Below are 113,083 nucleotides of genomic sequence, written 5' to 3'. Positions count from 1 at the left end.
TCTGATTTCACCATTATCTTCCGGCACAAAGGTACGGGCATTTTCAATCAGGTTAGAGACAACCTGACCAAGCCGCAAATCATGACCCGGCAGATAAAAGCCTTTTGCCCCTGCCGGAAGCTTACCGATATCCAGCAGGATTTTTGTGCCCACTTTATTACGGCGCACTTCTCTCGCAGCTGCCACAATATTATTGAGCAGCGCCTGCATATCCACCCGATCCGTATGTTCACGGGCAAGTTCCGCATCCAGACGCGATGCATCGGAAATATCGGTAATCAAACGATCAAGACGCCGCACATCATGCTGGATCACGTCAAGAAGACGTTTCTTTGCACTCTCGGTTTTCGCCAGAGGCAGCGTTTCAACTGCACTGCGTAAGGAAGTCAGCGGATTTTTCAACTCGTGACTGACATCGGCCGCAAAACTTTCAATCGCCTCAATACGTGCATAAAGCGCATCGGTCATATCGCGGATCGAGGTGGAAAGATGGCCGACTTCATCCTGACGGTCAGAGAAATCCGGAATTTCAACACGGCCTTTAATACCGTGGCGCACACGATCCGCTGCTTCAGACAATCTTCGCAGCGGATTGGCAATCGTTGACGCTAGAAACAGCGACAGGATCACCATCACCAGCGACACAACAACAAAGACACGCAGGATCGCATTGCGTTCACCGCGAACAATCTTATCAATATCACCGCCCTCGGTCGACATCAGCAAAACGCCGAGCACCGCACGGTAACGCTGGATCGGAACGGCAACCGAGACAACCAACTCGCCTTTTTCATTCCGGCGCTGTGCTTTACCGGAAGAACCGGTCAAAGCTGTAATCACTTCCGGATAGACAGAACCGTTACCGCCCGGCGGCTCCTGATAGAGCGGCAGACTGTTGCGGTTAATCAGATTATTGAACCATGTGCTGATCTGCTCGCCAAAGCTCTGATCATCCTCATCCAGTACCGGCAAATCATAGCTCAGCACCTGTCCGCGCGAATAAAGATGGCGCGAGTCCAGCAGGATATTGGCATTATTATCGTAAATACGCGCACGGGTACTGGTTGGAGAAATCAATGTCCGCAGCAGCGGCGCTACTTTTTCCGGATTGATCGGAAATTCCCAGTTATCCGGAGAATCCGGTGACGGAGTAATACTCTGACCGGCCTGCAATTCAAGCAGCTTATCCGGATCGATCATAATCGAATTGGTATCAACGCTTGCTGATGAGGCAATGGAAGCCGCAATAATCTTACCTTGCGTCAGAAGACTTTCAATCTTCGCGTCCACCAGACCATCACGAAACTGGTTGAGATACATGATCCCCGAAACCAGCACCGCAAGCGCTGCCAGATTAAGAAACAGAATACGCTTGGTCAGACTGGAGAAAACATAATTGCCCAATGTACGGCGCAGCGGTGAAAACAGTCGCCGCCAGACAAGCGAGCGCTGACGGCGCGCAAGACGTTCCTTGCGGCGCAATGTCGTTCTGTTTTCCGTTTCTGCGACCATTGAGGGCGATCAGTTCCTTCAGCGAATTAAGACGGAGCAGTTATGCAATGCATTATAACCGCTCCGTGCTTTTATATCAGCTATATTTGCAAAGCTTCACGCTTCGGGCTTTTTTATATTACGAAGCGCTTACGCTTCGTATTTTCTAAAATGCGAGGCTTTTACGCCTCGTGCTTTCTTATATTACGAGGCTTTTACGCCTCGCGGAAGCGATAGCCAACGCCGTAAAGCGTCTCAATCATTTCAAAATCATCGTCAACAACTTTGAACTTCTTACGCAGACGCTTGATATGGCTGTCGATCGTGCGGTCATCCACATAAACCTGCTCGTCATAAGCAGCATCCATCAGCGCATCACGGCTTTTCACAACACCCGGACGCTGTGCCAGCGAATGCAGGATAAGGAATTCAGTCACCGTCAATGTAACCGGTTCGCCCTTCCATGTGCAGGTATGGCGCTCCTGATCCATTTCCAGCTGGCCGCGCTGCAATGACTTTGTCGGCTGACCCGGATTTTTAACCGCACCTTCACGAGCCGCCACACGGCGCAGCACCGCTTTAACACGCTCTACCAGCAGACGCTGGGAGAACGGCTTGGTGATAAAATCATCCGCGCCCATTTTCAGGCCGAATAATTCGTCGATCTCATCATCTTTCGATGTCAGGAAGATCACCGGCAGATCAGATTTCTGGCGCAGACGGCGGAGCAGTTCCATACCATCCATACGCGGCATTTTAATATCGAAAATTGCAAGATTTGGCGGACGTGCCATCAGACCATCCAGCGCGGAAGCACCGTCTGTATAGGTCTCGACCCGATAGCCTTCAGACTCCAGAGCAATGGAAACAGAAGTCAGGATATTGCGGTCATCATCTACGAGCGCAATGGTCTGTGTTACCGGAACTTCCCTCATCAGGTCGCTTCTCCTCAATCAAATTCGACTATTCAACTTATATAGCACGTCTTTTAAGCAGGACAAATTAAGTACAAAGTAAGGCAGCAGCAATTTTTCTGATGCTTCGCCTGCAATTTATACCCGCTCCAGACACCTTGCTTATGTGGATAGTGGTAAAATAAATTGCCATAAAAACGATTTAAAAAAAATTTAAAAAATTTTAAACGATTAAAGATTTGAAATTGTCTCGCTAATCTGGTTGTGACTTTGCCTTAGCGCGGAGAGAAAATGCGCTGTCGACCAACCAATGAAAACTGCGAGTGAAAATTATGATCGAGACTGGCAATCGCAATCCAGCTGCTTCCATTGCAACGACGGGGCTAAAAGACCTCGCCGCGGTCTATTATAATTTCGGACCGGCTCAGCTCTATGAGGAGTCGATCCGCCGCGGTGAATCAACTCTGACTGCACAGGGCGCTTTGATGGCCGTGACCGGACAACATACCGGACGTAGCCCTAAAGACAAATTCGTTGTGCGCGATGCAACCACCGAAGACCAGATCTGGTGGGACAACAACAAGCCGATGAGTCCGGAAAATTTTGCCAAGCTGCATGCCGATTTCATTGAGCACGCCAAAGGCAAAGAACTGTTCGTTCAGGATCTGATCGGCGGCGCCGATGCTGAGCACAATATCAAGGTTCGCGTTGTTACCGAATTTGCATGGCACTCGCTGTTCATCCGCAACCTGCTGATCCGCCCTGAAATTGCTGCCCTGCAAAGCTTCATGCCGGAAATGACCATTATTGATCTGCCATCCTTCCGCGCTGATCCTGAAAAATACGGCTGCCGCACAGAAACCGTGATCGCCTGCGATCTGGTCAACAAAGTTGTGTTGATCGGCGGTACTTCCTATGCCGGTGAAATGAAGAAGTCGGTCTTTACCGCTCTGAATTACATTCTGCCTGCAAAAGGCATTATGCCAATGCATTGCTCGGCTAATGAAGCACCAAACGGCGATACCGCGATTTTCTTCGGTCTGTCCGGCACCGGTAAAACCACCCTCTCCGCTGATCCGACACGCACGCTGATCGGTGATGATGAGCATGGCTGGAGCGAAAACGGCATCTTCAACTTTGAAGGCGGCTGCTACGCCAAGACCATCCGTCTCTCGGCAGAGGCTGAGCCGGAAATCTATTCCACAACACAGCGTTTCGGCACTGTGCTGGAAAATGTTGTTCTTGATGAAAACCGTCAGCCGGATTTCAACGATGGTTCGCGCACAGAAAATACCCGTGCAGCCTATCCGCTGGATTTCATCTCCAATGCATCCAAGACAGGCACTGCCGGTCAGCCTAAGAATGTTATCATGCTGACAGCTGATGCGTTCGGCGTGATGCCTCCGATTGCCAAGCTGACCCCTGCTCAGGCGATGTACCACTTCCTGTCCGGTTACACCGCTAAGGTTGCCGGTACTGAAAAAGGTGTGACCGAGCCGGAAGCAACCTTCTCCACCTGCTTTGGTGCGCCTTTCATGCCGCGCCATCCTTCGGAATACGGCGATCTGCTGCGCAAGCTGATTGCGGAGCACAAAGTTGACTGCTGGCTGGTAAACACCGGCTGGACAGGTGGCGCTTACGGCACCGGTAATCGTATGCCGATCAAGGCAACACGTGCCCTGCTCTCTGCAGCACTTGACGGTTCGCTCAATGGTGCAGAATTCCGCACAGATCCTAACTTCGGTTTTGAAGTTCCTGTGGCTGTTCCGGGTGTTGATTCAAGCATTCTCGACCCGCGTTCAACATGGGCGGATAAAGCTGCCTATGACGCACAGGCTAAAAAACTGGCCAACATGTTCATCACAAACTTTGCCAAGTTTGAAGACCATGTAGATGCGGAAGTCCGTTCGGCTGCACCGGCTCTGGCAATTGCTGCTGAATAAATAAATCTGCATTTCTGAAATTAAGAACGGTGCCTTTCAGGCACCGTTTTTTATTTCTGCACTTATCTTCGCAGATTTCAGATATTCCGTTATAAATCCGCTCATGACGGAACAAAACAAACATCTTATCCGCATTACCAACCGGATCAGCATTCATGAAAACCTGCTGGAGGAGAGCTTTATCCGCTCTTCAGGTCCAGGCGGTCAGAATGTGAATAAGGTTTCAACAGCCGTGAAGCTGCGCTTTGCAGCCATGCAAGCGGGCTTGCCGGAAGATGTCTATACGCGCCTCATGAGCCTTGCAGGGCAGCGTGCCAATAAAGACGGTGAGATTGTGATTGAAGCCAGCCGCTTCCGCAGTCAGGAAAAGAACCGTGAAGATGCCCGCAACCGTATGATTGCTTTGATTATCGAGGCTGCCAAACCACCACCGCCACCGCGTAAAAAGACCAAGCCGACCAAAGGCTCTGTCGAACGGCGTCTGAAAGCAAAATCCGGTCGCGCGGACGTCAAGAAAATGCGCCAGCGTGTCAAAGGTGATTAGAGCGCCGTGTGCCAGACTTGGCACACAAAGGTCGCTCTAATACCCGATAATCCCTGTTATTTTATACGGGTGGCTTCCTTAATTCATTTACCTGCCTATATTCTTTAAGCGGATGATATCTGACACTCAAAGGAGAAACGGAATGGGCATATTTGATTTTGTGAAATCGGTTGGTACCAAACTTGGCTTTGGTGACGATGAGCCTAAAGCAGAAGATCTGAAAAAAGAGCTGGATTCCCATAATCTTGGCACCGGCGATGTGCAGGTAACTGTTCAGGGCGACAAGGCTGTACTTTCCGGCAATGTCAAAGATCAGTCCGCATTTGAAAAAGCGATTATTGCTGTCGGTAACTCCCTCGGCGTTTCCAAAGTAGAAGCCTCGGAACTGAAAGTTGACGGCGCTTCTGAAGGTGCGGCACCGGTTTTCTACACCGTGAAGAAGGGCGACAATCTCTGGAAAATCGCTGAAGCCCAATATGGCAAAGGCCATGGCGATAAAAACCCGAAAATCTTTGAAGCCAATAAGCCAATGCTGACCTCACCGGATAAAATCTATCCGGGTCAGGTTCTGCGTATTCCGCCACTGGCATAATTCAGGTTCAAAACAAAAAGCCCCGCTGTCATCAACAGCGGGGCTTTTTTTACAACTTGAAGTTCAGATTTTGCGCAGAGCGACTTCTTCAATCATATGATTTTCGCCTTTGCGCAGGATCAGATCCGCGCGCGGACGGGTCGGCAGAATATTCTCAAACAGGTTTTTGAGATTGATATTCGTCCACAGGCCTTCGGCAATCGACAATGCCGCCTCTTCCGACAATTGCGAATAGCGATGGAAGAAACTCTGCGGATCACGGAATGCCGTTTCACGCAGTTTCATGAAGCGGTTGATATACCATTTGTGGATCAGCACCGGATCAGCATCAATATAGATCGAGAAATCAAAGAAATCCGACACAAATGGTACGGCTTTGCCGTCTGCGGGCAGATCACGCACCTGCAGCACATTGATGCCTTCAAAAATCAGAATATCCGGCCGGTCAATGGTCACATGCTTACCGGCAACCACGTCATAGGTCAGATGCGAATAGACCGGCGCCTGAACATGGCTCATGCCTGCCTTCATGGAAGACAGAAAATTGAGAATCGCACCGGCATCATAACTGTCCGGAAAACCTTTACGCTCCATCCGGCCTTCGGCACGCAGCACTTCATTGGGATAGAGAAAGCCGTCCGTCGTCACCAGCTCGACTTTAGGGCTTGATGGCCAGCGGCTCAGCAATTCCTTCAGAATACGCGCTGTGGTCGATTTTCCGACCGCTACAGAACCGGCAATGCCGATGATAAACGGTGTTTTGACCGTATCATCCTTCATCAGAAACTGTTTACGCTGTTTGTAGAGCGATTGCAGCGCTTCCACATGGGTCGACAGCAAACGCGACAAAGCCAGATAAATCCGGCGCACCTCATCCAGATCCACCGGATCGTTCAGCGAACGCAGACGTTTCACTTCATCCAGTGTCAGGGTCAGCGGCGTATCGGCACGAAATTCTGCCCATTCCGCAGCGGTAAAAACCTGATAAGGCGAATAATGCTTCTTTTTGAAAAGATCCATGGAGTGCATTTCGATCTCTGAATAAACCCGGGAACCAGATGAATGCTTCAGCCTATTCCGGTTTTCGTGCAGCTTTTTCCTGAAGTCCGGTTTGCGATGTACGTTTATCCAGTTCCTGCATCACGGATTCCAGCGAGACGCCTGCAATCTTCCACACAACCAGCAAATGATAGAGCAGATCGGCACTTTCAGAAATGACTGCTTTTTCATCCTGCATCATCGCCGCAATAACAGTTTCAACCGCTTCTTCGCCCAGTTTCTGGGCGGCCTTATGCTGACCTTTGGCAATCAGTGAGGCCGTATAAGATGAACCATCTGTTGCAGCCGCGCGATTAGCAACAATCTGCTCAAGCTCAGCAAGGGTGAAATCTGTCATGCTGCACTCCTGTTTCAGTGCAATTTATAGAATGCGCGATGAGAATCCCGCACAGCAATGCGAATGGTCTTTAAAGCAAATGAGGGATGAAAAGCACCCCTCATTCCATGAAACAACTTAATTTTATCAGTAAATCAAACTGGTTTCCTCTCCGAAAACCAGTTTGATCTGTTAATTTCGAACATCATCCAGACGCATAGCAATACCGTGACTTGCCATATAGCGTTTGGCTTCTTCAATTGTGTAAGTGCCAAAATGGAAAATGGACGCCGCCAGTACCGCACTGGCATGGCCTTCCTTCACGCCGGCCACCAGATCATCCAGCGAGCCGACACCACCGGAAGCAATCACCGGAACACTCACGGCATCGGCCACAGCGCGGGTCAGCGCCAGATCATAGCCAACTTTGGTACCGTCACGATCCATCGAGGTCAGCAGAATTTCCCCTGCTCCGCGATCAACCATTGTGCGGGCAAATTCAATCGCATCAAGACCGGTTGCATTGCGGCCGCCATGGGTGAAAATCTCCCAGCGATCTGCCTCTCCTGCTCCCGATACTTTCTTGGCATCTACGGCGACAACAATGCACTGATTGCCGAATTTATCTGCCGCTTCTGCGATCAGGTCAGGATTTTGTACCGCAGCAGTATTGATAGAAACCTTGTCAGCACCGGCCAGCAAGAGTTTGCGAATATCAGCAACTGCACGCACACCGCCGCCGACTGTCAGCGGCATGAAACATTGCTCAGCGGTACGCGCAACCACATCAAAAATTGTCTCGCGATTATCCGATGAAGCCGTAATGTCGAGAAAGCACAATTCGTCAGCACCCGCTGCATCATAGGCTTTTGCTGCTTCCACCGGATCACCGGCATCAATCAAGTCAACGAAGTTGACTCCCTTGACGACGCGCCCGTCTTTTACATCGAGACATGGAATAACCCGTGCTTTAAGCATTTTCGCCTCCCCGCGCGGCCTTTAAGATTGCCAGCGCCTCAGCCGGATCAATACGGCCGTCATAAAGCGCACGACCGGAAATTGCACCCTCCAGCTTACGGGCATCAGCTTGCGTCATACGATGAATATCATCCATCGAGGCCAAACCACCGGATGCGATCACCGGAATGGACACGGCTTCTGCCAAGCCCAGAGTTGACGGCCAGTTGATGCCAGCCAAAATCCCGTCACGGTCAATATCCGTATAGATAATCGCTGCGACCCCTGCCCCTTCAAATTTCTGCGCCAGTTCAATCACGCCGAGTTCTGAAGCCTCTGCCCAGCCCTCAACCGCAACCTTGCCGCCTTTGGCATCAATACCAACGGCCACTTTGCCCGGAAATTCTTTACAGGCTTCAATCACCAGCTGCGGATCACGCACGGCAACGGTGCCGAGAATGACACGGGAAAGCCCTTTGGAAAGCCATGCCTCAATATGCTCCAGCGTGCGGATACCGCCGCCGAGCTGTACCGGATTTTTGGTTGCTTTGAGAATAGCCTCAACCGCCGCGCCATTGACGCTGGAACCGGCAAAAGCACCGTTCAGATCAACCACATGAAGCCACTCAAATCCCTGATCTTCAAAGGCTTTCGCCTGAGCTGCAGGATCAGTGTTATAAACCGTGGATTGGTTCATATCACCCAGTTTCAGGCGAACGCATTCACCGTCTTTCAGGTCAATTGCCGGAAAAAGTATCATGGCTTCCACTTCAGGAAATTAGTAATGAGTTTAAGGCCGAGGCGCTGGCTTTTTTCCGGATGGAACTGCGTGCCGACAATATTATCGCGCGCAATTGCTGCCGTTACCGTTCCGCCATAGCTGGTGGTTGCCAGCACATCAGCGCTGTTTTTCACATCAAACATATAGGAATGCACGAAATAAGCATGCAAGCCATGCTCGCCGGTTTCTATATCGTTGAATACCGGATGGGCATGGTTCAGCTCGATGGTATTCCACCCGATCTGCGGAATTTTCAGCACGGCATCAGACGGCTTCATCTCACGCACATCGCCCTCAATCCAGTTGAGGCCATTGGTGATGCTTTTTTCCAGCCCCCGCGTTGAAAGCAGCTGCATCCCAACACAAACACCAAGAAACGGTCGCGCTTTATGCTGAACCACTTCGCTCAAAGCATCGACCATGCCGGAAACCGCATCCAGACCACGTCGGCAATCGGCATAGGCACCGACACCCGGCAGCACAATATGATCTGCGGCCAGTACGGCTTTGGCATCACTGGTCACGTCCACATGAATGGGACTGCCCATATCCGATACCGCACGTTCAAAAGCCTTGGCTACCGATTTGAGATTTCCGGAACCATAATCAATAATGGCAACACGCATGTCACGACCTTCCGTGATAATCAACCAGACCGATCATAGCGCCGTCTGTAGCATGTATTGCCGCAGGAACCGCCGTGCCGGTCACAGTGCCGAACAAAACCTTATTGTCAGAAGATACAGAGACAGGCTCTGCTTTTTCTGCCAGTTTTGCAGCACCATAAAAATAAAGAATTTCCGCATCGCTCAAGTCATTGGCACTGATCAGTGCCACTTCCTCATAACCCTTGCGTCTGAGCGCTGTGAGATACCAGTTACGCCCTTCCAGCGCAACAAACAGCGACAGCAAAAGTGACAGGCCGGAAACGACAAAAGCAGAAGAAAGATAAGAACCCAAAACGCTGAATGCACCCCAGCCGATCAGAGCCACCATCAGCACGTGCCACCACAGGCGATGCACCAATAACCAGAGAAACGGCAGGATCAGCGCGAAGACGGTAAATTCATCGCGCACAAAAATCGTATGGTCACCCGCAACAGCTTTAACCGGTTTCAGTTTTACCGCGTCCGTTGGTTCCAGAACGATATAGCTGGCCATAATCAGCCTTTCAGCGTGCCTTTTGTCGAAGGAATGGCATCTTTCTGCCGCGGATCGGTTTCAATCGCCATACGCAATGCGCGCGCCACAGCCTTGAAACAAGTCTCGGCAATATGATGATTATTGATACCATAGCGCATATTCACATGCAGGGTAATGCCCGCATTCTGCGCCAGCGCCTGAAAGAATTCCCGCACCAGTTCTGTATCGAATGTGCCGATTTTCGGTGCATTGAAGGCCACATTCCACACCAGAAACGGACGGCCGGACACATCCAGCGCCGCAGAGGTCAGTGTCTCGTCCATAGCGAGATCAATTGAAGCATAACGGACAATACCGCGGCGTTCACCCAGAGCTTCCGCAATAGCCTTACCGATCGCAATGCCGGTATCTTCAACCGTATGATGGTCATCAATATGCGTATCACCCTTGGTGGTGATTTTCATATCAATCAGCGAATGTCGCGATAATTGCTCCAGCATATGATCGAAAAAGCCAACGCCGGTCGAAATATCGAAACGGCCCGTACCATCCAGGAAAACTTCAGCTTCAATGCTGGTTTCTTTGGTGCTGCGGCTGACTTTTGCTATACGCTGATTGCTCATATTGATAACCCGATCTTGTTCTTCTCCGACCTTGTTCTAGAACAGTGGTTGAGTTTTGCCAAATGCTTTGATGAAACAGGCTGTATTATTGTCCGTTGTAATTTACGTATGAGATCATAAATACAGCAGATCGATTTGATGAAGACCAATCAGCGGAGTTGCGCAAATGATTGAACATAATCCGAATACAATTTACGGCACCACCATTGTCACCGTGCGCAAGGGCAATAAAGTGGTGATCGCCGGTGACGGACAGGTGTCCCTCGGCCAGACCATTATGAAGGGCAATGCCCGCAAAGTGCGCCGTATTGGCAAAGGCGGCAGCGTGATTACCGGTTTTGCCGGTGCGACAGCTGATGCTTTCACCCTGCTGGAGCGGCTGGAAGCCAAACTGGAACAATATCCGGATCAGCTGATGCGTGCATCCGTAGAGCTGGCCAAAGACTGGCGTACAGACCGCTATCTGCGCAAGCTGGAAGCGATGATGCTTGTTGCGGACAAAAATATTACGCTGGCCATTACCGGTCTCGGCGATGTTCTGGAGCCGGAAAATGGCGTGATGGCCATCGGTTCCGGTGGTAATTATGCGCTGTCAGCAGCACGTGCATTGATCGACACAGACATGGATGCGGAAACGATTGCCCGTAAAGCAATGACCATTGCAGCGGAAATCTGCGTTTACACAAACAGCAATTTCACTGTCGAAAGTCTTGATTGCGCGTAAGAAGCTGCCAATTATGCGGTATCGTTATTTAGTTTTGTAAAACACTAAAGGTTTATCGTGACCGCATCATCACTTCCGCCTGCCGCGTCAAAGCCCTATTGGCAGTGGGATAAAATCCTGCTCATCATTGCAATCACAGCAGCCATTCAGGCGGTTATTTTGTACATGATGGGGCGCGTTCCGGTCTGCGAATGCGGAACAATCCGTCTCTTCGTCAATGAAGTGAACAGCAATGAAAATTCCCAGCAATTCTTTGACTGGTACACGCTGTCCCACATCATTCACGGTTTTATTTTCTACGGATTGTTCTGGCTGATTGCACCAAAAGCACCGCTGCATGTGCGGTTGCTGCTGGCGCTCGGACTGGAAATCGGCTGGGAGCTGGTTGAGAATTCGAATTTTATTATTGAGCGCTACCGGGCCAATACATCCTCCGTGGATTATTTCGGCGACAGTATTCTCAATTCCGTATTCGATACGCTCTCCATGGTGCTGGGCTTTTTTCTCGCAGCCCGGCTTCCTATATGGGTGATTATCGTCACGGCAGTGTTTTTCGAAATTCTTGCCCTTATCGTTATTCGAGACAACCTTATTCTCAATGTTATCATGCTGCTGCATCCGGTTGACTTTATACGGCAGTGGCAAAGCGGATCCTGATAAATATGACCACATTTTCTCCACGTGAAATCGTCTCTGAGCTTGATCGCTTCATTATCGGCCAGAAAGCTGCCAAGCGGGCTGTTGCTATTGCCCTGCGCAATCGCTGGCGCCGTCAGCAGCTGGAAGGCAATATGCGCGAAGAAGTGATGCCGAAAAATATTCTGATGATCGGACCAACCGGCGTCGGTAAAACGGAGATTTCACGCCGTCTTGCCAAGCTGGCCGGTGCGCCTTTCATCAAGGTTGAAGCAACAAAATTCACTGAAGTCGGCTATGTCGGCCGCGATGTGGAACAGATCATCCGTGATCTGGTGGAAATCGCCATTGGTCTTGTCCGCGAGAAAAAGCGCGAAGAGGTGAAAGCCAAAGCCCATATCAATGCGGAAGAACGCGTATTGGACGCATTGGTCGGCAAAACTGCCAGCCCTGCGACCCGTGACAGTTTCCGCAAGAAACTGCGCGAAGGCGATCTCGATGATAAAGAAATCGAGATTGAACTGGCAGATAACAGCTCCGGTATGCCCGGTTTTGAAATTCCGGGGATGCCAGGTGCCAATATCGGGATGATCAATTTAAGCGATATGCTGGGCAAAGCCATGGGCGGGCGGACAAAGCCGCGCAAAACCACGGTTAAAGAATCCTATGCGCTGCTGATTAATGATGAATCCGACAAGCTGCTCGATCAGGATCAGGTGACGCAGGAAGCACTGGAAGTCACCCAGAATGACGGTATCGTCTTCCTTGACGAGATCGACAAGATCGCATCCCGTGAAGGCGGTATGGGGGCAGGGGTTTCCCGCGAAGGCGTGCAGCGCGACTTGCTGCCGCTTGTCGAAGGCACCACCGTTGCGACAAAATACGGGCCGGTTAAAACCGACCATATCCTGTTTATCGCTTCGGGCGCTTTCCATGTTTCCAAACCATCGGATCTATTGCCGGAATTGCAGGGACGTCTGCCGATCCGTGTTGAGCTTAATGCTCTGACACGCGAAGATTTCCGCTCAATCCTGACGGAAACCGAAGTCAGCCTGCTGAAACAATATGTGGCGCTGATGGCCACAGAAGAAGTGACGCTGGAAATCACCGACGATGCCATTGATGCGCTTGCGGATATTGCTGTTGATCTCAATTCCACCATTGAGAATATCGGTGCGCGTCGTCTGCAAACGGTAATGGAAAAAGTATTGGATGATATTTCATTCAATGCACCGGATAAAAGCGGCTCCACTTTCACCGTGGATGCAGCTTATGTGCGCAGCAGCATCGGTGATCTGGCCAAGAATATAGACCTGTCACGCTTCATCCTTTAATGCGGATATAAGCCGACTATAAGCATTGTGTGACATTCACACATCATATGCAGTTAAGTTTTTGAAACCCTCTCGACTTGTGCGCGAGGGTTTCATATTTTCTGCGCGAAGTTAAAATGCCGTGCTTTCCTGAAATTCCCATTCAGCAGGACAAGCAAATGCGAACGGAGCAAAAATACCTATGAACCTCGGCAACAATTTTAAACGGATAGCAATTGCTGCCGGAACAGGTTTTTTTGCACTTACACTCGTCTCAAATGCCCAGGCTACAACTGTTGTGCCGGCCGGTAACCGCAACGCCGAGCAGCCGACCATTCCCGGCGCTTCTGCCAACCGCACCAAAAAAATGCGCACGACTTATGAAGCCAAATATCAGAAAATCTACGGATTGCTGAAATCGGATCGTGGCTTGCGCACCAAAATCAAATCGGCGGCCGCAGCCTATAATATTGATCCCGTGCATATTGCCGGTGCGATTATCGGCGAGCACACCTATAATGTTGATGCCTATGACCAGCTGCAGACCTATTATGTCAAAGCTATTTCTTATGTGAAACAAGGCGTCAGCTTCAGCTATAAAGGTGAATCTGTGGGTGACTTCATCAAGCGCCCTGAGTTTTCAAAATGCTCAGGCCTTTCCGATAGTTACTCCCTCTGGACCTGCCGTGAAAATATCTGGGACAGCAAATTCCGCGGCAAAAAAGTTGACGGTAATTCCTATCCGAATAACCGCTTTGCTGCCGTATTTTTCCAACCTTTCTATGCAGGTCAGACCTTTGGTCTCGGCCAGATCAGTCCGCTGACGGCTTTGCAAATGTCTGACATGGTCAACCGCGTATCCGGCCTGCCGAAGCTCAGTGCTGATGATGGTGCACAGGTTTATAAAACCATTATGGACCCTGATTTGAGCCTGCACTATATGGCGGCGACCATCAAACATTCCATCACAGCCTATAATAAATATGCTGATTTCGATATTTCGAAAAATCCGGGTATTACCGCAACCCTGTATAATACCGGCGGAGCAGACAGCCGCTCCCGTGCTCTGGCGGCTATCAATGCAGGCAAACAGAATAAACAGCTGCCGCAGGAAAATTACTATGGCTGGCTGGTCAATTCCAAAATTGATGATCTGAAATCATTATTTTAAATTGAGATTTCAGAGCGTGTCGCGTTTAATTGTATCCGCTGCACTCGCTCTAGATACTTTATTTGCGCGCATTATCACGGGCGTCAAGTTGATCCAACTTGACTGTGAAATACTAACGCAGGCTGCGGTGTTTTTTATGAGCCAGCCGCAGCGTTGTGCTGAGGCTTTCGATCATATTCCTGTCCAGAATACGGATATGATTGGCCAAGAGATTAGCTAATTCTGTAGCCTCCGGTGACAGGCCAGAAGTGTCGATCGTTACGCGCGGATGCGAGATCATTGCCAGATTTTGCAATTCCTCTGCCTCATCCCAGATAATATTGAAATAGCCGATAATTCTTTGCAGCAGATCCCATGTCGGCTGACCGCGGCGCCCGTGCTCCAGTGCTGAAAGATAGGCGGCTGACACACGGATAGCTGTTGCCATTTCCTTCTGACTGACACCGCGCTCCTCACGCAATTTCCGTAAACGCTGACCAAATGGTGTCATGATAATGGCCGCTTTCCTGACGGGAAGGACTGGCGTTCTGCTAGCTTTTCAGCCGGTGTCTTGCGCAGCCTGACATAGAGCGCACCTTGTCCGCCGTGATGGCGCACAGCATCCTCATAGGCGCTCACATAAAGACGGAAGAGGGGCGTGGAGAACCAATGCGGCACAGCCTGTTTTAACACGCCGTCACTGCCCATGGATGTGCCTTTGCCGGTAATCACCAAGACAAAGCGCAGGCCTCTGTGCCAGGCATCTGAGAGGAAACCATATAACAGATCGTGCGCTTCATGCTGGCGCATACCATGCAGATCGATCCGCGCCTGAATTTCAACGCGCCCCTTGGCAATCTTACGGATTGTCGGCCGGTCAATATCATGAAGCGGATTGGTGACCACTTCTTGTTTTTTACGGCTTTGCAGAGATGTTTCACCGGCTGCTTTGGCAACAGACGCTTTGACCGGCTCGGCCTCCACACGCTGCGGAATATTGATACCATTCTCAATATCCCACAGATGCATATCCTCGATCACAAAGGCTTGTCGTGGCTTAACAGGACGCAAAGGACGGGTTGTGCGTGCAACTGTTTCCCAGAGAATACGATCCTCATTTTTGAGAAAGCCAGAATTCTGTTTTGATAAAACCTCAGCCTGTTCGGGTTCCACTTTCGGATTTTTTGGTATTTTCATTGTATTTTTATCCGAAATGCGCGTGGCAGAGCGCTTATTCTTTTTGTGTTTCATAATGCTAATCCTCCACCTTTTTTCAGGGGAACCAGCATTATAAAATCAGCATTATGACGTATTCCGCCGGCAAGCTCGCCAGCCGCATCGCCGGAACCGAAAAACAGATCGCCGCGGGCAGGGCCAAGAATGGCTGATCCGGTATCCTGAGCAATCATCAAATGACGAAAAACCTCGCCATTTTCTAAATTCTTATGTGTGTTTATGAAAAACGGCGTACCAAAGCAATGATATTTACGATCCACCGCCAGTGATCTTTTGGCGGACAGAGGCACTTTGGCAGCTGCTACCGGCCCGGACAAAGGATCATCCACCGGAGCTTCACGGAAGAAAATATAAGACCGGTTATTCCACAGAATTTCATCAATACGGGCAGGGTGCTCTGCCAGCCATTGCCGGATTGTCTGCATAGTGACTTTTGCAGTTTCCAGCTCGCCTTTATCAATCAGAACCCGTCCTGCACCGGTAAAAGCGTGGCCTGATTTAGCCGCATAGGTCAGGCGCATCTGCGTGCCATCGTCAAAATTCAGACGCATAGCACCTTGTACATGAGCGAAATAGACATCCACTCTATTGGCTACATAGGCAATTTCCAGACCTTGCCCTGCCAATGCTCCCTCATCAATCGCCTGCCGGTCAAAATATTCGGTGACCTTCCCGTTATGAAACCGGCCAAAAACCATATCTTCGGGCAAATTTTTCGAACGGTTATCCGCATCCAGCTTGATGAGATCTGGCGGCTTCCGATAAAAAGGCACCGAATATTGTGCAGTTTTTACACGGGAAGCAGCAATTTCCGGCTCGTAAAAACCGGTTACAAAACCGGTTTTCCGGTCATGAGGAATGATTTTAACGGGATAAAAGCAGCGCTCAAAGAATGCACGCGCCGTCTGCCGGTCGATCTCTTGTGACGCCGCCAATGAACGGGCTTGCGCGAAAACAGGTAAAAGGTCTTCAAATTGCGGACCGAGACTACCGCTCTTATAGAGATGTGTTTCGGCATAAATGGCGGATTTCAAAAAAGCAGAAAAGGCTGCAGCGTGATCATCTTCTGCCCAGCCCGCACAATCTTTGAAATTGAGAAGCTCAGTGGAGCAGTGCGCAGCAGACAGATCTGACATAACACTGCTCCTCAAATATTTTTAAGCTCGACAATTACCGATGCTGACCCAGTAACAGAGATAGAGCATTTCCAGTTTTTGTATAATCTGAGGAAATGCTCTATTTCTTTGTTTTTACGCATTTCCTGACGCAAAACCGGTTCCCACTTTTGCTGGAAATGCTTTAATCTTCCGCTTCGGTTGCCACCAGTTTCCAGTTCGGATCGCGGTTTGCAGTGTTACGGGCAAAAGTCCAGACATCGCGGATTTCCGCAACAGTTTCCAGATCGCCGTCGATAATATTGCCTTGCTTGTCCTGTGTCGCAGAGATCATCTCGCTGACAATACGCACTGTAACCTGCGCATCCTTACCCTTCATATCAGCCGCAATGATTTTTGCCTGATTAATACCAACAAAGGTAGAATTCACTTTTTCACCACGGGTTTCGCGCTCTTTAATCGCAGCATCAAAACCTTCGTAAACATCTTTGGAAAGCAGGTTTTTCAAAGTTTTACGATCACCGTCGGCAAAGGACAGCACAATCATCTCATAGGCCATTTTGGCACCGTTGAGGAATTCTTTCGGATCAAAACCGGCATCCTGTGCGCGAATATTGCGCAGACCGTTGTTCAGCTCCGAGCCTTCCGGTGCCATTGCATCAATTGTTGTAAAATCTTTTGCCTGATTTTCAATTGTCTGGCGTTGCGGCAGCGAAACAACATTATCTTTCTGCTGCGACAGAGCGGCAGTATCATCCTGACGCGTTGTATAAGGATCAAAAGGCGGCCGCTCATTGCCTGTGCGTTTGCCCAATACACTGCGCAGCTGCAGGAAAATAATCACTGCAACAATGAAGAAAAAGAATGTGCCAAAACTGAAAAAATTCATACCGCTCGCCAATTATCTCCGCAGTGATCTGCCGGAACTCACAATGAACTTCTAGAGCATTTCCAGTTTAAATTGAATCATTATAAATGCTCTAGTCTTTTGTTTTTATGCGTATCTTGTTCCGAAAACCGGTTCCCACCTTTCGGGATGCACTCTAGCTGTTCAGTTTCAGGTTTTGCCTGTACTGAAGAATTATACAATATCTTTTTTACAGAACATATTCTGAATATGCTGTACCAGACCGGATATTGTATAATTCTTCAGTACGGGCAATCCGCCAGATATGCTGCAACCAATTATTAAGACGGCTCAAAGATACCATAAAAACGCTATGTTTTGAAAAAATATATAGTTCACCGCATTCCGGCATTCAAATGCCAAACCGGAATTCTTATCTGTATATCCTGTTTAAAATCATAATCCGGCATATTTACGGTAAAATCCGTCCGTGCCGCTCCAGTATCAAGAGGTTCATCACCCGTGACAAAAATGCTTGGTCCGATCAGCCTGCTGCTGTTTTTAGCCCTGCCATTTATAGAGATCGCCGGTTTTGTCATTGTCGGTTCAGAAATCGGTGTGCTGGCAACACTTGGTCTGATTATCCTCAGTGCGGTTCTGGGTTTTGCATTATTGCGCCGTCAGGGTCTGAGCCTGCTTAACCAGATGAAAGCAGAAACCGCCGCAGGACGTGCACCGCAACGTGAAATCATTCACGGAACCTTGCTGATTTTTGCCGGTATTTTGCTGATTATTCCGGGATTTCTGACCGATATTATCGGACTTTTGCTGTTTATCCCGTTTGTCCGCGACCTGATCTGGAACCGTTTTTTACGTAACCGTGTGGTGATGGCGACTGATTTTCAGGCAGGCAGCGCCGGCTATCAGCATTACGGACAAAGACATACGCCACAGGATGACGATATTATTGATCTCGACCCTGAGGATTATTCCAGTTCATCGGATGCAAACAAAAAGAGTAAGAACTCTCCCTGGGGTACAGATCCGAAAGAGATTGAAGACAACAGAAAATGAATAAGCGGCATGAAAACCGCAGAACAGCATAATTTATTGCTGGTACTGCGTTTTTACGCCTGTCTTTTTAGTATTATCAAATAATGCGCCGCGTTATTGCCTGTAAAAGGTACATATGCTAGCCAAAAGACACATGTTTCGGATTGCTTTTGCAACAGCCATTGTTTTCTGAAATCAGGGGTTCAATTTTATGGTTCAATTGCTTCTTGCGAAGTTTATTTTACAATAAAATTGTATAAGCTTTCAAAGTGTTACAGCACAAATCATGTGTTGTCATACTGTTCGACGGTCTGTCGATCATCGTTAACAAAAAGGTATATGATAATGGCAGAGACGCCAAACGAAGCACAGAACGGTAACGGTAGTGCACAGCCATCCCTCAACATTCTGGCTCAGTATATCAAGGATTTTTCCTTTGAAAGCCCGAATGCACCGCTTTCCCTGCGTCCGCGTGAAAATGCGCCAAACATCAGCATCAATGTTAATGTGAACGCAAATCCGATCGCTGAAGGCGATTTTGATGTTGTTCTGACCCTGACCGCACAGGCTGGTGAAGGCAAAGAAGTTCTGTTCAGCACAGAACTGGTTTATGGCGGCGTTTTCCGCATTCAGAACATTCCGCAGGAACATATGCTGCCGATCCTGTTCATCGAATGCCCGCGTCTGCTGTTCCCGTTTGCCCGTCAGATCATTGCTGATGCAACACGCAATGGCGGCTTCCCGCCACTGATGATCGACCCGATCGATTTCGCCACCATGTTCCAGCAGCGTATGGCTGAAGAACAGGCAAAAGCTCAGGTTAAAAACTAAGCTTTCTGAAGATTTTACAAAAAAGCCGCTGCGTCTCAGACACAGCGGCTTTTTTATTTTCTAAGCAATAATCAGTTCAGATATTTTTTCCAGATTGCCTTATCGCCCATTTTATCAATGAGCTTCTGATGGGCTGCAAGATCATCTGCAGTCAGGCGTGAGGGCAGGGGCTGAGGACGCGCTTTCAGAACAATCTCGGCAACAGGTTCATTGCCGTTCTTGTCTTCATTAGCAGATTGTACGCTCAGTCCCAAAGATGTCTGGCGGCCGCCGAGCAGCTCAATATAAACTTCTGCCAGCAATTCCGTATCAAGCAATGCACCGTGCAATTTACGATGCGCATTATCGACGCCATAGCGCTTACACAGCGCATCCAGCGTGTTTGGCCCCATTGGGTGCTTGCGTCGCGCTAAAGCCAGCGTATCGATCACCACGTCAGTAGAAATCGGTGTCCGGTCAATGCGCTCAAGTTCGGCATTCAAAAAGCCGATATCGAACATCGCATTATGCGCGACCAGTTTTGCGCCTTCGATAAAGGTCAGAAACTCGTCCGCAATTTCAGGAAAGGTCGGCTTATCCAGCAGGCTTTCATCGGTAATACCATGAACAGCCAATGCGTCCGGATGAACCTTTTTGCCCTGCGGATTGATATAGATATGAAATGTTTTGCCGGTGATGAATTTATTCACCATCTCGATACAGCCGATTTCAATCACCCGGTCTTCATTTTTCTCAAGGCCGGTGGTTTCCGTATCGAAAACAATCTCGCGCATAGTTCGTCCTGTAAATTGCTTATGCAGCTGTGTTTAACAGCTTTTCTAAAATCTCTGAAACTTGCTGACGGGCAAATTCTTTGTCCTGCCCCGTATCAACAATAAAATCGGCTTTTGCGCGCTTTTCAGCATCCGGCATCTGACGCGCCAGAATAGACTGAAATTTCTCTTCCGTCATATTCTCTCGGGAAAGCACCCGTTCCCGTTGCATTTCATAAGGCGCACTGACCACAAGGATTTTATCCACACGGTTCGTTCCGCCGGTTTCAAACAGCAGCGGAATATCCAGAACGACCAGTTTTGCACCTTTGGCCTCGGCATCGCGCAAAAACTGCTGTTCTTTAGCATGGACGAGCGGATGAACAATGTTCTCAAGCTTTTTAAACTGCTCTGGTTTGCCCAGAACACTGGCCGACAGGATTTTGCGGTCAACTTGCCCGTCAATAACAGCTTCCGGAAAAGCGTCCGCAATCAGTGGCACGGCTTCAGACTGATAAAGCTGATGGACGACCGCATCGGCATCATAAACCGGCACACCTCTATCCGCAAAAATCTGTGCGGTTGTGGATTTCCCCATGCCGATTGAGCCTGTCAGTCCAAGCTTTATCATAAGTCTGCCTATCAAGATTTTTGAACATCATTCAATATGATCTGACGCAGTTCATCTGTCACCTCAGGACGCACGCCGAACCAGTGTTCAAAGCCCGGCACAGCCTGATGCAGCAACATGCCAAGACCATCTACACAGCGTAATCCAGCCTGACGCGCCTGAGCCAAAAACGGTGTTTCCAAAGGAATATAGACAATATCCGTTGCAACCGCACCGGCTTTGGCTGCAGAGAAATCAAGCGGAAAGGCCTCTGCCTCACCATGACCGCTCATGCCCAGCGAAGTTGTATTCACAATCACATCGGCAGTACGCACAAAGCCCTGTGCCTGATCCCAGTCTGCGGCTAAGATTTTTGAACCAAAATGTTCGGCCAGAGCCTGCGCCCGCTCCACAGTGCGGTTCACCACAATGATTTTCTCAAAACCACGGTTCAGCAAAGCATAAAGCACTGCGCGGCTGGCACCGCCTGCCCCCAGAACCAAAGCCGTTTTGCCCCCTTTGTCCCAATCCGGCAATTGCGCATCGAGATTTGCGGCAAAACCATAGGCGTCCGTATTACCGCCATTGAGCTTATTATCCGCATCTATCCACAGCGTATTCACAGCCCCGATGGCCTCTGCTGCGGCATCACGTTTTTCACATAATGCAAAGGCCGTTTCCTTATGCGGAATGGTCACATTACCACCGCGCAACCCTTGTTCTGCAAGGGTTTTAGCAAAATGCGGAAAGTTCTCAGGGCTGTTTTCAATCGCCTTGTAGGAACCGGTCAAACCATAGCGCTGCAGCCAGTAATTGTGAATTAAAGGCGAGCGCGAATGTTTAATCGGAAAGCCGGTTACAAAGGCCTGTTTCATCTCAGCCATCAATAATTCCTCTGGCACGCAATTCTTTCAGCAAAGGCAGTAATGGCAGGCCGACAATGGTGAAATAATCACCGTCTATTTTGTCGAAAAGCTGAATGCCTTCACCTTCAACCTGATAAGCACCGACACTGGAAAGCGCAATATCGCCGACCCGCGCCAGATGACGGCCAATAAAGCCCGGCTCCAGATGACGCATGGTCATATTGGCAACTGAAACATGACGCCATACGGTCTGGCCGTTCTGAACCAATACCACAGCACTGTTCAGCTGATGGGTTTTACCGGACAAAGCCAATAAATGGCGGCGCGCGCCGTCCATATCCGCAGGCTTGTGAAAAATTTCGCTGCCAAGTGACAATGTTTGATCACAACCGATAATCAGTGCATGCGGAAACCGTTGGCTGACTTCTTCTGCTTTGGCTTCACTGAGGATCAGCGCTACATCTTCCGGCGTTGCACCGGTTTCATAGAGCGGCGCTTCCACCGCGCGCTCATCAATATTGGCTTTCTGCGATGTAAACTGAATGCCCGCATTTTTTAAAAGTGCTGCACGAAAAGGGCTTTGAGAAGCAAGGATCAAAGGCAGTGCCATATTGAAAACTCCGTTCAAATATCAAAAAACTCACTGCCATATACGCAGCTCAAAATACTTCTCTGAAGAATATCAGATATTTCACCACACAGCACAGTGAAAAAATACCTATCAATCATCGGTTCTGACGCGCGGGCGCAGAGCCAGAATAGCTGCGGCTGTCTCTTCAATAGAGCGGCGTGTCACATCAATCACCGGCCAGTTATTGCGCTCGCAAATATTACGCGCATAGGCCAGTTCCTGTGCAATATTAATACGATCCGTATAGCTCTCCGTATCCAGCCCCGGAGATGTACCCAGCAAACGGTTCTGACGGATATGAGAAATTCTCTCGGCACTGGCAATCAGCCCGACAACAAGCGGCTTTTTCACATGAAGCAGTGCTTCCGGCAGCGGTATGCCTAAAACCAACGGAATATTGGCAGTTTTGATCCCGCGATTGGCCAGATAAATACTGGTCGGTGTTTTGGATGTGCGTGAAATACCGATCAGAATAATATCTGCTTCTTCCAGATCAGGCGGCAATTGCCCGTCATCATGTTCCATCGTGAAATTCAGCGCATCAATCCGGCGGAAATAATCAGCATCCAGCACATGCTGCGCACTGGCACGGCGATGTGCAGGCGCTCCGAGATAAGACTGAAAAGTTGCCAGTACTGGTTCAAGCACAGAAACACTCGGAATACCCATCTGCGAACAGGCTTCATCAATTTTCAAAGCCAGTTTTTGATCCACCACTGTGTAGAGAACAATGCCTGGTTCAGCATCAATATTCTCGAGAATTTTAGCCAGCTGTTTCTCGGTTCGGATCAGCGGATACATATGCTCAATCGCACGCGCATGGCTGTATTGAGCGGCCGCCGCACGGCCTGCTGCAAGGAGAGTCTCTCCCGTTGCATCTGAAATCAGATGAAGATGAAAGTAAGAAAGAGTCTTTGTCACAGATTTCTCACATCCCTGTTGATGGCTGTGTGTAAAAAGTACCGGCTCAGAGACGTCTTTCTTTGCCTGTTGATTTAAACAGGATTCATCCACAGCGCGCCTGACTGTATATTCGCGACAATAAACACTGTGGGTAACAGGAGCAATTCAAAGTTGCACGGAATTCATTCAATGGTTTTCCACAGGATAGATTTAGTGGTATTTACAATAAGTATTGGTTTTTATTGAGAAATTTTTGGTCGCATTGCTTTTTCCCGTTTGATGGGCAATTTATCCACATCAGCCGGTTTTCATGATCGTCCTGTGGGAAAACTCAGGGAAACATTTAATCCCCGTTATCAACAGACTCTAAGAATCATAAGAATCCAAAAATCATCACTTTCTTTATGGGATAACCGGGGAAAACCGGTGTGGGTAAATCGCATGACACGTAAAGTTCTGAACGTTCTCAAAGGTGAAACCGTCTTTCCACCACCAATCTGGATGATGAGACAAGCAGGACGTTATCTGCCGGAATATCGTCAGACACGGCAGCAAGCAGGAAGCTTTCTTGATCTGTGCTATAATCCTAAACTGGCAACGGAAGTGACACTTCAGCCTATCCGCCGTTATGGCTTTGATGCAGCCATTCTCTTTTCAGATATTCTTGTCATCCCTCACGTTCTTGGACGTGACCTTCGCTTTGAAGAAGGAAGGGGACCTTTAATGACACCTGTGACAGTTGATGAAATCAAAGATCTCGACATTACAGGTAAAGCAGCCAAATTAAGCGCTGTTTATGAAACCGTCAGCCGTTTGCGCGAGCAATTGCCAGATGAAACCACGCTACTCGGATTTTGCGGTGCCCCGTGGACTGTTGCCACCTATATGATCGCCGGCCACGGCACTCCCGATCAGGCACCGGCACGTTTGTTTGCCTATCAGCACCGCGATGTTTTCATTAAGCTGCTGACTGATCTTGCAGATATTTCTGCGGAATATCTGATTGAACAGCTTAATTGCGGTGCCGATGCGGTACAGATCTTCGATTCATGGTCCGGCGTACTGGATGAAGATTGCTTTGAAGATTTCTGTATCAAGCCGGTTGCCCGCATTGTTAAAAAAGTCCGCGAAACCCATCCCGATGCAGTGATCATCGGTTTCCCTAAAGGGGCAGGGATGCTCTATCGGGACTACCGCGCCAAAACCGGCGTAAATGCTCTTGGGCTGGACTGGTCTGTTCCTTTGACCTTCGCTCAAGGATTACAGCAACAAGGTGCTGTACAGGGCAATCTGGACCCGCTGCGTGTGGTTGCGGGCGGTAAGGCTTTGGATGAAGGTATTGATGTTATTCTTGAGAAGCTGGGGCAGGGACCGCTGATCTTTAATCTCGGTCATGGCATCACACCGCAGGCGCCGCTCGAAAATGTTGCTCAAATGGTCAATCGTATCCGTCAGGCAGGTGCATAATGGATAAATCCGGCACAAATACAGGCAATCCTGCTGTGAGAGCAGTGATTGCTGTCGCTATCACTGCCATTGCAGCCTATGCGCTGTTTTTTGCGGCAACTGATGCAGCCTATCTCTGGATCAAAGCATTTCATATTATTGCTGTGATCGCATGGATGGCGGGCATGTTATATCTGCCGCGGCTTTTTGTGTATCACAGTCAGGAAAAGACCGGATCGCAAGCATCCGAAACTTTTAAAATCATGGAACGCCGGTTGCTGCGCTATATCATCAATCCGGCGATGATTGTGACCTGGGTTTTGGGCCTGTGGCTGGCGTGGAAAATCTTTGAATTCCGCGGCGGCTGGCTGCATGGCAAGATTTTGCTGGTTGTTTTGCTGTCCGGCCTGCACGGCTATCTTTCCAAAAGCGTGCGGATGTTTGCTCAGGATAAAAATACCAAATCAACCAAACATTGGCGCATTGTGAATGAAATTCCGACAGTTCTGATGATTTTGATCGTCATTCTGGTTGTCGTAAAGCCGTTCTGATCCCTATATAAGAATAAGAAATTACGCTTTGAGCGCTGTTCAGAGCGTAATTTCCCTCTCTGAGACGATTTTATAGAGCTGCAGAGCGGTCTGCCTCTTGCTCAAATCACCGGAACCGGTTAAGGAAAGACACCTTCCTTCAAGAATAGCAGGTTTCCGATGCCGGTCATGCCCCTCATGACCATTATGAGCGCTCAACTGCATTTTTCTTTTTTCAATCTTTTATAATATGAGTTCCGCACCCATGCAGGAAATGAAACTACAAGATCTTAAGAACAAGACACCTGTTGATTTGCTCGCTCTCGCTGAAGAGCTGCAGGTTGAAAACGCCAGTGTTATGCGTAAACAGGAACTGATGTTCGCTATTCTGAAGAGCCTTGCCTCTCAGGAAGTCGAAATCATCGGTGAAGGTGTCGTCGAATTATTGCCGGATGGCTTTGGCTTTTTGCGTTCGGCAAATGCCAATTATCTTCCGGGCCCGGATGATATTTACATTTCTCCTTCGCAGATCCGCCGTTTTTCGCTGAAAACCGGTGATACAGTTGAAGGGCCGATCCGCAGCCCTAAAGAAGGCGAACGTTATTTCGCACTTCTCAAAGTCAATACAATCAATTTCGAGGATCCGGAAAAGATCCGTCATAAAATCCATTTTGATAATCTGACACCGCTCTATCCGAATGAGCGTTTCAAAATGGAACTGGATGTTCCGACTAATAAAGACAATTCAGCCCGTGTGATCGATCTGGTTGCACCGCTTGGTAAAGGCCAGCGTGGTCTGATCGTGGCGCCGCCACGTACCGGTAAAACGGTTTTGCTGCAGAATATTGCGCATTCGATCACTGCCAATCATCCGGAATGCTATCTGATCGTCTTGCTGATTGATGAACGTCCTGAAGAAGTGACCGATATGCAGCGCTCGGTGAAGGGCGAGGTTGTTTCCTCGACTTTTGATGAACCGGCATCCCGTCACGTTCAGGTTGCTGAAATGGTGATTGAAAAGGCAAAACGTCTTGTTGAGCATGGCCGCGATGTGGTCATTCTGCTTGACTCGATCACCCGCCTCGGCCGTGCTTATAACACCGTTATTCCTTCATCCGGTAAGGTTCTGACCGGTGGTGTGGATGCGAATGCGCTGCAGCGTCCGAAACGCTTCTTCGGTGCGGCCCGTAATATCGAAGAAGGCGGTTCGCTGACCATTATCGCAACCGCGCTGATCGATACCGGTTCGCGTATGGATGAAGTTATCTTTGAAGAATTCAAGGGTACCGGTAACTCGGAAATCGTGCTTGACCGTAAGGTTGCTGATAAGCGCATCTTCCCTGCAATGGATATTCTCAAGTCCGGTACACGTAAGGAAGATCTGCTGGTACCGCGTCAGGATTTGCAGAAAATATTTGTTCTGCGTCGTATTCTTTCGCCAATGGGTACAACCGATGCGATTGAGTTCCTGATCGATAAGCTGAAACAGACGAAGAATAATGCTGAATTCTTCGATTCAATGAATACGTAATTTGTTTTGTTATGCTGATATTAAAAACGCCGCCTCAAAAGGGCGGCGTTTTTGTTTAGAGCATTTCACAGTCAAATTGGATCAACTTGACGACCGTGATAATGCGACCAAATAAAGAATCTAGAGCGTGCGCTGTGTTTCAATCTGGATATAAACCGCTCTAGAGCAGTTTCTCAAGATCAGCGGCATCATAGACCGGCGGTAAACAGACCTGATTGCGGCACAGAATGGCACAGGAGCGTTCACCAGCCAGATACAGGAAAGAAGCCCATTGCGGCTGCTGTGAGGCTTGGCTACGGCTTAGAATGATATCTGTGCGGCAAGGATCAGCATGACGTGACGCACAGCGATATAATTCATCATCTTTATTCTCAATAATCAGCACAAGCTTAACCGGATCAAGCAGTTGCACTGAGGCATTGAGAATTCCTGCCTGTCCATAAGCCATATGTTGACCGCGCCCCAAGGCACGCTCTGCAAGCCTGTTGGCCTTTGCTAAAAGCTCATCATCCTCTGCTATCAGCGCCAGTCTTGTACATGCTTCAATAATCTGGCTGGTGCTGCTTGGAATAGCTTCATCTTGATCGCCATAAAGATAAAAAATCACATCATCATTATCCAAAGCTGTCAGCCGGTAATCACCATTCTGATCAAGATGGTGCTGATTAAGTGAGATTAACAATGCTTTGGCATCATCAATATAGTTTTGCTGCGGATCAGCCTGATAAAGCGACAAGGCCGCATTGATGAGCGCCGCATAATCAGAGGACAGGGCAGGGAGCTTTGATGCAGTCTTTGACCAGACATGTCTGATCGCAGCGCCTTGCTGAGGATATAATGTGCGATAGGTTGTTTTTGCGAGTTCTAGCCAGTCGGTACGTTCAAAAACACGGGCAGCTTCAGCCAAAGCACGAATGAAATAGGCATTCCAGTCTGTCAGACATTTTTCATCGCGGCCGGGTTTGGTTCGCTGATTTCTTATGCCAAGCAGTTTTTCCCGCAGTGGTTTAAATATTTTATCATCTTCTTCGCTGAAATTCAGCATATCCAGCCGGTGAAGAATATTGCTGCTTTCCCAGTTTCCGGTAGGGCTTACATTGTATTTTTTAATGAATTCAGGCGCATCTTTGCCGAGAATGCTCTTTATTTCTGACTGATCCCAGATATAGAATTTACCCTCAGCACCTTCGCTGTCAGCATCAAGACCGGAGGCAAAACCACCATCCGGTAAAGCCATTTCAGATGTAACCCACTGAATAATTTCTTCGATTCGAACCCGAAACAATGGATTATGCGTGCTGCTCCATGCCCACAGGCATTGCCTGATCGTCTGCGCATTATCATAAAGCATCTTTTCAAAATGCGGCACGAGCCAGAATGCATCAGTGCTATACCGTGCCAAACCACCGGCGAGGTGGTCATAAATGCCACCATTGAGCATTTTTTCGGTGCTGAGAATAAACAGATCATGATGCTGTTGTTGCTGGTTGATTTTCCATGATGTCCAGAGCATCGACATGAACGGAAAATTCGGAAATTTAGGTTGTCCGCTAATACCGCCATACGTCGTATCAATACGTCTGGCTATTGTATCAGCATAACGTTGGAAAGCGCTTTCATCATTCTCAGCGGGTTTAGCATCCGGTGTTAAAACAGTTTGCAGATGTGTTTTAAGAGCCGTGACATTACCGTTAATCCGCTCGCGGTCATTTTTCCATAAAGTGCCGAGGCTTTTGAGAATATCCATAAAGCCGGGCAGGCGACCATTGGCATGTTTTGGAAAATATGTGCCACCCCAAAAAGCATCCCCCTGAGGCGTTAGAAAAATTGTGAGCGGCCAGCCACCTTGCTCTCCCATGGCTGTGAGGGCTGACATATAAATCTGGTCAATATCCGGTCGTTCTTCCCGATCCACCTTAATATTGATGAAATGCTCATTCATCAGCTGAGCAACTTGCTCATCCTCAAAACATTCATGCGCCATGACATGGCACCAGTGACAGGCGGAATAGCCGATCGAAAGCAAAATCGGCTTGTCATGAAGGCGGGCAAGTTCAAGCGCTTCATTATCCCAGAGCTGCCAGTTGACCGGATTTGCACTGTGCTGTTTCAAATATGTGCTGTTCGCTGTATGAAGGCGATTAGAGCTGGCATTGTTTCGTGTCGGGCTTTGCGTCGGGTTCATGGCTTTGCCTTTCCGATTTTCAAGCCGATACAGTAGTGCTTCAGGCAGCTAAAGAACGGCAATCATTCTTTTTAACTTGTAACGGATTTTCGATGTCAGTGCAGTCTTTTCATCACGATACTATTTTTGCGCTTTCAAGCGGACGTTTGCCTTCAGGCGTGGCAATTATCAGATTATCAGGCCCGCAAACTCGATTCATTACCGAAACTATATTAGGGAAGTTGCCGGAAGCACGTAAAGCCGTATTCAGTAATCTTAAAAGCAAAACAGGCGAAGTTCTGGACAGTGGATTGACGCTCTTTTTTGAAGGCCCGAAGAGCTTTACCGGAGAAGATTGTGCGGAATTCCATATTCACGGTGGTATTGCTGTGGTTGAAAAATTTCTGGAAAGCCTGTCAGAATTTGAAAAATGTCGTTTAGCCGAAGCCGGAGAATTTACACGTCGTGCTTTTGCGAATGGCAAGATGGATTTGACTATGGCCGAAGGTCTGGCCGATCTGATTTCCGCTGAGACAGAAACGCAAAGACGTTTAGCGCAGCAAGTTGCTTCCGGCGCGCAACGCAATCTTTACATGGATTGGCGGAAGAAACTCATTCAGGCGCGTGCATTTATTGAAGCGGAACTTGATTTTGCCGACGAGGGAGATGTGCCGGGATCAGTATCGGATCGTGTCTGGAATGAGATGCATGATCTCAGCACAAGGATTGAAAAACATATTGAGGATGGCAAACGCGGTTCAATGCTGCGTGATGGTTTTCATATTGTGATTATTGGTGCACCAAATGCCGGAAAATCCAGCTTGATGAATTTACTGGCAGCACGTGATGTGGCTATTATTTCTGATGAAGCCGGTACAACGCGCGATTTACTTGAAGTGAAGCTAAATCTGAATGGCGTTGCAACTTATATAACAGACACAGCCGGTATTCGGGAAACCTCCGGTAAAGTTGAACAGATTGGTATTCAGCGAGCGATAGATAAAGCTGCAGAAGCAGATTTGATTTTATACATAGAGGATATATCTAATCCTATCACCGTAAACATCTCTGAGTTTCAGACAGATATTTGGACAATTGGCAATAAAGCCGACCTTAAGTCTGAAAACGCAGTAAGCTATGATTATTTGATTTCGACCAAGAACAATGAAGGTATCAACAACCTCCTTGACAGATTGAGTACTTACATTTCAGAGAAAACAAAACTTCAAAACGATGTCGTTCCGACGCGCCGCAGACACATTGATTTATTAAATCAATGCAAATCTGAGATTGAGAAAGCTGTTAATTCAAAAGCTTTACCACTGGAATTAAGAGCTGAAAATCTACGTATTGCCTCTCAACACCTTGGAAAAATTACCGGTGACGTAGACGTAGAGGATATTCTTGATCTCGTATTCTCTCAATTTTGCATCGGAAAATGATTCACGTGAAACAAATTTCATGATATAGGCTGATTAACAATCAGAGATGTTTCACGTGAAACATTCTGTGGAATCTAAAAACACAATTTGACTCGGCTAGATTATTCTGAGTCGATAGATTCCCATTTCTGAAATTCTTGTTCACTCTCGAGTTATGTGTTCCCTTTTCAGAGAGAACATGAGAATGATGATTCACGTGAAACCAAACAAGTTTTGGATATGATTATGACAGGTTTTTACGACGTCATTGTTATTGGTGGTGGTCATGCCGGTACAGAAGCTGCCGCAGCATCAGCAAGAACCGGCGCTAAAACTGCTTTAGTAACGCATCATTTTGATACGATAGGTGTTATGTCCTGTAATCCTGCTATTGGCGGATTAGGAAAGGGACAACTTGTCCGTGAAATTGATGCGTTTGATGGCTTGATGGGCAAGGCGGCTGATCAGGCAGGTATTCAGTTTCGTTTGTTGAATCGTCGTAAAGGTCCTGCTGTTCGTGGGCCGCGCACTCAGGCGGATCGCAAATTATACCGTCTGGCTATTCAGAGCTTCATCAAAGAACAGCAAAACCTGACGGTCATTGAAGGTGGTGCAGCAGATATTCTCGTTGAAAATGGTGTAGTCAAAGCTGTTCAACTCATGGATGGTACAATTATCAATTGTGCATCTGTTGTGCTGACAAGCGGAACATTTTTGAATGGCCTTATTCATATTGGTGAGAAAACTATCCCTGCCGGACGTATGGGTGAAAAACCGGCACTGGGATTGTCAGAGCGTTTAATTGGTCTTGGCTTTGCTTTAGGTCGTTTAAAAACCGGTACACCTTGCCGCATTGATGGCAAGACGATTGACTGGGCAAGTCTGGATAAACAATCCGCGGATGAAGATCCGGTTCCGTTTTCAATGATGACGGATAAGATTACAGTACCGCAAATTGATTGCGGCATTACACGCACAACTGATGCGACGCATCAATTGATCCGCGATAACATCCATCGCTCGGCAATGTATTCAGGGAATATTGAAGGCATTGGCCCTCGTTATTGTCCGTCGATTGAGGATAAAATTGTCAAATTTGGCGACCGTGACGGGCATCAGATTTTTCTGGAGCCGGAAGGTCTTGATGATGATACTGTTTATCCGAATGGTATTTCGACCAGCCTGCCGGAAGATGTTCAGCTCGATATTTTGAAAACTATACCAGGTTTGGAGCATGCGAAAATGCTGCAGCCAGGCTATGCTATTGAATATGACTTTATTGATCCGCGTGAGTTGCAACGCAGCCTTGAAACACGTCGCGTTAAAGGTCTGTTCTTAGCTGGCCAGATTAACGGCACAACCGGCTATGAAGAAGCCGGAGCACAAGGTTTACTGGCTGGTTTGAATGCTTCCAGACATGCCGGTGGCAGTGAGCCTGTTATTCTTCAGCGTACAGAAGCTTATATTGGTGTGATGATTGATGATCTGACAGCGCGTGGTGTTAGTGAACCATATCGCATGTTTACATCACGTGCAGAATTCAGACTTTCTCTGCGCGCAGATAATGCCGACAGTCGTTTGACGCCTTTGGGTGAAAACTGGGGACTTATTGGTTCAGCGCGGCAAACACGCTTTAATGAGAGAAAACAGGAGCTGGATCAGGCGAGGGAGCTTGCTCAATCCTTGTCCATTACACCAAATGCTGCTGCTGGTTTTGGGTTAAATCTCAACAAAGATGGAATTCGTCGCACGCTTTATGATCTGCTTTCCTATCCGGATGTTAATATAGAGCGCCTCACAGAAGTCTGGCCTGAGCTTTCTGGTTTGTCTTCGGCGACAAAAGAAGCTCTGGAAATTGAAGCGCAATATTCTGTTTATCTGGATCGCCAGACAGCCGATATTGCTGTGATGGAACGCGAAGAGCAGTTGATTATACCACGATCAATCCAGTTCTCGACAATTTCCGGCCTGTCCCTTGAATTGAAACAAAAGCTTGAGAAGCGTCAGCCTTCAAATATTGCTGAAGCGCAAAGAATTGAGGGGATGACGCCTGCTGCGATCGCATTATTGATAACACATATCCGCAGACATGGTATTGCACAGGATATTTCGGGTGATTTGGCAAAACCAGCATGACAAAAGATAAATATTTTGATTCACTGAAACAAATATACCCATCTGTTTCACGTGAAACAGCCGATGATTTGATTGGTTTTGAAACGCTGTTCAAAAAATGGTCCAAAGCAATCAATCTGGCTTCGCCAAATACACTGGAAACACTATGGGAGCGTCACATTCTTGATAGTGTTCAGCTTTTTAAACTGGCACCTCAAGCAAAGCAGTGGTTGGATTTGGGATCAGGCGGCGGTTTTCCGGGTGTAGTTTTAGCAATCATGCTGAAAGAAACTGGCGGTTCAATAAGACTGGTTGAGAGTAATAGTAAGAAATCAGCGTTTTTGAGAAATGCATTGGCTCAGTTTCAGACGCGCGGACAGGTTGTGAATGCCAGAATTGAAAGCTGTTATCAGCAACTTCAGGTTCCGGAAATTATCACCGCCAGAGCCTTGGCTTCGCTGGACAAGCTGTTTGAATTGACAGAACCGTGGATGACAAAAGGTGCTAAGGCATTGTTTCAAAAAGGGCGGGACTATCAGCGTGAAATTGATGAAAGTCTGCTGAACTGGAAATTTGACCTTGTACGACATGGAAGCGCAATAGAAGCGGATTCAGTCATTCTGGAAATCAGTAATTTACAACGCCGTTGAATGGCAATGACATTGAATGAGCATTGAAAACGGAAGTTATTCGGGACAATTATTATGAATAACAGAACACGGATTATAACGATCGCGAACCAGAAAGGCGGCGTGGGAAAAACCACAACGGCTATTAATCTGGCGACTGCTTTGGCTGCAATCGGTGAAAATGTATTGATTGTTGATCTCGATCCGCAGGGCAATGCCAGTACCGGACTTGGAGTTGACCGTAAAAATCGCCCATTGTCATCTTATGATGTGCTGACGCAGAATGCTTCTGTGCCGGATGCAGCAATTGCGACTGATGTACCTAATCTTTATCTGGTTGCATCGACGCTGGATTTGCTCGGTATTGAAATGGAAATTTCCCATGCACCGGACAGAACCAGACGTTTGCGTGATGCGCTGCGCTTTGATTCAGGTATTGCCGATCATTTCAGCTATATTCTGATTGATTGCCCGCCGTCACTTAATCTTCTGACACTGAATGCAATGGCTGCCGCAGACTCTGTTCTGGTGCCGTTGCAGTGTGAGTTTTTTGCGCTTGAAGGTCTCAGCCAGCTGCTCGAAACTGTCAATCAGGTGCGCAATTCGCTTAATCCTGAATTGTCGATTCAGGGCGTTGTGCTGACCATGTATGACAGCCGTAACAATCTGGCCAATCAGGTTGTTGATGATGTGCGTGCCTTTATGGGCGAGAAGGTTTACCGGACTGTTATTCCGCGCAACGTGCGGGTATCGGAAGCACCGTCTCATGGTAAACCGGCTATTCTTTATGATCTGAAATGCGCGGGAAGTCAGGCCTATCTTCAGCTGGCATCCGAAGTGATCCAGCGGGAACGCCAGCTTCGTACCGCAGCATGAAACTGACTATTCGATTCGACTACGTAACAATTTGCAGAAAGCATTCAACTGATGAACGATGATCCTTCAAAAAAGCGTCTTGGTCGCGGTCTGGCAGCTCTGATTGGGGATATCGACCGGCCTGTGGAAGAACGCAAGGCACCGGTTCCGCTTGAACGTTATGTGCCTATTGAATTTGTAAGCCGTAACCCGCGCAATCCGCGTCGCATTTTTACGGAAGCTGAGCTGGAAGATCTGGCACAGTCCATTCGTGAGCATGGCATTGTACAGCCGATTGTCGTGCGTCCGGCACCGGAAAATCGTGAGCATTTTGAGCTGATTGCCGGTGAACGCCGCTGGCGTGCGGCACAGCGTGCCGGTTTAACCGAAATTCCGGTTATTATGCGCGATGTGGATGATCGCGTTGCTCTTGAGCTGGCAATTATCGAAAACGTTCAGCGTGCTGATCTGAACCCTGTTGAAGAAGCAATGGGTTATCAGTTGTTGATTGATGAGCATGATTATACGCAGGCCGATCTGGCGCAGGTTATCGGTAAGAGCCGCAGTCATGTTGCAAATACGTTGCGTCTTCTTAAACTGCCGACAGAAGTGCAGGGACTGATCAATGATGGTGCTTTGACTGCCGGTCATGCGCGCACACTGATTACAATGGAAAATCCTCAGGCTGTTGCAGAACGCATCGTCAAAGAAGGTCTGTCAGTCCGTCAGGTTGAGGCTCTGTCTCAGGCTGAGAGCAAGGGTATTCCGGCGGTTAAGCCGGAACGTGCACCGGTTGAAAAAGATGCTGATACACGGGCATTAGAAAAACTGCTTTCTGATGTAACCGGTATGAAAGTTGAAATTAATCATCGTGATCGTGGTGGCGAAGTTCGCATCCGTTATAGTTCTCTTGAACAATTGGATGAAATTTGCCGCCGCTTGCAAAGCTGATATACTAAAAAATAAAAGAAAAGCCGGTCTGAGTACCGGCTTTTTTATTATGATGAAATCAACGTCTTTGTTTATTTCTTATTGCTTCTACTGTCAGAGCAATAAAAGCCTGTCTTATGATTGCTGTTGACAGGGTCGCATTCTGTCGGCTTTCCAGAACTGTGCGCTGAAGCCTGTCAGTTACCTTGTTAAGTGATGCAACGCTCCAGAGTCCCAAAGCCGTCTCAACCAGCTTTTTACGGGCGAAGAAGATCGGTGGTTTTGCAGAATTGACAACAAGCCCTGCCGGCACATTTCCTGTTTCCATAGCATAACGCAATGTCTGTAATTGGCTAAACTGGCGGATAGCCGAATTGACGAGCAGGAAAGGGTGGGTGCCGGTATTGACTACGCGGTCAAAGGCAATGTTGAACTTTGGCAGATCACCAATCAGAACAGCGTCGATCACCTCATCCTGAGAAAGAGCGGCGACATCGCCCACAGATTCTCGAACATCCTCAAGTTCGATACGCTGCTGACCGCGCGCATAGAGGCAAAGCTTTTCAAGTTCACCGCGTGTGGCCAGACGGTCACCGCCAAGGCTCAGGCGCAGAAACTGACGGGCATCATTGGAAATTTGCAAATGATTGGCTTGCAACACATCGTCGATTAAACCGTCAATGCCGCGCGCATCATCGCTATAGCAGGGCAGAGCCATGGCTGTGGAGCCGTTTTCCACATTGGTGCGCAGTGCTGCACCTTTTTTCAGATCACCGGCCTCAACCAGAATATAGGTGTCCTGAGGTGGCTCTGAAATCAGGTTTTTAACGGCCTCAGCCAGATTTTTTTGTGCCGAAGCATTTTTAATCCAGATCAGACGATCTCCGCCGAACATGGAAATTGTTCTGGCTTCATCGATCAGGCGAGCAGGGTCTTTGTCAATTTCATCCGCTTCAATGCGCAAAACCGCAAACGGATCATCCAGAGGCAGGCCGGTCAATTTGGCGAATTTTGCGCCGCGCTCACTAACAAGACCTTTGTCGGGACCATAGAGCAAGACTACCGTTCCGGTTTGAGCCGGACGCGCGAGAAACCCGTCAACTTCATGTGCTTTTTTCTGTGCCATAAGTCTGCTTACAACAAAGGTGGCTAAAGTGAAATCCGTGTTTCAGCTTTCAAATAAAAATGCCGCGGGATGAACGCGGCATTTTCAAGTTTCAGATGACAGTCCTATTTATTGGATCAGCAATGCATCATCATCCAGTGTTTCACCACGTACTTTTTTGAACATATCAATCAGGTCTTTAACGGTAAGGTTCTTACGCTCATCGCCGGAAACATCGAGGATGATATTACCGCCATGTAGCATGATTGTACGGGTACCGTAATCAAGTGCCTGCTGCATGGAGTGCGTTACCATCATCGTCGTCAGCTTGTTTTCACTAACAAGCTTGGCTGTGAGTTTCATGATGAAATCTGCCATGCCCGGATCAAGAGCAGCCGTATGTTCATCAAGCAGCAAGACTTCTGATTTTGTCAGGGTGGCCATGATGAGAGACAGTGCCTGACGCTGACCACCGGAGAGCAAATCCATACGATCCTGCACACGGTTTTCCAGACCGAGATTAAGCCCTGCAATCCGTTCGCGGAACAGTTCACGACGCTTATGATTAAGCGCATGGGACAGGCCACGCTTTTGTCCGCGCATGGCTGCGAGGGCAAGGTTCTCTTCAATCGACAATGCACCGCAGCTGCCGGTCAGCGGGTCCTGAAACACACGTGCTACCATGGAGGCACGGTCAGCGGTCGACTGTTTGGTGACATCTTTATTGCCGATCAGGATTTTTCCTTCAGAGGCCTGAACATCACCGGCGAGGGCACCGAGCAGGGTTGATTTACCCGCACCATTGGAACCGATTACAGTAACAAATGTGCCTTCTTCAATCTTCAGATTGATGCCGGAAAGCGCCTGTTTCTGCAGAGGTGTGCCACGTCCGAACACAACACCAAGATTTGAGACTTCAATCATTTGGAGGCTCCTCCGCGACGAAGGCGTGGCAGAATGAGTGCCAGTGTCACCAGTACAGCTGTTGCCAGATTAAGGTCAGACGCTTTGAGCCCGATGAAATCACTGCTCAGCGCCAGCTGGATGGCGATACGATAAAGTATGGAACCAATGATACAGCCGATCAGCGCCCAAAGCAAAAAGCGCGTGCGGAATAATGTTTCACCGATAATCACTGCGGCAAGACCGACAACAATTGTGCCGACACCGGAGGTGACATCTGCAAAGCCGTTTGTCTGAGCAAATAATGCACCGCCAAGAGCAACCAGAGCATTGGACATTGCCATGCCGAGATAAATCTGACGATCGGTTTTCACGCCCTGTGCGCGTGCCATACGCGCATTGGTACCGGTTGCACGCATGGCAAGGCCGATATTGCTTTCCAGAAAACGCCAGATGAGCAGGGCGGCGATGATAACAAGAACGCCAACAAAAAGCGGACGCACATAATATTCAGGAACACCTAACCCATAAAAAGGTGAGATCATTGTATCCTGATTAATCAGAGCGACGTTCGGCTTGCCCATCACACGCAGATTGACTGAGAAAAGCGCAGTCATTGTGAGGATGGAGGCCAGAAGATTAAGGATGCCGAAGCGGATATTCAATGTTGCGGTTACAAGTCCGGCAACAGCGCCTGCCATCATGGCAATCAGCGCGGCAAGCCACGGATTAACACCGGCAATAATTAAAACAGCAGTAACAGCGGCGCCGAGTGGAAAGGAACCATCCACAGTCAGATCTGGAAAATCAAGCACACGAAACGACAGATATACGCCGAGGGCTACAAATGAAAAGACCAGACCTAATTCGACCGCACCCCAAAAAGCGATCAGACTCACAATAATGTTCCTTCGGCTTGTGCAGACGGCCGGCACTCTCAAACGGGTCAATCACAGTTCTGTTTTGACCGTCTGATAATACGGGGCAGCCTGCCTGTTGAAATCTGAGTATCTTTTGTTTTGCGGTCTGTGCCGGATTTAAAAGATACAAAGGAGATGACCCGGATATTGAGGTCTAAAAAATTGAACCCGAATATCCGGATGATGAAAAACCGGTAAAGGTGCTTTACCGGTTTGAATGCAGATTATTCTTTGATGACTTTGCTTGCGCGATCGACCACAGCTTGCGGGATTTCAATACCCATTTTCTTTGCTGCAACCAGATTGACAACAAGATCTGTACCGGCGGCAACTTTCACCGGAATATCACCTGGCTTTTCGCCCTTCAGAATACGGACAACAACTTCACCGGTCTGCTTGCCAACATCATAATAGTTGAAACCGAGAGCGATGAAAGCACCGCGGCTGACGGAATCTGTATCGGCAGTCATCAGAGGAATCTTGGCTTCTTCCGCAACACTGACCGCACCTTCAAGCGCAGAAATAATAGTGTTGTCGGTCGGGATATAAATCAGGTCTGCTTTACCGATCAAAGCGCGGGCTGCGCCTTGAACTTCAGCCGATTTGGTTGCAGCTGATTCAACCACTTCCAGACCACCTTCTTTGGCCGCAACTTTCAGGCCTTCGAGAAGCGAAATCGAATTGGCCTCACCGGAATTATAAAGGAAGCCGATGGTTTTTACATTTGGAGCTACTTCTTTGATTAGTTTGACGTGATCAGCAACCGGTGAAAGATCGGACAGACCGGTGACATTGCCGCCAGGCTTTTCCATGCTTTTAACAAGCTGTGCGCCAACCGGATCAGACACGGCAGTAAACACAACCGGAATATCACGGGTGCCGGAAACCACGGCCTGCGCAGATGGTGTAGAGATCGGTACAATTACATCCGGTGCTTCACCGATGAACTGACGGGCGATCTGAGCAGCTGTTGCAGGATTGCCCTGAGCAGACTGATAGGTGAATTTCAGATTTTCACCTTCTTTAAAACCGGCTGCGGCCAGTGCATCTTTTACACCGTCGCGGGCAGCATCAAGAGCCGGATGTTCAACAATTGCTGTGACAGCAACACTGACATCTTTGGCATTTGCCGGTGCAGCAATCATTGTTGTGGCCATAGCTGTCGACAGCAAAGCCAGGAAAAGTGTACGCATGAAAATCTCCCTCTGTTCCGCGTCCCGATCAAAACGAATAATCAGTTCTCGGAGAGAGGTCAACGCGCATCATATGGGATAGTCAAGAGGCGGACACTTTAGCGCTATTCTTACCGGCAGGCGTGGCGGTAAAAGCATAGTTGTTTCACGTGAATCATCGTGGTTAGCAAAAACTTAACGACATATTTTATGATTTACAGGTTTCACGAAATCAAAATCCGTTATGCATATTGTTTATTCAGCTCAAGATATTCGCTCAGCTCTTTAGCTGCTGCAGCGCCTGCGCGATTGGCTCCGATGGTTGATGCCGATGGTCCATACCCTACCAGATGAATGCGCGGATCTTTGACAACTTCTGTTGCCAGTCTGCCGCCCATAATAATGCCGCCATTGGCTTCGCGGATTTGTAATGGTGCAAGATGATCGAGGGAACTGCGGAAGCCGGTACACCATAGGATGACATCGGCGTGTTGTTCTGTGCCGTCTGTCCAACGGATGCCTGTTTCTGTTATCTCGCTGAACATTGGCAGGCGGTTTAATGCACCGCGTTCACGGGCTGCGCGTAATGCGGGGGTGAGGGGAATACCGGTTACAGAAACAACAGAGCCGGGGATTAAACCGCGGCGGACACGATCTTCGACAATGGCCACAGCTGCTCGGCCATCTTCTTCTGTAAATGGTGTTTCACGAAATTGCGGTTCGCTGCGGGTTACCCATGTCGTTGTGGTGACCTGTGAAATTTCATTAAGCAGCTGCAGAGCGGAAATACCACCGCCAACAATGACAACATGTTTGCCGGCGAATGCTTCAGCTGTCTGATAATCGCGGGTATGAAGCTGCTGTCCTTTGAAAAGTTCAGCACCGGTATAATGCGGTATGACCGGTGTCTCCCATGTACCGGTGGCATTGATTAATCCGCGGGCAGTGAAAGTTTCCCGATCGGTTTCAATACGAAAACGCTCATTGCGCTCACAAACAACATTGACACTCACTGGCCTGTAAACCGGCAAATGAAACTTCTTTTCATAGGCCGCATAATATCGGGGAACAGCAATGGATGCTTTGACCTCTGATACTTCCGGCTCCAGAACATCTGAGAAGGACATGCCCGGAAGGTCATGAATCCGGTTTACTGTGCTGAGTGTGAGGGTAGGCCAGCGATATTGCCATGCGCCGCCGGCATCGGGCGATTTATCGAGAATGATAAAATTACGGCCTGCTTTCAGACCCAGTTTTTGCAGATGATAAGCGGAAGATAAACCGGCCTGTCCGGCACCGATAATGAGAATATCGGTTTTAAAGGCCATATGCAGTGCCGGTTTTGTTACAGTCTCTTGATTATCACTCATGGCCAGAATCCGCTTTATCGAACAACTAAACCTTACTTAGGTTTTTGTTCCGTTCATACAAGCGGTTGGTAGGGGAGAGAGAAATGGTGATCCCGACTGGATTCGAACCAGTGGCCTACAGATTAGGAATCTGTCGCTCTATCCTACTGAGCTACGGGACCGGATAGTATGGTGCACACATACTGATTTTTTGACCGTAAGCCAAGGGCAGGCAGGGCAGAAAATACCGGAATAGTCTGATGAGAAATAAAAAAGCGAAGAGGGGATTATGCCTCTTCGCTGAACAGAAACCTGTTTAATTTGCAGTCTGAGATCAGGCTGCGATTTTCTCAGCCGGCGCTAGCTGCGCGTCTTTGAGACGATATTGTGCAAGCTCAACCCAGTAGCTCATACCATAGGGCAGAGCATCATCATTAAAATCATAGGCCGGATGATGCAGGTTTGCGCTCTCGCCATTGCCGAGGAAAATATAGCAACCCGGACGTGCTTCGAGCATATAGGAGAAATCCTCACCACCCATCATCGGTTCAACTTCACGGGTGATCGGACCATTGATACTGACCTTGTCAGCAACATCGGCGGCGATTTCTGTCTGGCCGGAATGGTTGAATGTCACCGGATAGTTGTTTTTAAAATCAAGATCGATCTTGATATTGTTGAGCAGGCCGAAGGCTTCACAATGGGCACGCATACGCTGCTCGGCAAAAGCACGGTTGTGCTTTGTGAGGCTGCGTACTGTGCCTGCGAGCACGGCTTTTTCCGGAATAATATTATAAGCTTCACCGGCATTAAATTTGGTGACCGAGATCACCAGTGAATCCAGCGGGTTTGATCCACGTGAAACAATACTCTGTAATGCCGTGACCAGCTGGGAGCCGATGACGATCGGATCAATGTTGCGATGCGGCTGTGCGGCATGGCCGCCTTTGCCGTTGATGGTGATGGTAAATTCATCAGTCGCGGCCATGATCGGGCCTTTGCAAACGGCCAGTTCACCGACAGGGATGCCCGGCATATTATGCATGCCGTAAACTTCAACAATATTGAAGCGCTCCATCATACCGTCTTTGACCATAGCCAGGCCACCGGCACCGCCTTCTTCGGCAGGCTGGAAAATGACGATGACTTCGCCGTAGAAATCACGGGTCTCGCAGAGAATTTTTGCAGCACCGAGCAGCATGGAGGTGTGGCCGTCATGACCACATGAATGTGCCTTACCCGGATTTTGCGAAACCCATTCCGGTGTGCCGGTTTCAGTCAGCGGTAATGCATCCATATCCGCACGCAGACCGATTGCCTGACCCGCACCTTTTTTGCCTTTAATGACGCCGACAACACCGGTGCGTCCGATACCGGTCACAACTTCATCACAGCCGAATTCACGCAGTTTTTGTTCTACAAATGCCGCAGTTTCATGCACGTCATAGAGTAATTCCGGTTTGCTGTGTAAATGTCTGCGCCACAGGCTGACTTCCTGTTTTAATTGTGCGGCGCGATCTAAAAGCGGCATTTCTGTTCTCCGAACCTGTGTGCCTCTCCTCCGAGGCATTATGAGCGAGGCGGTATGTGGACTGCATAAAACTGAAACCACTCGTCACAGTAATGATGCAATAAAATTATACACACTATGAGCGGGTGTGGGTAAAACACAACGCTCTCAGATAACATAGTGTGTTTTATAAAATTTCGCCAATCGGTCTTTGCCTTTTATGCGGTGTCTGAGGTAGAAAAGTTTACTTAAGAAAAATGTGCAGGCATTTTTTCTGATGACCGGATTTTTGCCGCTTTATACCGCTTGAAGACCTGACGAAACAAATGCAGGTTCTGATCTGCGGTGAAGCAGGATATAGTTCCGGATATCTGAATACCGAATATTACGCCTTGAAAGGTGGTCATCCCATGATCCCGAATATTTTAAAACAATCTGTTCTGGCAATGACTGTCTCATGCCTTGCAATTTCGCAGGCTGTTTCAGTGGCGCAAGCCAATCCCTATATGGCTGTTGATGTGTCGACCGGTAAGGTACTGGCGCATAATGATGCTTTTAAGCGCTGGTATCCGGCATCGCTGACCAAAATGATGTCAGCCTATGTGGTGTTCCGCGCTTTGCGCTCCGGTCAGAAAACACTGGAATCACCGGTGCGTATGTCTGTTGCGGCGACAAAAGAACCGCCGAGTAAAATGGGCTATAAAGCCGGTTCGGTGATGACACTGGACAGTGCTTTGAAAATCATGATGGTGAAATCCGCCAATGACGTGTCCGTTGCAGTGGCTGAATCCGTTGGTGGCAGCAAAGCCGGATTTGCAAAAATGATGAATGCCGAGGCAAGACGCATTGGCATGTTCGGTTCAAACTTTACCAATCCGCATGGTCTGCCTGATCCGAACAATTATTCGACCGCGCGCGATATGGCTTTGCTTGCTGCGCAGCTGCGTCGTGAGTTTCCTGAATATGCCCATTACTTTAATACGGAAGCGATTGATCCGGGTGAGGGCAAAAAAGTTCAGGCCAATTATAATATTCTGCTCGGCCGGTTTAACGGCGCTGACGGTATGAAAACCGGCTTCATCTGCGCTTCCGGATTTAACCTCGCCGGTTCTGCAACCCGAAACGGCCGTACAATTGTTGCTGTTGTGCTGGGTGCAGCCAAACAGGAAGACCGTGCCGTGCAGGCTGCGGAATTGCTGCAAAATGGTTTTGCTACCCGTGGCGGCGGCGGTGCAACGCTTGCCAGCCTTGTGCCTTATGGCAGCAATAATAATCAGGCCACAGATTTGCGGGCGCAGATTTGCAGCCAGCAGGCTATGTCGGACCGCTGGGATGGACGTGATGTGGAAGGCCGTTTGAAAATCAATTCGCCTTATATTACGGCGATGACCCGTGAACCGGTTGCGGTTCCTGTCGGACTGGTTGCCAAAGCACCGGAAGTGCAGGCAGGCGGCGTGCTGCATATTTCACAAGTACCGATTCCGCTGCAGCGTCCTATGCGCGGTAATCTGACAACAGCAGTGAATTAACATGTCCTTCAAACCGATCAGCGTTTCTGTGCTCACAGGTTTTCTGGGAGCAGGAAAAACCACATTGCTCAACCGGCTGCTGAAAGATCCTGCCTTGCAGGATACGGCGGTTATCATCAATGAATTTGGTGATGTCAGTATAGATCATCTGCTTGTTGAGCAGACGGCTGACGGGGTTATTCAGCTTGCAGATGGTTGCCTCTGCTGCACCGTTCGCGGTGAGCTGGTGGACACGCTGGCTGATCTGATTGAGCGGGTGCAGATGGGCAAGATCAATGCCTTGCAGCGCATTGTCATCGAGACAACCGGTCTGGCTGATCCCGTGCCGGTATTGCAGGCGCTGATGGGGCATCCGGTTTTGATGCAGGTTCTGAAACTGGATGGTGTGATTACAGCAGTTGATGCTGTGAATGGTATGGCGACATTGGATGCCCATATCGAGGCCGTGAAACAGGTTGCTGTTGCTGACCGGATTACCATTACCAAATCTGATCTTGCTGATACAGCACAGCTTGCAGCTTTAAAGACGCGGATCATAAACCTTAATCCGGCAGCCGAAATCTATGACAATGTTGCTGATGATATCGGTTATGCAGCTTTGTTTGATTGCGGATTGTACAATCCGGCAGGCAAGACACCGGACGTGCAGAACTGGCTGAAAGCAGACAGTTATGATGATCATCATGACCATCACGACCACGTTTGTGAGATACATGGTGCAGGCTGTTCCGGCCATCATCACGGTGAACATGGCCATCATCATCACCACCATCACGATGAGACAATCCGTTCATTCTCGCTGAAACATGATGCGCCGGTACCTTTTGCAGCCATTGAAATGTTTCTGGATTTGCTGCGCTCTACTCACGGCGACAAATTACTGCGCATGAAAGGGATTATCGCTGTTGCTGAAGATGCTGAACGACCGCTGGTTATTCACGGTGTGCAGCAGATTTTGCATCCGCCTGTGCGTCTGAAAAGCTGGCCGCAGGAATTGCAGGACAGCAAATATCAGACACGTCTGGTTCTGATTACCAAAGATCTGGATGAGACCTATATACGTGATCTGTTTGATGCGTTTTTAGGCAAGCCGCGTATTGATCAGGCTGATGCACAGGCGCTGACTGATAATCCGCTGGCAATTCCCGGTTTTTCCATGAAGGGCTAAAAATCTTAGAGCGGTTTACGTCCAGATTGGATCATAATGCTCGCTCTAGATTCTTTATTTCGTCGCATTATCACGGGCGTCAAGTTGATCCAACTTGACTGTGAAATGCTCTAGCCCTTTTGTATCAGAAAATGAAAAACCCGACCCTCATTCTGCTGTTCCAGCAGAATATGCCCTTCTGACTGGCAGAAATGGGCAATATCAAGCGGGGAAAGCGGATCAGTGGTTTCAATCCTGATCCGGTCACCGGCAGACAGGTCTTGTAATTTTTTACGGGTTTTCAAAACAGGTAAGGGGCATTGCAGCCCCTTAAAATCATAAAAAACTTCAGCTTCAGCGGTCATATTATTGGCCGGTCAGCCGGTTCCAGAGAGATTTCTTCTCAGCTGTTGCCGCCGCCGGCATATCGGGTGTTACCTGAGGGGCAACAACGGCTGCTGCTGCCGGATTATTGTTCGGCACAGGAACAGAAGCGGTTGCATTCTGATCCAGAACAGGCTGGGTTGCTGCCGGTACATTAGTTGCAACCGAGGTTGTTGCAGGTGCCGTTACAGGTGTCTGGGCGACCGCTGTCGGTGCTGCAGTATCCGGTGCGCCCGGTGTCTCGGAAGAGGCAGGGCTTAAAGATGGCGGCGTGCGGGACACTTTCTCACCACGTGCACGACGTGCACTCCAGTCAGATACCAGTTTTGCTTCCTGAACACCCATGATTGAAGGCGCAGGCTGCTTTTTCGATGATTTATTCAGCGCGCTCGAAAAAGCTGCATCATAGGTTTTCTGGTAGCTGGAATAAGCAGACTGGATTGAATCCGGCTGTGACATTGGCGGGCAAGCGGCAGAAGCCGAAAGTCCCTGCTGTCCCGGGAAGTTCTGATTAAAGACGTAACGCTTGCCGCAAACATCGACTTTCGGCGGTACTTTTGTAATTTCGAACTGGTCATAGCCTTCTTTAAGCATGGTCCAGAACTGATAATTCGGATCATTCTTATAGCGCGCCATATTGGCGGCTGTCATACGGAACGGATAGGCCTGAACCTGAAAATCGCGCTGACCGCCCTTAAAGGCATCGCGTCCGAAAGCATAAATTTCGGACATGCTTTCGTCAGTCATGGAATAGCAACCGGCAGAAGAACAAGCGCCATGCACCATCAGATGCTGACCGGTACGGCCATTGGCACGGTCATAGGCATTCGGAAAGCCGAGATTGAACGACAGGTAATATTGTGAATTCGGGTTCATCTGCGCAGCAGAAACCGAATAGAAACCTTCAGGTGCCTGACGGTCACCCTCTACATATTTAGGGCCGAGCTTGCCTGACCATTTGCAGATCTCATAGGACGCAACCATGTCATAGCGGCCATTGGTTTTCTGTTTCCAGACTTCCAGAACGCCTTCTTCCTTGAAGATACGCGCCATAACCGGTGATGTCTTGTTCATGCCCTTGGCTTTGATTTTAGCCAGAACTTTGGAAGGCAGCTCACGCTCTGCTTTGGCGCCGACACCATCAAAGACTGAACCCTGACAACCGGCAAGTGCTACGGTTGCGATCAGTGAAGCAAAAATTGCAGTTCTGAGTTTCATGAGTGTCACCGGCAATATTAGGCAAGAGTTGGAACAAAATATCCTGAAATAGCAAAAAGGCAAATTTTCAGCCGCAATCAGTTTGTCCCGTAGTATCGGTCAGTATGATTGATAAAGTGTTATTAACTTAGCATCGGGCAATATTTACAGCAAATGACCCGTATTGACCATATGCCTTAGAGCAGTTCCTGTGACGGCTGAATTGCCGGAAATGCTCTTAAAACATAAAGGCCGCGCTGGTTGCGCGGCCTTTATATGGAATAAGCGGTTGAAATCTCACTCAGAGATTACGACCCATTGCCAGATACTTCTGGCGGCGTTCCTGTTTGAGTGTTTCGCCGTCCACACCTTCAAGAGATTTCAGGGCTGTTGCAATCACTTCGCCTGCAGCATCGATAATCGCATTTTTACCGCGATGTGCGCCGCCGAGAGGCTCAGGAATAATATTATCAATGATTTTCAGCTCAAGCAGATCCTGCGCAGTGATGCGCATATTGGTGGCTGCATCTTTGGCACGGGTCGAATCACGCCACAGAATGGAAGCAGCACCTTCCGGTGAGATCACCGAATAGATTGCATGTTCGAGCATGTAAACGCGGTTGGCGACAGCAATCGCAATCGCACCACCGGAACCGCCTTCACCGATCACAACAGTGATAACCGGTACACGCAGTTTCAGGCTCATTTCCAGCGAGCGGGCAATGGCTTCTGCCTGACCGCGCTCTTCCGCACTCACACCCGGATAGGCACCGGCAGTATCAATGAATGTGATTACCGGCAGTTTGAAACGGTCAGCCAGCTCCATGATACGGATGGCTTTACGATAGCCTTCCGGACGCGGGGAACCGAAATTATGTTTCAGACGGGTCTTGGTGTCATTGCCTTTTTCCTGACCGAGCACCGCAACAGCCTGACCGTTAAAGCGCGCAAAACCGGCCTGAATAGCCTGATCTTCAGCAAAGTTACGGTCACCGGCCAGCGGCGTGAATTCTGTAAACAGGCGGTTCACATAATCCAGACAATGCGGACGGTCCGGATGACGGGCGATCTGCACTTTCTGCCAAGGGGTGAGTTTGCGGTAAATATCTTTCAGCGCGTCGCTAGAGCGCTTTTCAAGGCGCCGTATCTCATCACTCATCTCGACACTGCCGCTTTCCTGCGCCAGTTTTTTCAGTTCGAGGATCTGACCATCGAGATCTGCGACGGGTTTTTCGAAATCAAGGTAATTATACATATGACCTGACTATTACGCTCCGGAGACTAAAACCATCAGACATTAAGGTCTGAGAGAGGGTTTCATCTGTCCTATATAGATTGTCTGACAGAAAAATCTATCTGCCGAATATGTTTCTCTTAAACTTCATAGCGTCAATCGGCAAGCGGATGATGCGTTGCAACGAGCTGATGCAGTCTTTCTTCCAGCACATGGGTATAAATTTGTGTCGTAGAAATGTCCGAATGGCCTAATAATTGCTGAACTGCACGTAAATCTGCACCATTTTGCAAAAGATGGCTGGCAAAGGCGTGACGCAGCACATGGGGAGAAACCGCAGCGGCTGCAATACCGGCACGCGCTGCCAGGGATTTCAGATCACGGGCAAAGACCTGCCGTGCCAGATAACCGCTTTCTGAGCGGGCTGGAAACAGCCAGGGACTGTCCTGCCATTCCGGCACTCTGTCACGCAGACCCACATAAAGTTGCAGGACATTCTGCGCTTTGACCGAGAGCGGCATCATGCGTTCCTTGGCACCTTTACCGCGTACCAGCAGAAAACGCTGATTGCTGCGGATGGTTTTTTCCGGCAGACCGACAAGCTCGCTGACACGCATACCGGTGGCATAGAGCAGTTCCAGCAACGCATGCAGACGCACGGCGATGAAGTAACCGCTCATATCTTCCTGAGGCTGCGCTTCTGTTTCAGCCTGCGCCAGCAGCTTTGAAACTGTGTCTTCGCTCATGATTTTAGGCAGTGCCTGATTTTTCTTCGGCGCATCGATAATGCCCGTCGGATCGTCGCTGCGCATACCTTCAGTATAGAGAAAGCGGAAGAATTGCCGCAAAGAGGAGAGGCGGCGTGCCTGTGAAGTGGAAGCGAAGCCTTGAATATTCATCTCATCAAGGCAGGCTTTAATATCGACGGAATTGGCTGAAACCAATCCGGTTTTGCGACCTGCCATAAATTCCGCAGCGGTTTCCAGATCGCGGCGATAGGATTCCAGCGTATTCTCGGCGGCACCCCGTTCAGCACTCATCATTTCCAGAAACGAGTCGATTGCAGCATCTGTTGAGAGATTATTCTGCATCTTCAGCCTCCGGTTCGCCCTCTGTATAGGGCGATGGCACAGGGGCAGGGCTGACAGGCGCAATATCGCGCGGTTGCTGCACCATTTTATGTGCCGGTACGCGAACAATAATCTCTGATGTCACCGGACTGACCGTTTTCACAAGCACCAGCATCAGCCCGTAAATACAGGCAGAAATCAGAGCCAGAATGATAATCAGGCGGGTGAGCGTCGGCATAAAGGTAATAGTGCTTTCACAGTGACAAAGATATTTGGTGCCATTGTGCCCTGATATTCTCAATAAAGCCTAACCAAATTCGACATGAAAAAGAAAAGGCCCGGTAAAAACCGGGCCTCGCATTCTGTATAATCCGCAGATTATATCTGACCAATTACATATGAATTGGCTTGTCGTAAGTGGCCATTGCCGATTCACGAACAGCTTCCGACATGGTCGGATGTGCGTGGCAGGTACGGGCCAGATCTTCCGAAGAACCGCCAAATTCCATCAGAACGGTCAGTTCGTGGATCATTTCGCCGGCATTGTAGCCGAGGATATGCGCACCCAGAACTTTGTCAGTGGCTTTGTCAGCCAGAATTTTCACAAAACCGTCTGTGTGCTGCATAGCACGTGCACGGCCGTTGGCTGTGAACGGGAATTTGCCGACTTTATATTCAATGCCGGCAGCTTTCAGTTCTTCTTCGGTTTTACCGACAGAAGCAACTTCCGGCTGGGTGTAAACAACGCTCGGGATCACATCAAAATTGACGTGGCCTTTCTGACCGGCAATGATTTCTGCAACGGCAACGCCTTCATCTTCGGCTTTGTGCGCAAGCATCGGGCCTTTAACCACGTCACCGATCGCATAAATGCCTGCAACATTGGTCTGCCAATGATCGTTGATCGCAACGCGGCCGCGTTCATCAACAGCAACACCGGCTTCAGCCAGACCCAGACCATCTGTGTAAGGACGACGGCCGGTCGAAATCAGAACGGCTTCAGCTTCAAGGGTCACTGCATCGCCGCCTTTAACAGGCTCGAAAGTCACCTTGGCGCCATTGCCGGATTTTTCAACTGCAGTCACTTTGGCGCTGAGTTTGAAATCAATGCCCTGTTTTGCCAGCATACGCTGGAACTGCTTGGAAACTTCACCGTCCATGCCGCCGAGAATCTTGTCGAGATATTCAACAACAGTCACTTGTGAGCCCAGACGCGACCATACGGAACCGAGTTCCAGACCGATAACGCCGCCGCCGACAACAACCAGAGTTTCAGGCACTTTGGTGAATTCCAGCGCGCCGGTTGAAGAAACAATGACTTTTTCGTCAATATCAACATTAACGCCCGGAATACCGGCAACATCGGAACCGGTGGCGATGATGATGTTTTTGGTTTCGAGTTCTTTGACAGAACCGTCTTCAGCAGTGACAGAAACTTTACCTGCAGCAACAACTTTACCAAAACCGGTGAAAGCTTCGATCTTGTTTTTCTTGAACAGGAATTCAACGCCGCTGGTGTTGGCTTTAACAGTTGTTACTTTGTGCGCCAGCATTTTTTCGAGGTTCAGTTTTGGTGCGCTGACTTCAACGCCGAGCGCGTCGAAAGAATGACCAGCTTCCGCAAAAACTTCAGAAGCGTGCAGCAATGCCTTTGAAGGGATACAGCCGACATTGAGGCAGGTGCCGCCGAAAGTGCTGCGTTTTTCAACAACGGCAACTTTCAGGCCGAGCTGGGCAGCTTTGATAGCTGCAACATAACCGCCAGGGCCGGTACCGATAACAACGACATCATAAGACATTGCTTAATCCTTTTAACTCTTTTTAAGTCCGTTCAGGCAGGGGATTTCTGCATGAAGACAAGGGTCGATCTTTTATTCTTCGGGTGTGCAGGCTTTAAAGCGAAACACTTCCCAGCTCAGCGGCTCGGCCGGTTTGGCCGTTCCAAAATCATAACTGTCCAGCATACTGACAAAATCCGGCAGGAGAATTGCTGCGGCAGCCGGTTCATCATTGCGGGGCAGAAACTCTGCATCTGCACCATCTTTAAGCGCATATACTACGCCCTGCCAGATTGTGCAGTCATCAATTTCATCTTCAGCATTATCGTCACCCGCACAATTATAGGTGATCATGGCTGTCGGGCGGGCTGCACCGTCTGTCCATTGCACAGTGCCCTGTAATTTGAATTCAGGTTTGTCATTGGCAATGATGGTGAAACTGTTGCCTGACTGCTCATCATCTTTTTGAACAGGGCTGAAAGTCAGTGTGTAATTCTGGTCTTTGTCGGAATAGGCGGCGCGGTTCTGCATACAGGCGGCTGAGGCAGCAGCAGTGGCAGTCAGCAGAATCGTACAGCTTGCGAGACAGGCAATAGTCTTTTTGAAAATGGCTGATTTGATAGGCATTGTTCCCTCACCGGGCTTGTCAATTCTGATTTACAGCATCGGCCTGAAGCTCGATCCGTAGTTCTAATGGGCTTGCTGACTGGCCAGCTTAATTCCTAATCCGATAAATACCATACCGGTCACGCGATTAAACCATGCACCCAGCGCGAAAAAGCGTTTCCGCACGGGTTCCAGCGTAAAGAACAAAGTCACAATTGCAAACCAGCCGATGACGACGATTGCGATCAGAATCCCGTAAATACCCTGAATTGCAGCCGGTGTTTCATGGCTGACAAGGGATGAGAACAGGGAGAGGAAAAACAACACAGCTTTCGGGTTCAGCGCATTGGTGATGAAACCCATAGTAAAGCAGCGCTTGGCCGAAATTGCCTTTTGTTGTGGTTGAGCAGCTTCGCCGTCTGTCTGAATGATTTTATCTGCATCGGCTGCATTGAGCGGTTTTTCGCGCAGCGCCTTGATGCCGAGATAAAACAAATAGGCAGCACCTGCCCATTTAATCAGCGAAAACAGAAACAGAGACTGGGATACGATCAGGCCGATACCGAGGATCGTATAGGAGATATGGAACATCAGCGATGCGCCGATGCCAAGACTGGTGATGAAGGCTGCACGGCGGCCATGCACAATGCTCTGACGTACAATCAGTGCGAAATCCGCACCGGGTGCAACGAGCAGGATCACGAATACCGCCATCAGACCGGTGAATTCGATCACATACTGCATGAGAGGCTCCGTGAGATCAGAAAAAGAAAGAGCCGCAGGGCTCAGAAAAGATGCAGTTGAAAAGAGCGCTGTCGCGGGACAGCGCTCTTAGTCAGTTTATTACAGGTCGAGAACCAGACGTTCCGGATCTTCCAAACTGTCCTTCACGCGAACGAGGAAGGTCACAGCTTCTTTGCCGTCTACGATACGGTGATCGTAGGACAGAGCCAGATACATCATCGGACGGATAACGATCTGACCGCCGACAACAACCGGACGTTCCTGAATTTTGTGCATGCCGAGAATACCGGACTGCGGTGCGTTCAGGATCGGGGAAGACATCAGGGAACCGTATACACCACCATTGGAGATGGTGAAGGTGCCGCCCTGCATATCAGCCATGGAAAGCTGACCGTCACGGGCCGCACGACCAAGACGACCGATTTCTTTTTCGATTTCAGCAATCGACATCTGGTCTGCATCACGGACAACAGGAACCACGAGACCCTTGTCAGTACCGACAGCAACGCCGACGTGAGCAAAGTTCTTGTAGATGATGTCTGTACCGTCGATTTCGGCATTAACAGCAGGGATTTCTTTCAGAGCATGGGTCACAGCTTTGGTGAAGAAACCCATGAAGCCGAGCTTAACGCCGTGCTTCTTCTCGAAGATATCTTTGTAGCGTGAACGCAAATCCATAACAGCCGACATGTCGACTTCGTTATAGGTGGTCAGCATGGCTGCAGTGTTCTGAGCATCTTTCAGACGACGTGCAATGGTCTGACGCAGACGGGTCATTTTCACGCGTTCTTCGCGTGGTGCATCACCGGCAGGGGACGCAGGACGTGCAGCAACTGGAGCGGCGGCGGCTGCAGCCGGTGCAGTGCCTTTTGCAAGCGCTGCAAGAACATCGCCTTTGAGAACCTGACCACGCTTGCCGGAACCGTCAACCTGATCGCTGTTCAGGCCGGCTTCAGCCATCAGCTTGGCAGCAGCAGGAGCGGCTGGCATGGAAGAAGCGGTTGCAGCAGGAGCAGCAGCGGCTACAGGTGCAGCGGCTGGTGCCGGAGCAGCAGCAGGTTTTGCAGCGGGAGCAGCAGCTGCGCCCGATGCATCAATCTGGCCGAGCAGGGCATCGAGACCAACATTGTCACCTTCCTGAGCGGTGATTTCTGTCAGAACGCCGGAAACAGGCGCAGGAACTTCAATAGAAACCTTGTCAGTTTCCAGTTCAACCAATGGTTCATCAGCAACGATAGCGTCGCCGACTTTTTTGAGCCATTTGCCGATAGTTGCCTCTGTGACGGATTCCCCGAGGGTGGGAACGCGGATTTCGGTTGCCATGGTTTTATCTTCCCTGGATCTTTAATCTGAATGATAGGCGACCCGCTGAGGATAAATCAGCGGGTCAGAAATTTAAATTTTAAGAACCGAGCGCATCTTCAAGGAAGGCTGCGAGCTGTTCAAGATGCTTGGACATCAGACCTGTTGCAGGCGATGCGGCAGCCGGACGGCCTGCATAGCGGGCACGCGGATATTTCGCATCAATATGCGCCAGAACCCATTCCAGATAAGGTTCAATGAACGACCATGCGCCCATATTCTTCGGCTCTTCCTGACACCAGACGATTTCTGCACCGCGGAAACGGGACAGTTCGTTGATGAGAGCTTTTGCCGGGAACGGATAAAGCTGTTCAACGCGCAGCAGGTAGATATCGTCGATACCGCGTTTTTCACGCTCTTCGTAAAGATCGTAATAGACTTTACCGGAGCAGAGAACAACGCGACGGATCTTGGCATCTTTCTGCAGCTTGATCGGCTGATCCTTGAGATATTGCGCATCATCCCACAGCAGGCGGTGGAATGTGCTGTCTCCGGACAGTTCACTCAAGGAAGAAATCGCACGCTTGTGACGCAGCAGGGACTTCGGTGTCATCATGATCAGCGGCTTACGGAAGTCGCGTTTCATCTGACGACGCAGAATGTGGAAGTAGTTTGCCGGTGTCGTAACATTGGCAACCTGCATATTATCTTCCGCGCAAAGCTGCAGATAACGTTCCAGACGTGCTGACGAATGTTCAGGACCCTGACCTTCATAGCCGTGCGGCAGAAGACAGACGAGACCGGACATACGCAGCCATTTGCGTTCACCTGAAGAGATGAACTGGTCGAATACAACCTGAGCACCGTTGGCGAAGTCACCGAACTGGGCTTCCCACAGCACGAGTGCGCGCGGATCTGTCAGCGAGTAGCCATATTCGTAACCGAGCACAGCTTCTTCCGAAAGCATCGAGTTGATGGCTTCGTAGATCGCCTGACCCTTCTGAAGATTATTCAGAGGGATATAGCGGCTCTGATTTTCCTGATCGTAAAGAACAGTGTGGCGCTGCGAGAATGTACCGCGTTCCACGTCCTGACCGGAGAAACGGATCGGGTGACCTTCCAGAGACAGCGAACCGAATGCCAGCGATTCAGCAGTTGCCCAGTCAATGCCTTCACCGCTGTCGATCATCTTCGAGCGATTGTCGAGGAACCGCTGAATGGTGCGGTGTACGTTGAAGCCTTCAGGGGTTTCGGAAAGTTTCTTACCGATTTCCTTGAGGGTTTTCGCCGGTACGCCGGTTTTCCCGCGACGCTGTTCATCGGCATTGTCAGCTGTACGCAGACCTGCCCATGCACCGTCGAGCCAGTCGGCTTTATTCGGCTTGTAGTTCTGGCCGGCTTCGAATTCTGTTTCCAGCTTGTCGCGCCAGTCAGCTTTCATCTGGTCGATGTCAGCCTGTGTCAGAAGACCTTCGCCGATCAGCTTTTCACTGTAGAGCTGTACAGTGGTTTTGTGCTTGCGAATTTCTTTGTACATCAATGGTTGTGTGAACGCAGGCTCGTCGCCTTCGTTGTGACCGAAGCGGCGGTAGCAGAACATGTCCACAACAACCGGCTTATGGAAGGTCTGGCGGAATTCGGTTGCAACCTTTGCAGCGAAGACAACAGCTTCCGGATCATCACCATTGACGTGGAAAATCGGGGCTTCAATCATTTTCGCTACATCGGAAGGATATGGCGAAGAACGGGAGAAGGCCGGATTGGTGGTGAAACCGATCTGGTTATTGATGATGAAGTGAACTGTACCGGCAACGCGGTGACCGCGCAGACCCGACAGGCCGAGGCACTCAGCAACAACGCCCTGACCGGCAAATGCCGCATCACCATGCAGCAGCAGCGGCATGACTTTAGCGCGTTCAGTCAATGGCACGATTTCATCACGGGTACGACCAGCCAGCAGATCCTGCTTGGCGCGGGCTTTACCCATAACAACCGGATTAACGATTTCCAGATGCGAAGGGTTGGCTGTCAGCGACAGGTGAACGGAGTTACCGTCAAATTCGCGATCCGAAGACGCACCCAGATGGTATTTAACGTCGCCTGAACCTTCCACATCATCCGGCGCATAGGAGCCGCCTTTGAATTCGTGGAAAATAGCGCGGTGCGGTTTGCCCATAACCTGAGAAAGCACGTTCAGACGGCCACGGTGAGCCATGCCGAAAATGATTTCTTTAACGCCCATGGAACCGCCGCGTTTGACGATCTGTTCAAGGGCAGGGATCAGGGATTCGCCGCCGTCGAGACCAAAGCGCTTGGTGCCTTTGTATTTCACGTCGATAAACTGTTCAAAGCCTTCAGCTTCGATCAGTTTGGACATGATGGCTTTCTTACCTTCCGGTGTGAAAGCAATGCTCTTATTGGCGCCTTCGATGCGCTCCTGAAGCCAGGCTTTTTCAGCCGGATCAGAAATGTGCATGAATTCAAAGCCGATTGTCGAGCAATAGGTGCGCTTCAGGATATCGAGCATTTCGCGAACGGTCGCATATTCGAGGCCGAGCACGTTGTCGATGAAGATTTTGCGGTCAAAATCAGCCGGTGTGAAACCGTAATTTTCCGGAGCCAGTTCATTATGATCATTCGGCTTTTCGGAAAGACCGAGCGGATCGAGATTGGCATGTAGGTGGCCGCGCATACGGTAAGCGCGGATCATCATGATCGCGCGAACACTGTCACGTGCTGCCTGTGTAATTTCTGCTTCAGACAGAGCCGGTGCAGCAGCAACAGCTTTGCCGCCTTTGCCTTTCAGCTTGTCTGTCATATGTTTTTCAACATCTGCCCAGTTGCCGTCGAGAGCATTGGTCAGCTCATCTTTCGGCGTCACAGGCCAGCTGCTTTTTTCCCAGGATGCACCGCGGGCATTTTCAATCACATCTTTCGGATTGTCACCGAGATTTGCGAAAAAATCGCGCCATTCTGCATTGACCGAATTCGGATCGGTTTCATATGCAGCATAGAGCTCCTCAATATAGTCGGCATTGCCGCCATAGAGAAACGAGGTCAGGGCGAAAACGTCATTGGCTTCTTCTTGCCGTGCCATTGTCCTTGCCGGAGTATCCACTCCGTCTCCTTATACCGGCCATACCGGAAAATCTTCCGGTCCCGTTTTAAGTTGCTGGTCTGTTGTCTCTGTTCTGAGAAATAGTGCGTTTGTACTGATTTCCAACAGAAACGGGCATAAGTTTTAGTTTAGAGCGGTTTACGTCCAAATTGGATCACAAGGCTCGCTCTAGATTCTTTAGTTTGCCGCATTATCACGGGCGTCAAGTTGATCCAACTTGACTGTGAAATGCTCTAGTGAACCCGGTTCGGGGCTTGAGGCGTGCCATGGGCCACGAACCGGGCTTTTTAGAGGCAGTCGCTATCAGCGACTGCCAATATTGTCAGAGTTCCAAGGGATTAGCCCTTGAGCACCTCAGCCCAAAGGCAATTAGCCTTTGAGAACTTCAACAAGAGTCTTGCCGAGCTGTGCAGGGGATGGGGAAACGCGGATACCGGCTTCTTCCATAGCTGCAATCTTGTCTTCAGCGCCGCCCTTGCCGCCGGAGATAACAGCACCGGCATGACCCATGGTGCGGCCTTCCGGAGCAGTACGACCGGCGATAAAGCCAACCATTGGCTTCTTACGGCCGCGCTTGGCTTCGTCTTTGAGGAACTGAGCTGCTTCTTCTTCAGCCGAACCACCGATTTCACCGATCATAACGATCGACTTGGTGTTGTCGTCTGCGAGGAACATTTCCAGCACGTCGATGAATTCTGTGCCTTTAACCGGATCGCCGCCGATACCAACAGCGGTTGTCTGGCCGAGGCCTTCATTGGAGGTCTGGAACACAGCTTCGTAAGTCAGTGTACCGGAACGGGAAACAACGCCGACCGAACCTTTTTTGAAGATGTTGCCTGGCATAATGCCGATTTTGCATTCTTCAGGGGTCAGGATGCCCGGGCAGTTAGGGCCGAGCAGGCGTGATTTTGAACGTTCCAGACGTTCTTTCACGCGTACCATGTCCATAACCGGAATACCTTCGGTGATGCAGACGATGAAGCCGACTTCAGCTTCGATTGCTTCGATGATGGCATCAGCTGCACCTGCAGGCGGAACGTAGATTACGGATGCATCTGCACCGGTACGTTCTTTAGCTTCAGCAACAGTTGCAAAAATCGGCAGGTTTTCGCCCTTGGAGCCTGTCCAGGTTTCGCCGCCCTTTTTAGGGTGGATACCGCCGACCATCTGGGTGCCGTAATAGGCAAGAGCCTGTTCAGTGTGGAAAGTACCTGTCTTACCGGTCAGACCCTGAACGAGAATCTTGGTGTCCTTGTTTACAAGAATAGACATGGATCAATTTCCCTTCACTGCAGCAACGATTTTCTGTGCTGCATCGTCGAGATCGTCAGCTGAAATAACATTCAGGCCGCTCTCGTTGATGATTTTCTTGCCGAGCTCAACATTGGTGCCTTCGAGACGAACGACCAGAGGAACTTTAAGGCCAACTTCTTTAACAGCAGCGATCACGCCTTCAGCGATAACGTCGCATTTCATGATGCCGCCGAAGATGTTCACGAGAATACCTTCAACAGCCGGATCAGCAGTGATGATCTTGAATGCAGCTGTTACTTTTTCTTTGGTAGCGCCGCCGCCAACATCGAGGAAGTTTGCCGGTTCTGCGCCGTAAAGCTTGATGATGTCCATGGTTGCCATAGCAAGACCGGCACCATTGACCATGCAGCCGATATTACCGTCGAGGGCAACATAGGCCAGATCATGCTTGGAAGCTTCGATTTCTTTTTCGTCTTCTTCCGACAGATCGCGCAGTTCCTGAATGTCAGGATGACGGAACAGAGCATTGCCGTCGAAGGATACTTTGGCATCCAGCACGCGTACACGACCATTGGTCATGACGATCAGCGGGTTGATCTCCAGAAGGCTCATGTCTTTTTCAACAAAAGCTTTGTAGAGGATCGGGAACAGCTTCAGAGCGTCTTCACGGGCTTCGCCTTCGAGCTTCAGAGCATCGGCAAGCTTGGCATTGTCTTCATCGGTCACGCCTTTGGCAGGATCGATTGCAACATTGATGATCTTTTCCGGTGTTTCTTCCGCAACAGCTTCGATGTCCATTCCGCCTTCGGTGGAAACAACGAAAGCCGGACGGCCGACGGAGCGGTCGATCAGCAGGGAGAGATACAGTTCGCGGTCGATGTCCGCACCATCTTCGATGTAAAGACGGTTTACCTGCTTACCGGCAGGACCGGTCTGCTTGGTCACCAGAGTGTTGCCGAGCATTTCTTTAACGTTCGCAACAACTTCTTCGATGGATTTGGCAAGACGCACGCCGCCTTTAGCATCGGCTGGCAGTTCTTTGAACTTACCTTTACCGCGGCCGCCGGCATGGATCTGGCTCTTGACCACATAAAGCGGGCCAGGAAGGGTCTTTGCCCATTCTTCAGCCTGTTCAGCGGAGTAAACAGCCACGCCGTTGGCAATCGGTGCGCCGTAGGAGTGGAGCAGGCGCTTAGCCTGATATTCGTGAATATTCATCTGGTTGTCCTTTTAAGGGCGCTCCTGAAACCTGTTGTTTCAACTTGTGTTGATAGACAGGCTTCGTGATTTTTATATGAAGTTCCAGAGACCAGTTCGGGGCCACTTTGGGAAAAGCGCCCCGAAACATCCCAGAACTTGAATAAGGGAGCTTATTTCAGATTTGGTGCAATCGCGATGCAGGCGTCGCAAAGACCCTGAACTGCAGCAACTGATTTCTCAAATGCGGCCTGTTCTTCTTTGTCGAGCTGGATTTCGATAACCTGTTCAACGCCGTTCGCACCGATAATGGTCGGTACGCCGACATACATGTCTTTCACGCCGTACTGGCCGGTCAGCTGAGCTGCAACCGGAAGAACGCGGCGCTTATCCTTGAGGTAGGATTCAGCCATCTGGATAGCGGAAGAAGCCGGTGCATAATAAGCAGAACCGGTTTTCAGCAGACCAACGATTTCAGCACCGCCGTCGCGGGTGCGCTGAATGATCTTGTCGAGCTTGTCCTGTGTGGTCCAGCCCATTTTGACCAGATCCGGCAGAGGAATACCGGCAACGGTCGAATAGCGGCTGGAAGGAACCATAGTATCGCCGTGACCGCCGAGAACGAATGCGGTGACGTCTTCAACGGAAACGTTGAATTCTTCAGCGAGGAAGTAGCGGAAACGGGCGCTATCAAGCACGCCAGCCATACCGACAACTTTGTTTGCCGGCAGACCGGAGAATTTCTGCAGAGCCCAAACCATCGCATCAAGCGGGTTGGTGATGCAGATCACGAAAGCATCAGGGGCGTATTTGGCAATACCGGCGCCGACCTGTTCCATGACTTTCAGATTGATGCCCAGCAGGTCATCGCGGCTCATGCCCGGCTTGCGCGGCACACCGGCGGTAACGATAACAACATCTGCGCCTTCGATGGCGGCATAGTCATTGGCACCGGTGAACTTGGCATCGAAACCGTCAACCGGTGAGGATTCCGCGATATCGAGGCCTTTGCCCTGCGGGATACCTTCGGCGATATCGAACAACACAATGTCACCGAGCTCTTTGAGACCGGCCATATGGGCGAGCGTTCCGCCGATCATGCCTGAACCGATGAGAGCAATCTTATTGCGAGCCATGCTGGTTACTTCCCTGATCTAAAATCTAACTAAAACAGCTTTACCTCTGCTTGAGCTTTCCGATCGGTTACGCCCGCAGAGGCCATTACGCTGTATGGTCGATATGCCCGTTTTCAAAATAACTCAACTAATAATTTTGTATTTAAAGATTTCAATCGTTTAGCTAAATATGTTCTTACGTAAACGTAAGTCGTTTTTGACAAAAGCCGAAGTTTTTCCTGTTTCATATCATGAAATCAGGGAAAGGAATTTTACCGGAATTTTTGTCCGCTTACAGCTGATTTTTGTTTGTTCAGAATGGCTTACAGTCAGCCCGATTGCGGAATGCTTATTTGATGAATCATAAATGCTCTTATGATTCCCCTGATTGGCATAAATTAGGCCATGATCGTCACAAAATAGTGACGATCAGAGAATAGGCCTGTGTTTCACATGTTACTCAGGCTGTTGCCCGTATTGCAGCTGATTCATTTGTCTCAAATGCTTCTAGATATTCCGCACTCTGCATCTCAAAAAGACGCGATGCGGTACGGTCAAATTCAAAAGCTTCTGTGCCGCTGGAGGCACTATAGAGTTTGTCGGGTGTCGCTGCGGCAGAGATGATAACACGGGCGCGCTGGTCGTAAAGTGTATCCACCAGCAGAATGAAACGTTTGGCTTCATTTCTCTTAGCAAGATCCAGCACCGGCACATGATCGATAAACATAGTGCGGAAACGCGCCATGATCGCCAGATAGTCTGCGGCAGCCAGTGGTTTGGCGCAAAGTTCATCAAAAGTCACACGCACGGCTTTGCCGACAGTGCGGTTCAGATGAATGTTGCGACCTTTGACCTTGATAATCTCTGCTGTCTCAAGCCCGCCTTCCGTCAGACTATGCCATGCCTCATCCATTCTGGCATCTGTTTTGAGCCCGAGCGGGGTGAGATAGACCGGTTGACGGTCAAGCTTTTCAAGACGGTAATCGGTGCGCGAATCCAGATTGATTACATCCACACGGGTTTTGAGAATGCTGACAAAAGGCAGGAACAGCTGACGGTTGAGACCATTCGGATAGAGATTGTCCGGTGCCACATTGGATGTGGCAACCAGCACCACGCTACGCTCGAACAGCGCTGAGAACAAACGCGACAGGATCATCGCATCGGCAATATCTGTGACGGTAAATTCATCAAAGCACAGAACCCATGCCTGTTTTTCCAGTGCTTCTGCAACCGGCGGGATCGGGTCTTCCTGTTTGGTTTCGCCTTTCTTGAAAGCCTGACGGTGAGCGTGAATGCGCTCATGCACATCGGCCATGAAATCATTGAAATGCGCACGGCGTTTGCGTTCAACCGGCAGCAATTCAAAGAACATATCCATCAGCATGGTCTTGCCGCGGCCGACTTCACCATGAATATATAAGCCCTTGATCGGCTCAGCCACTTTTTTGGATTTGCCGAACAGCCAGCCCAAAGCACTGGATTTGCGTGAAAGGCGTTTGCTGCAAATCGCATCGATCAAAGCATCAAAGCGCTTTGCCAGAATTTGCTGCTGCGGGTCTGCTTCAATATCTCCGGCCGTGGCCAGAGAGTCGTAGCGTTCTGATACGGACGGATAGGCTTTCAGCGTTTCATTGAAAGACATGACAACCTCATTCAGGCTCATTCAGGCGCTGTTCTATAAATGAAAAGCCGCAGATTGTGTCTGCAGCTTTTATAATTCTATAATGTCAGCAAGTTTTTAGCGGGACAGGCTGATCGGCTGGCCGCCGGAAGTCTGACCGTCAAAGCGGCCGTCAGCAGACGAATAGAGCGAAGCAACTGTGCCGCCATTTGCATCATAGAGAACCAGCTGCTTGCCGTTGACCGACCATGAGGACAGATTGGCGAGTTCACCCGGGCAACGCAGCGGACCCGCGCGGTAACCCTGACCGAATTTGGTCTGCGGGGTGGCAACTTTACAGCTCTGGCCGGCAAGCGATGCATTCCACACACCGGCAACTTTGCCCGGTGTCAGGTCTACGGAAGATGCAGGCGGCAGGCTGGCAACCTGTGTATTGCCCTGCGGCTGTGAATTCATATCATTCGGATTGGCCGGAAACTGCGATGCATTCACATCATTCAGCGATCCGGACTGAACCGATGTCGTCGGAGCAGGGCGCAAAGGAGCAGGCTGTGCCTGCGGGGGAGTGTTGCTGGCCATATTGTCAAAACGCGAACTCTGGCAACCGGCGAGAATGGTGGCAGCTGCAAGTCCGAGCAGGCCAATCTTAGAAACTCCCATACCCATCTCCTTGATAGTGTGGTTTCCGAAGCGGAATCTTTGAAACAGTTCCGTCCTCAGGTCAATATTGAGGCAAAATCCGCTGCACTTTAGACCATTTTGTAATCAAAAGGAATCATTGAACAAAAGGGAAATAAGTAGGATTGCACGATTTTACGGCTTCAGCCTTGTTTTAATCTGACAGGTTATGGCCTGACAATGTGAAAGCCTGTCTGGCAGCAAAATTTGAGCAGATTATGTTTTAAAGATAAACATATTTTACCGGCAGGCCAAGGTGTGATCGGTCTTCTACGGCAGATTCAGACAAAAACGCATCACTGCTTTTCGAATCATTGGCACATATACTGGCAATTTGAGAGAAGTTCCGCCATATAGGCCTGTAAATGTATATCCGGAGTGCCTTGCGCAAAGTGTGAAGCGCTTTCAGGATGTGCTTTCAGGCAAAATCTCCGGATGCTGCCTGTTTTTCGTATCTCTGCGAACCGAATTTTGTCGATGTTCCGCATTAAGGCTGCTGATATGCTGTAACCGGAATATATTTTATAATTGTGAAACTATGTCTGTAGCTATGTCAGTTGATGCTGCTTTTGCCAAAATGAATGGCCTTGGCAATAAAATTATTGTGGCGGATATGCGCGGCCGGAATGACCGGATCACGCCTGATGCCGCGCGCGCACTGAATGCTGATGCTGCGACCGGTTTTGACCAGATCATGGCGATCCATGATCCGAAAACGGCGGGTACGGATTATTATATCCGCATTATCAATTGCGATGGCAGTGAAGCGCAGGCTTGCGGCAATGGCACACGCTGTGTGGTGCAGGCACTTGCGGCGGAAACCGGCAAATCACAATTCACATTTGAAACACTGGCAGGACTATTGCTGGCCGAGGAACTGCCGGACGGCCAGATCCGTGTGGATATGGGCAAGCCACGTTTCGAATGGCAGGCTATTCCGCTTGCAGAAGAATTTCGTGATACCCGCATGATCGAATTGCAGATCGGGCCGATTGATGCACCGGTGCTGCATTCGCCGTCTGTGGCTTCGATGGGCAATCCCCATGCGATTTTCTGGGTGGATCAGGATGTCTGGTCCTATGAGCTGGATAAGTTCGGCCCATTGCTGGAAAATCATCCGATCTTTCCGGAAAAGGCGAATATTTCAATCGCGCAGGTTACAGGCAAAGACGAACTGACAATCCGCACCTGGGAGCGTGGTGTCGGATTGACGCGGGCTTGCGGCTCTGCTGCCTGTGCCGCTGGTGTATCGGCGGCACGCACACGTCGTACGGGGCGCAATGTAAAAGTCATTGTACCGGGCGGGCCGTTGCAGATCGATTGGCGCGATGACGATCATGTTTTAATGACGGGACCGGCTGAATGGGAGTTTTCGGGGCAGTTTGATCCGGCAACAGGTCTTTGGGCAAAAGACACAAAAGCGGAAGGTGCCTGATTATGGCGGTTGAGGTTGTAACATTCGGCTGCCGGCTGAATACTTATGAATCCGAAGTGATGAAACGCGAAGCTGATGAGGCCGGTCTCGGCACATTGGAAAACGGCGCGATTATTTTCAACACTTGTGCAGTTACAGCGGAAGCAGTGCGTCAGGCACGCCAAGCCATTCGAAAAGCACGTCGGGATAATCCGGAAGCCCGTATTATCGTAACCGGTTGTGCAGCGCAGACCGGTGCCGATGATTTTGCGGCGATGGACGAGGTTGATCTGGTTCTCGGCAATGAAGAAAAGCTGAAATCCAATTCTTATCGCATGTTGCCGGATTTTGGTGTGAACCAGTTCGAGAAGGTGCGCGTCAACGATATTATGGAAGTGCGCGAAACCGCCAGCCATATGGTGGACGCGATTGAAGGCCGTGCCCGTGCTTTTGTGCAGGTGCAGAATGGCTGCGATCATCGCTGTACTTTCTGCATTATTCCTTATGGCCGCGGCAATTCCCGCTCTGTCCCGATGGGCGGCGTGGTGGAGCAGGTCAAACGACTGGTCGGTAACGGCTATGCGGAGGTAGTGCTGACCGGCGTGGACATGACCTCCTACGGGCCTGATCTGCCGGGCAATTTACGCCTTGGCAAATTGGTGAAAACCGTTTTGTTTCAGGTGCCGGATTTGCAGCGTTTGCGTTTGTCTTCGATCGACTCGATTGAGGCGGATGAAGACCTGATGGAAGCACTGGCCAATGAAAAGCGCCTGATGCCGCATCTGCATCTCTCATTGCAGTCAGGGGATAATATGATCCTCAAGCGGATGAAACGCCGTCATTTGCGTGATGACTCCATCCGCTTCTGCGAGGATGTGCGCAAATTGCGACCGGATGCAGTGTTTGGTGCGGATATTATCGCCGGTTTCCCGACCGAGACGGAAGAGATGTTTCAGAATTCTATCCGTATTGTCGAAGAATGCGGCCTCAGCCATTTGCATGTTTTCCCTTACAGTCCGCGTGAAGGCACGCCTGCCGCACGCATGCCGCAATTGCGTCGTGAGGTGATCAAGGAGCGTGCTGCCCGTCTGCGTGTTGCCGGTGATGCGGCTTATCGCCTGCATCTGGAAAGCCTCAAAGGCACCGTGCAGAATATTCTGGTAGAACGTGATGGCTTAGGCCGGACTGAAGGCTTTACACTGACTGGGCTGGATACACAGAATCTGACAGCAGGACAGATTGTCAGCCGCGTGATCTCCGGTCATGATGGGGACAAGCTGCTGGCTGTTCCGCAAAATATCTGATTATCATTCGAAAATAAGAAGCGCTGTATTCATGGCTATGGGTTTTATAAAAAAGATTTTTTCTTTCGGCAAAAAGGAAGAGGCATCTTCCGCTCCGTCAGAGGAAGTCCTGTCGCCTTTAGCGGAAGAGGGCGCACCGGTTGCAGCAGAACACACGCCTGTTGAACCGCATCATGAGACTGTGCTGGAAAAGATCGAAGACCTGCTTTCCCAGCCGGTCATCGCTGATCCGGCGACGATTGAACTGACACCGGTTTATGACACGCCGGAGCCGGATGAGACCGACCTTGAAGAGAAACCGCAGGCGGAAGAGCCGCCTCACGAGACTTTTCTGGAAAAGGTTGAGGAACTGCTTTCCCAGCCGGTCATCGCTGATCCGGCAACGATTGAACTGATACCGGTCTATCCTGAAACCGAGCCTGAAATTACCGATGCTGATGCGGAAGTGGTTCCTGCGCCAAAACCGGTGAAAGTGACAGTCAGCAAAGCGGTTGAAGCAAAACAGGAACCGGTTGTTGTCGAAGCTGAGCCGGAAAAAAAACTGTCATGGTTTGAGCGGCTGCGCAGTGGTCTGTCGCGCTCTTCACAGCAGTTGGGCGATTCCATCGGCGGCATTTTCACCAAGCGCAAACTGGATGAAGACACACTTCAGGAACTGGAAGATGTGCTGATTCAGGCCGATCTTGGTCTGGAAACCGCGATGCGTATCACGGACAGCCTGTCTTCGGGTCGTTATGGCAAAGATATTTCGACCGATGAAGTACGCCGCATTATGCGCTCCGAGATTGAAAAAGTGCTGGTGCCGGTGGCAAAACCCCTTGAGCTTGATCTGTCGCACAAGCCGCATGTTATTCTTGTGGTTGGCGTTAATGGCACAGGTAAAACCACAACAATCGGCAAGCTGGCGGCAAAGCTGACCGCAGGCGGATTGAAAGTGATGCTTGCCGCGGGTGATACATTCCGTGCGGCAGCGATTGAGCAATTGCATATCTGGGGCGAGCGCACCGGCTCGCCGGTCGTCTCCTCCAAGCTTGGCGCTGATGCTGCGGGTCTGGCATATGATGCATGGCAGCAGGCCAAAGATTCCGGCAGCGATGTGCTGATTATTGATACGGCAGGGCGCTTGCAGAACAAAGCCGAGCTGATGGATGAGCTTGCGAAGATCGTGCGCGTGCTTGGTAAACATGACGGGCAAGCCCCGCATACAGTGTTGCAGACGCTGGATGCCACTACCGGTCAGAATGCGCTTAATCAGGTAGAGATTTTCAAGAATATTGCCGGTGTGAACGGCTTGGTGATGACCAAGCTCGACGGTTCTGCACGTGGTGGTATTCTGGTGGCGATTGCCGCCAAACATAAATTGCCGGTCTATTTTGTTGGTGTCGGTGAGCAGATTGATGATCTTGAGCCGTTTACGGCGCAGGATTTTGCCGGAGCGATTGCAGGAGAAGCACGATGAACGATCATATTTTTGAGCGCGATCCGTCTGACCCGCAGCGCAAGGAAGTGCCGCCGCTGTTAAAGCTGGCGCTGGAACTCGGGCCTTTGCTGGTGTTCTTTTTTGCCAATTCGCGCGGTGAGTGGCTGGTTGAGCGTTTTCCGGTTCTGGCACAGATCGGTCAGCCGATTTTCATTGCAACGGCCTTGTTTATGGCCGCTACGGTGATTGCGCTGGTTGTATCATGGATCATGACACGCAGCTTACCGATCATGCCGCTGGTTTCGGGTATTGTGGTGCTGGTTTTCGGTGCGCTGACGCTGTGGCTGCACAATGATACTTTCATAAAAATGAAACCAACCATTGTTAACAGCCTGTTCGGTGCGATTTTGCTGGGTGGTCTGCTGTTTGGCAAAGCTTTGCTCGGCTATGTCTTCGATCAGGCTTTCAAGCTGGATGCCGAAGGCTGGCGTAAGCTGACATTGCGCTGGGGTTTGTTTTTCTTCGTGCTGGCTGTGATTAATGAAGTTGTATGGCGGAATTTCCCGACCGATACATGGGTCACATTCAAAGTGTGGGGCGTCATGCCGCTGACCATTGCTTTTACAATGTTCCAGCTGCCATTGATTAAAAAACATTCTCTGGTGCCGTGGGGCACAGAAGATGACGCAGCATCAGCGGATAAAAAATAATCGGGAGCAAAACGGATGGCTCGTCTTGAAATTGAACAGTTTTATTGTCGCGAAGATAATTTCGGCGTTCTGATTCATGATCCGGAAACGGGGCTGACAGCATCAATTGATGCGCCGGAAGAACTGGCAATCCGTTCGGCTTTGGCGCGTCGCGGCTGGAAACTCGATTATATTTTTACGACCCATCATCATCTCGATCATGTCGATGCGAATGAAGCATTGAAACGCATCTATGGTGCGCAGATCACAGGACCCGCAGCGGAAAAAATTCCGGGTGTGGATCGCGGTGTGAAAGACGGTGACAAGTTTCAGTTCGGCTCGTTTGAAGTGCAGGTAATTTCTACACCCGGTCATACGGCCGGAGAGGTGAGCTATTATCTGCCGCAGGCAAAAGTTGCTTTTACCGGCGATACATTATTTGCACTGGGTTGCGGACGTCTGTTTGAAGGCACACCGGCAGATATGTATGCATCGCTGCAAAAGCTGGCTTTGCTGCCGGTTGATACAAAAGTCTATTGCGGGCACGAATATACGCTGAATAATCTGCGTTTTGCGCTCGATGTTGACGGTACCAATCCGGCACTGAAAGAGCGCGGTCGTGAGATTGAACGGCTGCGGGCAGAAGGTCTGCCGACCCTGCCGACCAGTATCGGGCTGGAAATGGCCACCAATCCGTTCTTGCGCGTGCATGACAGTGCAGTACGCAAACAGCTTGGGATGGAAGATGCCAGCGAGTTGCAGGTTTTTGCGGAACTGCGTAAACGCAAAGATCATTTTTGACAAAAGCCGTTTGAGGCAAAGGTATAGTATGGTTTGTCTGTTCCGCCGTCCGGCTGTTACATTTATTGCCGGTTCTTTTCTCGCAGCGGGTTTTTTCGCTGTTATGCCTTTGACCGGTCATGCGGCATTTGCGCAGAGCTTTTCGGTGGCCAAACCGGAAGTGCCGGCGGAAGTGAATAATTATCCGCTTGATGAGAAGTTTCTGACCAAGATGGAAGCCGCACAGGCCGAGCTCAACACCATGGATATGTCCGGCAGCGGTGATGATGAGGCCGGAACCGGCGATCATTCGCCAAAGGCGCTGGCTGCCCGTATTGAAAAGCAGCCGAAAGTGATGGCTGTGCTCGAAAAACACGGACTGACGGCGCAGGATTATATTTACGGTTATTTCGCGCTGGTCAGCAGTGTGAGCGCTGTGGAATCTGAGAATGAAGAACAGCTTGTTGATGAATTAAAAGGCATCAATCCGGCGCATATCACTTTCGGAAAACAATATATTGATCGTATCCATAAGCTTCTTGGCGAATAATTGACCCTCTGGGCATATTGCTAGAGCATTTCACAGTCAAGTTGGGTTAACTTGACGTCGGGATAATGCGACAAACTAAGGAATCTAGAGCAAGCACTGCGATCCAACATGAACGTAAGCCGCTCTAATCATTTCGTCTGCTCGAAACGTGTTGCGCGGACTTTAACCGTGCCGATCTGTGTGCCGACACTGGCGGCCACAGGAGCGTAAATGCCTGCACCCTGTTTATCCGTATTCAGCGAGGCGAAACTGATCGTGATTTTGCTTTTGTCCGCCAGATAGCGCACGGATTTTTTGTCTTTCTCATAGCCGGAGACAGGGACAAATCTAGCATTGCAGGTGATGGCAGTGCCGTCGAAACCTTTGATCGAAAAGGCCTCAGTTCCTGCCGGACTTAACCGGATCTGCGCGCGTGTCTGCCCGTCAAAGATTTGTAATGTCCGGTTACAGACTGCTGCGGCAGTGGGGCTGGTAATCATCATCGCGCTGATCGGATCAAAGACTGCTTTCAGATCATCGGGGCGGGTTTCTACCCACGGGTCATTTTTCCGGATCGGCGGCTGATTGTCGAAAGCGCTGACAGAACCGTTTTTGAAGCTGATGGCTGTGCGCTTGTGTTTTTTACCGCTGCGATAGGTGGTGAGGTAAGAAACGGGCTGAACAGCGGCGGCAGCGCCTTGCTTGCGCATATTGCCATTAATAGTGATGGAGCCTTTGGTACTGTCAAAAATACGGGCAACACCGGAGCTGTGAAAACTTCCGTCGAGTGCGTAAGCATTATTCGTGATTCTGGTGTTTAGTTCGGAGCGCGCGATTGTTATGCCGAAAACGGAAATACCATATTCCGTACGGTAGCCGGAATCAGCGGCAAAAGCGGTAGCGGGCATTACGGAGAGGGCAGTGAGAATTGCTGCTGCAAATATCCGGTTCTGACCGGTTACTGTATGGATTCTTGCAGCCTTGTCCGTAAACATCATTCAGATCTCCCTGAGACTCACCTGAGCGGATAATGTGCAGCATCCAGTCTGAAAATGCAGAACTGGTGACTTTTGTGCCCGCTATTTGTATGATAAAAGCGGCAAAATGCAGTCAATGACAGTCAATTCCTTGTCATTCCTGCAATTGAACCCGTAATCAGCTTGAAACGGCTTGACGGGAAGGGCTGCTTTCACTATAGAAACCCGACTTTCCCAATGGGCCGCTGTCCGATATTGCGCGCCGCGACATATCAATCACGGATTGATTATGATAGTAGCGAAGACGGTATCGGATATTTGTGCCGGGGCCTGAAACAGAATTTTGAAGGTGAGACCAATGTCCCGCGCTTGTGAACTGACCGGTAAAGCGGTCCTCTACGGCAACAATGTAAGCCATGCGAACAACAAGTCGCGTCGCCGTTATTTGCCAAATCTTTGCAATGTAACCCTGATGTCCGATGCAATGGGCCAGAGCTACCGTCTGCGCGTTACTGCGCATGCGCTGCGTACTGTTGAGCATCGCGGTGGTCTGGATGCATTCCTTGCGAAAGCTTCTGACAATGAACTGTCACAGCGTGCACGTCTGCTGAAGCGTCAGGTTGCCAAGAAACTGGCCGAAGCTGCTGCTTAATAGCTTTCACGGCTGAATTTAGTTTTGCTAAAGGCCGGTTCGTCCGGCCTTTTTGCTGGTTCCATTACCCAGGATAAAAAAATGCCTCTACAGCATAGTTCCGCTATTAAAGCGTTGATTTTTCCCGTTCTGGCCATGTGTGCGGCCGTCGCCGCCTCCAATATCCTTGTGCAATATCCGGTTCATTATTTCGGCTTGCAGGATATCCTTACCTATGGCGCATTCACTTATCCGTTTGCCTTTCTGGTCAATGATCTAACCAACCGCCGCTTTGGTCCGCAGCGCGCCCGTCAGGTCGTTTATGCCGGTTTTGCGCTGGGTGTTATCATGTCGATCTGGCTTGCAAGCCCGCGCCTTGCTGTGGCCTCAGGAAGTGCGTTTCTGTTTGCGCAATTGCTGGATATCAGTGTGTTCAGCCGTCTGCGTCGTTTGCGCTGGTGGAAAGCACCATTGGCGGCAGCACTTTGCGGTTCTGTACTGGATACGATCCTGTTCTTCTCGCTGGCTTTTGCGGCACCGTTCAGCATGCTTGATACGGCTTTCGGGCTGGCTGACAGCTCCATGACCGATCAGGTGCAGTGGTTTGGCCATGCAATGCCACTGTGGCTGTCTCTGGCGCTTGGTGACTTTGGTATCAAGGTTTTGATGAGTGTGGTGATGCTGGTGCCTTACGGAGCGATTCTGGCACTGTTTGCCCCGTCAATCTATGGCGCCGGCAAATCTGACGCTGCTAAACCGGCTATCCGGTAAGCACCTGCAGAGCAAGCTCATTAAAAAAGCCTCCCGAAGAGATCATCCTCGGGAGGCTTTTTTATTCAGCTTTGCAAATCAGCGCCGTGCTGCCCGGCCTTTCGGTTGATCCTGATCATCAAACAGTGAGGCGAGCTGCTCGGTCATTGCGCCGGCCAGTTCTTCCGCGTCAACGATGGTCACCGCGCGCTGGTAGTAGCGGGTCACATCGTGGCCGATACCAATCGCAATCAGCTCAATCGGTGAGCGGTTTTCGATTTCATCAATCACTGCACGCAAATGGCGTTCCAGATAATTGCCCGGATTAACCGACAGGGTCGAATCATCAACCGGCGCACCATCGGAAATGACCATCAGGATTTTGCGCTGTTCAGGACGGCCGAGCAGACGGTTATGCGCCCACATCAGCGCTTCACCGTCGATATTCTCTTTCAGCAGTCCTTCACGCATCATCAGACCGAGATTGCGTCTTGCGCGACGCCAAGGGGCATCAGCGCCTTTATAAACAATGTGGCGCAGATCATTGAGGCGACCCGGCTGCGCAGGTTTGCCGCGATCGAGCCATGCTTCACGGGACTGGCCGCCTTTCCACGCTTTGGTGGTAAAGCCGAGAATCTCAACCTTCACGCCGCAGCGTTCCAGCGTACGAGCCAGAATATCGGCGCAGGTGGCAGCCACTGTAATCGGGCGCCCGCGCATCGAGCCGGAATTGTCGATAATCAGGCTCACAACCGTATCGCGGAAATTGGTATCGCGTTCGGTTTTGAAAGACAGCGGCTGAGTCGGGTCAATCACCACACGCACCAGCTTGGCACTGTCGAGATGACCTTCTTCCAGATCAAACAGCCATGAACGGTTCTGCTGCGCCATCAGACGGCGCTGCAGACGGTTGGCGAGACGTCCGACCACGCCTTGCAAATTCGCCAGCTGCTTGTCGAGGAAGCCACGCAGACGATCCAGTTCGGCATCATCGCAAAGATCGGTTGCTTCTACGATCTCGTCAAATTCACGGGTGAAAACTTTATAGTCATGATGCTTGTCGAAATCGGAAAACGGCTGGTTAGACCGGCGTGCTTCGCCCGGTGTTTCCGCATCTTCCTCTTCACCGTCATCCGCATCTTCATAGGCAGCATCTTCAGCTTCCAGATCACCGCGCTCGCGGTCATCATTGGTGTCTTCAGAACTGTCGCCGTCGCCGGATTGATTTTCTGCATCTTCTTCTGATGCACCTTCCTGCGATTCTTCCGGATCAGCCTGTTCTTCCTGCTGGCTTTCTTCGTCGTCGCTTTCAGAAGGTTCGGCCAGCTCTTCAGCCATATCCAGCGCAACCAGCATTTCACGTACCAGACGGGCATAATCCTGTTGGCTGTTCAGACGGTCACCAAGTGTCTCAAGCCGGTCACCGGCTTTGTCTTCAATCCAGTCGCGCCATAGCTCAACCACATTGCCTGCCTGTACAGGCGGGCGATAGCCGGTGAGCTTTTCACGAACCAGAAGGGAGATAGCTTCTTCAATCGGCGCATCATCGCGCGAGGTAATCGCGGAATAATTGGCACGGCTGTATTTGTCAGCCAGCATGGCCGACAGATTGCTTGCCACGCCTTCCATAGCAAGAGCACCGATGGCTTCAACGCGTGCCTGTTCAACCGCATCATAGATGGCGCGCGCCTGCTGCCCCTGCGGTGCAAGCTGCGCATGAATGCGCGGATCATGACGTGCATGACGCAACGCCATAGAGTCACCAAGACCACGGATGATGGAAATATCGTCGGCAGTCGGACGTTTCGGCAGATCCGGCAGGCGGGCATGATTGCCGGTCAGTGCCGGACGGTCATGGCTGAAGCCGACCTCAAATTCATTGCTGCCGGCGATTGCACGCACACAGGCTGTGACCGCGCGTTTGAAAGGTTCGGAATCGACCGGACCTTTAGGACGTTCGCGTGTGTTATCGCCGGGGCCTGCCATGATGAAACTGCCTTATATCAGAAGAACTTAACCTTATTTCGCGTCACAATGAAGCGAGACGTCCCCGCAGAATACGGGGACGTTATATTTACGCTTTAAGCGAGAACGACATTAACCGCTGATTCCGGCAGTTCTTCGCCGAAAGCACGCTGATAGAACTCAGCAACGATGGAACGTTCCAGTTCGTCACATTTGTTCAGGAAGGTTAAGCGGAATGCAAAGCCGACATCGGTGAAGATATTGGCATTTTCAGACCATGTAATCACAGTACGCGGGCTCATCACAGTCGACAGATCGCCGTTGATGAAGGCCTGACGGGTCATGTCGGCAACGCGAACCATTTTCGAGACGATCTCGCGGCCTTCCGCATTCTGGTAATGCTTGGATTTGGCGAGAATGATCTCAACTTCATTGTCATGTGGCAGGTAGTTCAGCGTGGTAACGATCGACCAACGGTCCATCTGCGCCTGATTGATCTGCTGGGTGCCGTGGTAAAGACCGGTGGTGTCACCGAGACCGACAGTGTTCGCAGTTGCAAACATGCGGAATGCAGGATGCGGGTTGATAACGCGGCTCTGGTCGAGCAGGGTCAGACGGCCGGACGATTCCAGAACACGCTGAATAACGAACATCACGTCCGGACGACCGGCATCATATTCGTCGAAAACCAGAGCAACATTGTTCTGATAGGCCCATGGCAGAATACCGTCTTTGAATTCGGTAACCTGCATACCGTCTTTGACGACGATGGCATCTTTACCGATCAGATCAATACGGCTGACATGGCTGTCGAGGTTAACGCGAACGCAAGGCCAGTTCAGACGGGCTGCAACCTGTTCAATATGGGTGGATTTACCGGTACCGTGGTAACCGGAAACCATAACGCGGCGGTTATAGGCAAAGCCGGCGAGGATCGCCAAGGTTGTCTGGCGGTCAAAAATGTAATCCGGATCTGCATCCGGTACATGCGGATCTTTTTTGCTGTAAGCGGGCACGATCATATCGGAATCAATCCCGAACACGTCACGCACCGATACAGTTGTGTCCGGCATATTGTTTATGTCGAGATCAACCTTGCTCATCATGCCTCCTGAGCGGCGCCTGCATGCCGCTGTATCATCATATGTTCAGAGAGCCTTTCCCTTTTCCTGCAGCGGAAAACCCCTCTATCGCTTTCTGTTCGTCTTGGCTCAGTTCTTCCGGCACCAACAGTTCCGGTTTTTGCTGAAACTGTCTGAAGTGCTGTGCCGGTGTAGTTGTTTCGGCAGGTTAACAGGGAACGAAAGTTTTTTGCTTCCGTAATTTCCCTTTGTTCCCTGCAAATAATCTTTGTTTTACCGCATGTCTTTCACCCAAAACCGGTATCCGTTTTCGGGCGGCATGCTTTAGTCTTTGCCTGTTTAGCAAAAACCTGCGGTCTTTAGCAATTGATAAGCTTGCACAACTTCGCGGAAACGTTCTTCCGAACCGCGATCGCCGCCATTGGCATCCGGATGATGCTGCTTTACCAGCTCTTTATAGCGCGATTTGATCGCGTCACTGGTCGAATTTGCCGCAATACCCAGGGTCGCAAAAGCCTTGGATTCGAGCGGACGAGGGCGTCTGGTCGGGGTTGCAGCTTCCGCACGGGCGCGTGTTTGTTCAAAGAGGTTCAGCGGATCACGGATCTTGTTGTGATAGGCTGCGGTGCCTGAACGCATACGGGCAAATTGCGGGGCTGACTGGCGCGAAGTGGAGTTTTTGGTGGTTGTCCATGTCGGACGGTCACCAACGGCCGCATTTTTCTGGAACTTGGCGATTTCCTCATCGCTAAGACCGGAGAAAGCATTGAAGTTTTTATTATATTCGCGGACGTGATCCAGACAGAAGTGCAGATAAAGACCTTCACGCGCACCGCCCGCAGGCGCTTTGTGTGTTCCGGTTTCTTCGCATCCTTCCCACTGGCACTGCGGGCCAGCCGGTTTTTTGTCTTCCTTGCGGGAACGGATACGGATGCTGTCAAAAAATTTTGAATTCGTTGCCATGATATCAATATTACGGGGTCAGATCTGATGATACAAGAATTGACATTTCACGACGCATGACCGAACCCTGCGGGGCCGAGAGTCGAAGCAGACGTGAAATCGGGATTTAGCTGCATTATGTATACCGGAATGGTAACGCATGCACATAACATAGTCCCTATATGGGGGCAGGAGATCAGAATGTCTATTCCTTTGACGCGTCAAGAACGGATTACCGCAAAACTATCTGAGGCTTTTCAGCCTGTGTTGCTTGATGTCATCAATGAAAGTCATCTTCATGCCGGTCATCATCACACAGACGGCGGTCATGAGGAAGTGTTCGACGGTACCGGTGAAACACATTACCGCGTTATAATTGTGGCAGAGGCTTTTACAGGTTTGAGCCGCGTTGACCGTCATCGTGCGATCAATGCGCAGCTGGATGAAGAATTGCAGAGCGGTCTGCATGCGATTGCGCTGGAACCGAGCGCACCGGGGGAGCCGACCCGCCGTACCCGCAAACCGGCCTGATTATTCAAAACAAGTAACCGCAGACTTCCGGTTACTTGTTTCCTTTGTCATCTGCTGTTATGAGGCAGCAGTGAGCTTTTGGCTCTTCCGTAAGCGTTTAACGTTAAGCAACGCATCCATGCCGGTCTTACACCGGACAAGCTCCTGTCTCGGGCGGGAGGGATGTGCTGATGTGTAAGACCGCAAATTTACGGAAATGATTATGCAATCTTCCAAATCTGTTCCTGCTTTTCCGAAGCTTCCGGCACGTTACATTCCGGTTGTGATGCCTTTTATTCTCTCTGTCCTGATGACTTTTGTTGTGTCTTTGATTGCCACACTGAAAAATCTCGGGTTCAGGGCTGATCTTTTATCGCACTGGATGCCCGCATGGGGGCTGTCATGGATCGTGGCATTTCCAGTGTTGTTACTGGTTCTGCCGCTGGTGCGGCGCCTGGTCGGTATTGTCTGTCACAAGCCATAAGGGCTTAAACAAAAACCGGCCGCAAAACTCATTTGCGACCGGTTTTTTTAAGTATCGTGTAAAATTATTTAAGCCAGTTTTTCCTGCAGGAAAGCCTGTACATCTGCAGCACTCACATCTTTGGCGATGAAAGACTGACCAAGACCACGGGTCAGAATGAAAGTCAGCGAACCGCGCGACACTTTTTTATCTTGCGCAATATAAGACATCAGTACCTCTGCGGAAGGCAAACCGGCAATCTCTTTCATGGAAACCGGCAGACCGACAGCTTTCAAATGCGCTTCAACCCGTGCAGCAATATCTTCTGAAATCAGGCCGAGACGTGCAGAGAACTGATGTGCCAGTACCATGCCGATGGCAACGGCTTCGCCATGCACAAGGCGTGAGGAATCATAATTGGTGGCAGTTTCCAGCGCATGGCCGAATGTATGGCCGAGATTGAGCAAAGCGCGGTCACCGGTTTCGCGTTCATCGCGGGCAACAACAGCTGCCTTGGCGCGGCAGGAGGTAGCAATGGCCTGCTGGCGTGCAGCGCCGCCTGCAAAGACATCCTGCCAGTTGTTTTCCAGCCATTCGAAAAATTCCGGCTGATCGATCAGACCATATTTGGCAACTTCTGCATAACCGGCAGCAAATTCACGCTTGCTCAAAGTGTCGAGAATATCCGTATCGGCCAGTACTAGTTGCGGCTGGTTGAAAACGCCGACAAGATTTTTACCGTAAGCGGTGTTGATGCCGGTTTTGCCACCAACAGAAGAATCAACCTGCGCCAGCAGCGAGGTGGGAATCTGAATGAAATTCATGCCGCGGCGCACAATACCGGCAACGAAACCGGCAAGATCACCGATCACACCGCCGCCAAGAGCAATAACAGCATCGCCGCGTTCAAGGCGGGCTTTGAGAATGTCATTGGTCACAGTTTCAAGCGTGGCAAAGCCTTTGGATTTTTCACCGGCAGCAACCACGACCGGTGTCGCATTAATACCGGCAGCTTCCAAAGCGCTGAGTAGCGATGGTAAATGCAGCTTGGCAAGATTTTCATCGGTGACCACAGCCGCACGGATGCCCGGCAGACGTGCAGCAATTTCCTCACCCGCGCGGGCAATAAGGCCGCTGCCGATGAGAATGTCATAAGAGCGGTCTCCCAGTGATACATGAACGGTTTCGGTTGCAACATGTCCGGCAGATGTCATGGGAGATACTCGTGATTATGATTTAGTCTTGGATTGGTTCGGTCTTGCGTAAATGATCGAGCAGCAAGGTGATGACTTCCTGTGCAATCACTTCACGCTTTTCATCGCGGGAGATGATGCTCAGATCAGCGGTTGCATAGACCGGATAGCGCTCGGTCATCAGCTTCTGCATCACTGCACGCGGATCGTCATTTTTCAAAAGCGGACGATCCTGACGGCGCAATACACGCTCCATCAGCACATCCAGTTCCGCATTAAGCCAGACGGAAATACCGGCAGAAGCAATATTCTCGCGGGTCTGTTCATTCATAAAAGCGCCGCCGCCGGTTGCGAGGATCATTGATCCTCCTTCCAGCAGGCGCTGCATGACGCGGCGTTCAAGATCGCGGAATTCAGGCTCGCCATAGGAGGAAAATAATTCAGTAACGCTCATACGGGAGACATTTTCGATTTCCGTATCGAGATCGAAAAACGGCAAATCCAGCATTGCGGCCATTTTCTTGCCGATAGTGGATTTTCCTGCTCCCATAAGTCCGACAAGCACCACAGGGCGCTGGTTCAGGAGGGCTTTAATTTCGTCGGCCTGACTGCGCAAATGCGTCTGGTCAGTTTTTTTATTTGGGTTCGGCATCGTCTTCTTCTCGTGACGGTGCTTCCGTTTGAAACACTTGAGTAAAGTCAATCGCTGCTGATCTGCGGCTTGTCAAGAAAGATCGGAGATTTTCTGCCGCTATCGATGGTGCTTAAGGATGCGCACGGGGGTGTGCTTTGTCGTAAATCTCCAGCAGGCGATCGGTATCCACGCCGGTATAGACCTGTGTAGTGGAAAGGCTCGCATGGCCGAGCAGTTCCTGAATGGTGCGCAGATCGCCGCCGCGTGCCAGAAGATGGGTGGCAAAAGAATGCCGCAAAGCATGGGGTGTTGCGGTTTCTGGCAGATTGAGCGCGGAGCGCATTTTCTGCATTTCCCGCTGGATGATACCGGCATGGAGTGCACCGCCTTTTGCTCCGCGAAACAGCGGCATTGTGCCGTTCAAATGAAAGGGGCAGAGGCGGCGATATTCGGCAATTGCCTGATGAACGGCAGGCAGCAGCGGTACGAGGCGGCTTTTGCCACCTTTACCCTGAATGGTCAGGGAGCGGGCAGTTGTGTCGGCCACGGCATCCGGTGTCAGACCAAGTGCTTCGGAAATACGCAAGCCGCAGCCATAGAGTAAAGTGAGCACGGCGGCATTGCGTGCGGCAATCCATGGCTCTTCGGCCAGTTGTTGCTGGTTGTCCACAACACGCAGGGCTGCATCTGCGCTCAAAGGTTTGGGCAGGGATTTCGGCTGGCGCGGGGCACGAATGGCACTGGCACCGGCTGCATTTGCCAGCCCCTGCTTTTCCAAATATCGCAGTAGCGAGCGGACACCGGCAAGACCGCGCCCGAGGGTGCGGGCACCGGCTCCGTCATTACGGCGTGAGGCCAGATAGGAGCGCAAGTCTGTAATACGCAGGTTCGAGACATCTTTCAAAGCCGGTGGTGTGCCCAGATGACCGGTCATGAATTGCAGAAACTGTCGGGTATCGCGCTCATAGGCATCCAGCGTATGGGCGGCCAGTCTGCGGCTGTTGGTTAAGCTGCCAAGCCAGTCCTGACGCGCCTGATTGAGGTCGGGCGCAGCGATAATCAGAAATTCTGCTTTTGAGGTTTCGGTTTTGGCCGTTTGCATGGATTGAATCTGTAATCCGGTTATCTTAATAAAAATAGAGTTTCTCACGGCGAGGTTACGGAACCGTTGCCGCCACAGTTTAAGGTTTTTCATGTCTTCTCAGAAAAAAGGCAGTCCGGTGCGGGTTGCAAATCTTGATAATCCGGTTCAGCTCGCCGTTATCGGCGCTGCCCATGGCATCAAAGGGGAAGTGCGCGTTAAAACCTATACGGGCGATCCACTGGATCTGGGCTCCTATGGTCTGCTCTATGATGCATCCGGTAAAAGCTATGAAGTGCTGTCGATCCGTCCGAGCAAAACGGTAGTCGTAGTGCGCTTTGCCGGTGTTGAGGATCGCAATGCGGCGGAAGCGTTGAACGGCAAAGAGCTTTATGTCGATCATGCGCAGCTACCGCAGGATCTTGATGAGGATGAGTTTTACCACACTGACTTGATCGGCCTTGCCGTGCGCGACAGCGCAGGCGTGTCCTATGGTAAAGTCTCTGCCGTGTTTAATTTCGGCGGCGGTGATGTGCTGGAGATTAAGGAAAGCGGCAAAAAGCCGGTTATGATCCCGTTTACACTGACTTCCGTACCGGAAATTCTGATGGAAGAAGGTGCCATTCTGATTGATCCGCTGGCGGCAGGTCTTTTTGATGACGGTTCAACCTCTGCGGATGAAGAGGGGGATGAGCCTGAGACACCTGAGACTGATGATGACGGATGGGCGCGGTAATGAGTTTCAAAGCATCTGTCCTGACCCTTTATCCTGAGATGTTTCCGGGGCCGCTGGGCTCTGCCCTTGCAGGCCGCGCCTTGCGCGATGATAAATGGCAGCTTGAAACCGTCCAGATCAGAGATTTTGCGCTCGATAAACATCGCATGGTTGATGACACACCGGCTGGCGGCAGTGCCGGTATGGTGATGAAACCGGATGTTGTGGCCAGAGCGCTTGATAGCTTAGAACAGGATAACCGTCCGCGTATTCTGATGAGCCCGCGCGGAAGGCCGCTGACACAGGATCTGGTGCGTGAACTGGCTGCAGGCGAGGGCGCGGTGATTCTCTGCGGCCGTTTTGAAGGCGTGGATGAGCGTGTTATTGAAGCGCGCAACCTGATGGAAGTTTCGGTCGGGGATTATATTCTCTCCGGCGGTGAAACCGGTGCGCTTGTGCTGCTTGATGCGATTGTGCGCTTGATTCCGGGCGTGATGGGCAATCATGAATCCGGTGAAACTGAGAGTTTTGAAACCGGCCTGCTTGAGCATCCGCATTATACCCGTCCGCAGGAGTGGGAAGGGCGCTCGATCCCTGCGGTGCTGACCTCCGGCAATCATAAGGCTGTTGATCAGTGGCGGCTGGAAGAAGCCAAACGCATTACCCGTGAGCGCCGTCCCGATTTGTGGGAGGCCTATCAGAACAGGAGTAAATAATGCAGATTCTGAGACGTGCGGAATATGCAGCTATTTTGCTGATTGCTCTGGGGTTTTATGCGCAAAGCGGTGAGGGCTGGTGGTGGTTTGCGCTGTTGTTTCTGGTGCCTGACATTACTATGGCAGGCTATGTATTTGGCAACCGTATCGGTGCGCTGGTCTATAATGCCGGTCACAGTTTTCTGAGTGTGGCCGCGCTTGGCCTGCTGATGTATGTGTCAGGGCAGCAATGGTTGTGGCCTTATGTGCTGATCTGGACTGCCCATATCGCTTTTGACCGGATGCTGGGCTACGGGCTGAAATATGCGTCTTCTTTTCAGGATACGCATTTGGGACGGATCGGTCGCAACTGAATCAGAACTTCTTGCAGAGTTGAGTTGATTCACAGGCGGTAATGGTGTATTGCCGCCTCACATTTCGGGATTTCCTGAAATCCGATTTTTGTTGACCTGAAATCAATGAGTAGTGAAACCGCTCCTGCCTTAACGGCATAGCATGACGGCAAAGACTGTTTTGCAAGTGATAGCGCTCTGACTGTTCGAGAAGAATCAGAAGGATTAAAACTATGAACATTATTAAGCAGCTTGAAGCTGAACAGATTGCAAAGATTGCTGAGAAGCGCGTTCTGCCAGATTTCGACGCCGGTGACACAGTTCGCGTTCTCGTACGCGTAACTGAAGGTACACGTACCCGTGTACAGGCTTACGAAGGCGTTTGCATCGGCCGTTCGGGCGCAGGTCTGCAGGAAAGCTTCACCGTTCGTAAGATTTCTTACGGCGAAGGCGTAGAGCGCGTATTCCCTGTTTATTCTCCGCTGGTTGAAGGCGTTGAAGTTGTTCGTCGCGGTAAAGTCCGTCGTGCGAAACTTTACTACCTTCGTGGTCTTACAGGTAAGGCTGCCCGTATCGTTGAGAAAAAAGACAATCGTTCGAAAGCTGAACGTGAAGCAGACAAGCGCGCTGCTGAGCGTGATGCTGCTGCCAAGGCAGCTGCAGAATAATTTTCTGCATCTTTCTGCGATTATAAAATTTCCAGGGATAAGGGCGGCCTCAGGGTCGCCCTTTTTCTATTTGCAAAGATTAAATGCCGCTTGGGTAATAATCTTGCTGCGACACCCTGTTCCGCTTGTCATTTCTTGACGAAATCGCATAGCGGGTGCATATGAACCATAATCATATCGGTTCTGTGGTCCTGTGATTGCCGGGAGGTAATGGCTGCAGAACGCTTGCAAAGGATACTAAGAGCCATGAGCGCGCCGCGTACACTCTATGACAAGATCTGGGACGATCATCTGGTAGATCAGCAGGATGACGGTACCTGCCTGCTTTATATTGATCGCCATCTTGTGCATGAAGTGACCAGCCCTCAGGCTTTTGAAGGTCTGCGTATGGCTGGCCGCAAAGTGCGCCATCCGGAACGCACCCTTGCTGTTGTTGACCATAACGTGCCGACTTCGGCAGATCGTATCAACGGCATCAAGAATGAAGAAAGCCGTATTCAGGTTGAAGCTCTGGCCAAAAATGCGGCCGAGTTCGGCGTTGAATATTATTCCGAGCGCGATAAGCGTCAGGGCGTTGTGCATATTGTTGGTCCTGAACAGGGCTTCACCCTGCCGGGTATGACCATTGTTTGCGGCGACAGCCACACTTCAACCCACGGTGCTTTCGGCTCTCTGGCGCATGGTATCGGTACATCCGAAGTGGAGCACGTACTGGCCACTCAGACCCTGATCCAGAAAAAGGCCAAAAACATGCTGGTGCGTGTGGATGGCAAACTGGCAGCAGGTGTGACTGCGAAAGATATTACACTGGCGATCATCGGTAAAATCGGCACTGCCGGTGGTACCGGTTATGTGATTGAATATGCCGGTGATGCAATCACATCTTTGACTATGGAAGGCCGTATGACGGTCTGTAATATGTCGATTGAAGGCGGTGCACGCGCCGGACTGATCGCACCGGATGCGACAACTTTTGATTATATCCGTGGCAAGCCGCGCGCGCCAAAAGGTGAGCAGTTTGAACAGGCACTGGCTTACTGGAAGACCCTGAGCTCCGATGAAGGCGCGCATTTCGATAAGATTGTGACCCTTGATGCCGCTGAAATCTCACCGGTTGTCACATGGGGCTCTTCGCCGGAAGACGTGGTTTTCGTGACCGATGTAGTGCCGAACCCGGATGACATTCAGGATGATACAAAGCGTTCATCGAAATGGCGTGCGCTCGAATATATGGATCTGAAGCCTGGCACCAAGATCACCGATATTGCGATTGACCGTGTCTTTATCGGTTCCTGCACCAATGGCCGCATTGAAGATCTGCGCGATGCTGCACGTATGGTTGAAGGTAAAAAAGTTGCCTCCACTGTCAATGCGATGATTGTTCCGGGTTCCGGCCTTGTAAAAGAAATGGCTGAAGCTGAAGGTCTGGACAAGATTTTCATCGAAGCAGGCTTTGACTGGCGTGAGCCGGGCTGCTCGATGTGTCTGGCAATGAATGATGACCGTCTGAAGCCGGGTGAGCGTTGTGCATCGACCTCCAACCGTAATTTTGAAGGTCGTCAGGGCTTTAAAGGGCGCACCCATCTGGTATCGCCTGCAATGGCCGCAGCCGCAGCGGTGGCTGGGCACTTTGTTGATATCCGTGACTGGAACTAAATACCTGATCTAAAAGTCGCCATGCGTGGCTGCAAATGGCAATTTTCTGTGCTTCGGTACTCACGTACTATCTGTACGCTCCGTTCCGATGCTCGCAAATCACCATTTTCGCTTGCGCCTGCCGCTTTTTGATTCAGGTATTAATTCGGGATCCTAAGAAAAAACCCGCTCATTGCGTAAGATCAATGGGCGGGTTTTTCTTTTCAGCTAAAGCAGCATTGATTAGGCTGGTTTTTTCTAACGAAGCAGCTACTCTGCTCTTATTCGCCAAAAGGGAAGGCATCATGACACAGGATCACGCTATTGATATTTCATTGCTTCACTTACGTGATGCCCGTGAACTTGCGCCTTTGCTGGCCGATTATGCGCAGGCGCTGAAGCGTGGTGCACCGCGTCGTCCGGATGAATATTATGCGGAAAAGCTGTTGCAGGATCGCAGTGCAGAATTGCTCGGTGCACGGCTTGACGACGTGCTGGTCGGTTTTGTGATTTTCTATGATCTGCCGGAGCCGGTATCCGGCATGCGCGCAGGGCAGGTGGACCATATTTACGTCCATCACGAGCACCGCAAAAAAGGTATCGCCAAGGCTTTGATTGATGTGCTGGCCGATAAGGCTGAAGAGCGCTCATGGAGCAAGCTGGCACTCAATGCACCGCGTCAGCCGGAAGATGGTCGCAAGCTGTATGAACAGGTCGCGGCCACAGCGGACTGGAGCAGTTTTGTGATTCGTTTTGCACCACATCTCCAGTAAACCTGTTGAAACACTGTCCGGCGGCTCATAATCAGGACAATTTAACTGCCGCCGGATTTTATTTTTAACGCGGATGTCCGGTAATAGGCCGCATAAAACCGTTTAAAACGTCATCTCTCTGCTCAGGTGCGACTAATTGCATGGCTGGTCGCATGGTTGTGACTTTGACGTAGTGATAAAAGCGCAGTAGATAAGCCCTAACATGGTCGTCCTTTAAACGATCTTGGCCGTATTCGCTCTACTGCGCGGCTCCTGAGCCTGTGAAGCTTCAAGAATTGCGCAGCATGTTAAAATGACAGAGTTTATATCTATGCTGGGCGCAGGTTCATCATAGATATAAACTCTGTTGGGCATGAACAGACCATAGATTTTGCCGGTATAACGGCATGTTTAGCAAGGCCTGTTTATCGGTAACATTTACCAGGATAGCTATGACAACAAGACCAATAGTCAAAAGCCAGCGCCCGCTGTCACCGCATTTGTCGATTTATAAACCGGCAATCACGATGACGACGTCGATTATTCACCGTATTACTGGCGGCGCGCTCTATTTCGGAACTGTACTGCTTGCCGTATGGCTGATTTCCGCAGCGGTCAGCGAAGATTGCTTCAATTTCGTCAATGGCCTGTTCGGCTCCTGGGTAGGACAGCTTGTGCTGTTTGGCTACACATGGGCTTTGATGCAGCATCTGGCGGGCGGTATCCGCCATTTCATCTGGGATATGGGCGCAGGACTTGAAAAACACACTGCCAGCAAAATGGCCTGGGCCACGGTGGTGTTTTCAGTTGTTGCGACAATCCTGATCTGGGTTGTGGCTTACAGCCTGCGCTGAGAGGACTGATATATGCAAGATATGCGCACCCCTCTGGGTAAGGTTCGCGGCCTTGGTTCCGCCAAGGAAGGCACCGGCCATTTCTGGACACAGCGTATGAGTGCTGTCGCACTTGTGCCGCTGGTGATTTATTTCATCGGCCTGATTATCTGCCTCAATGGTGCAGATTATGCAGAAGTCCGCACTGCAATCGCCCATCCGTTTAATGCGATTGTGATGGCACTGTTTGTTCTGACCGGTGTTTATCACATGCGTCTGGGCATGCAGGTTATTATCGAAGATTATATTCACGGCGAAGGCCTGAAGATTGTTTGCGTTATGCTCAACACCTTCTTTGCGATTGTTGTTGGCGGCGCGAGTGTATTTGCAATCCTCAAGCTCAGCTTCGGAGGTTGATAGGCCAAATGGCAACAACTAAAGACACAGCTGCTAACGGCAGCAAATATACCTATGTCGACCACAAATTTGACGTTGTGGTTGTCGGTGCCGGTGGTGCAGGCTTGCGTGCAACACTGGGTATGGCAGAGCAGGGCTTTAAAACAGCCTGCATTACCAAGGTTTTCCCGACGCGCTCCCATACGGTTGCAGCGCAGGGCGGTATTGCTGCTTCGCTTTCCAATATGGGTCCGGACAGCTGGCAGTGGCATATGTATGACACTGTTAAAGGCTCCGACTGGCTCGGTGATACAGACGCCATGGAGTATCTGGCCCGTGAAGCGCCTGCGGCGGTTTATGAGCTGGAACATTACGGCGTGCCGTTCTCCCGTACCGAGGAAGGCAAAATCTATCAGCGTCCGTTCGGCGGTCACATGCAGAACTTCGGTGATGGTCCGCCGGTTCAGCGTACCTGTGCTGCTGCTGACCGTACCGGTCACGCTATTCTGCACACGCTTTACGGCCAGTCGCTCAAGAACAATGCGCAGTTCTTTATTGAATATTTCGCACTTGATCTGATTATGACTGACGGTGTTTGCACCGGTGTTGTGGCTTGGAACCTCGATGACGGTACAATTCACCGTTTCTCCGCCAAAATGGTCGTTCTGGCCACCGGCGGTTACGGTCGTTCGTATTTCTCGGCAACTTCTGCCCATACCTGCACCGGTGACGGTGGCGGTATGGTTGCGCGTGCTGGTCTGCCTCTGCAGGATATGGAATTTGTTCAGTTCCACCCGACCGGTATTTACGGTGCAGGCTGCCTGATTACAGAAGGCGCACGCGGTGAAGGCGGTTATCTTGTGAACTCCGAAGGCGAGCGCTTCATGGAGCGTTATGCACCTTCCGCCAAGGATCTGGCATCGCGTGACGTTGTGTCCCGCTGCATGACCATTGAGATCCGTGAAGGCCGCGGCGTTGGCAAGAACAAAGATCACATCTATCTGCATCTGGATCATCTTGATCCGGCAATTCTGCATGAGCGTCTGCCGGGTATTTCGGAAAGCGCCAAGATTTTTGCCGGTGTTGATCTGACCAAAGAGCCGATTCCGGTTCTGCCGACAGTTCACTACAATATGGGCGGTGTGCCGACCAACTATTGGGGCGAAGCGCTGAACCCGACGGAAGACAATCCTGATCGTGTACAGCCTGGTCTGATGGCTGTGGGTGAAGCCGGTTGTGCGTCGGTTCATGGTGCAAACCGTCTCGGTTCAAACTCGCTGATCGATCTCGTGGTATTCGGCCGTGCAGCTGCAATCCGCGCCGGTGAAGTGATTGACCGCGCTGCAAAAATTCCTGATCTCAATCTCGCTGCCTGCGATAAGATCATGGAGCGTTTTGACCGTCTGCGCTTTGCTGATGGTGGCACTCCGACTGCTGTTCTGCGTGAAAAAATGCAGCGCACCATGCAGGAAGATGCTGCAGTGTTCCGTACCTCAGAATCCCTGAAACAGGGTTGTGAACGTATGGCCGCGATCTGGAAAGAAATGCCGGATATTAAAGTGACTGATCGCTCATTGATCTGGAACTCCGATCTGATGGAAACATTGGAGCTGGAAAACCTGATGGCCAATGCGATGACCACTGTTGTGGCCGCTGAAGCCCGTAAGGAAAGCCGTGGCGCCCATGCCCATGAGGATTTCCCGAACCGTGATGACGTGAACTGGCGCAAGCACTCGCTGTCCTGGCTCTCGGAAGACGGCAAGGTTACGCTTGGCAGCCGCCCTGTTCACCTTGACCCGCTGGTCAAGGAAGAAGACGGTGGTATCAGCCTCGCTAAAATTGCGCCTAAAGCGCGCGTTTACTAAGGATTGGGGAAAGAGCAATGGTAGAACTGGCACTTCCCAAGAATTCGCAGATCCGTCCCGGCAAAGTCTGGGACAAGCCTGCGGGTGCAACGAACCTGCGTGAATTCAAGATTTACCGCTGGTCGCCGGATGACGGTCAGAACCCGCGTCTCGACACATTTTATGTTGATCTTGATGATTGCGGCCCGATGGTTCTCGATGCACTTCTGTACATCAAGAACAAAATCGATCCGACGCTGACGCTGCGCCGCTCCTGCCGTGAAGGTATTTGTGGCTCCTGCGCCATGAATATTGATGGCTCGAATACGCTTGCATGCACCAAAGGCATGGAAGACATCAAAGGCACTGTTAAGATCTATCCTCTGCCGCATATGCCGGTTGTGAAGGATCTGGTGCCTGATCTGAGCCATTTCTATGCACAGCACCGCTCTATTGAGCCATGGCTGAAAACGGTTTCGCCTGAGCCGCAGAAAGAGTGGCTGCAGAGCCATGAAGACCGCGCTAAACTGGATGGCCTTTATGAGTGCATTCTCTGTGCCTGCTGCTCGACTTCGTGCCCGAGCTACTGGTGGAACGGTGATCGGTATCTCGGACCTGCCGTATTGCTGCAGGCTTACCGCTGGTTGATTGATAGCCGCGATGAAGCAAAAGGCGAACGTCTCGACAATCTCGAAGATCCGTTCCGTCTTTATCGCTGCCACACAATCATGAACTGCGCGCAGACATGCCCTAAAGGCCTGAACCCTGCGAAGGCGATTGCCGAAATCAAGAAAATGATGGTCGAGCGCCGCGTATAATCACGGCGAATAACCAAAAAACTAAAAGGCACCGTTCGCGGTGCCTTTTTTGTGGCTTCATAAATCTGCCCGATTAAGCGCGCTTAAATTTTTATGCTTTAGTCTGCAACTCTTACGCGCTGTCAGCGTTTCGTGTTTGCATAAGTTGTGTAATCTTTGGCGGAGGCCGCTATGCTGGATCAGATCGGATTTATGGTCACCAATAAAGATAAAGCGCGGGCTTTTTACTCTGCTGCTTTGGCACCACTGGGCATTGATGCTGTCACGGAATTCGGCAACTGGCAGGGTTATGGCCGTCACGGCAAGCCGGAATTCTGGATCGGCTCACAAAAAGGCTCTGCCTATCAGGGACAAATGCATCTGGCATTTCTGGCAGGCACGCGCGGCGAGGTTGAGCGCTTTTATCAGGCAGCACTCAGTGCAGGTGGTATTGAACACAGCGCACCGGTTTTACGCCCAAATTATCATGCGGACTATTTTAGTGCGCAGGTTAAAGACCCGGACGGACATATTATTGAAGTTGTCTGTCACATGCCTGCCTAGAGCGGTTCCAGTTAATGCTAATCGATAGAACCGCTCTTTTTATATGATTTGACGCGCATTTTATTCCGAAAACCGCTTCACACTTTTCGGGATGCGCTTGAAAGAAAAAAGCCGCAGATCAAATCTGCGGCTTTTTTTAATTGTACTCAGATTTAAAGCAATGTGGCCGTGAGATTGATTTCCAGCGCGTTCAAAGCGCGGGAGACGGGACAATTTTCTTTGGCCTGCTTGGCCAGTTTCTGAAAATCATTCTCTGAAATATTGGCAACGCGTGCGCGCAAGGTCAGATCGCTTTTGGCAATAGAAAAACCGCCGCCTTCATTCGGCACGGTGCTGATGGTCGCGGTTGCCTGTAATTCCGTTGGCGGTGTGCCATTGGTGGAAAGCAGGGACGACAGCATCATGGCAAAACAGCCGGCATGGGCGGCACCAATCAGTTCTTCAGGATTGGTGCCTGCATTGCCGTGTATATCTTCAGTCCGTGATTTAAAGCTGTAAGGCAGTTCATTGAGTGCGGTGCTCTGGGTTGTCAGTTTTCCGGTGCCGGTTTTCAGGTCGCCGTTCCAGATGGCCGTGGCAGTTCGGTTCATTGTCTCTCTCCTAATTGATCCCGTGTCTGAGACTCTATGAAAAGAAATAGTTTTGACGTGCCTATTATCCAGTGCAATCCAAGCAGATTTTTGTCAGATCGCCTCACCCTGTAACAGGCGCGGGTTTTCCTTGCCGAAACCTGCGGCCTGTTTGATGAAATAGTTTTTCATCACCGGCAGGCGGTCAACAAGACCGAGCCCGATATCGCGCACGGTGCGCAGTGCCAGATTGTCATTAGAAAACAATCGGGTCAGAACATCGGTGCTGACGCCCATCTGCACGGTGTCGAAGCGGCGCCATGTCTGGTATTTTTCCAGCGCAGCAAAGGAGCCGATATCGAGACCGAGACGCTCGGTATCAACAATCACCTGTGCCAGCGTTGCCGCATCGCGGAAGCCGAGATTAAGCCCCTGTCCGGCAATCGGGTGAATACCGTGAGCGGCATCACCAACCAGTGCGAAACGTGGCTTTACAAATTCACGCGCCAATGTGAGACCCAGAGGGAAAGCCCGCTTGTTGCCTTCAACACGGATTTCACCCAGATGATGACCGAAGCGCTGTTCCAGTTCAGCCTCAAACACGAAGTCATCCTGCGCAACCAGACGGTTTGCATCTTCAGTGCGCTCTGCCCAGACGAGGGAGGAGCGGTTGCCTTTGAGCGGCAGAATGGCAAAAGGTCCTGCAGGCAGGAAGTGTTCAATCGCGCGGCCTTCATGCGGACGCTCATGGGAGACATTGCAGACAATGCCGGACTGACCATAGCTCCAGTGAACGGTTTTGATACCGGCCTGATCGCGCATACGGGAGCGCACACCATCAGCGCCGACCAGCAGTCTTGTTTCCAGTATGCGTCCATCGGCCAGTGTTACAGTCACGGCATTGGATTCGGTGGTAAAACCGTCAACACCGCAGCCTTCAATCACATGAATACCGAGTTCAGCTGCCTTGGCATGGAGCGAGGCATTGAGAACCTTGTTTTCAACCATATGGGCGAAAGGTTCACCCGGATTTACTTCACCGGCAAAGGTCAGGAAAACAGGGCGCACCGGATCGGACACGCGGGAATCGGTGATCACCATGTCATTGATCGGCTGTGCATCCGGTTTGATCGCCTGCCAGCAGCCAAGCTGTTCCAGCATGCGGGTGGCGGCAGCGGCAATCGCCGAAGCGCGGGGATCTTTTTTCCACTGACCGGCCGGTGCAGCATCAATGATTGTGACATCCAGTTGAGGTGCGCCGGTTTTAATGGCAACCGCCGTGGTCATCCCCACATAACCCGCGCCCGCGATCAGAACATCTGTTTTGACCGGAGCAGATGCCGCCTCAGCAGCAGCCGGAGATGATTTGCGGGACGATTTGGCCATGACGGTTTCCTTCTCTGCACGACAGGTTTGCAGGACTGTCAGTTCTCTTTCAACCAGTTCGTGCTTTATAACACATAGATCTAGATAGGCTTTAAGCCGGTTTGTCTCAAGCGGAAATGCCGCAGTTTTTACCCGCAATCCCTTGCGCCGTCAGACGACCGGTTGTAGCCATAGTATAGAGCGGTTTATATCCGGAGTGGGGCACAGCGCTCGCTCTAGGTTTTTGTTTGGTCGCATTGTCACGGGCGTCAAGTTGATCCAACTTGACTGTGAAATGCTCTAGTTGTCGCAGAAAATGAGTTTCCTATGTCTGAAGCAATGAAAGAACTTTTGTCGATCCTTGATCTGGAGCCGCTGGAACATAATCTGTTTCGTGGTCGCAGCCCTCAGGTGGGCTGGCAGCGGGTTTTTGGCGGGCAGGTAATCGGTCAGGCACTGGTTGCGGCACAGCGCACTGTTGAGGAAGGACGCTTTGTCCATTCCCTGCACGGCTATTTCATGCGCCCCGGTGATCCTTCAATTCCGATTATTTATCGAGTGGAACGGCTTCGTGACGGTTCGAGCTTTTCGACCCGTCAGGTTGTGGCGATCCAGCATGGCGAGGCTATTTTTACTTTGTCTGCCTCGTTCCAGATTGATGAAGCAGGGCTTGAGCATCAGATTCCGATGCCTCTTCATGTGCCGATGCCGGAAAAACTGCTCAGCATCAAAGATATGAAAGAGCAATATATCCAGATGGCACCAAAGGCCGTGCGCAAATATCTGGAGCGCGACCAGCCGATTGATATGAAACCGGTATCGCTCAGCCATTATCTCACCAAAGATCCTCTGCCGCCGGAGCAAAATGTCTGGGTGCGCGCCTGCGGTGAGGTGCCGGATGACCGTGCATTGCAGGCGGCAATTCTGGCCTATCTCTCAGATATGACGTTGCTGGATACATCGCTGCATGCGCATGGACGCGCGGTGTTTGATCCGGGTATGCAGGTTGCCAGTCTTGATCATTCGATGTGGTTCCATCATCCGTGCCGGCTGAATGACTGGCTGCTCTATAGTCAGGATAGTCCTATGGCGACCGGTGCGCGCGGCTTCAACCGCGGCTCAATCTTTACCCGTGACGGTGTGCTGATTGCTTCTACGGCGCAGGAAGGTCTGATCCGCGTCCGCGATTGAGATATGCACTGCAAAACAGAGTGAAATTACAAAACACGCCCGAAAACGGGCGTGTTTCTGTATTTTAAGCCTGCTGAATATGTCAAGGAATGACGGACTCATGGTTAATGCTGTCTTAACTACCGTTATTGTATGATCGGACGCGATTCATAAAATTTACCTGTCTTCCGCATTTCTGCGGATTGAAACAGGTGAAAAAAATTGAGGCAGGTTTCATGCGGCAAGGCTATTCACCGTCCTACGGGCCAGATGAACAGGAAATTCGGGGAGAACGTCTGAGGCTCAGCGCTTTGCTGCGTCGTCAGATTGATATTTTCTCCGGCCTGTTGCTGCTGGCTTTGGTGGCGGGCGCTGTTGCCGCACTTGCCACATGGAATGTGGCTGATCCGAGTTTCAGCCATGCGACTGCCAATGAAGTGACCAATGCTGCAGGTTATCCGGGTGCGGTTTTTGCCGATCTTGCCATGCAGTTTTATGGTCTTTCCAGTGTCGTTGTGCTGCTACCGCTGGTTTTCTGGGGCATTTTGATGATCGTCAATGGTCGCATTGACCGTTTGGCACGACGTATTTCCGCATGGTTTTTTGCATCTTTGCTGTTTGCTGCGATTGCCAGCTGTGTCACGCCGCCGGAAAGCTGGCCGATGCAGATCGGCCTTGGCGGTGTGTTCGGCGATATGGTGCTCAAAGTGCCGGGCGTGTTCTTAGGTGAATTTCCTACCGGTGTGATTGCACTTGGTATTGCTGTTATTTTGTCCGTTCCGGCTTTGTGGTTATGCGCCTTTGCCAGCGGTCTGATCGGCCGTGAGCGCAGCCTGACAAAACCTGTCCGTGCCAAAGCACGTCAGGTCGCAGACGATCATTATGATGAAGACTATGATGAGGAAACCGGCGAAATTCGCGCGGGCTTTTTCTCAACTCTGTCCGCATCGACCTTGGGTGCAGCATCCCACTGGATGTTAAGCGCTAAGGCATCGGTACGGCGCATGTTCGGTCTGAAGCGCAATCCGTCTTCATCGCGCAAACGCAACCGTGATGATGATCCGTTTGGTGATGTAACAGTCGCGCGTCGGGGAGCAGGCCAGCGCTTTGAACCGGGCTTTGAACCTGCCGGTCATGTTGCTGATGACATGCATTTTGACGATGATGATTATGATGATGCACCGGCATCACAGCAACCTGCAGCTGTACAGGCTCCGCGCATGCAGGCGGCACGCAAAGCTCCGACAGCCCGTGCGCCAACGCATCCGGTGAATAATGGTGGCCGCTTCATGCTGCCGGATCTCAATTATCTGAGCGAGCCGAAAGTGGTTGCGCGTGATCCGTCATTGTCGAAAGAAGCGCTGGAGCAGAATGCTCGTGTTCTGGAAGGTGTGCTGGAAGATTTCGGCGTGCGCGGTGAGATTATTCAGGTCAAGCCGGGGCCGGTTGTGACCATGTATGAGCTGGAACCGGCGCCAGGGATTAAATCTTCCCGTGTGATCGGTCTGGCTGATGATATTGCCCGCTCCATGAGTGCGATTTCTGCCCGTGTGGCGGTAGTGCCGGGACGCAATGCGATTGGTATTGAATTGCCTAATCCGAAGCGCGAAATGGTATTCTTGCGTGAAATGCTGGCGAGCCGTGATTTCATGCAGACCAAAACCAAACTGGCACTGGCACTGGGCAAGACCATTAATGGTGAGCCGGTGATTGCCGATCTCGCCAAAATGCCTCACGTGCTGGTAGCCGGTACCACAGGTTCCGGTAAATCTGTGGCGATTAATACCATGATCCTGTCGCTGGTCTATCGCATGACCCCGCAGGAATGCCGCCTGATTATGATCGATCCGAAAATGCTGGAACTTTCCGTTTATGACGGTATTCCGCATTTGCTCACCCCTGTAGTGACTGATCCGAAGAAAGCGGTTGTCGCACTGAAATGGGCAGTGCGCGAGATGGAAGACCGCTATCGCAAAATGTCGAAAGTCGGCGTGCGCAATATTGACGGTTTCAACAGCCGTGTTTCACTGGCTGAGAAAAAAGGCGAACAGATTTCGCGTACGGTGCAGACCGGCTTTGACCGCAATACCGGTGAGGCGGTTTATGAAACCGAAGAACTGGATCTGTCGCCAATGCCATATATCGTCGTGATTATCGACGAAATGGCCGATCTGATGATGGTTGCCGGTAAAGATATTGAAGGCGCGGTGCAGCGTCTGGCGCAGATGGCGCGTGCTGCCGGTATCCATGTGATTATGGCAACGCAGCGCCCGTCGGTGGATGTGATTACTGGTACGATCAAGGCGAATTTCCCGACCCGTATTTCGTTTCAGGTTACCTCCAAAATCGACAGCCGCACGGTGCTTGGCGAACAGGGTGCAGAACAGCTGCTGGGTATGGGTGATATGTTGTTTATGGCCGGTGGCGGTCGTATCCAGCGTGTTCACGGGCCTTTTGTCGGCGATGATGAAGTTGAACAGGTGGTTCAGCATCTTAAAGCGCAGGGCGTTCCGGAATATCTGGACGCCGTTATGGAAGATGATGAGGACGAGGGCGGTTCCGCACCGTCCGGTACGTCCAATCTGGAAAATTCCGATGATCCTTACGATCAGGCTGTAGCCGTGGTGCTGCGCGATAAGAAGGCTTCAACCAGCTATATCCAGCGCCGTCTCGGCATTGGTTATAACCGCGCAGCTTCGATCATTGAGCGTATGGAGGAAGAGGGTATTGTGGGACCTGCCAATCATGCGGGCAAACGTGATATTCTTGTCCCGACGCAGGATGATGATTACTGATCCTGCTCTGCCACAGTCAGGTCAAACTGCCGGTTTAAAAGATAAAAGGACACGGTGAAAACCGTCATAACGAATACGGGAGCATATGTTTCTGATGAAACTGAAATTGCCTTTCATGGTCGCAAAATATCTCACTGCTGCATCCGTTGCTCTGGGCGTGCTGCTGCCTGCCGGTTTTGCGCAGGCGCAATCAGCAAATAGTGGTGCGCAGGCGCAGGCTATTGCCAATCAGTTTACAGCTGTGAAAACCATGACCGGTGAATTTGTGCAGTTTGGTCCGAAAGGTGATCAGACCGGCGGTAAGTTCTACATTGAGCGTCCGGGTAAAATCCGTTTCAACTATGATAAATCGCCGATCACAGTGATCTCCGATGGTGAATCCGTCGTCGTCAATAATAAGAAGCTGGATACATGGGATTTGTATCCGCTGTCGAAAACACCACTGAAATTGCTGCTCAGCGATCATGTTGATCTGGGCGGCGGTCGTTTGCGCGGTTTGAAAAACGAACCGGATGCGCTGACTATGATTTTGGGCGACAAAGCGGTTTTTGCCGATGCCACAATTGCGCTGATGTTTGATCCGGCCAATGCGGAATTGAAGCAGTGGACGATTACCGATGCACAGCGTCAGGATACCACAGTGATGATCTTCAACGTGCAGAAAGGTGTGCGTTTTGCGGATAATATGTTCAAGATTGACTATCAGCGTCTGGCTATGAAACGCAAAAATCGCTGATCTTTTTTAAAACTATTGAAAATGCCGCGCCTGCTTTAGCGCGGCATTTTTTATTTATCCGGCATTTGCACATCCTGCATAAGCGGCTTATGTTACGCAAACTATGGTGAAACCTCACCTGTTTTGTCTTTCACCCTTCAGCCCGTTGAGCAGTTTAATGAGTTTTTCCGTCGCTACCTGGAATATCAATTCAGTTCGCCTTCGTTTGCCGCTGGTTCTGGACTTTCTCGAAAAGCACACACCGGATGTGTTGTGCCTGCAGGAAACCAAATGTCCTGATAACCAGTTTCCGCTCAAAGAGCTGCGCAATGCCGGTTATGAGCATATCGCGATCAGCGGTCAGAAGGGCTATCACGGCGTGGCCACACTGTCGCGCAGGCCGATGGAAAATACGGAAACTATCGGCTTCTGTGATATGGGGGACTGCCGTCACCTCAGCAGTGTTGTGCAGGCAGGCGGTAAATCAATTCGCATCCATAATTTCTATGTGCCTGCCGGAGGGGATGAACCGGATGTGACGATCAATCCGAAATTTGCCCATAAGCTGAATTTCCTTGAGGAAATGCGGGCAGTAACGGCAGATCGCGGTGATGGTTTTTCTTCCATTCTGGTGGGTGATCTGAATATTGCGCCACTGGAAAATGATGTCTGGTCACATAAGCAAATGCTGAAAATTGTCAGCCATACGCCGGTTGAAACCGAGACACTGGAAGATTTGCGGGTGAAAGGCGGCTGGAGTGATCTGATGCGGCAGGTCATCCCTGCAGATCAGAAAATTTACACCTGGTGGAGCTACCGTGCCAAGGATTGGGATGCATCTGATCGCGGCCGTCGTCTTGACCATGTCTGGGGTTCCAAAGATCTTGAGCCGCATATGAAAGAATTGCAGGTTCTGCGCCATGCCCGTGGTTGGGAGCGTCCTTCTGATCACGTGCCGGTTATTGCCCGCTTCGATCTTGACTGAAGCATTCAAGCATCGTGACTTGAATAAGTCACGATGCCTGTCTAAATAAATGTCACGGCTACTCATGCCGGTTAAATGTGTATTTGAGGAGTTCATCACAATGAAGCAGACAGCACAGTTTTCTTAACTGATGTTTTTGTTGTTTCACTGGATGCTGCTCTTGATAACTCTGTACACACTGCAAAATATTTCTGCGCAAACGCCTGACGGCCGTAGTCTTTTCCAAAATCTTTCTCTTCATCTGTCCCGTGAACGTACCGGTCTGATCGGGCGTAACGGCACGGGTAAATCAACTCTATTGCGTATCATTGCGGGCGAAACAGCACCGGCCAGTGGTTCGCTGACCAGTCATGCCAAACTCGGCCTCCTGCATCAGAATACGAATGAAGCGCATGAAACGATTGCCGATTTGTTTGGTGTGACGGCGCAACTGGCTGCGCAGGCGCGTATTCTGGCAGGTGAAGGCAGCGACGATGATCTGGCTGATGCGGACTGGACATTGGAAAGCAGGATTGAGGATGCGCTTTCCCAAATGGGTCTGCCAGAACTCCACCCGCAAACGCAGCTGGATAGTTTGAGCGGCGGGCAGAAAACCCGTGCCGCTCTGGCTGCCCTGATTTTCCACGAGCCGGATCTGATCCTGCTGGATGAGCCGACCAATAATCTGGATATGCAGGGGCGTGAGGCTGTGCTGCATCTGCTGCGCAACTGGCGTGGCGGGGCGCTGGTGGTCAGTCATGACCGCTCATTATTGCGCGAGATGGACAGGATTATTGAGCTGACGCCAATTGGTGTGTCGTCTTATAGTGGTAACTGGGATTTTTATGAGACGCGCAAAGCGGAAGAACTTGCCGCTGCCCGTCATGATCTTGCTGTGGCTGAAACAGCTGTCAAACAGGCGGAGAAACAGGCGCGGCTCATCAGGGAACGGCAGGAAAAGCGGGATTCTGCCGGTAAGAAATCACGTTTCAGTGCAGGGCAAAGTAAATTGCTGCTGGATGCCAGAGAAGATCGCGCACAGGCAACCGGCGGGCGTAATAATCAATTGGCGCAAAAGCAGGCAGAAAGCAGCCAGCAGGCACTGAGTGAGGCGCAGAGCAAGTTTGAGCGGCTGATCCCGCAGAGTTTTGGCCTCGGCAATCTCAGTCTTGCCGCAACGAAAACGGTACTCGCAGCGGAACATCTGACAATGGCTTTTAATGATCGTCAGCCGTTATTTGAGGATTTGTCTTTGCAAATGACAGGGCCGGAGCGCATTGCATTATGCGGGCCAAACGGATCAGGAAAAACGACTTTGCTGCATATTTTGGCGGGAAAGCTGACGCCGCAGCAGGGCAGCGTACAATATTATGTCCGTCATGCCATGCTGGATCAGCATGTGAGCCTGTTGAATGATGATCTGAGTATCAGGGATAATTTCAAGCTTCTGCAACCTGAAGCTACGGATAATGATTGTCGTGCCGCACTGGCGCGCTTTATGTTCCGCGCAGATGCGGCTTTGCAAAAGGTTGGAGAACTCAGCGGCGGTGAGAGGCTGCGGGCAGGTTTGGCCTGTGTTCTGGGTGGTGTTCAGGCGCCGGAACTGCTCATTCTCGATGAGCCAACCAATCATCTGGATATTGTCGCACTGCAATCAGTGGAAACGGCGCTCAATGCCTATGAAGGCGCACTGCTGATTACCAGCCATGATGAGGTGTTTTTGAACGCAATCGCACTTACGCGGCGTATCGAATTGCCGCTTTAAAGCACATCAGGCAAAGCCGGAGATGCTTTAATCGGAAAAACGGGATGACAGCTTGTCGATCTGTTCGACCATCTCATTCAGATTATTGCTGATATGCAGATAGAGCGAAGCGGCAAGCTCCGGATATTCTTCCAGAATGCGGTGGAAGATGGAGCGGCTGAGACGGATGACTTCGGTTTCTGTATCGGCCACGGCGCCGGTCAGACGGCTGGTCTGTGCAATCAGTGCCATTTCACCCAGCACTGAGCCGGTGCTGATTGAGCGCAGGTTGACGCGTCCCTGCTTGCCTTCATGAAAAAGGGTAATGCTGCCGCTGACAACAATATAGGCGCAGTCAGCACTTTGCCCTTCATGAAACAGTTCCCTGCCGGTACGCAGAACCATGCGTTCTGCGCCAAAGGCAAGCAGCCGCAGGTGCTGAGCCGAGAAGGCCTCGAAAAGGCCAATCGTACTCAGGAACTGAATGTCATCATCGAGCGCCATATGTCTCTTTCTTACACATAATCCTTATTCCGGAACCGGTTCCCGCTCGGGAATAATCGTGTCCTGTTCCGGAAGAATTATGCTGTAACCCAAATTACCGAAAAATATCTAAAGTTTTCGATAAAATCATCTTTTATGCAGAATATTAAGCAGCCCGGACAGGGTGAATGCCGGGCTGCCTTCATTTTCAGGGAACCAGCTTATACCCGCCGCTTTCGGTAATCAGCAGGCTGGCATTGGACGGATCCAGCTCAATTTTCTGACGCAGGCGATAGACATGGGTTTCCAGCGTGTGTGTGGTAACGCCGGAATTATAGCCCCAGACTTCTTCCAGCAAGACATCGCGTCCGACCACACCACCGGCGCGGTACAGGAATTTGATGATTGCCGCTTCTTTTTCAGTGAGGCGGATTTTATCGCCTTTCTGGTCAAGCAGCAGCTTCTGGCTTGGTTTGAATGTATAAGGCCCGACGATAAAGGTCGCGTCTTCGCTCTGTTCATGTTGGCGCAGCTGCGCGCGGATGCGGGCAAGCAGCACAGCAAAACGGAACGGCTTGGTCACATAGTCATTGGCACCGGACTCAAAGCCCAGAATGGTGTCGCAATCCGTATCGTGACCGGTCAGCATGATGATCGGTGATGTAAAACCACCGGCACGCAGCTGTTTGACAGCATCACGGCCATCCATATCCGGCAGGCCGACATCCATAATCAGCAGGCTGATATTATTTGCCCGTGCGGTCTGAATTGCTTTGCCGGCAGTGTCTTCCTGCAGGATCTGAAATTCAGGATGAAGTGACAGCTGGTCGATCAGGATGGAACGAAGATCCTCATCATCATCAACGATCAGAAGTGTATGGGCGATCATATCTGCCTCATTCGGTTTCAAAAACGGGAGCTGAACATCAGCAAGATGCGTGATTTATGACATTTAACGAAGAAAAACTAAAGAGAGGTCAGATGAAACAAAATTTACCTTATAAAATACGCCTTTAATGCTGCTTTTAAGCGATCTGACATCAGTTTATGGATGTGAATAAAATTAGCTGTGTAAATATATGGCAGGAGAAATGATTCTCTGGTGTTTCCAGAGCGTTACCGGAAAATAGCATACAAAACCGGTCCGGAGGGGGCCTATACATATGATACTCGGCAGAGAAGCAAAGCAAAGCGGCCTGATGCAGGGCGACACAGGCAGAAAAACATCCCGCACGATTAAAGTTATGGATGTTCATGTGCGTCCAGGGCATCGCAGTCAGGGTTATCTGATTGCCGGACCACTGGTGCTGCGCTGTGCTTTGGGCAAGGGCGGCGTGTCTTTCCGCAAGCGCGAAGGGGATGGTGCAACGCCTTTGACGCAGATGCGTCTGCTTTACGGATACCGCCGTCAGACACCGGTGATCGGGGATCAGCCGGCAACAGCATTGCGCTTTCGGGCTACGCAGCCGCAGGATGGCTGGTGTGATGCCGCCAATGACCGCAATTATAACCGGCCGGTCGCAGCCACCTATCAGCGTAGCCATGAGAAGATGTGGCGCAAGGATGAGCTCTACGATATTTGCGTGGTCATGGACTGGAATATTACCGAGCGCAAAAAAGGCTGCGGCAGTGCGATATTTTTTCATCTCTCACGGGAAACCTATACGCCGACAGAAGGCTGTATTGCTCTGAGCCGTCGCGACATGATGCGTTTATTGCCGCATCTTTCGGGAGATACGGTTATCCGTGTGCGGCGCGGCTGATTGATCTCACACTCATGTCGCGGGCAGATACATGATCTGTCTGAGCGTATCGAAAATCTTCGGGTGCACAGACTGGGCAACATTAAAGCGCATGAACCGGCTGCATGTCTGTGACTGGCTGAAAATATTGCCGGGTGCCAGAACGATATTGTGATCCAAAGCGCGTCTGGCAATCATGTCGCTGTCCACACCTTCCGGCAGATCATCCGGCAATTGCGCCCAGAGAAACATGCCGCCAACCGGCTCACACCAGAGCTTGAAGCCTGCATTGAGAAGTTTCTGCCGTGTCCGTGTCTGACATTCTGCCAGCCGGACGCGGATTTTCTCAATATGGCTGCGGTAGCTGCCGTCTGTCAGCAACTGATAGATGATCTGTGAGGACAGTGCATTACTGGCGAAGTTGGTCGCCAGTTTCATGTCGGTAAGATTTTCCAGCCAGTCAGGACGCGCGGCAATATAACCGGTACGGGTGGCGGCTGACAGGGATTTGGAGAAGCTGCCAATATGGATCACCCGCTCCAGACCGTCGAGTTCTGCTAAGAGCGGTGGCGGATTTTGATGAAAGTCCGCAAAAATATTATCTTCAACCAGAATCAGATCATGCTGTTCGGCAAGTTTGAGCAGGCGATGTGCCGTTGCCGGTTGTATTGTGGCGCCGGTCGGATTGTGAATGCCGGAATTGCAGAGATAGAGTTTTGGCCGGTATTGCGTGCAAAGACGCGCGAAGCTTTCCAGATCAGGGCCTTGCGGTGTGTAAGGTACGCCGACAAGATTGACGCCCTGCGCGAGTAACAGACCACGGAAATTGAAATAGCACGGATCATCAATCAGCACCGTATCGCCGGAGCGGATAAATGTACGGCAGATCAGATCAAGTGCATTGGTGCCGGAATCGGTGAGCAAAATTTGTGACGGGGCTGCTGTAACGCCCTGTTCACGCAGACGGGTGCTGAGCAACTGGCGCAGCAATGGCAGGCCGAGCGGTTCGTCATATTCCGATATATTCGATGCAGGGTTGCGGGCAATCTGGCGCAAGGCGCGGCGGATGGCTTCTTCCGGCAACCAGTCTGACGGCAGCCAGCCGCAACCCGGTCTGAAGGTGGTTTCTGTATTGCTCAGCGATTGCCGCATTACCCAATAGGGATTGATATTGCGGTTATGGGTGTCTGCAAAATCTGAGCTGATGAGCGGCGGATGATTTTTTTCGGCAACATAAAAACCGGCACCACGCCGCGCCTGAATAATGCCTTCAGCCACCAGCCGGTCATAGGCCTCCACGACCGTGGATTTGGATATGGACATGGTTTCCGACAAGCGTCGGATGGAGGGCAAACGCGCGCCTGGCATCAGGCTCATGGCGCTGATACGGTCGCGGATGATTGTCATCACCTTCTCAACCAGTGTTGTCGCTTCCAGAATTTCCTGACTGACGGAAAGCTGATCTGCCGTATCGCTTGCTGTTTGCAGCGCGTCCGGCGCTGTATATCCGGAATGATAAGTCATCTGTATCTCCGAATTGAGCAGTACAGTTTGTTTAAATTGTACTGAAATTGTATCTGACAATTTTGCCTGTGTATCAATATTTATCGCGAAATATGCAATAAATTTCGAGAATATGTGAAAATGAATAAGCAAGCGGATAGCCAAAGTGCTGGCTGGATCAGCGGTTTTATAGGTGTTTTAATTTTCAGCGGCTCTCTGCCTGCAACGCGTTTGGCTGTTTTGCAGATTGATCCGGTTTTTCTGACAGTGCTACGGGCGACCATTGCCGGTCTTTTGGGCGGCGCTCTGTTGCTGGCATTTCGCGAGAAATTACCGACGCCATCTGAGCTGATTTCACTCGCGCTGGTTTCAGGCGGTGTGGTGGTCGGGTTTCCGTTATTTACAGCGCTGGCTTTGCAATATGTGACCTCTGCCCATGCAATTGTCTTTATTGGTCTGCTGCCGCTCAGTACTGCAATTTTTGCGGTGTTACGCGGAGATAGCAATCCGTCATGGCGGTTTTGGATGTTCTCGCTGGCAGGCAGTGCGGCGGTGGCATTTTTCGCTTTGGCGAAAGATCAGTCGGGCGGGGAATTTTCGCTCTATGGCAATGTGATGATGCTGTTGTCGATCATTGTCTGCGGTTATGGCTATGCGGAAGGTGCGCGACTGTCCCGCACGATTGGTGGCTGGCAGGTGATCTGTTGGGCGCTGGTATTGGCGCTGCCGGTAATGCTGGTTTTGGCTGTCGCGTTACGGCCGGATAATTTTGCAGCCATTGAAGCACCTGCATGGCTGGGTGTGGGATATGTATCGCTGTTCAGTATGCTGATCGGCTTTTTCTTCTGGTATCACGGGCTGGCACTTGGCGGTGCGGCAGGCGTGGGCCAGTTGCAATTATTGCAGCCGTTTTTTGGCCTCGCTCTGGCAGCCTTTGTACTGGGCGAACCGGTGAGCATAGCGATGATGGCTGTGGCTTGTGTTGTGGTGATGTGTGTCGCCGGAGCTAAGCGCTATATTTGAAGAGGTCGCTACACTTCGAAAAAACATCGCATTAATATCAAATCAGGCGTAGCTCTCAGCTACGCCTTTTGCGTTTTACCATAGTGCCAGACGGTGGTGCGCTTTACGTCTGCATCTTCCAGAGCGCGGGTGACCGATACGGAATAGACTTCCAACTCTGTCAGACGGTGCCGTGGCAGATAAGACCGTCCGGGATCGCCGACGATAATCTGCATGCCTTTAGCAGCGAGCATATCAAACCAGACGATCAGCCGGTCAGCCAATGGCTTGTCATAAAAGACATCACCGGCGAGCAGAACATCAAAAGAGCCGCTTACATCCTGACCGATCAGATCAGCGTCGCTGAAGTTACAGGATACTTTGTTTAAAACACTGTTCAGGCTGATGGCATGGCGGGCAAAGGGATCGATATCATTGGCGGTTACAGAACTTGCGCCGCTCAAAAGGGCTGCAATGCCGACCAGACCGGAGCCGGAGGCAAAATCCAGTACGCGTTTGTTTTGCACAGCTTGCGGATGATCGAGAATATAGCGGGCAACGCCCTGACCGCCTGCCCATGCGAAAGCCCAATAGGGCGGCGGTAATCCGATTTCGGAAAGTTCTTCTTCGGTCTTGTGCCAAAGTTCATGGGCTTCATCGGCAAGATGAAGCGCGATTTCCGGCACATGGGGCGGGTGGTGAATGCCGGTATTGTCGAGGATGAATTGTGTTGCGCGCGTCGTGTCCGGGATCAGGAGGGGCATAGACGCTCCGGATCAAGCAGAGGATAAGCGACTGCAAATGCAGAACGCTTCCGAAATAGTGTTTGGGTTGCGTTCTGCATCTTTATTTTCTCAGATTTTTGTATGATCTAATCCGCCCATCCGGCAGACCTCGATCCATTCATCTTCTTTAACCGGCTGTACGGAAAGACGCATGGATGTGACCAGCGCCATGTCGCTCAACAACGGATTGACCTTCACATCTTTCAGGGTCACCGGCTTCGGCATATCGCAGACGGCGCGGATATCCACACATTCCCAGCGGTGATCGTCTGTTGTGCTGTCAGGATGCGCCAATGCACAAACTTCCACAATGCCGACGACTTCCAGTCCTTCATTGGAATGATAGAAAAAGCCTTTATCGCCAAGCTGCATAGCGCGCATATTATTGCGTGCCTGATAATTGCGCACGCCGTCCCATTGCTCGCCGACAGCGCCTTTGGCCTTTTGCATTTCCCACGACCATTTGAATGGTTCAGATTTAAACAGCCAATATGCCACAGTTTTCTCCGGATTTATTCAGCAGGCCAAGTTTATTCAGCAGGTTTGTTGATGACCCAGTTCCACGGGCGCACAGTCACATTGTCGAACAGACCAGCCAGCGCATAAGGGTCTGCCGCGGCAACAGCTTTTGCATCTTCAATGGTTTCAGCTTCAACCATCAGCATGCTGCCCACCGGTTTCTGATCGGCTTCGCTCAGAAAAGGGCCGCCGAATTTAATCTTGTCGCCAAGGCTTTTCAGATAATCGAGATGGGCAGGGCGGGTATCAAGGCGCAGTTGCAGATGGTCGGCCTTGTCATTGCAGAGAATGGCGAACAGCATGAGGTCAGGTTCCTAATCTTCGTTTTTCAAAGGACGGGACAATAATCCGGTAACAGCCGCATCAATAGTAATACTGCCATTGAGCAAAGCCGCAATTGTGGTGATGATCGGTGCATTGATCTGCTTGCGCGCGCAAAGCTCGGCAATCACCGGCGCTGTGGCCACACCTTCGGCCAGCAGTAAACCTTCCAGCGGTTCGCCGCGCCCTAAGGCCAGCCCGTAGGAGTAATTGCGCGATTGTGGTGAGGAGCAGGACAGCATCAGATCGCCGAGGCCGGACAATCCCATCAGAGTTTCAGGCCTCCCGCCAAAGGCCACAGCAATGCGGCGCAGTTCCGCAAAAGCGCGGGTGACCAAAGCTGCCTGTGCCGATGCGCCAAGGCCTTTGCCGATGGTGGCACCGGCTGCAACGGCGATGACATTTTTCAACGCGCCGCCGATTTCAACGCCGGTCAAATCATCGGAGGAATAGCAGCGGAATGTGCTGCCGGAAAACTGTGCGGCCAGATCATCGGCGATGGCAATATTTTCACAGGCAATTGTCACGGCAGTCGGAAAGCCACGGGCAACATCGCTGGCGAAGCTCGGGCCGGAAAGGGCTGCAATCGGATGGTCGGGCAAAATATCAGCAATGATTTGCGACATCAGCCGTCCGGTGGAGCGTTCAATCCCTTTGGCGCAAAGCACAACAGCGCAATCATCCGGAATGAGCGGTTTCAGTCCCTGCAATGCAGCAGCCATGGATTGTGCAGGGATAACGGCCAGCACTGTATCGGCATTGCTCAGAGTTACGGCCGCATCGCTGGTCGCACGCAGATTGTCATGCAGGGCGATATCACCGAGATAACGGCTGTTACGATGGTTGTGATTGATATCATCAACCGTTGCCGGATCGCGGGCATAGAGCACGACCTCATGGCCGTTCTGTGCGGCCATGCAGCCGAGCGCTGTTCCCCATGCGCCGCCACCTAGGATCGTAATCTTCTTACTCATGCTTTTGCTCCCCTGCGGCCAAAGCCGACCAGCGGCGCTGATGTGCTGTCCAGCGGCCAGCGCGAGCGCGGTGCAAAATCGAGATTGTCAGGCTCCGTGCGTGCTGCATGTTCGGCGCCTGCCCATGCAATCATGGCTGCATTGTCGGTACACAAAATATGCGGAGGTGCGAGGAAATCGAAACCGTGTTTTTCACAAAGCGTTTCAAGCCCTTTGCGCAGCACTTTATTGGCAGCAACACCACCGGCAACAACCAGCGTCGGGTTTTCTTTATCCGGATAGGTTTCCCGAAAACGGAGCAGTGAGCGCTTTACGCGGTCATTCAGCGTATCGGCAACGGCAGTCTGAAAAGACGCGCAGATATCCGCCACATCCTGATCGCTTAGCGGTACAAGCTGGGTTGCAGTCTGGCGTACAGCGGTTTTAAGACCGGAGAAGGAGAAGTCCAGCCGTGCTTCACCTTTGAGCGGGCGCGGCAGTTCAAAACGTGAGGCATCACCTTTCAAAGCCGCCTGTTCAACGGCAGGGCCACCCGGATAAGGTAGTCCCAGCAGCTTGGCGGTCTTGTCAAAAGCCTCGCCTAGCGCATCGTCGATGGTTGTGCCGAGGCGTTCATAATGGCCGAGGCCGTGCACGAGAATAACCTGCGTATGACCGCCGGAAACCAGCAATAACAGATATGGAAAAGCCAGTCCGTCGGTCAGGCGCGCTGTCAGAGCATGGCCTTCGAGATGGTTGACGGCATAGAAAGGCTTGTCCGCAGCAAAGGCCATGGCTTTCGCCGTCATCAGACCGACAATCAGCCCGCCGATCAGGCCGGGGCCTGCGGTTGCAGCGACTGCATCCACATCATTGATGGTCATATCCGCATCGGAAAGCGCTTTGGCAATCAACCCGTCGAGCGCTTCCACATGGGCGCGGGCGGCGATTTCCGGCACCACGCCGCCATAGGGTTCATGCTCGGCAATCTGGCTGAGAACAACATTAGACAGGATGCGCGAAGACACCCCGCCTTGTTCATTTTCATGGCGTTCAATGATAGCTGCGGCTGTTTCGTCGCAACTTGTCTCTATTCCAAGCACGCGCATAAGCGATTAGACCCGTATTAACAAAGCATTTCCGGCAAAAGCGCTGAGCACTTTTGCATAAGGAGAATGCGTTCAATAAACAAACTTCGCTGATCTTTCTGTCTTGCACCGGATAGTGGCATTATATTCATGATATTACAGTCATGAATTTGCCCCTGAGGTGAAAGGCAGTTAGAGAAGCCTTTGACATTCGCGTATCACGGACAGAGCCAGATGCAAACACCACGTTTAAAAATCGGAACACGTTCCAGCGCTTTAGCACTGGCACAGGCAGAGGAAACACGCGCACGCCTGATGGCTGCGCATGGTTTAAGCGAAACGGATGTTGAAATCGTGCCGATGTCCACACAGGGCGACCGTATTCAGGATCGTGCATTGTCGGAGATAGGTGGTAAAGGCCTGTTCACCCAAGAGATTGAAGATGCACTGTTACAGGGACGTATTGATATTGCAGTGCATTCCTCCAAAGATATGCCGACGGTTTTGCCGGAAGGTTTGCATCTTTCCACCTATCTCGAACGCGAAGACCCGCGTGATGCTTTTGTCGGCAAAACAAGTGCAAAACTGACCGATCTGCCGCACGGGGCGACCGTTGGTTCATCCAGTCTGCGTCGTCAGGCACAAATCCGGCATATCCGTCCTGATCTCAATGTTATTATTTTTCGCGGCAATGTGAATTCCCGTCTGCGCAAGCTCGATGAAGGTCAGGTTGATGGTACATTTCTCGCTTTTGCCGGCCTGAAGCGCCTCGGGCTGGAGCATGTGGTGACAGAACTGATGGATACAGAGCGGTTTTTACCTGCTCCGGGACAGGGTGCGATCACCATTGAAAGCCGTGTGAATGATGCGCGGGTTGATGCGCTGCTCAAACCGCTCAATCATGAAGAGACATTTATCCGCCTGACTTGCGAACGCGCATTTTTGGCGCAACTTGACGGTTCCTGCCGTACGCCGATTGCCGGTCTGGCGGAAGTTAAAGACGGGCACTTGCATTTCTCCGGTATGGTTTTGACGCCGGACGGTTCACGCCTGCATCGCGTTGCCATTGATGGTGCTGCAGCTGATGCGGCGGCGCTGGGCAAGGAAGCTGCCGAGCGGATCCGTGCAGAAGCCGGTGCTGACTTCTTCACCAGCTGGGCTTGAAACATGCGCAGGGTTCTGGTTACACGCCCGCAACCGGATGCAGCTTTAACCGCCGCGAAACTTGAAGCGGCAGGTTATCAGCCGGTTTGTCTGCCGGTGAGTGAAACTGTAGCGACGGGCGCATCATTGCCGCTGGGCAGTTTTGATGCCGTTGCTGTGACCAGCGCCAATGCCTTGCGCCATATCAATCCTGATTTATTGGCCCCCTACCGGCGTTTGCAGCTTTATGCGGTGGGTGAAAAAACGGCATCAGTTGCGCGGGATGCGGGCTTTGAGACAATCTATGCCGGTGATGGCTGGGGGCTGCGTCTGGGGCGCCATGTGGCAGCTGCTATGTCTGCGGGCAGCTATGTGCTTTATCTGACCGGCAAAATCCGGCGACCGGATTTTGAGGCGCAGTTGTCTGCTGCCGGTATCAATCTGACGGTTGCTGAGACCTATGACACCCGCCCTGTTACCTATAGCGATGCCGAGCTGAACCGCGTTGCTGATACCGGCAGTGCAGAGGTGATTTTGCTCTATTCAGCCGTTGCTGCACGGCAGTTTGTTGCACTGGACAAGCAGGCAAAGGGTGCTTTTATCCAGAACGCGAAATATATTTTTTGTCTTTCGCAGCGGATTGCTGCAGAATTACCAGATAATTGCAGTGCACAGGTACGTATCAGTGAAACGCCGGATGAGGATGCTTTATTACGCCTGCTGGCATTGATCTGATGAAAATATGCAACCATTTGTTCAATTTCGTCATTTAGGTTGCATCTGAAGTTTAAAATACAGATTTTGCGAGAGGACTCATGGCTAAATCCACAGTGTCACGTCACAGCAAGACCACCCGTAAACCGGTGGTGATTGATCTTGATCCGTCTGATGTGAAAGCTGTTGAGGCGTCGGCTGCAAAATCTGCGGGTAAAACTGTGCCGGATGCAGAGCCGGTGGGTGATCCGAAACCTGTGGCACAACCGGCTGCAAAATCTTCCGCACCACCATCGTCAAAAGCGCATGTTGAAGCGAAACCTGCAACCTCGGTTCCGCCGCAGAGCACATCCCGACCGGCTTCTTCAGCCGGTGTTTCCGGCCCTAATCCTTTTGCATCAGGAAAAACCATGAATTCTGCCACTAGTTCCGCACCGCAGACGAAAAAAACAACTTCGCCCTGGATTGCCGGACTGGCGGGTGGTGTGATTGTTCTGCTGGGCACGACCGCACTGCAATGGGCGGGGCTGGGTTTGTTTCCGGCACAGACCAGCAATCGTGATGAGGCGGCAATTGCAGAAATCGCAGATCTAAAACAGCAGATTTCCGGTTTGCAGGCCGCAACCAAACCGGATGCGGATTTGTTAGCACGCCTGGAAGCCGCAGAGAAAAATGCAGCAGAAGCTCAGCAACGCCTGAATGCATTGCCGCAAGCCAGTGAAACACCTGCCGGAAATGATGAGGCGATCCGTGCCGATGTGACAGCTTTGCAGGAGCAGCTGAAAACACTGGCAGGGCAGGCGCAACCTGCGGATAGCGCGCTGGTCAATGGTCTGACCGAGCGCCTGAATGCGATGGAAACAAAGCTCAATACGATCGGCTCTCAGGCAGAACAGGCCAATGCCGCATTAAATACTGATACGGACGAGGTCAAAGCGCTGCAACAGCAACTGGGTGCTTTGCAGACGAAGATAGATGCGCAGGCCACGCAACCGGATATGGCGGCGATTATTGCGGCTAATGCTTTGAAATCAGCGATTGATCGCGGCGGTTCTTATCTGAATGAATTGCAGACCTATAAGTCATTGCTGCCGGAGCAGGCAGGTTCTGTTGCCGCGCTTGAAGTGCAGGCGGAAACCGGTATTCCGACACTCAGTCAGCTGAACACACAATTTGCATCATTGGCGGATGATATGGTGGCAGCGGTGAACAAGCCAGCGGCAGATGCCGGTATCTGGGATCAGCTGGTGGGCAGTGCAAAAAATCTGGTACGGTCACGGCCAATCGGTGATGTCGCTGGTTCCGGTGTCGGGCCGGTGACTGCCCGTATTGAATTTGCGTTGCAGAATGGTGACGTGCAGCGGGCTATGACCGAATGGGCGCAATTGCCGGAAGCCGCTAAACAGGTTGGTCAGAGCTTTTATAATGCATTGAGTGCACGGCGCGATGCGGATGCATTGCTAGCAAAGCTGATGACCGCTTCAACGCAGGCATCTGAGCAAAAACCGGCTGCGCAATAAGCGAAACAGGAAAGGGAGAACGGTATGATACGGGTAATCCTGTTTCTTGTTGTAGTCGCATTGCTGGGGCTGGGGTTTGGCTGGCTGGCGGATCGTCCCGGTGATCTGGTGTTCACCTTTGCCGGAGAGCGGCACAATATTTCCCTGATGACCGCCGCCAGTATGGTTGTGGCTGCCATTGTCTGTGCCATGCTGCTGTGGTGGATCGTCAAAAATCTTGTTCGCTCGCCTTATATTTTGCAGCGTCATTTTCGCGCCCGCAAACGTGACCGTGGCTATCAGTCACTCTCGACCGGCCTGATTGCTGCCGGTGCCGGTGATGCCGAAGCGGCGCGGCGTATGAGCAAACAGGCATCCAAATTGCTGAGCGTGGATCAGGAACCGCTGATCCGGCTGCTTGATGCGCAAACCGCTTTATTGGAAGGGCGCAAAGATGATGTGCGCCGTTATTTTGAAGAAATGATTGCGGATCCCGAAACCAAATTACTGGGTTTGCGGGGATTATATCTCGAGGCCAGCCGGGAAGGCGTGCAGGAAGCAGCCTATCAATATGCGCAGGAAGCCAGCACAATGGCACCGCAGCTGGAATGGGCGTCGAATGCAGTGCTCGGACATAATGTTTTGCAGGGCGATGTTACCGGTGCATTGCGGGTACTTGAGGCACGCAAGGCGGTTATTCCTTATGGCAAAGACGGTAAAGCTGCCCGTGAAACATTGAAACGTAATCGCGCGGTTTTGCTGACGGCACAGGCGATGGACAGTTTTGAAACGGATGCTGTGGCTTCCCGCGAGGCCGCGAATGAGGCGTTCAAGCTGGAACCGGAACTGATACCGGCTGCATTGATTGCTGCGCGTTGTTTGCTGCGTGACGGCAGTATCCGCAAGGGTAATCGTATTCTTGAAGCGGCATGGAAACGCGAGCCGCATCCTGAGATTGCTGAAGCCTATATTCACGGGCGCGCCGGAGATACGGCGCTTGATCGGCTGAAAAAGGCGCGCCAACTCGCAAGTTTGTGCAGTCACCATGCGGAATCGGTTTTGATTGTTGCGCGGGCTGCACTGGATGCCGGAGAACTGACGCTGGCACGGGAAAATGCCGAAGCTGCATTGAAGCTTAATCCGCGTGAAAGCGCTTATTTGCTGATGGCTGATATTGAAGAAGCGCAAACAGGCGATCAGGGGCGCGTGCGTGAATGGCTTGCACGGGCTGTCAAAGCGCCGCGTGATCCGGCATGGACGGCTGACGGTATTGTTTCTGACCATTGGGCACCGGCCTCGCCGGTGACAGGTCGCCTGAACGCCTTTGAATGGAAGGTGCCGTTTACGGAAATAGCGGCGGATACGTCTCTTGTTCTCGATGATGACAGTCTGAAAGAGCCGTTTTTACCCGTCACTTATTCGCGTGCGGAAGAGGCTGAGCCGTCAAACATGCCCGCGGTGAAGGAGCCGGTCTTTGCCGACGATCCTGATGATGCAGAAACTATGCCTCTTGTTGCGGACAAAACTAAAGCTGCTCCGAAGAAAACGGAACCGCAGGACAATAATCTGCGCAATGCCAAAGTAACTATTCTCACTGAGACGGGCGATAATCCTGCGGTGCAGGCCGCAAAGGATTCGCAGCCTGATAGTTCCGACGCTGCGAAGGATAAGCATAGTCTGATTGTTGATGATCCGGGTGTGGCGGCAGAACATGATGTGCCGATACGCAAGGAAGGGACGTTCCGGCTGTTTTAATACTGTGTCTGGACGATTTTACAGAATGAAGTCCGTTAATTCCGTTGCAAAACAGTATTTTTGTTGCAGCTTGGTGACTCTGAGAAAGATTAGAAGATACTTGTAAGACAAAACATGTCTGTATGCTTGGCATCCTTCCGGATGCTGGTCTATGTGTAAGACCTGTCAAAGGCTGTATAAGCACTGGAGCATGTATGTTTGAGCGTCTGATCAGTTTTTTCAAAGAATTGCCGGGTTTTGATCCCTCGAAGAAAAAACAAACATTCTCTGATGAAGACCCGCGTCTGGCCGCTGCTGCACTGATGTTTCATGTCATTGAAGCGGATGGTGAGCAGCACGAAAAAGAGCGCAAACGTCTGTCGGATTTGCTGTCGCAGGCCTATGATTTGCAGGGCGATGACTTGCAGGCTTTGATTAAAGCGGCAGAAGTTGCGGATCAGGAATCGATTGATCTTTATCGTTTCACCAGTGTTTTGAAACGCCATCTGGATGTGCCTGCTCGTTTGAGCTTTATCGAGGTGCTGTGGGAAATGGTCTATGCCGATGGTGATGTCGGTGAAATCGAAGATAATATTATGTGGCGTATTGCCGAGCTGATCGGTGTGGATCAGGAGCAGCGCATCGGGATTAAGTTACGGGTCGCTGAGCGTGCCCGTTCAATGCGCGATGCCTTGGCTTCGATATCCATGGCTGAAGAGCAGACCAATGCCGAGGCCGAAAAGGCTGAATAAAAGCAGCGGATTTGAAAGAGTGAAGGCCGTCATTGACGGCCTTTTTTATTTGTTGCGGTCAATCAGTCTTTCGCGAGAAGACCTTTCCAGATGATTGCGCCGATAGCGGCACCGATCAGCGGAGCAACCCAGAACAACCAGAGCTGGCTGATGGCAGCTGTATCTGCGAACAGGGCTGCAGCTGTGGAGCGGGCCGGATTGACGGATGTATTGGTCACCGGAATTGAAATCAGGTGGATCAGTGTCAGACCGAGACCAATCGCGATTGGTGCAAAACCGGCCGGTGACCGCGATGAGGTGGAGCCGAGAATAATAATCAGGAAGAAGGCAGTCAGCACGACTTCAATGGCAAGGGCTGCCCCAAGGCTATATTTGCCTGGTGAAAGATCGCCGTAGCCGTTGGAAGCGAAGCCGCCTGCGCTGAAATCAGCTTTACCGCTGGCAATAAAATACAGAATTGCAGCAGCAATAATGCCGCCGACCAGCTGTGCGATCCAGTAGGGAATGAGGTCTTTAGCCTCAAAGCGCCCGCCCAGAGTAAGGCCGAGAGTGACAGCCGGGTTGAAATGTCCGCCCGAAATACCACCGACAGCATAGGCCATTGTCAGGACAGTCAGACCGAATGCCAGCGCGACACCGGCAAAGCCGATACCCAGTTCCGGAAAGGCTGCAGCGAGAACGGCGCTGCCGCAACCGCCGAAGACCAGCCAGAAGGTGCCAAAACACTCTGCCGACAATTTATTCATCATGGAAGGCGTATCTTGCATGTTAATCCCCGTAGACGATTGAACAAAAATGAAATCTGCACGGAACTTATATTGCCCGCCGAATATGGACAGATTTGTCAGGATTGAACAGTCTTTTTTTTGAACACAATTGGTGTAAATATTTGTCTTACAAAGAAATATTCTGTCTTATATTATAATTATTATAAAATAGGCGCAGATGTCAGGCCGAGGATAAGCAACTATCCTGTTATTAACCGGCAGCAACAGGCGGCTGGTTGCAGGATTGTGGCGGTTTTCATTTTTTCGGGCTGTTATGGTGTTTTAAAGTGTTGTACCGTCTTGTAAATTCATGAGCGGTTTCGACGCTTTATAAGGTTTCGGGATAATATTAACGGTTTCCGGAGTACCGGCTTGATGTCTAGGTTCGAGCGCCGACTGGCTTTTAATTTCAAACTGTTCTGTTTGCCTTTGGCTGCTGTGTTGGCAGGTTGCACAGGGACTGCAACGGCATGGACTGAAAAAGTCACGATAGAGCAGGTTGAACTGCCAAAAGAATGCGCCGGATGGCAAAAGATTAATATGAAGCAGCGTGCTTATTACATGCTGATGCGTGATGATCCTGCGCTGATTATGGAAATCGACTCCCATAATCTTAAAGGTAAAAATCTTGGTTGCTGGCAATAGCCATATGCCGGTGTGACATGGCAGCTTCATTGAAACATGCAGGGCTGCTCAACTGATTCAGGGTAAATGATGCATCTGGATATTATAGAGCTGCAGTCATTTTATTCGACAGCATTGGGCAAACTGGCTGCTTCGGTTATTACTTCAGCACTGGATCCTTTATGGCTGCCAATGCCGCAGGAGCGGCTTGTCGGGATCGGCTATACGCTGCCTTATCTGGATCATTTTGCATCACAAGCGGAGCGGGCATTTGCTTTTATGCCAGCACGGCAGGGCGCAACCGGCTGGCCGCATGGCGAGGCACTGAGCACGGCGCTGGTCTATGATGAGGAACTGCCTTTGCCGGATAGTTCTGTAGACCGCATCTTACTGGTACATACGCTTGAATTTTCTGAAAGCAGCGCGGAAACGCTGAAAGAAATGTGGCGTGTCTTATCACCGAACGGGCAGTTGATCGTCGTGGTGCCGAACCGTCGTGGTGTCTGGGCGCGTATGGAACATACGCCTTTCGGCAGCGGACGCCCCTTCAGTCGCGGGCAGTTATTGCAGGCTTTCAGAGAGGCTAATTTCACACCGGGAAAAGTGGTCAATGCGCTGCATGTGCCGCCGACACGCTGGCGCTGGCTGCAACAATCATCCGGTCTGATAGAAACGGTCGGAACCCGTCTCTGGCCGTTGTTTGGCGGGGTGGTGATCGGGGAGGCGCATAAGCGCCTCTATCAGGGACTGCCGGTGCTGAAGCGTGCTTCACGCCGTGTTTTCGTGCCGGTGCTGACACCTCAGGGGACAGCACGGCAGCAGCCGGTGAAGGTGAAAATTCACGATCACCGTGAGCGCTCCGGTCAATAAACCGGATTTAAGAAATTATGCTCTAGCGTTTAAGCAGAAACACAGCCTGCTGGCCGAGC

The 113,083-nt window shown here is 50.8% G+C and carries 112 protein-coding genes, 1 tRNA gene and 1 pseudogene (2 of these 114 cut by a window edge); 54 read left to right on the top strand and 60 right to left on the bottom strand.

Features of this window, described 5'->3' with window-relative positions:
• Both K1X45_RS10215 and K1X45_RS10210 read right to left on the bottom strand, forming a co-directional pair.
• On the bottom strand, window positions 1-1,512 hold the 5' portion of the coding sequence (locus K1X45_RS10215; protein WP_220158746.1) for a sensor histidine kinase. It extends 330 nt beyond the left edge of the window; only the first 1,512 of its 1,842 coding nucleotides appear in the window; the start codon lies at window positions 1,510-1,512; its stop codon lies off the left edge, out of view.
• 194 nt (window positions 1,513-1,706) lie between these two features.
• Window positions 1,707-2,426, bottom strand: a complete 720-nt coding sequence (locus K1X45_RS10210) for a response regulator transcription factor (protein WP_022709262.1) — start codon at window positions 2,424-2,426, stop codon at window positions 1,707-1,709.
• 311 nt (window positions 2,427-2,737) lie between these two features.
• Here K1X45_RS10210 and K1X45_RS10205 point away from each other — a divergent pair, with 311 nt between their 5' ends.
• The 3 genes from K1X45_RS10205 (at window position 2,738) to lysM (ending at window position 5,484) form a co-directional block, all read left to right on the top strand.
• Window positions 2,738-4,348: a phosphoenolpyruvate carboxykinase gene (locus K1X45_RS10205; RefSeq protein WP_213599596.1), complete on the top strand. Its 1,611-nt coding sequence runs from the start codon at window positions 2,738-2,740 to the stop codon at window positions 4,346-4,348.
• 103 nt (window positions 4,349-4,451) lie between these two features.
• Complete coding sequence (gene arfB, locus K1X45_RS10200; RefSeq protein WP_370627021.1) at window positions 4,452-4,892, top strand: alternative ribosome rescue aminoacyl-tRNA hydrolase ArfB; 441 nt, start codon at window positions 4,452-4,454, stop codon at window positions 4,890-4,892.
• Between the two features lie 142 nt (window positions 4,893-5,034).
• Window positions 5,035-5,484 carry a peptidoglycan-binding protein LysM gene (lysM, locus tag K1X45_RS10195; RefSeq protein ID WP_220158745.1) on the top strand — a complete coding sequence of 150 codons (450 nt, stop codon included), beginning with the start codon at window positions 5,035-5,037 and terminating at the stop codon, window positions 5,482-5,484.
• 63 nt (window positions 5,485-5,547) lie between these two features.
• Here the strand turns inward: lysM and coaA are convergent, their stop codons facing one another.
• The 7 genes from coaA to hisB form a co-directional block, all read right to left on the bottom strand.
• Window positions 5,548-6,504, bottom strand: coding sequence for a type I pantothenate kinase (gene coaA / locus K1X45_RS10190; RefSeq protein ID WP_022709266.1), 957 nt, complete (start codon window positions 6,502-6,504; stop codon window positions 5,548-5,550).
• A gap of 52 nt (window positions 6,505-6,556) precedes the next feature.
• Complete coding sequence (locus tag K1X45_RS10185) at window positions 6,557-6,880, bottom strand: phosphoribosyl-ATP diphosphatase (RefSeq protein ID WP_075653926.1); 324 nt, start codon at window positions 6,878-6,880, stop codon at window positions 6,557-6,559.
• A 171-nt stretch (window positions 6,881-7,051) separates the two neighbouring features.
• Window positions 7,052-7,837: an imidazole glycerol phosphate synthase subunit HisF gene (hisF, locus tag K1X45_RS10180; RefSeq protein ID WP_220158744.1), complete on the bottom strand. Its 786-nt coding sequence runs from the start codon at window positions 7,835-7,837 to the stop codon at window positions 7,052-7,054.
• Window positions 7,830-8,576, bottom strand: coding sequence for a 1-(5-phosphoribosyl)-5-[(5-phosphoribosylamino)methylideneamino]imidazole-4-carboxamide isomerase (hisA, locus tag K1X45_RS10175; protein WP_220158743.1), 747 nt, complete (start codon window positions 8,574-8,576; stop codon window positions 7,830-7,832). Before hisA ends, hisF begins: the two co-directional genes overlap by 8 nt.
• Complete coding sequence (gene hisH / locus K1X45_RS10170; protein ID WP_220158742.1) at window positions 8,573-9,223, bottom strand: imidazole glycerol phosphate synthase subunit HisH; 651 nt, start codon at window positions 9,221-9,223, stop codon at window positions 8,573-8,575. Before hisH ends, hisA begins: the two co-directional genes overlap by 4 nt.
• A gap of 1 nt (window position 9,224) precedes the next feature.
• Window positions 9,225-9,758 carry a DUF2628 domain-containing protein gene (locus K1X45_RS10165; RefSeq protein ID WP_220158741.1) on the bottom strand — a complete coding sequence of 178 codons (534 nt, stop codon included), beginning with the start codon at window positions 9,756-9,758 and terminating at the stop codon, window positions 9,225-9,227.
• Window positions 9,759-9,760: 2 nt separating this feature from the next.
• Window positions 9,761-10,363: an imidazoleglycerol-phosphate dehydratase HisB gene (gene hisB, locus K1X45_RS10160; RefSeq protein WP_151158839.1), complete on the bottom strand. Its 603-nt coding sequence runs from the start codon at window positions 10,361-10,363 to the stop codon at window positions 9,761-9,763.
• A gap of 166 nt (window positions 10,364-10,529) precedes the next feature.
• On the opposite strand from hisB, the gene hslV reads away from it, so the two are divergent.
• The 4 genes from hslV to K1X45_RS10140 all read left to right on the top strand — a co-directional run bounded on the left by hslV (window position 10,530) and on the right by K1X45_RS10140 (window position 14,207).
• The gene (hslV, locus tag K1X45_RS10155) at window positions 10,530-11,087 is read left to right on the top strand and encodes an ATP-dependent protease subunit HslV (protein ID WP_022709154.1); all 558 of its coding nucleotides are present in this window, start codon (window positions 10,530-10,532) and stop codon (window positions 11,085-11,087) included.
• Between the two features lie 57 nt (window positions 11,088-11,144).
• Window positions 11,145-11,744, top strand: a complete 600-nt coding sequence (locus K1X45_RS10150; protein ID WP_220158740.1) for a DUF2585 domain-containing protein — start codon at window positions 11,145-11,147, stop codon at window positions 11,742-11,744.
• 5 nt (window positions 11,745-11,749) lie between these two features.
• Window positions 11,750-13,057, top strand: a complete 1,308-nt coding sequence (hslU, locus tag K1X45_RS10145; protein WP_075653920.1) for an ATP-dependent protease ATPase subunit HslU — start codon at window positions 11,750-11,752, stop codon at window positions 13,055-13,057.
• A gap of 181 nt (window positions 13,058-13,238) precedes the next feature.
• The gene (locus K1X45_RS10140; protein ID WP_220158739.1) at window positions 13,239-14,207 is read left to right on the top strand and encodes a DUF1402 family protein; all 969 of its coding nucleotides are present in this window, start codon (window positions 13,239-13,241) and stop codon (window positions 14,205-14,207) included.
• Between the two features lie 112 nt (window positions 14,208-14,319).
• On the opposite strand, the gene K1X45_RS10135 is transcribed toward K1X45_RS10140, so the two are convergent.
• The 4 genes from K1X45_RS10135 to K1X45_RS10120 all read right to left on the bottom strand — a co-directional run bounded on the left by K1X45_RS10135 (window position 14,320) and on the right by K1X45_RS10120 (window position 17,426).
• Entirely contained in the window at window positions 14,320-14,697 is a 378-nt protein-coding gene (locus K1X45_RS10135) for a helix-turn-helix domain-containing protein (protein ID WP_022709150.1), read from the bottom strand.
• Window positions 14,694-15,383 (bottom strand): Smr/MutS family protein, encoded by a 690-nt coding sequence (locus K1X45_RS10130; RefSeq protein ID WP_220160460.1) that lies wholly within the window; start codon window positions 15,381-15,383, stop codon window positions 14,694-14,696. Before K1X45_RS10130 ends, K1X45_RS10135 begins: the two co-directional genes overlap by 4 nt.
• 50 nt (window positions 15,384-15,433) lie before the next feature.
• On the bottom strand, window positions 15,434-16,558 hold the full coding sequence (locus K1X45_RS10125; protein WP_220158738.1) for a murein transglycosylase A: 1,125 nt from the start codon (window positions 16,556-16,558) through the stop codon (window positions 15,434-15,436).
• A gap of 163 nt (window positions 16,559-16,721) precedes the next feature.
• Complete coding sequence (locus K1X45_RS10120; protein WP_022709147.1) at window positions 16,722-17,426, bottom strand: Tim44/TimA family putative adaptor protein; 705 nt, start codon at window positions 17,424-17,426, stop codon at window positions 16,722-16,724.
• A gap of 489 nt (window positions 17,427-17,915) precedes the next feature.
• On the opposite strand from K1X45_RS10120, the gene K1X45_RS10115 reads away from it, so the two are divergent.
• Together K1X45_RS10115 and secB are read left to right on the top strand one after the other, a co-directional pair.
• Entirely contained in the window at window positions 17,916-18,458 is a 543-nt protein-coding gene (locus K1X45_RS10115) for an FxsA family protein (protein ID WP_220160459.1), read from the top strand.
• A 324-nt stretch (window positions 18,459-18,782) separates the two neighbouring features.
• Window positions 18,783-19,268 (top strand): protein-export chaperone SecB, encoded by a 486-nt coding sequence (gene secB / locus K1X45_RS10110; RefSeq protein WP_022709144.1) that lies wholly within the window; start codon window positions 18,783-18,785, stop codon window positions 19,266-19,268.
• A 71-nt stretch (window positions 19,269-19,339) separates the two neighbouring features.
• Here secB and dnaQ read toward each other — a convergent pair whose 3' ends face one another.
• From dnaQ to K1X45_RS10085, 5 genes are all read right to left on the bottom strand, one after another.
• Window positions 19,340-20,041, bottom strand: a complete 702-nt coding sequence (gene dnaQ, locus K1X45_RS10105) for a DNA polymerase III subunit epsilon (protein ID WP_022709836.1) — start codon at window positions 20,039-20,041, stop codon at window positions 19,340-19,342.
• Window positions 20,042-20,060: 19 nt separating this feature from the next.
• Window positions 20,061-20,651 (bottom strand): dephospho-CoA kinase, encoded by a 591-nt coding sequence (gene coaE / locus K1X45_RS10100; RefSeq protein ID WP_220158737.1) that lies wholly within the window; start codon window positions 20,649-20,651, stop codon window positions 20,061-20,063.
• 11 nt (window positions 20,652-20,662) lie between these two features.
• Window positions 20,663-21,514: a shikimate dehydrogenase gene (locus K1X45_RS10095; RefSeq protein ID WP_220158736.1), complete on the bottom strand. Its 852-nt coding sequence runs from the start codon at window positions 21,512-21,514 to the stop codon at window positions 20,663-20,665.
• Window positions 21,507-22,106 (bottom strand): Maf-like protein, encoded by a 600-nt coding sequence (locus K1X45_RS10090; protein WP_220158735.1) that lies wholly within the window; start codon window positions 22,104-22,106, stop codon window positions 21,507-21,509. Before K1X45_RS10090 ends, K1X45_RS10095 begins: the two co-directional genes overlap by 8 nt.
• Before the next feature lie 111 nt (window positions 22,107-22,217).
• Window positions 22,218-23,141, bottom strand: coding sequence for a pyruvate, water dikinase regulatory protein (locus K1X45_RS10085; RefSeq protein WP_370627017.1), 924 nt, complete (start codon window positions 23,139-23,141; stop codon window positions 22,218-22,220).
• 330 nt (window positions 23,142-23,471) lie between these two features.
• On the opposite strand from K1X45_RS10085, the gene hemE reads away from it, so the two are divergent.
• From hemE to rho, 3 genes are all read left to right on the top strand, one after another.
• The gene (gene hemE, locus K1X45_RS10080; RefSeq protein ID WP_220158734.1) at window positions 23,472-24,497 is read left to right on the top strand and encodes a uroporphyrinogen decarboxylase; all 1,026 of its coding nucleotides are present in this window, start codon (window positions 23,472-23,474) and stop codon (window positions 24,495-24,497) included.
• Window positions 24,497-25,027, top strand: coding sequence for a protoporphyrinogen oxidase HemJ (hemJ, locus tag K1X45_RS10075; RefSeq protein ID WP_122006039.1), 531 nt, complete (start codon window positions 24,497-24,499; stop codon window positions 25,025-25,027). Before hemE ends, hemJ begins: the two co-directional genes overlap by 1 nt.
• Window positions 25,028-25,271: 244 nt before the next feature.
• The gene (gene rho, locus K1X45_RS10070) at window positions 25,272-26,537 is read left to right on the top strand and encodes a transcription termination factor Rho (RefSeq protein ID WP_022709829.1); all 1,266 of its coding nucleotides are present in this window, start codon (window positions 25,272-25,274) and stop codon (window positions 26,535-26,537) included.
• A 160-nt stretch (window positions 26,538-26,697) separates the two neighbouring features.
• Here rho and K1X45_RS10065 read toward each other — a convergent pair whose 3' ends face one another.
• Window positions 26,698-28,722 carry a thioredoxin domain-containing protein gene (locus tag K1X45_RS10065; RefSeq protein ID WP_220158733.1) on the bottom strand — a complete coding sequence of 675 codons (2,025 nt, stop codon included), beginning with the start codon at window positions 28,720-28,722 and terminating at the stop codon, window positions 26,698-26,700.
• 92 nt (window positions 28,723-28,814) lie between these two features.
• On the opposite strand from K1X45_RS10065, the gene mnmE reads away from it, so the two are divergent.
• From mnmE to K1X45_RS10040, 5 genes are all read left to right on the top strand, one after another.
• On the top strand, window positions 28,815-30,143 hold the full coding sequence (mnmE, locus tag K1X45_RS10060) for a tRNA uridine-5-carboxymethylaminomethyl(34) synthesis GTPase MnmE (RefSeq protein ID WP_220160458.1): 1,329 nt from the start codon (window positions 28,815-28,817) through the stop codon (window positions 30,141-30,143).
• Window positions 30,144-30,362: 219 nt separating this feature from the next.
• The gene (mnmG, locus tag K1X45_RS10055; RefSeq protein ID WP_220158732.1) at window positions 30,363-32,258 is read left to right on the top strand and encodes a tRNA uridine-5-carboxymethylaminomethyl(34) synthesis enzyme MnmG; all 1,896 of its coding nucleotides are present in this window, start codon (window positions 30,363-30,365) and stop codon (window positions 32,256-32,258) included.
• A complete protein-coding gene (gene rsmG / locus K1X45_RS10050; protein WP_220158731.1) occupies window positions 32,255-32,887 on the top strand; it encodes a 16S rRNA (guanine(527)-N(7))-methyltransferase RsmG in 633 nt (210 codons plus the stop codon). Before mnmG ends, rsmG begins: the two co-directional genes overlap by 4 nt.
• Window positions 32,888-32,941: 54 nt before the next feature.
• On the top strand, window positions 32,942-33,742 hold the full coding sequence (locus K1X45_RS10045; RefSeq protein ID WP_022709109.1) for a ParA family protein: 801 nt from the start codon (window positions 32,942-32,944) through the stop codon (window positions 33,740-33,742).
• A 51-nt stretch (window positions 33,743-33,793) separates the two neighbouring features.
• Entirely contained in the window at window positions 33,794-34,672 is an 879-nt protein-coding gene (locus K1X45_RS10040; protein ID WP_075653913.1) for a ParB/RepB/Spo0J family partition protein, read from the top strand.
• Between the two features lie 58 nt (window positions 34,673-34,730).
• On the opposite strand, the gene holA is transcribed toward K1X45_RS10040, so the two are convergent.
• The 7 genes from holA to K1X45_RS10005 form a co-directional block, all read right to left on the bottom strand.
• On the bottom strand, window positions 34,731-35,777 hold the full coding sequence (gene holA / locus K1X45_RS10035; protein WP_220158730.1) for a DNA polymerase III subunit delta: 1,047 nt from the start codon (window positions 35,775-35,777) through the stop codon (window positions 34,731-34,733).
• 108 nt (window positions 35,778-35,885) lie between these two features.
• Window positions 35,886-36,680: an ABC transporter ATP-binding protein gene (locus K1X45_RS10030; RefSeq protein ID WP_022709106.1), complete on the bottom strand. Its 795-nt coding sequence runs from the start codon at window positions 36,678-36,680 to the stop codon at window positions 35,886-35,888.
• Entirely contained in the window at window positions 36,677-37,558 is an 882-nt protein-coding gene (locus K1X45_RS10025) for an ABC transporter permease (protein WP_022709105.1), read from the bottom strand. The genes K1X45_RS10030 and K1X45_RS10025 overlap by 4 nt, the downstream gene beginning before the upstream one ends.
• A gap of 245 nt (window positions 37,559-37,803) precedes the next feature.
• A complete protein-coding gene (locus K1X45_RS10020) occupies window positions 37,804-38,772 on the bottom strand; it encodes an ABC transporter substrate-binding protein (protein WP_220158729.1) in 969 nt (322 codons plus the stop codon).
• Window positions 38,773-38,993: 221 nt separating this feature from the next.
• Complete coding sequence (locus K1X45_RS10015) at window positions 38,994-40,121, bottom strand: NAD(P)-binding domain-containing protein (RefSeq protein ID WP_220158728.1); 1,128 nt, start codon at window positions 40,119-40,121, stop codon at window positions 38,994-38,996.
• Between the two features lie 84 nt (window positions 40,122-40,205).
• A tRNA-Arg gene (locus K1X45_RS10010) sits at window positions 40,206-40,282 on the bottom strand.
• A 152-nt stretch (window positions 40,283-40,434) separates the two neighbouring features.
• On the bottom strand, window positions 40,435-41,631 hold the full coding sequence (locus tag K1X45_RS10005; RefSeq protein WP_220158727.1) for a M20 aminoacylase family protein: 1,197 nt from the start codon (window positions 41,629-41,631) through the stop codon (window positions 40,435-40,437).
• A 425-nt stretch (window positions 41,632-42,056) separates the two neighbouring features.
• Between K1X45_RS10005 and K1X45_RS10000 the strand changes: the two genes are divergently transcribed.
• Both K1X45_RS10000 and K1X45_RS09995 read left to right on the top strand, forming a co-directional pair.
• Window positions 42,057-43,139, top strand: coding sequence for a D-alanyl-D-alanine carboxypeptidase family protein (locus K1X45_RS10000; protein ID WP_151158998.1), 1,083 nt, complete (start codon window positions 42,057-42,059; stop codon window positions 43,137-43,139).
• Between the two features lies 1 nt (window position 43,140).
• Complete coding sequence (locus K1X45_RS09995) at window positions 43,141-44,307, top strand: GTP-binding protein (RefSeq protein ID WP_220158726.1); 1,167 nt, start codon at window positions 43,141-43,143, stop codon at window positions 44,305-44,307.
• Window positions 44,308-44,417: 110 nt separating this feature from the next.
• Here K1X45_RS09995 and K1X45_RS09990 read toward each other — a convergent pair whose 3' ends face one another.
• From K1X45_RS09990 to K1X45_RS09920, 15 genes are all read right to left on the bottom strand, one after another.
• The gene (locus tag K1X45_RS09990) at window positions 44,418-44,651 is read right to left on the bottom strand and encodes a sulfurtransferase TusA family protein (protein ID WP_022709333.1); all 234 of its coding nucleotides are present in this window, start codon (window positions 44,649-44,651) and stop codon (window positions 44,418-44,420) included.
• Between the two features lies 1 nt (window position 44,652).
• Complete coding sequence (locus tag K1X45_RS09985) at window positions 44,653-45,888, bottom strand: hypothetical protein (protein WP_255560386.1); 1,236 nt, start codon at window positions 45,886-45,888, stop codon at window positions 44,653-44,655.
• A 280-nt stretch (window positions 45,889-46,168) separates the two neighbouring features.
• On the bottom strand, window positions 46,169-47,122 hold the full coding sequence (locus tag K1X45_RS09980; protein WP_075653906.1) for an acetyl-CoA carboxylase carboxyltransferase subunit alpha: 954 nt from the start codon (window positions 47,120-47,122) through the stop codon (window positions 46,169-46,171).
• Between the two features lie 134 nt (window positions 47,123-47,256).
• Window positions 47,257-48,192, bottom strand: coding sequence for a site-specific tyrosine recombinase XerD (xerD, locus tag K1X45_RS09975; RefSeq protein ID WP_220158725.1), 936 nt, complete (start codon window positions 48,190-48,192; stop codon window positions 47,257-47,259).
• Window positions 48,182-48,409, bottom strand: a complete 228-nt coding sequence (locus tag K1X45_RS09970) for a hypothetical protein (protein ID WP_220158724.1) — start codon at window positions 48,407-48,409, stop codon at window positions 48,182-48,184. Before K1X45_RS09970 ends, xerD begins: the two co-directional genes overlap by 11 nt.
• Before the next feature lie 154 nt (window positions 48,410-48,563).
• Window positions 48,564-49,970, bottom strand: coding sequence for a dihydrolipoyl dehydrogenase (lpdA, locus tag K1X45_RS09965; protein ID WP_220158723.1), 1,407 nt, complete (start codon window positions 49,968-49,970; stop codon window positions 48,564-48,566).
• 72 nt (window positions 49,971-50,042) lie between these two features.
• The gene (locus K1X45_RS09960) at window positions 50,043-50,576 is read right to left on the bottom strand and encodes a hypothetical protein (RefSeq protein WP_370627015.1); all 534 of its coding nucleotides are present in this window, start codon (window positions 50,574-50,576) and stop codon (window positions 50,043-50,045) included.
• A 63-nt stretch (window positions 50,577-50,639) separates the two neighbouring features.
• Window positions 50,640-51,299 (bottom strand): LysE family translocator, encoded by a 660-nt coding sequence (locus tag K1X45_RS09955; RefSeq protein WP_116088617.1) that lies wholly within the window; start codon window positions 51,297-51,299, stop codon window positions 50,640-50,642.
• Window positions 51,300-51,398: 99 nt separating this feature from the next.
• Window positions 51,399-52,622: a 2-oxoglutarate dehydrogenase complex dihydrolipoyllysine-residue succinyltransferase gene (odhB, locus tag K1X45_RS09950; RefSeq protein WP_220158722.1), complete on the bottom strand. Its 1,224-nt coding sequence runs from the start codon at window positions 52,620-52,622 to the stop codon at window positions 51,399-51,401.
• Window positions 52,623-52,701: 79 nt separating this feature from the next.
• Entirely contained in the window at window positions 52,702-55,698 is a 2,997-nt protein-coding gene (locus tag K1X45_RS09945; protein ID WP_151158859.1) for a 2-oxoglutarate dehydrogenase E1 component, read from the bottom strand.
• 390 nt (window positions 55,699-56,088) lie between these two features.
• Window positions 56,089-56,991, bottom strand: a complete 903-nt coding sequence (gene sucD, locus K1X45_RS09940) for a succinate--CoA ligase subunit alpha (protein WP_022712276.1) — start codon at window positions 56,989-56,991, stop codon at window positions 56,089-56,091.
• A 3-nt stretch (window positions 56,992-56,994) separates the two neighbouring features.
• Window positions 56,995-58,191 carry an ADP-forming succinate--CoA ligase subunit beta gene (sucC, locus tag K1X45_RS09935; RefSeq protein WP_022712277.1) on the bottom strand — a complete coding sequence of 399 codons (1,197 nt, stop codon included), beginning with the start codon at window positions 58,189-58,191 and terminating at the stop codon, window positions 56,995-56,997.
• Between the two features lie 152 nt (window positions 58,192-58,343).
• The gene (gene mdh, locus K1X45_RS09930; RefSeq protein ID WP_022712278.1) at window positions 58,344-59,306 is read right to left on the bottom strand and encodes a malate dehydrogenase; all 963 of its coding nucleotides are present in this window, start codon (window positions 59,304-59,306) and stop codon (window positions 58,344-58,346) included.
• Between the two features lie 439 nt (window positions 59,307-59,745).
• Window positions 59,746-60,930, bottom strand: a complete 1,185-nt coding sequence (gene zapE, locus K1X45_RS09925) for a cell division protein ZapE (RefSeq protein ID WP_220158721.1) — start codon at window positions 60,928-60,930, stop codon at window positions 59,746-59,748.
• Window positions 60,931-61,026: 96 nt separating this feature from the next.
• On the bottom strand, window positions 61,027-61,569 hold the full coding sequence (locus tag K1X45_RS09920) for a protease inhibitor Inh/omp19 family protein (RefSeq protein ID WP_028233952.1): 543 nt from the start codon (window positions 61,567-61,569) through the stop codon (window positions 61,027-61,029).
• 568 nt (window positions 61,570-62,137) lie between these two features.
• Here K1X45_RS09920 and dapF point away from each other — a divergent pair.
• From dapF to K1X45_RS16030, 6 genes and pseudogenes are all read left to right on the top strand, one after another.
• The gene (gene dapF, locus K1X45_RS09915) at window positions 62,138-63,022 is read left to right on the top strand and encodes a diaminopimelate epimerase (RefSeq protein WP_220158720.1); all 885 of its coding nucleotides are present in this window, start codon (window positions 62,138-62,140) and stop codon (window positions 63,020-63,022) included.
• A gap of 2 nt (window positions 63,023-63,024) precedes the next feature.
• Window positions 63,025-64,305 (top strand): tRNA (N(6)-L-threonylcarbamoyladenosine(37)-C(2))-methylthiotransferase MtaB, encoded by a 1,281-nt coding sequence (gene mtaB / locus K1X45_RS09910; RefSeq protein ID WP_220158719.1) that lies wholly within the window; start codon window positions 63,025-63,027, stop codon window positions 64,303-64,305.
• A 451-nt stretch (window positions 64,306-64,756) separates the two neighbouring features.
• Window positions 64,757-65,764, top strand: a pseudogene (ftsY, locus tag K1X45_RS09905) (signal recognition particle-docking protein FtsY); the annotation flags it as partial.
• Window positions 65,761-66,435: a septation protein A gene (locus K1X45_RS09900; protein ID WP_022712285.1), complete on the top strand. Its 675-nt coding sequence runs from the start codon at window positions 65,761-65,763 to the stop codon at window positions 66,433-66,435. The pseudogene ftsY and the gene K1X45_RS09900, both read left to right, overlap by 4 nt.
• Before the next feature lie 15 nt (window positions 66,436-66,450).
• Window positions 66,451-67,215 (top strand): hydroxyacylglutathione hydrolase, encoded by a 765-nt coding sequence (gene gloB / locus K1X45_RS09895; protein WP_220158717.1) that lies wholly within the window; start codon window positions 66,451-66,453, stop codon window positions 67,213-67,215.
• Window positions 67,216-67,243: 28 nt separating this feature from the next.
• Complete coding sequence (locus tag K1X45_RS16030; protein ID WP_255560384.1) at window positions 67,244-67,744, top strand: hypothetical protein; 501 nt, start codon at window positions 67,244-67,246, stop codon at window positions 67,742-67,744.
• 128 nt (window positions 67,745-67,872) lie between these two features.
• On the opposite strand, the gene K1X45_RS09885 is transcribed toward K1X45_RS16030, so the two are convergent.
• Window positions 67,873-68,721, bottom strand: a complete 849-nt coding sequence (locus K1X45_RS09885) for a DUF3108 domain-containing protein (protein WP_220158716.1) — start codon at window positions 68,719-68,721, stop codon at window positions 67,873-67,875.
• A 337-nt stretch (window positions 68,722-69,058) separates the two neighbouring features.
• Between K1X45_RS09885 and rpmB the strand changes: the two genes are divergently transcribed.
• Complete coding sequence (gene rpmB / locus K1X45_RS09880) at window positions 69,059-69,352, top strand: 50S ribosomal protein L28 (protein WP_022712289.1); 294 nt, start codon at window positions 69,059-69,061, stop codon at window positions 69,350-69,352.
• Between the two features lie 81 nt (window positions 69,353-69,433).
• Window positions 69,434-70,102: a VUT family protein gene (locus K1X45_RS09875; RefSeq protein WP_255560383.1), complete on the top strand. Its 669-nt coding sequence runs from the start codon at window positions 69,434-69,436 to the stop codon at window positions 70,100-70,102.
• 78 nt (window positions 70,103-70,180) lie between these two features.
• Here the strand turns inward: K1X45_RS09875 and cobT are convergent, their stop codons facing one another.
• The 3 genes from cobT to K1X45_RS09860 form a co-directional block, all read right to left on the bottom strand.
• Window positions 70,181-72,067 (bottom strand): cobaltochelatase subunit CobT, encoded by a 1,887-nt coding sequence (gene cobT, locus K1X45_RS09870; protein ID WP_220158715.1) that lies wholly within the window; start codon window positions 72,065-72,067, stop codon window positions 70,181-70,183.
• A gap of 95 nt (window positions 72,068-72,162) precedes the next feature.
• Window positions 72,163-73,149 carry a cobaltochelatase subunit CobS gene (gene cobS, locus K1X45_RS09865; protein WP_220160455.1) on the bottom strand — a complete coding sequence of 329 codons (987 nt, stop codon included), beginning with the start codon at window positions 73,147-73,149 and terminating at the stop codon, window positions 72,163-72,165.
• Window positions 73,150-73,467: 318 nt separating this feature from the next.
• On the bottom strand, window positions 73,468-74,091 hold the full coding sequence (locus K1X45_RS09860; RefSeq protein ID WP_022709758.1) for a J domain-containing protein: 624 nt from the start codon (window positions 74,089-74,091) through the stop codon (window positions 73,468-73,470).
• A gap of 180 nt (window positions 74,092-74,271) precedes the next feature.
• Here K1X45_RS09860 and K1X45_RS09855 point away from each other — a divergent pair, with 180 nt between their 5' ends.
• A complete protein-coding gene (locus K1X45_RS09855) occupies window positions 74,272-74,601 on the top strand; it encodes a BolA family transcriptional regulator (RefSeq protein ID WP_022709757.1) in 330 nt (109 codons plus the stop codon).
• Between the two features lie 202 nt (window positions 74,602-74,803).
• Complete coding sequence (locus K1X45_RS09850; protein WP_022709756.1) at window positions 74,804-75,064, top strand: DUF2798 domain-containing protein; 261 nt, start codon at window positions 74,804-74,806, stop codon at window positions 75,062-75,064.
• A 68-nt stretch (window positions 75,065-75,132) separates the two neighbouring features.
• Here the strand turns inward: K1X45_RS09850 and aroB are convergent, their stop codons facing one another.
• The 3 genes from aroB to K1X45_RS09835 all read right to left on the bottom strand — a co-directional run bounded on the left by aroB (window position 75,133) and on the right by K1X45_RS09835 (window position 77,972).
• Window positions 75,133-76,257: a 3-dehydroquinate synthase gene (aroB, locus tag K1X45_RS09845; RefSeq protein ID WP_220158714.1), complete on the bottom strand. Its 1,125-nt coding sequence runs from the start codon at window positions 76,255-76,257 to the stop codon at window positions 75,133-75,135.
• A gap of 22 nt (window positions 76,258-76,279) precedes the next feature.
• Entirely contained in the window at window positions 76,280-76,888 is a 609-nt protein-coding gene (locus K1X45_RS09840) for a shikimate kinase (RefSeq protein WP_220158713.1), read from the bottom strand.
• Between the two features lie 112 nt (window positions 76,889-77,000).
• Window positions 77,001-77,972 (bottom strand): tyrosine recombinase XerC, encoded by a 972-nt coding sequence (locus K1X45_RS09835; RefSeq protein ID WP_220158712.1) that lies wholly within the window; start codon window positions 77,970-77,972, stop codon window positions 77,001-77,003.
• A gap of 91 nt (window positions 77,973-78,063) precedes the next feature.
• Here K1X45_RS09835 and rimM point away from each other — a divergent pair, with 91 nt between their 5' ends.
• The 11 genes from rimM (at window position 78,064) to K1X45_RS09780 (ending at window position 87,203) form a co-directional block, all read left to right on the top strand.
• A complete protein-coding gene (gene rimM / locus K1X45_RS09830; protein ID WP_220158711.1) occupies window positions 78,064-78,687 on the top strand; it encodes a ribosome maturation factor RimM in 624 nt (207 codons plus the stop codon).
• Window positions 78,687-79,382: a tRNA (guanosine(37)-N1)-methyltransferase TrmD gene (gene trmD / locus K1X45_RS09825; RefSeq protein WP_220158710.1), complete on the top strand. Its 696-nt coding sequence runs from the start codon at window positions 78,687-78,689 to the stop codon at window positions 79,380-79,382. Before rimM ends, trmD begins: the two co-directional genes overlap by 1 nt.
• Window positions 79,382-79,735: a DUF4260 domain-containing protein gene (locus tag K1X45_RS09820; protein WP_022709750.1), complete on the top strand. Its 354-nt coding sequence runs from the start codon at window positions 79,382-79,384 to the stop codon at window positions 79,733-79,735. The genes trmD and K1X45_RS09820 overlap by 1 nt, the downstream gene beginning before the upstream one ends.
• A gap of 212 nt (window positions 79,736-79,947) precedes the next feature.
• Window positions 79,948-80,382: a 50S ribosomal protein L19 gene (gene rplS / locus K1X45_RS09815; protein ID WP_022709749.1), complete on the top strand. Its 435-nt coding sequence runs from the start codon at window positions 79,948-79,950 to the stop codon at window positions 80,380-80,382.
• Window positions 80,383-80,628: 246 nt separating this feature from the next.
• Window positions 80,629-82,038 (top strand): 3-isopropylmalate dehydratase large subunit, encoded by a 1,410-nt coding sequence (leuC, locus tag K1X45_RS09810; RefSeq protein WP_220158709.1) that lies wholly within the window; start codon window positions 80,629-80,631, stop codon window positions 82,036-82,038.
• Window positions 82,039-82,322: 284 nt separating this feature from the next.
• Entirely contained in the window at window positions 82,323-82,790 is a 468-nt protein-coding gene (locus tag K1X45_RS09805) for a GNAT family N-acetyltransferase (RefSeq protein ID WP_220158708.1), read from the top strand.
• Between the two features lie 431 nt (window positions 82,791-83,221).
• Window positions 83,222-83,623, top strand: a complete 402-nt coding sequence (sdhC, locus tag K1X45_RS09800; RefSeq protein ID WP_121992196.1) for a succinate dehydrogenase, cytochrome b556 subunit — start codon at window positions 83,222-83,224, stop codon at window positions 83,621-83,623.
• Window positions 83,624-83,635: 12 nt separating this feature from the next.
• Window positions 83,636-84,019, top strand: coding sequence for a succinate dehydrogenase, hydrophobic membrane anchor protein (sdhD, locus tag K1X45_RS09795; RefSeq protein WP_220158707.1), 384 nt, complete (start codon window positions 83,636-83,638; stop codon window positions 84,017-84,019).
• Window positions 84,020-84,027: 8 nt separating this feature from the next.
• On the top strand, window positions 84,028-85,863 hold the full coding sequence (gene sdhA / locus K1X45_RS09790; RefSeq protein WP_075653885.1) for a succinate dehydrogenase flavoprotein subunit: 1,836 nt from the start codon (window positions 84,028-84,030) through the stop codon (window positions 85,861-85,863).
• Window positions 85,864-85,880: 17 nt separating this feature from the next.
• A complete protein-coding gene (locus K1X45_RS09785; RefSeq protein ID WP_022709743.1) occupies window positions 85,881-86,660 on the top strand; it encodes a succinate dehydrogenase iron-sulfur subunit in 780 nt (259 codons plus the stop codon).
• A 171-nt stretch (window positions 86,661-86,831) separates the two neighbouring features.
• The gene (locus tag K1X45_RS09780) at window positions 86,832-87,203 is read left to right on the top strand and encodes a VOC family protein (RefSeq protein WP_022709742.1); all 372 of its coding nucleotides are present in this window, start codon (window positions 86,832-86,834) and stop codon (window positions 87,201-87,203) included.
• A 152-nt stretch (window positions 87,204-87,355) separates the two neighbouring features.
• Here K1X45_RS09780 and K1X45_RS09775 read toward each other — a convergent pair whose 3' ends face one another.
• Together K1X45_RS09775 and K1X45_RS09770 are read right to left on the bottom strand one after the other, a co-directional pair.
• On the bottom strand, window positions 87,356-87,793 hold the full coding sequence (locus tag K1X45_RS09775) for an OsmC family protein (RefSeq protein WP_022709741.1): 438 nt from the start codon (window positions 87,791-87,793) through the stop codon (window positions 87,356-87,358).
• A 93-nt stretch (window positions 87,794-87,886) separates the two neighbouring features.
• On the bottom strand, window positions 87,887-89,158 hold the full coding sequence (locus K1X45_RS09770; protein WP_075653881.1) for a ubiquinone biosynthesis hydroxylase: 1,272 nt from the start codon (window positions 89,156-89,158) through the stop codon (window positions 87,887-87,889).
• 306 nt (window positions 89,159-89,464) lie between these two features.
• Between K1X45_RS09770 and tesB the strand changes: the two genes are divergently transcribed.
• The 5 genes from tesB to K1X45_RS09745 all read left to right on the top strand — a co-directional run bounded on the left by tesB (window position 89,465) and on the right by K1X45_RS09745 (window position 96,546).
• Window positions 89,465-90,328, top strand: coding sequence for an acyl-CoA thioesterase II (gene tesB / locus K1X45_RS09765; RefSeq protein WP_033315854.1), 864 nt, complete (start codon window positions 89,465-89,467; stop codon window positions 90,326-90,328).
• A 215-nt stretch (window positions 90,329-90,543) separates the two neighbouring features.
• Window positions 90,544-93,102, top strand: coding sequence for a DNA translocase FtsK (locus K1X45_RS09760; RefSeq protein ID WP_220160454.1), 2,559 nt, complete (start codon window positions 90,544-90,546; stop codon window positions 93,100-93,102).
• Between the two features lie 94 nt (window positions 93,103-93,196).
• On the top strand, window positions 93,197-93,838 hold the full coding sequence (locus tag K1X45_RS09755) for an outer membrane lipoprotein carrier protein LolA (RefSeq protein WP_370627013.1): 642 nt from the start codon (window positions 93,197-93,199) through the stop codon (window positions 93,836-93,838).
• Between the two features lie 157 nt (window positions 93,839-93,995).
• Complete coding sequence (locus K1X45_RS09750; RefSeq protein WP_075653879.1) at window positions 93,996-94,802, top strand: exodeoxyribonuclease III; 807 nt, start codon at window positions 93,996-93,998, stop codon at window positions 94,800-94,802.
• 151 nt (window positions 94,803-94,953) lie between these two features.
• The gene (locus K1X45_RS09745; protein ID WP_220158705.1) at window positions 94,954-96,546 is read left to right on the top strand and encodes an ABC-F family ATP-binding cassette domain-containing protein; all 1,593 of its coding nucleotides are present in this window, start codon (window positions 94,954-94,956) and stop codon (window positions 96,544-96,546) included.
• Window positions 96,547-96,573: 27 nt separating this feature from the next.
• On the opposite strand, the gene K1X45_RS09740 is transcribed toward K1X45_RS09745, so the two are convergent.
• Together K1X45_RS09740 and K1X45_RS09735 are read right to left on the bottom strand one after the other, a co-directional pair.
• Window positions 96,574-97,029, bottom strand: a complete 456-nt coding sequence (locus K1X45_RS09740; RefSeq protein ID WP_022709734.1) for a cyclic nucleotide-binding domain-containing protein — start codon at window positions 97,027-97,029, stop codon at window positions 96,574-96,576.
• Between the two features lie 187 nt (window positions 97,030-97,216).
• On the bottom strand, window positions 97,217-97,897 hold the full coding sequence (locus tag K1X45_RS09735) for a response regulator transcription factor (RefSeq protein ID WP_028233341.1): 681 nt from the start codon (window positions 97,895-97,897) through the stop codon (window positions 97,217-97,219).
• Between the two features lie 310 nt (window positions 97,898-98,207).
• Here K1X45_RS09735 and K1X45_RS09730 point away from each other — a divergent pair, with 310 nt between their 5' ends.
• The gene (locus tag K1X45_RS09730) at window positions 98,208-98,771 is read left to right on the top strand and encodes a L,D-transpeptidase (protein ID WP_220160453.1); all 564 of its coding nucleotides are present in this window, start codon (window positions 98,208-98,210) and stop codon (window positions 98,769-98,771) included.
• Window positions 98,772-98,783: 12 nt separating this feature from the next.
• Here K1X45_RS09730 and K1X45_RS09725 read toward each other — a convergent pair whose 3' ends face one another.
• Window positions 98,784-100,157 carry a PLP-dependent aminotransferase family protein gene (locus K1X45_RS09725; protein WP_238481757.1) on the bottom strand — a complete coding sequence of 458 codons (1,374 nt, stop codon included), beginning with the start codon at window positions 100,155-100,157 and terminating at the stop codon, window positions 98,784-98,786.
• A 237-nt stretch (window positions 100,158-100,394) separates the two neighbouring features.
• On the opposite strand from K1X45_RS09725, the gene K1X45_RS09720 reads away from it, so the two are divergent.
• A complete protein-coding gene (locus K1X45_RS09720) occupies window positions 100,395-101,276 on the top strand; it encodes a DMT family transporter (RefSeq protein ID WP_116088596.1) in 882 nt (293 codons plus the stop codon).
• 59 nt (window positions 101,277-101,335) lie between these two features.
• On the opposite strand, the gene K1X45_RS09715 is transcribed toward K1X45_RS09720, so the two are convergent.
• The 5 genes from K1X45_RS09715 to tsaD form a co-directional block, all read right to left on the bottom strand.
• A complete protein-coding gene (locus K1X45_RS09715) occupies window positions 101,336-102,019 on the bottom strand; it encodes a methyltransferase (protein ID WP_220158704.1) in 684 nt (227 codons plus the stop codon).
• A 90-nt stretch (window positions 102,020-102,109) separates the two neighbouring features.
• The gene (locus K1X45_RS09710) at window positions 102,110-102,538 is read right to left on the bottom strand and encodes an EVE domain-containing protein (protein ID WP_022709673.1); all 429 of its coding nucleotides are present in this window, start codon (window positions 102,536-102,538) and stop codon (window positions 102,110-102,112) included.
• 32 nt (window positions 102,539-102,570) lie between these two features.
• Entirely contained in the window at window positions 102,571-102,861 is a 291-nt protein-coding gene (locus K1X45_RS09705; RefSeq protein WP_022709672.1) for a YciI-like protein, read from the bottom strand.
• A 12-nt stretch (window positions 102,862-102,873) separates the two neighbouring features.
• Window positions 102,874-103,854 (bottom strand): NAD(P)H-dependent glycerol-3-phosphate dehydrogenase, encoded by a 981-nt coding sequence (locus tag K1X45_RS09700; RefSeq protein WP_220158703.1) that lies wholly within the window; start codon window positions 103,852-103,854, stop codon window positions 102,874-102,876.
• Complete coding sequence (gene tsaD / locus K1X45_RS09695) at window positions 103,851-104,942, bottom strand: tRNA (adenosine(37)-N6)-threonylcarbamoyltransferase complex transferase subunit TsaD (protein ID WP_022709670.1); 1,092 nt, start codon at window positions 104,940-104,942, stop codon at window positions 103,851-103,853. The genes K1X45_RS09700 and tsaD overlap by 4 nt, the downstream gene beginning before the upstream one ends.
• Before the next feature lie 213 nt (window positions 104,943-105,155).
• Here tsaD and hemC point away from each other — a divergent pair, with 213 nt between their 5' ends.
• The 5 genes from hemC to K1X45_RS09670 all read left to right on the top strand — a co-directional run bounded on the left by hemC (window position 105,156) and on the right by K1X45_RS09670 (window position 110,763).
• Entirely contained in the window at window positions 105,156-106,085 is a 930-nt protein-coding gene (gene hemC / locus K1X45_RS09690; RefSeq protein WP_220158702.1) for a hydroxymethylbilane synthase, read from the top strand.
• A 3-nt stretch (window positions 106,086-106,088) separates the two neighbouring features.
• Window positions 106,089-106,799 (top strand): uroporphyrinogen-III synthase, encoded by a 711-nt coding sequence (locus K1X45_RS09685; protein WP_220158701.1) that lies wholly within the window; start codon window positions 106,089-106,091, stop codon window positions 106,797-106,799.
• Between the two features lie 80 nt (window positions 106,800-106,879).
• On the top strand, window positions 106,880-108,298 hold the full coding sequence (locus tag K1X45_RS09680; protein ID WP_220158700.1) for a COG4223 family protein: 1,419 nt from the start codon (window positions 106,880-106,882) through the stop codon (window positions 108,296-108,298).
• Window positions 108,299-108,322: 24 nt separating this feature from the next.
• Window positions 108,323-110,032 carry a heme biosynthesis protein HemY gene (locus tag K1X45_RS09675; RefSeq protein WP_220158699.1) on the top strand — a complete coding sequence of 570 codons (1,710 nt, stop codon included), beginning with the start codon at window positions 108,323-108,325 and terminating at the stop codon, window positions 110,030-110,032.
• 194 nt (window positions 110,033-110,226) lie between these two features.
• Window positions 110,227-110,763 (top strand): TerB family tellurite resistance protein, encoded by a 537-nt coding sequence (locus tag K1X45_RS09670; RefSeq protein WP_022709665.1) that lies wholly within the window; start codon window positions 110,227-110,229, stop codon window positions 110,761-110,763.
• A 62-nt stretch (window positions 110,764-110,825) separates the two neighbouring features.
• Here the strand turns inward: K1X45_RS09670 and aqpZ are convergent, their stop codons facing one another.
• On the bottom strand, window positions 110,826-111,512 hold the full coding sequence (gene aqpZ / locus K1X45_RS09665; RefSeq protein WP_220160452.1) for an aquaporin Z: 687 nt from the start codon (window positions 111,510-111,512) through the stop codon (window positions 110,826-110,828).
• A 393-nt stretch (window positions 111,513-111,905) separates the two neighbouring features.
• Between aqpZ and K1X45_RS09660 the strand changes: the two genes are divergently transcribed.
• On the top strand, window positions 111,906-112,175 hold the full coding sequence (locus K1X45_RS09660) for a hypothetical protein (protein ID WP_075653856.1): 270 nt from the start codon (window positions 111,906-111,908) through the stop codon (window positions 112,173-112,175).
• 69 nt (window positions 112,176-112,244) lie between these two features.
• A complete protein-coding gene (locus tag K1X45_RS09655; protein WP_022709662.1) occupies window positions 112,245-113,024 on the top strand; it encodes a class I SAM-dependent methyltransferase in 780 nt (259 codons plus the stop codon).
• A 22-nt stretch (window positions 113,025-113,046) separates the two neighbouring features.
• Here the strand turns inward: K1X45_RS09655 and metW are convergent, their stop codons facing one another.
• On the bottom strand, window positions 113,047-113,083 hold the 3' end of the coding sequence (gene metW / locus K1X45_RS09650) for a methionine biosynthesis protein MetW (RefSeq protein WP_220158698.1). It continues 635 nt past the right edge of the window; the window shows 37 of its 672 coding nt (coding positions 636-672); the start codon falls outside the window, past its right edge; it ends in the stop codon at window positions 113,047-113,049.

It is taken from the genome of Pseudochrobactrum sp. Wa41.01b-1 (assembly GCF_019464455.1).
Classification (GTDB): domain Bacteria; phylum Pseudomonadota; class Alphaproteobacteria; order Rhizobiales; family Rhizobiaceae; genus Pseudochrobactrum; species Pseudochrobactrum saccharolyticum.
This window is presented reverse-complemented; position numbering and strand designations above follow the sequence as displayed.

What these genes read in the sequence shown, in the direction of transcription:
- K1X45_RS10210 (WP_022709262.1), bottom strand. Translation starts at nt 2,426, where the DNA reads ATGAGGGAAGTTCCGGTAACACAGACCATTGCGCTCGTAGATGATGAC.
- K1X45_RS10205 (WP_213599596.1), top strand. Translation starts at nt 2,738, where the DNA reads ATGATCGAGACTGGCAATCGCAATCCAGCTGCTTCCATTGCAACGACG.
- arfB (WP_370627021.1), top strand. Translation starts at nt 4,452, where the DNA reads ATGACGGAACAAAACAAACATCTTATCCGCATTACCAACCGGATCAGC.
- lysM (WP_220158745.1), top strand. Translation starts at nt 5,035, where the DNA reads ATGGGCATATTTGATTTTGTGAAATCGGTTGGTACCAAACTTGGCTTT.
- coaA (WP_022709266.1), bottom strand. Translation starts at nt 6,504, where the DNA reads ATGGATCTTTTCAAAAAGAAGCATTATTCGCCTTATCAGGTTTTTACC.
- K1X45_RS10185 (WP_075653926.1), bottom strand. Translation starts at nt 6,880, where the DNA reads ATGACAGATTTCACCCTTGCTGAGCTTGAGCAGATTGTTGCTAATCGC.
- hisF (WP_220158744.1), bottom strand. Translation starts at nt 7,837, where the DNA reads ATGCTTAAAGCACGGGTTATTCCATGTCTCGATGTAAAAGACGGGCGC.
- hisA (WP_220158743.1), bottom strand. Translation starts at nt 8,576, where the DNA reads ATGATACTTTTTCCGGCAATTGACCTGAAAGACGGTGAATGCGTTCGC.
- hisH (WP_220158742.1), bottom strand. Translation starts at nt 9,223, where the DNA reads ATGCGTGTTGCCATTATTGATTATGGTTCCGGAAATCTCAAATCGGTA.
- K1X45_RS10165 (WP_220158741.1), bottom strand. Translation starts at nt 9,758, where the DNA reads ATGGCCAGCTATATCGTTCTGGAACCAACGGACGCGGTAAAACTGAAA.
- hisB (WP_151158839.1), bottom strand. Translation starts at nt 10,363, where the DNA reads ATGAGCAATCAGCGTATAGCAAAAGTCAGCCGCAGCACCAAAGAAACC.
- hslV (WP_022709154.1), top strand. Translation starts at nt 10,530, where the DNA reads ATGATTGAACATAATCCGAATACAATTTACGGCACCACCATTGTCACC.
- hslU (WP_075653920.1), top strand. Translation starts at nt 11,750, where the DNA reads ATGACCACATTTTCTCCACGTGAAATCGTCTCTGAGCTTGATCGCTTC.
- K1X45_RS10140 (WP_220158739.1), top strand. Translation starts at nt 13,239, where the DNA reads ATGAACCTCGGCAACAATTTTAAACGGATAGCAATTGCTGCCGGAACA.
- K1X45_RS10135 (WP_022709150.1), bottom strand. Translation starts at nt 14,697, where the DNA reads ATGACACCATTTGGTCAGCGTTTACGGAAATTGCGTGAGGAGCGCGGT.
- K1X45_RS10130 (WP_220160460.1), bottom strand. Translation starts at nt 15,383, where the DNA reads ATGAAAATACCAAAAAATCCGAAAGTGGAACCCGAACAGGCTGAGGTT.
- K1X45_RS10125 (WP_220158738.1), bottom strand. Translation starts at nt 16,558, where the DNA reads ATGTCAGATCTGTCTGCTGCGCACTGCTCCACTGAGCTTCTCAATTTC.
- K1X45_RS10120 (WP_022709147.1), bottom strand. Translation starts at nt 17,426, where the DNA reads ATGAATTTTTTCAGTTTTGGCACATTCTTTTTCTTCATTGTTGCAGTG.
- K1X45_RS10115 (WP_220160459.1), top strand. Translation starts at nt 17,916, where the DNA reads ATGCTTGGTCCGATCAGCCTGCTGCTGTTTTTAGCCCTGCCATTTATA.
- secB (WP_022709144.1), top strand. Translation starts at nt 18,783, where the DNA reads ATGGCAGAGACGCCAAACGAAGCACAGAACGGTAACGGTAGTGCACAG.
- dnaQ (WP_022709836.1), bottom strand. Translation starts at nt 20,041, where the DNA reads ATGCGCGAGATTGTTTTCGATACGGAAACCACCGGCCTTGAGAAAAAT.
- coaE (WP_220158737.1), bottom strand. Translation starts at nt 20,651, where the DNA reads ATGATAAAGCTTGGACTGACAGGCTCAATCGGCATGGGGAAATCCACA.
- K1X45_RS10095 (WP_220158736.1), bottom strand. Translation starts at nt 21,514, where the DNA reads ATGGCTGAGATGAAACAGGCCTTTGTAACCGGCTTTCCGATTAAACAT.
- K1X45_RS10090 (WP_220158735.1), bottom strand. Translation starts at nt 22,106, where the DNA reads ATGGCACTGCCTTTGATCCTTGCTTCTCAAAGCCCTTTTCGTGCAGCA.
- hemE (WP_220158734.1), top strand. Translation starts at nt 23,472, where the DNA reads ATGACACGTAAAGTTCTGAACGTTCTCAAAGGTGAAACCGTCTTTCCA.
- hemJ (WP_122006039.1), top strand. Translation starts at nt 24,497, where the DNA reads ATGGATAAATCCGGCACAAATACAGGCAATCCTGCTGTGAGAGCAGTG.
- rho (WP_022709829.1), top strand. Translation starts at nt 25,272, where the DNA reads ATGCAGGAAATGAAACTACAAGATCTTAAGAACAAGACACCTGTTGAT.
- K1X45_RS10065 (WP_220158733.1), bottom strand. Translation starts at nt 28,722, where the DNA reads ATGAACCCGACGCAAAGCCCGACACGAAACAATGCCAGCTCTAATCGC.
- mnmE (WP_220160458.1), top strand. Translation starts at nt 28,815, where the DNA reads ATGTCAGTGCAGTCTTTTCATCACGATACTATTTTTGCGCTTTCAAGC.
- mnmG (WP_220158732.1), top strand. Translation starts at nt 30,363, where the DNA reads ATGATTATGACAGGTTTTTACGACGTCATTGTTATTGGTGGTGGTCAT.
- rsmG (WP_220158731.1), top strand. Translation starts at nt 32,255, where the DNA reads ATGACAAAAGATAAATATTTTGATTCACTGAAACAAATATACCCATCT.
- K1X45_RS10045 (WP_022709109.1), top strand. Translation starts at nt 32,942, where the DNA reads ATGAATAACAGAACACGGATTATAACGATCGCGAACCAGAAAGGCGGC.
- K1X45_RS10040 (WP_075653913.1), top strand. Translation starts at nt 33,794, where the DNA reads ATGAACGATGATCCTTCAAAAAAGCGTCTTGGTCGCGGTCTGGCAGCT.
- holA (WP_220158730.1), bottom strand. Translation starts at nt 35,777, where the DNA reads ATGGCACAGAAAAAAGCACATGAAGTTGACGGGTTTCTCGCGCGTCCG.
- K1X45_RS10030 (WP_022709106.1), bottom strand. Translation starts at nt 36,680, where the DNA reads ATGATTGAAGTCTCAAATCTTGGTGTTGTGTTCGGACGTGGCACACCT.
- K1X45_RS10020 (WP_220158729.1), bottom strand. Translation starts at nt 38,772, where the DNA reads ATGCGTACACTTTTCCTGGCTTTGCTGTCGACAGCTATGGCCACAACA.
- K1X45_RS10015 (WP_220158728.1), bottom strand. Translation starts at nt 40,121, where the DNA reads ATGAGTGATAATCAAGAGACTGTAACAAAACCGGCACTGCATATGGCC.
- K1X45_RS10005 (WP_220158727.1), bottom strand. Translation starts at nt 41,631, where the DNA reads ATGCCGCTTTTAGATCGCGCCGCACAATTAAAACAGGAAGTCAGCCTG.
- K1X45_RS10000 (WP_151158998.1), top strand. Translation starts at nt 42,057, where the DNA reads ATGACTGTCTCATGCCTTGCAATTTCGCAGGCTGTTTCAGTGGCGCAA.
- K1X45_RS09995 (WP_220158726.1), top strand. Translation starts at nt 43,141, where the DNA reads ATGTCCTTCAAACCGATCAGCGTTTCTGTGCTCACAGGTTTTCTGGGA.
- K1X45_RS09990 (WP_022709333.1), bottom strand. Translation starts at nt 44,651, where the DNA reads ATGACCGCTGAAGCTGAAGTTTTTTATGATTTTAAGGGGCTGCAATGC.
- K1X45_RS09985 (WP_255560386.1), bottom strand. Translation starts at nt 45,888, where the DNA reads ATGAAACTCAGAACTGCAATTTTTGCTTCACTGATCGCAACCGTAGCA.
- K1X45_RS09980 (WP_075653906.1), bottom strand. Translation starts at nt 47,122, where the DNA reads ATGTATAATTACCTTGATTTCGAAAAACCCGTCGCAGATCTCGATGGT.
- xerD (WP_220158725.1), bottom strand. Translation starts at nt 48,192, where the DNA reads ATGCAGAATAATCTCTCAACAGATGCTGCAATCGACTCGTTTCTGGAA.
- K1X45_RS09970 (WP_220158724.1), bottom strand. Translation starts at nt 48,409, where the DNA reads ATGCCGACGCTCACCCGCCTGATTATCATTCTGGCTCTGATTTCTGCC.
- lpdA (WP_220158723.1), bottom strand. Translation starts at nt 49,970, where the DNA reads ATGTCTTATGATGTCGTTGTTATCGGTACCGGCCCTGGCGGTTATGTT.
- K1X45_RS09960 (WP_370627015.1), bottom strand. Translation starts at nt 50,576, where the DNA reads ATGCCTATCAAATCAGCCATTTTCAAAAAGACTATTGCCTGTCTCGCA.
- K1X45_RS09955 (WP_116088617.1), bottom strand. Translation starts at nt 51,299, where the DNA reads ATGCAGTATGTGATCGAATTCACCGGTCTGATGGCGGTATTCGTGATC.
- odhB (WP_220158722.1), bottom strand. Translation starts at nt 52,622, where the DNA reads ATGGCAACCGAAATCCGCGTTCCCACCCTCGGGGAATCCGTCACAGAG.
- K1X45_RS09945 (WP_151158859.1), bottom strand. Translation starts at nt 55,698, where the DNA reads ATGGCACGGCAAGAAGAAGCCAATGACGTTTTCGCCCTGACCTCGTTT.
- sucD (WP_022712276.1), bottom strand. Translation starts at nt 56,991, where the DNA reads ATGTCTATTCTTGTAAACAAGGACACCAAGATTCTCGTTCAGGGTCTG.
- sucC (WP_022712277.1), bottom strand. Translation starts at nt 58,191, where the DNA reads ATGAATATTCACGAATATCAGGCTAAGCGCCTGCTCCACTCCTACGGC.
- mdh (WP_022712278.1), bottom strand. Translation starts at nt 59,306, where the DNA reads ATGGCTCGCAATAAGATTGCTCTCATCGGTTCAGGCATGATCGGCGGA.
- zapE (WP_220158721.1), bottom strand. Translation starts at nt 60,930, where the DNA reads ATGTCTTTCAATGAAACGCTGAAAGCCTATCCGTCCGTATCAGAACGC.
- K1X45_RS09920 (WP_028233952.1), bottom strand. Translation starts at nt 61,569, where the DNA reads ATGGGAGTTTCTAAGATTGGCCTGCTCGGACTTGCAGCTGCCACCATT.
- dapF (WP_220158720.1), top strand. Translation starts at nt 62,138, where the DNA reads ATGTCAGTTGATGCTGCTTTTGCCAAAATGAATGGCCTTGGCAATAAA.
- mtaB (WP_220158719.1), top strand. Translation starts at nt 63,025, where the DNA reads ATGGCGGTTGAGGTTGTAACATTCGGCTGCCGGCTGAATACTTATGAA.
- K1X45_RS09900 (WP_022712285.1), top strand. Translation starts at nt 65,761, where the DNA reads ATGAACGATCATATTTTTGAGCGCGATCCGTCTGACCCGCAGCGCAAG.
- gloB (WP_220158717.1), top strand. Translation starts at nt 66,451, where the DNA reads ATGGCTCGTCTTGAAATTGAACAGTTTTATTGTCGCGAAGATAATTTC.
- K1X45_RS16030 (WP_255560384.1), top strand. Translation starts at nt 67,244, where the DNA reads ATGGTTTGTCTGTTCCGCCGTCCGGCTGTTACATTTATTGCCGGTTCT.
- K1X45_RS09885 (WP_220158716.1), bottom strand. Translation starts at nt 68,721, where the DNA reads ATGATGTTTACGGACAAGGCTGCAAGAATCCATACAGTAACCGGTCAG.
- rpmB (WP_022712289.1), top strand. Translation starts at nt 69,059, where the DNA reads ATGTCCCGCGCTTGTGAACTGACCGGTAAAGCGGTCCTCTACGGCAAC.
- K1X45_RS09875 (WP_255560383.1), top strand. Translation starts at nt 69,434, where the DNA reads ATGCCTCTACAGCATAGTTCCGCTATTAAAGCGTTGATTTTTCCCGTT.
- cobT (WP_220158715.1), bottom strand. Translation starts at nt 72,067, where the DNA reads ATGGCAGGCCCCGGCGATAACACACGCGAACGTCCTAAAGGTCCGGTC.
- cobS (WP_220160455.1), bottom strand. Translation starts at nt 73,149, where the DNA reads ATGAGCAAGGTTGATCTCGACATAAACAATATGCCGGACACAACTGTA.
- K1X45_RS09860 (WP_022709758.1), bottom strand. Translation starts at nt 74,091, where the DNA reads ATGGCAACGAATTCAAAATTTTTTGACAGCATCCGTATCCGTTCCCGC.
- K1X45_RS09855 (WP_022709757.1), top strand. Translation starts at nt 74,272, where the DNA reads ATGTCTATTCCTTTGACGCGTCAAGAACGGATTACCGCAAAACTATCT.
- K1X45_RS09850 (WP_022709756.1), top strand. Translation starts at nt 74,804, where the DNA reads ATGCAATCTTCCAAATCTGTTCCTGCTTTTCCGAAGCTTCCGGCACGT.
- aroB (WP_220158714.1), bottom strand. Translation starts at nt 76,257, where the DNA reads ATGACATCTGCCGGACATGTTGCAACCGAAACCGTTCATGTATCACTG.
- K1X45_RS09840 (WP_220158713.1), bottom strand. Translation starts at nt 76,888, where the DNA reads ATGCCGAACCCAAATAAAAAAACTGACCAGACGCATTTGCGCAGTCAG.
- K1X45_RS09835 (WP_220158712.1), bottom strand. Translation starts at nt 77,972, where the DNA reads ATGCAAACGGCCAAAACCGAAACCTCAAAAGCAGAATTTCTGATTATC.
- rimM (WP_220158711.1), top strand. Translation starts at nt 78,064, where the DNA reads ATGTCTTCTCAGAAAAAAGGCAGTCCGGTGCGGGTTGCAAATCTTGAT.
- trmD (WP_220158710.1), top strand. Translation starts at nt 78,687, where the DNA reads ATGAGTTTCAAAGCATCTGTCCTGACCCTTTATCCTGAGATGTTTCCG.
- K1X45_RS09820 (WP_022709750.1), top strand. Translation starts at nt 79,382, where the DNA reads ATGCAGATTCTGAGACGTGCGGAATATGCAGCTATTTTGCTGATTGCT.
- rplS (WP_022709749.1), top strand. Translation starts at nt 79,948, where the DNA reads ATGAACATTATTAAGCAGCTTGAAGCTGAACAGATTGCAAAGATTGCT.
- leuC (WP_220158709.1), top strand. Translation starts at nt 80,629, where the DNA reads ATGAGCGCGCCGCGTACACTCTATGACAAGATCTGGGACGATCATCTG.
- K1X45_RS09805 (WP_220158708.1), top strand. Translation starts at nt 82,323, where the DNA reads ATGACACAGGATCACGCTATTGATATTTCATTGCTTCACTTACGTGAT.
- sdhC (WP_121992196.1), top strand. Translation starts at nt 83,222, where the DNA reads ATGACAACAAGACCAATAGTCAAAAGCCAGCGCCCGCTGTCACCGCAT.
- sdhD (WP_220158707.1), top strand. Translation starts at nt 83,636, where the DNA reads ATGCAAGATATGCGCACCCCTCTGGGTAAGGTTCGCGGCCTTGGTTCC.
- sdhA (WP_075653885.1), top strand. Translation starts at nt 84,028, where the DNA reads ATGGCAACAACTAAAGACACAGCTGCTAACGGCAGCAAATATACCTAT.
- K1X45_RS09785 (WP_022709743.1), top strand. Translation starts at nt 85,881, where the DNA reads ATGGTAGAACTGGCACTTCCCAAGAATTCGCAGATCCGTCCCGGCAAA.
- K1X45_RS09780 (WP_022709742.1), top strand. Translation starts at nt 86,832, where the DNA reads ATGCTGGATCAGATCGGATTTATGGTCACCAATAAAGATAAAGCGCGG.
- K1X45_RS09775 (WP_022709741.1), bottom strand. Translation starts at nt 87,793, where the DNA reads ATGAACCGAACTGCCACGGCCATCTGGAACGGCGACCTGAAAACCGGC.
- K1X45_RS09770 (WP_075653881.1), bottom strand. Translation starts at nt 89,158, where the DNA reads ATGGCCAAATCGTCCCGCAAATCATCTCCGGCTGCTGCTGAGGCGGCA.
- tesB (WP_033315854.1), top strand. Translation starts at nt 89,465, where the DNA reads ATGTCTGAAGCAATGAAAGAACTTTTGTCGATCCTTGATCTGGAGCCG.
- K1X45_RS09760 (WP_220160454.1), top strand. Translation starts at nt 90,544, where the DNA reads ATGCGGCAAGGCTATTCACCGTCCTACGGGCCAGATGAACAGGAAATT.
- K1X45_RS09755 (WP_370627013.1), top strand. Translation starts at nt 93,197, where the DNA reads ATGAAACTGAAATTGCCTTTCATGGTCGCAAAATATCTCACTGCTGCA.
- K1X45_RS09750 (WP_075653879.1), top strand. Translation starts at nt 93,996, where the DNA reads ATGAGTTTTTCCGTCGCTACCTGGAATATCAATTCAGTTCGCCTTCGT.
- K1X45_RS09745 (WP_220158705.1), top strand. Translation starts at nt 94,954, where the DNA reads ATGCTGCTCTTGATAACTCTGTACACACTGCAAAATATTTCTGCGCAA.
- K1X45_RS09740 (WP_022709734.1), bottom strand. Translation starts at nt 97,029, where the DNA reads ATGGCGCTCGATGATGACATTCAGTTCCTGAGTACGATTGGCCTTTTC.
- K1X45_RS09735 (WP_028233341.1), bottom strand. Translation starts at nt 97,897, where the DNA reads ATGATCGCCCATACACTTCTGATCGTTGATGATGATGAGGATCTTCGT.
- K1X45_RS09730 (WP_220160453.1), top strand. Translation starts at nt 98,208, where the DNA reads ATGCAGGGCGACACAGGCAGAAAAACATCCCGCACGATTAAAGTTATG.
- K1X45_RS09725 (WP_238481757.1), bottom strand. Translation starts at nt 100,157, where the DNA reads ATGACAATCATCCGCGACCGTATCAGCGCCATGAGCCTGATGCCAGGC.
- K1X45_RS09720 (WP_116088596.1), top strand. Translation starts at nt 100,395, where the DNA reads ATGAATAAGCAAGCGGATAGCCAAAGTGCTGGCTGGATCAGCGGTTTT.
- K1X45_RS09715 (WP_220158704.1), bottom strand. Translation starts at nt 102,019, where the DNA reads ATGCCCCTCCTGATCCCGGACACGACGCGCGCAACACAATTCATCCTC.
- K1X45_RS09705 (WP_022709672.1), bottom strand. Translation starts at nt 102,861, where the DNA reads ATGCTGTTCGCCATTCTCTGCAATGACAAGGCCGACCATCTGCAACTG.
- K1X45_RS09700 (WP_220158703.1), bottom strand. Translation starts at nt 103,854, where the DNA reads ATGAGTAAGAAGATTACGATCCTAGGTGGCGGCGCATGGGGAACAGCG.
- tsaD (WP_022709670.1), bottom strand. Translation starts at nt 104,942, where the DNA reads ATGCGCGTGCTTGGAATAGAGACAAGTTGCGACGAAACAGCCGCAGCT.
- hemC (WP_220158702.1), top strand. Translation starts at nt 105,156, where the DNA reads ATGCAAACACCACGTTTAAAAATCGGAACACGTTCCAGCGCTTTAGCA.
- K1X45_RS09685 (WP_220158701.1), top strand. Translation starts at nt 106,089, where the DNA reads ATGCGCAGGGTTCTGGTTACACGCCCGCAACCGGATGCAGCTTTAACC.
- K1X45_RS09680 (WP_220158700.1), top strand. Translation starts at nt 106,880, where the DNA reads ATGGCTAAATCCACAGTGTCACGTCACAGCAAGACCACCCGTAAACCG.
- K1X45_RS09675 (WP_220158699.1), top strand. Translation starts at nt 108,323, where the DNA reads ATGATACGGGTAATCCTGTTTCTTGTTGTAGTCGCATTGCTGGGGCTG.
- K1X45_RS09670 (WP_022709665.1), top strand. Translation starts at nt 110,227, where the DNA reads ATGTTTGAGCGTCTGATCAGTTTTTTCAAAGAATTGCCGGGTTTTGAT.
- aqpZ (WP_220160452.1), bottom strand. Translation starts at nt 111,512, where the DNA reads ATGATGAATAAATTGTCGGCAGAGTGTTTTGGCACCTTCTGGCTGGTC.
- K1X45_RS09660 (WP_075653856.1), top strand. Translation starts at nt 111,906, where the DNA reads ATGTCTAGGTTCGAGCGCCGACTGGCTTTTAATTTCAAACTGTTCTGT.
- K1X45_RS09655 (WP_022709662.1), top strand. Translation starts at nt 112,245, where the DNA reads ATGCATCTGGATATTATAGAGCTGCAGTCATTTTATTCGACAGCATTG.